This is a genomic window from Shewanella gelidii (assembly GCF_014647855.1).
Lineage (GTDB): Bacteria > Pseudomonadota > Gammaproteobacteria > Enterobacterales > Shewanellaceae > Shewanella > Shewanella gelidii.
In genome coordinates this window covers 1-115,343 of record NZ_BMPZ01000004.1, presented here as the reverse complement: position 1 = coordinate 115,343, position 115,343 = coordinate 1, and the positions used below count along the sequence as shown (strand labels likewise).

General features: G+C 45.3%; 98 protein-coding genes and 1 pseudogene. 58 read left to right on the top strand and 41 right to left on the bottom strand.

The window, feature by feature from the left end; genetic code table 11:
* Window positions 1–174: 174 nt before the first annotated feature.
* The gene (mtr, locus tag IEY18_RS09685) at window positions 175–1,431 is read right to left on the bottom strand and encodes a tryptophan permease (protein WP_188920230.1); all 1,257 of its coding nucleotides are present in this window, start codon (window positions 1,429–1,431) and stop codon (window positions 175–177) included.
* Window positions 1,428–3,857 carry a glycerol-3-phosphate 1-O-acyltransferase PlsB gene (gene plsB / locus IEY18_RS09680; RefSeq protein WP_188920228.1) on the bottom strand — a complete coding sequence of 810 codons (2,430 nt, stop codon included), beginning with the start codon at window positions 3,855–3,857 and terminating at the stop codon, window positions 1,428–1,430. Before plsB ends, mtr begins: the two co-directional genes overlap by 4 nt.
* A gap of 377 nt (window positions 3,858–4,234) precedes the next feature.
* Between plsB and IEY18_RS09675 the strand changes: the two genes are divergently transcribed.
* The 8 genes and pseudogenes from IEY18_RS09675 (at window position 4,235) to IEY18_RS09640 (ending at window position 13,171) form a co-directional block, all read left to right on the top strand.
* Window positions 4,235–6,121, top strand: a complete 1,887-nt coding sequence (locus IEY18_RS09675) for a methyl-accepting chemotaxis protein (RefSeq protein ID WP_188920226.1) — start codon at window positions 4,235–4,237, stop codon at window positions 6,119–6,121.
* Between the two features lie 108 nt (window positions 6,122–6,229).
* A complete protein-coding gene (locus IEY18_RS09670) occupies window positions 6,230–7,222 on the top strand; it encodes a glutathione S-transferase family protein (protein ID WP_188920224.1) in 993 nt (330 codons plus the stop codon).
* A 272-nt stretch (window positions 7,223–7,494) separates the two neighbouring features.
* Window positions 7,495–8,112: a transcriptional repressor LexA gene (gene lexA, locus IEY18_RS09665; protein WP_188920222.1), complete on the top strand. Its 618-nt coding sequence runs from the start codon at window positions 7,495–7,497 to the stop codon at window positions 8,110–8,112.
* Complete coding sequence (locus IEY18_RS09660; protein ID WP_188920220.1) at window positions 8,109–8,603, top strand: cell division inhibitor SulA; 495 nt, start codon at window positions 8,109–8,111, stop codon at window positions 8,601–8,603. The genes lexA and IEY18_RS09660 overlap by 4 nt, the downstream gene beginning before the upstream one ends.
* A 390-nt stretch (window positions 8,604–8,993) precedes the next feature.
* Window positions 8,994–10,106, top strand: a pseudogene (coxB, locus tag IEY18_RS09655) (cytochrome c oxidase subunit II); the annotation flags it as partial.
* Between the two features lie 89 nt (window positions 10,107–10,195).
* Complete coding sequence (ctaD, locus tag IEY18_RS09650) at window positions 10,196–11,734, top strand: cytochrome c oxidase subunit I (protein ID WP_229779822.1); 1,539 nt, start codon at window positions 10,196–10,198, stop codon at window positions 11,732–11,734.
* A gap of 1 nt (window position 11,735) precedes the next feature.
* Window positions 11,736–12,299 carry a cytochrome c oxidase assembly protein gene (locus IEY18_RS09645; RefSeq protein ID WP_188920215.1) on the top strand — a complete coding sequence of 188 codons (564 nt, stop codon included), beginning with the start codon at window positions 11,736–11,738 and terminating at the stop codon, window positions 12,297–12,299.
* Window positions 12,296–13,171 (top strand): cytochrome c oxidase subunit 3, encoded by an 876-nt coding sequence (locus tag IEY18_RS09640; protein WP_188920213.1) that lies wholly within the window; start codon window positions 12,296–12,298, stop codon window positions 13,169–13,171. Before IEY18_RS09645 ends, IEY18_RS09640 begins: the two co-directional genes overlap by 4 nt.
* Window positions 13,172–13,195: 24 nt before the next feature.
* Here IEY18_RS09640 and IEY18_RS09635 read toward each other — a convergent pair whose 3' ends face one another.
* Window positions 13,196–13,414: a DUF2909 family protein gene (locus IEY18_RS09635; protein WP_188920563.1), complete on the bottom strand. Its 219-nt coding sequence runs from the start codon at window positions 13,412–13,414 to the stop codon at window positions 13,196–13,198.
* Between the two features lie 49 nt (window positions 13,415–13,463).
* Between IEY18_RS09635 and IEY18_RS09630 the strand changes: the two genes are divergently transcribed.
* The 5 genes from IEY18_RS09630 to IEY18_RS09610 are packed head-to-tail and all read left to right on the top strand — an operon-like array spanning window position 13,464 to window position 17,341.
* The gene (locus IEY18_RS09630; RefSeq protein WP_229779811.1) at window positions 13,464–14,234 is read left to right on the top strand and encodes an SURF1 family protein; all 771 of its coding nucleotides are present in this window, start codon (window positions 13,464–13,466) and stop codon (window positions 14,232–14,234) included.
* Window positions 14,221–14,772, top strand: a complete 552-nt coding sequence (locus IEY18_RS09625; RefSeq protein WP_188920209.1) for a redox-active disulfide-containing membrane protein — start codon at window positions 14,221–14,223, stop codon at window positions 14,770–14,772. Before IEY18_RS09630 ends, IEY18_RS09625 begins: the two co-directional genes overlap by 14 nt.
* 5 nt (window positions 14,773–14,777) lie before the next feature.
* Complete coding sequence (locus IEY18_RS09620; protein ID WP_188920207.1) at window positions 14,778–15,800, top strand: COX15/CtaA family protein; 1,023 nt, start codon at window positions 14,778–14,780, stop codon at window positions 15,798–15,800.
* A 3-nt stretch (window positions 15,801–15,803) separates the two neighbouring features.
* Window positions 15,804–16,709: a heme o synthase gene (gene cyoE, locus IEY18_RS09615; RefSeq protein WP_188920205.1), complete on the top strand. Its 906-nt coding sequence runs from the start codon at window positions 15,804–15,806 to the stop codon at window positions 16,707–16,709.
* An 8-nt stretch (window positions 16,710–16,717) separates the two neighbouring features.
* A complete protein-coding gene (locus IEY18_RS09610; protein ID WP_229779810.1) occupies window positions 16,718–17,341 on the top strand; it encodes an SCO family protein in 624 nt (207 codons plus the stop codon).
* Window positions 17,342–17,402: 61 nt separating this feature from the next.
* Here the strand turns inward: IEY18_RS09610 and IEY18_RS09605 are convergent, their stop codons facing one another.
* Complete coding sequence (locus IEY18_RS09605; protein WP_188920203.1) at window positions 17,403–18,449, bottom strand: polysaccharide deacetylase family protein; 1,047 nt, start codon at window positions 18,447–18,449, stop codon at window positions 17,403–17,405.
* A 21-nt stretch (window positions 18,450–18,470) separates the two neighbouring features.
* Here IEY18_RS09605 and IEY18_RS09600 point away from each other — a divergent pair, with 21 nt between their 5' ends.
* Window positions 18,471–19,820, top strand: coding sequence for an MATE family efflux transporter (locus IEY18_RS09600; RefSeq protein WP_188920559.1), 1,350 nt, complete (start codon window positions 18,471–18,473; stop codon window positions 19,818–19,820).
* Window positions 19,821–19,877: 57 nt separating this feature from the next.
* On the opposite strand, the gene nfuA is transcribed toward IEY18_RS09600, so the two are convergent.
* Window positions 19,878–20,456 (bottom strand): Fe-S biogenesis protein NfuA, encoded by a 579-nt coding sequence (gene nfuA, locus IEY18_RS09595; RefSeq protein ID WP_188920201.1) that lies wholly within the window; start codon window positions 20,454–20,456, stop codon window positions 19,878–19,880.
* Between the two features lie 207 nt (window positions 20,457–20,663).
* Here nfuA and IEY18_RS09590 point away from each other — a divergent pair, with 207 nt between their 5' ends.
* A complete protein-coding gene (locus tag IEY18_RS09590) occupies window positions 20,664–23,255 on the top strand; it encodes a M14 family zinc carboxypeptidase (RefSeq protein ID WP_188920199.1) in 2,592 nt (863 codons plus the stop codon).
* 53 nt (window positions 23,256–23,308) lie between these two features.
* Here IEY18_RS09590 and IEY18_RS09585 read toward each other — a convergent pair whose 3' ends face one another.
* Complete coding sequence (locus tag IEY18_RS09585; RefSeq protein ID WP_229779808.1) at window positions 23,309–23,875, bottom strand: ComF family protein; 567 nt, start codon at window positions 23,873–23,875, stop codon at window positions 23,309–23,311.
* Between the two features lie 199 nt (window positions 23,876–24,074).
* Between IEY18_RS09585 and bioH the strand changes: the two genes are divergently transcribed.
* Both bioH and IEY18_RS09575 read left to right on the top strand, forming a co-directional pair.
* On the top strand, window positions 24,075–24,905 hold the full coding sequence (gene bioH / locus IEY18_RS09580) for a pimeloyl-ACP methyl ester esterase BioH (RefSeq protein WP_188920195.1): 831 nt from the start codon (window positions 24,075–24,077) through the stop codon (window positions 24,903–24,905).
* A gap of 60 nt (window positions 24,906–24,965) precedes the next feature.
* Window positions 24,966–25,481: a hypothetical protein gene (locus IEY18_RS09575; RefSeq protein WP_188920193.1), complete on the top strand. Its 516-nt coding sequence runs from the start codon at window positions 24,966–24,968 to the stop codon at window positions 25,479–25,481.
* Window positions 25,482–25,546: 65 nt separating this feature from the next.
* Here IEY18_RS09575 and IEY18_RS09570 read toward each other — a convergent pair whose 3' ends face one another.
* On the bottom strand, window positions 25,547–27,919 hold the full coding sequence (locus tag IEY18_RS09570) for a Tex family protein (RefSeq protein ID WP_188920191.1): 2,373 nt from the start codon (window positions 27,917–27,919) through the stop codon (window positions 25,547–25,549).
* A gap of 294 nt (window positions 27,920–28,213) precedes the next feature.
* Here IEY18_RS09570 and greB point away from each other — a divergent pair, with 294 nt between their 5' ends.
* The 7 genes from greB to IEY18_RS09535 all read left to right on the top strand — a co-directional run bounded on the left by greB (window position 28,214) and on the right by IEY18_RS09535 (window position 37,596).
* Window positions 28,214–28,690, top strand: a complete 477-nt coding sequence (gene greB, locus IEY18_RS09565) for a transcription elongation factor GreB (protein ID WP_188920189.1) — start codon at window positions 28,214–28,216, stop codon at window positions 28,688–28,690.
* 224 nt (window positions 28,691–28,914) lie between these two features.
* The gene (locus IEY18_RS09560; RefSeq protein ID WP_188920187.1) at window positions 28,915–30,171 is read left to right on the top strand and encodes a hypothetical protein; all 1,257 of its coding nucleotides are present in this window, start codon (window positions 28,915–28,917) and stop codon (window positions 30,169–30,171) included.
* A 306-nt stretch (window positions 30,172–30,477) separates the two neighbouring features.
* The gene (gene ompR / locus IEY18_RS09555; RefSeq protein WP_188920185.1) at window positions 30,478–31,203 is read left to right on the top strand and encodes an osmolarity response regulator transcription factor OmpR; all 726 of its coding nucleotides are present in this window, start codon (window positions 30,478–30,480) and stop codon (window positions 31,201–31,203) included.
* 6 nt (window positions 31,204–31,209) lie between these two features.
* Entirely contained in the window at window positions 31,210–32,538 is a 1,329-nt protein-coding gene (gene envZ, locus IEY18_RS09550; RefSeq protein WP_188920183.1) for a two-component system sensor histidine kinase EnvZ, read from the top strand.
* A 198-nt stretch (window positions 32,539–32,736) separates the two neighbouring features.
* Window positions 32,737–34,674, top strand: coding sequence for a methyl-accepting chemotaxis protein (locus tag IEY18_RS09545; protein ID WP_188920181.1), 1,938 nt, complete (start codon window positions 32,737–32,739; stop codon window positions 34,672–34,674).
* A gap of 139 nt (window positions 34,675–34,813) precedes the next feature.
* Window positions 34,814–35,407 carry a GNAT family N-acetyltransferase gene (locus IEY18_RS09540; RefSeq protein ID WP_188920179.1) on the top strand — a complete coding sequence of 198 codons (594 nt, stop codon included), beginning with the start codon at window positions 34,814–34,816 and terminating at the stop codon, window positions 35,405–35,407.
* The gene (locus tag IEY18_RS09535; protein ID WP_188920176.1) at window positions 35,404–37,596 is read left to right on the top strand and encodes a hypothetical protein; all 2,193 of its coding nucleotides are present in this window, start codon (window positions 35,404–35,406) and stop codon (window positions 37,594–37,596) included. The genes IEY18_RS09540 and IEY18_RS09535 overlap by 4 nt, the downstream gene beginning before the upstream one ends.
* A 73-nt stretch (window positions 37,597–37,669) precedes the next feature.
* On the opposite strand, the gene IEY18_RS09530 is transcribed toward IEY18_RS09535, so the two are convergent.
* The 3 genes from IEY18_RS09530 to IEY18_RS09520 all read right to left on the bottom strand — a co-directional run bounded on the left by IEY18_RS09530 (window position 37,670) and on the right by IEY18_RS09520 (window position 40,101).
* Window positions 37,670–37,903 carry a thioredoxin family protein gene (locus tag IEY18_RS09530; RefSeq protein WP_188920174.1) on the bottom strand — a complete coding sequence of 78 codons (234 nt, stop codon included), beginning with the start codon at window positions 37,901–37,903 and terminating at the stop codon, window positions 37,670–37,672.
* A 115-nt stretch (window positions 37,904–38,018) separates the two neighbouring features.
* Window positions 38,019–39,032 (bottom strand): permease, encoded by a 1,014-nt coding sequence (locus IEY18_RS09525; protein WP_188920172.1) that lies wholly within the window; start codon window positions 39,030–39,032, stop codon window positions 38,019–38,021.
* A 292-nt stretch (window positions 39,033–39,324) separates the two neighbouring features.
* Window positions 39,325–40,101, bottom strand: coding sequence for a class I SAM-dependent methyltransferase (locus IEY18_RS09520; RefSeq protein WP_188920170.1), 777 nt, complete (start codon window positions 40,099–40,101; stop codon window positions 39,325–39,327).
* A 282-nt stretch (window positions 40,102–40,383) separates the two neighbouring features.
* Here IEY18_RS09520 and IEY18_RS09515 point away from each other — a divergent pair, with 282 nt between their 5' ends.
* Both IEY18_RS09515 and IEY18_RS09510 read left to right on the top strand, forming a co-directional pair.
* Window positions 40,384–41,226 (top strand): 23S rRNA (adenine(2030)-N(6))-methyltransferase RlmJ, encoded by an 843-nt coding sequence (locus IEY18_RS09515; protein WP_188920168.1) that lies wholly within the window; start codon window positions 40,384–40,386, stop codon window positions 41,224–41,226.
* A 140-nt stretch (window positions 41,227–41,366) separates the two neighbouring features.
* Window positions 41,367–41,987, top strand: a complete 621-nt coding sequence (locus IEY18_RS09510) for a helix-turn-helix transcriptional regulator (RefSeq protein WP_188920166.1) — start codon at window positions 41,367–41,369, stop codon at window positions 41,985–41,987.
* A gap of 17 nt (window positions 41,988–42,004) precedes the next feature.
* On the opposite strand, the gene IEY18_RS09505 is transcribed toward IEY18_RS09510, so the two are convergent.
* The 6 genes from IEY18_RS09505 to IEY18_RS09480 form a co-directional block, all read right to left on the bottom strand.
* Window positions 42,005–42,784 carry a lytic transglycosylase domain-containing protein gene (locus IEY18_RS09505; RefSeq protein WP_188920164.1) on the bottom strand — a complete coding sequence of 260 codons (780 nt, stop codon included), beginning with the start codon at window positions 42,782–42,784 and terminating at the stop codon, window positions 42,005–42,007.
* Entirely contained in the window at window positions 42,784–43,818 is a 1,035-nt protein-coding gene (locus IEY18_RS09500) for a DUF3137 domain-containing protein (protein ID WP_188920162.1), read from the bottom strand. Before IEY18_RS09500 ends, IEY18_RS09505 begins: the two co-directional genes overlap by 1 nt.
* On the bottom strand, window positions 43,818–44,387 hold the full coding sequence (locus IEY18_RS09495) for a LemA family protein (protein ID WP_188920160.1): 570 nt from the start codon (window positions 44,385–44,387) through the stop codon (window positions 43,818–43,820). Before IEY18_RS09495 ends, IEY18_RS09500 begins: the two co-directional genes overlap by 1 nt.
* Window positions 44,388–45,087: 700 nt before the next feature.
* Window positions 45,088–48,225 (bottom strand): efflux RND transporter permease subunit, encoded by a 3,138-nt coding sequence (locus IEY18_RS09490; protein WP_188920157.1) that lies wholly within the window; start codon window positions 48,223–48,225, stop codon window positions 45,088–45,090.
* 10 nt (window positions 48,226–48,235) lie between these two features.
* A complete protein-coding gene (locus IEY18_RS09485) occupies window positions 48,236–49,381 on the bottom strand; it encodes an efflux RND transporter periplasmic adaptor subunit (protein ID WP_188920155.1) in 1,146 nt (381 codons plus the stop codon).
* 312 nt (window positions 49,382–49,693) lie between these two features.
* Complete coding sequence (locus IEY18_RS09480) at window positions 49,694–50,383, bottom strand: DNA-3-methyladenine glycosylase I (RefSeq protein WP_188920557.1); 690 nt, start codon at window positions 50,381–50,383, stop codon at window positions 49,694–49,696.
* Window positions 50,384–50,642: 259 nt separating this feature from the next.
* Between IEY18_RS09480 and IEY18_RS09475 the strand changes: the two genes are divergently transcribed.
* Both IEY18_RS09475 and IEY18_RS09470 read left to right on the top strand, forming a co-directional pair.
* On the top strand, window positions 50,643–51,569 hold the full coding sequence (locus IEY18_RS09475; protein ID WP_188920153.1) for a LysR family transcriptional regulator: 927 nt from the start codon (window positions 50,643–50,645) through the stop codon (window positions 51,567–51,569).
* A gap of 206 nt (window positions 51,570–51,775) precedes the next feature.
* The gene (locus IEY18_RS09470; protein ID WP_188920151.1) at window positions 51,776–52,429 is read left to right on the top strand and encodes a glutathione S-transferase family protein; all 654 of its coding nucleotides are present in this window, start codon (window positions 51,776–51,778) and stop codon (window positions 52,427–52,429) included.
* 27 nt (window positions 52,430–52,456) lie between these two features.
* On the opposite strand, the gene IEY18_RS09465 is transcribed toward IEY18_RS09470, so the two are convergent.
* From IEY18_RS09465 to prlC, 3 genes are all read right to left on the bottom strand, one after another.
* Window positions 52,457–53,011 carry a thioesterase family protein gene (locus IEY18_RS09465; protein ID WP_188920149.1) on the bottom strand — a complete coding sequence of 185 codons (555 nt, stop codon included), beginning with the start codon at window positions 53,009–53,011 and terminating at the stop codon, window positions 52,457–52,459.
* 77 nt (window positions 53,012–53,088) lie between these two features.
* Window positions 53,089–53,610 (bottom strand): type II secretion system protein, encoded by a 522-nt coding sequence (locus tag IEY18_RS09460; RefSeq protein ID WP_188920147.1) that lies wholly within the window; start codon window positions 53,608–53,610, stop codon window positions 53,089–53,091.
* Between the two features lie 209 nt (window positions 53,611–53,819).
* Entirely contained in the window at window positions 53,820–55,859 is a 2,040-nt protein-coding gene (prlC, locus tag IEY18_RS09455; RefSeq protein WP_188920145.1) for an oligopeptidase A, read from the bottom strand.
* Between the two features lie 248 nt (window positions 55,860–56,107).
* On the opposite strand from prlC, the gene IEY18_RS09450 reads away from it, so the two are divergent.
* The 3 genes from IEY18_RS09450 to gorA all read left to right on the top strand — a co-directional run bounded on the left by IEY18_RS09450 (window position 56,108) and on the right by gorA (window position 59,161).
* Window positions 56,108–56,869, top strand: a complete 762-nt coding sequence (locus IEY18_RS09450) for a hypothetical protein (RefSeq protein WP_188920143.1) — start codon at window positions 56,108–56,110, stop codon at window positions 56,867–56,869.
* A gap of 80 nt (window positions 56,870–56,949) precedes the next feature.
* Complete coding sequence (locus IEY18_RS09445; RefSeq protein ID WP_188920141.1) at window positions 56,950–57,474, top strand: hypothetical protein; 525 nt, start codon at window positions 56,950–56,952, stop codon at window positions 57,472–57,474.
* A 331-nt stretch (window positions 57,475–57,805) separates the two neighbouring features.
* Window positions 57,806–59,161, top strand: coding sequence for a glutathione-disulfide reductase (gene gorA, locus IEY18_RS09440; protein ID WP_188920139.1), 1,356 nt, complete (start codon window positions 57,806–57,808; stop codon window positions 59,159–59,161).
* Between the two features lie 72 nt (window positions 59,162–59,233).
* Here the strand turns inward: gorA and IEY18_RS09435 are convergent, their stop codons facing one another.
* The 9 genes from IEY18_RS09435 to IEY18_RS09395 all read right to left on the bottom strand — a co-directional run bounded on the left by IEY18_RS09435 (window position 59,234) and on the right by IEY18_RS09395 (window position 69,338).
* Window positions 59,234–59,743, bottom strand: coding sequence for a TlpA family protein disulfide reductase (locus IEY18_RS09435; protein WP_188920137.1), 510 nt, complete (start codon window positions 59,741–59,743; stop codon window positions 59,234–59,236).
* 15 nt (window positions 59,744–59,758) lie between these two features.
* A complete protein-coding gene (locus IEY18_RS09430) occupies window positions 59,759–61,888 on the bottom strand; it encodes a TonB-dependent receptor plug domain-containing protein (RefSeq protein WP_188920134.1) in 2,130 nt (709 codons plus the stop codon).
* Window positions 61,889–62,130: 242 nt separating this feature from the next.
* Window positions 62,131–63,300, bottom strand: a complete 1,170-nt coding sequence (locus tag IEY18_RS09425) for an HD-GYP domain-containing protein (RefSeq protein WP_188920132.1) — start codon at window positions 63,298–63,300, stop codon at window positions 62,131–62,133.
* 184 nt (window positions 63,301–63,484) lie between these two features.
* The gene (locus IEY18_RS09420; protein ID WP_188920130.1) at window positions 63,485–63,745 is read right to left on the bottom strand and encodes a hypothetical protein; all 261 of its coding nucleotides are present in this window, start codon (window positions 63,743–63,745) and stop codon (window positions 63,485–63,487) included.
* A gap of 17 nt (window positions 63,746–63,762) precedes the next feature.
* Complete coding sequence (locus tag IEY18_RS09415; protein ID WP_188920128.1) at window positions 63,763–64,521, bottom strand: DNA-binding protein; 759 nt, start codon at window positions 64,519–64,521, stop codon at window positions 63,763–63,765.
* Between the two features lie 129 nt (window positions 64,522–64,650).
* Window positions 64,651–65,193 carry a core component of ECF transporter gene (locus IEY18_RS09410; protein WP_188920126.1) on the bottom strand — a complete coding sequence of 181 codons (543 nt, stop codon included), beginning with the start codon at window positions 65,191–65,193 and terminating at the stop codon, window positions 64,651–64,653.
* Window positions 65,190–65,867, bottom strand: coding sequence for an energy-coupling factor transporter transmembrane component T family protein (locus IEY18_RS09405; RefSeq protein ID WP_188920124.1), 678 nt, complete (start codon window positions 65,865–65,867; stop codon window positions 65,190–65,192). Before IEY18_RS09405 ends, IEY18_RS09410 begins: the two co-directional genes overlap by 4 nt.
* Window positions 65,864–67,366, bottom strand: coding sequence for an ATP-binding cassette domain-containing protein (locus IEY18_RS09400; protein WP_188920122.1), 1,503 nt, complete (start codon window positions 67,364–67,366; stop codon window positions 65,864–65,866). The genes IEY18_RS09405 and IEY18_RS09400 overlap by 4 nt, the downstream gene beginning before the upstream one ends.
* 1 nt (window position 67,367) lies before the next feature.
* Entirely contained in the window at window positions 67,368–69,338 is a 1,971-nt protein-coding gene (locus tag IEY18_RS09395; RefSeq protein WP_188920120.1) for a TonB-dependent receptor plug domain-containing protein, read from the bottom strand.
* Between the two features lie 362 nt (window positions 69,339–69,700).
* On the opposite strand from IEY18_RS09395, the gene IEY18_RS09390 reads away from it, so the two are divergent.
* From IEY18_RS09390 to IEY18_RS09380, 3 genes are all read left to right on the top strand, one after another.
* A complete protein-coding gene (locus IEY18_RS09390) occupies window positions 69,701–71,059 on the top strand; it encodes an isochorismate synthase (protein WP_373290734.1) in 1,359 nt (452 codons plus the stop codon).
* Window positions 71,060–71,250: 191 nt separating this feature from the next.
* Window positions 71,251–71,910: a 7-cyano-7-deazaguanine/7-aminomethyl-7-deazaguanine transporter gene (locus IEY18_RS09385; protein ID WP_188920118.1), complete on the top strand. Its 660-nt coding sequence runs from the start codon at window positions 71,251–71,253 to the stop codon at window positions 71,908–71,910.
* A 95-nt stretch (window positions 71,911–72,005) separates the two neighbouring features.
* On the top strand, window positions 72,006–72,473 hold the full coding sequence (locus tag IEY18_RS09380; RefSeq protein WP_188920116.1) for a GNAT family N-acetyltransferase: 468 nt from the start codon (window positions 72,006–72,008) through the stop codon (window positions 72,471–72,473).
* 413 nt (window positions 72,474–72,886) lie between these two features.
* Here IEY18_RS09380 and IEY18_RS09375 read toward each other — a convergent pair whose 3' ends face one another.
* On the bottom strand, window positions 72,887–75,019 hold the full coding sequence (locus IEY18_RS09375; RefSeq protein WP_188920114.1) for a sensor histidine kinase: 2,133 nt from the start codon (window positions 75,017–75,019) through the stop codon (window positions 72,887–72,889).
* A gap of 2 nt (window positions 75,020–75,021) precedes the next feature.
* Window positions 75,022–76,407 carry a sigma-54-dependent transcriptional regulator gene (locus IEY18_RS09370; RefSeq protein WP_188920112.1) on the bottom strand — a complete coding sequence of 462 codons (1,386 nt, stop codon included), beginning with the start codon at window positions 76,405–76,407 and terminating at the stop codon, window positions 75,022–75,024.
* A gap of 302 nt (window positions 76,408–76,709) precedes the next feature.
* Here IEY18_RS09370 and IEY18_RS09365 point away from each other — a divergent pair, with 302 nt between their 5' ends.
* The 7 genes from IEY18_RS09365 (at window position 76,710) to mutM (ending at window position 82,868) form a co-directional block, all read left to right on the top strand.
* Window positions 76,710–77,519 (top strand): ABC transporter substrate-binding protein, encoded by an 810-nt coding sequence (locus IEY18_RS09365; protein WP_188920110.1) that lies wholly within the window; start codon window positions 76,710–76,712, stop codon window positions 77,517–77,519.
* Window positions 77,519–78,226 (top strand): ABC transporter permease, encoded by a 708-nt coding sequence (locus tag IEY18_RS09360; RefSeq protein ID WP_188920108.1) that lies wholly within the window; start codon window positions 77,519–77,521, stop codon window positions 78,224–78,226. Before IEY18_RS09365 ends, IEY18_RS09360 begins: the two co-directional genes overlap by 1 nt.
* A 4-nt stretch (window positions 78,227–78,230) precedes the next feature.
* Window positions 78,231–78,974, top strand: coding sequence for an ABC transporter ATP-binding protein (locus IEY18_RS09355; RefSeq protein ID WP_188920105.1), 744 nt, complete (start codon window positions 78,231–78,233; stop codon window positions 78,972–78,974).
* Entirely contained in the window at window positions 78,958–79,548 is a 591-nt protein-coding gene (gene mobA, locus IEY18_RS09350) for a molybdenum cofactor guanylyltransferase MobA (RefSeq protein WP_188920103.1), read from the top strand. Before IEY18_RS09355 ends, mobA begins: the two co-directional genes overlap by 17 nt.
* Window positions 79,549–79,563: 15 nt before the next feature.
* On the top strand, window positions 79,564–81,363 hold the full coding sequence (locus tag IEY18_RS09345) for a bifunctional molybdopterin-guanine dinucleotide biosynthesis adaptor protein MobB/molybdopterin molybdotransferase MoeA (RefSeq protein ID WP_188920101.1): 1,800 nt from the start codon (window positions 79,564–79,566) through the stop codon (window positions 81,361–81,363).
* Window positions 81,364–81,525: 162 nt separating this feature from the next.
* Window positions 81,526–81,984, top strand: a complete 459-nt coding sequence (locus IEY18_RS09340) for a hypothetical protein (RefSeq protein WP_188920098.1) — start codon at window positions 81,526–81,528, stop codon at window positions 81,982–81,984.
* Window positions 81,985–82,040: 56 nt separating this feature from the next.
* Window positions 82,041–82,868 carry a bifunctional DNA-formamidopyrimidine glycosylase/DNA-(apurinic or apyrimidinic site) lyase gene (gene mutM, locus IEY18_RS09335; RefSeq protein ID WP_188920096.1) on the top strand — a complete coding sequence of 276 codons (828 nt, stop codon included), beginning with the start codon at window positions 82,041–82,043 and terminating at the stop codon, window positions 82,866–82,868.
* Between the two features lie 124 nt (window positions 82,869–82,992).
* Here mutM and IEY18_RS09330 read toward each other — a convergent pair whose 3' ends face one another.
* The 3 genes from IEY18_RS09330 to IEY18_RS09320 form a co-directional block, all read right to left on the bottom strand.
* Window positions 82,993–84,474, bottom strand: coding sequence for a capsule assembly Wzi family protein (locus tag IEY18_RS09330; RefSeq protein ID WP_188920094.1), 1,482 nt, complete (start codon window positions 84,472–84,474; stop codon window positions 82,993–82,995).
* Between the two features lie 35 nt (window positions 84,475–84,509).
* On the bottom strand, window positions 84,510–84,986 hold the full coding sequence (gene coaD, locus IEY18_RS09325) for a pantetheine-phosphate adenylyltransferase (protein ID WP_188920092.1): 477 nt from the start codon (window positions 84,984–84,986) through the stop codon (window positions 84,510–84,512).
* Between the two features lie 165 nt (window positions 84,987–85,151).
* Complete coding sequence (locus IEY18_RS09320; RefSeq protein WP_188920091.1) at window positions 85,152–85,601, bottom strand: HIT domain-containing protein; 450 nt, start codon at window positions 85,599–85,601, stop codon at window positions 85,152–85,154.
* A gap of 187 nt (window positions 85,602–85,788) precedes the next feature.
* Here IEY18_RS09320 and IEY18_RS09315 point away from each other — a divergent pair, with 187 nt between their 5' ends.
* Window positions 85,789–86,856 carry a CDP-glycerol glycerophosphotransferase family protein gene (locus IEY18_RS09315; protein ID WP_188920089.1) on the top strand — a complete coding sequence of 356 codons (1,068 nt, stop codon included), beginning with the start codon at window positions 85,789–85,791 and terminating at the stop codon, window positions 86,854–86,856.
* Window positions 86,857–86,948: 92 nt separating this feature from the next.
* On the opposite strand, the gene IEY18_RS09310 is transcribed toward IEY18_RS09315, so the two are convergent.
* Both IEY18_RS09310 and IEY18_RS09305 read right to left on the bottom strand, forming a co-directional pair.
* A complete protein-coding gene (locus tag IEY18_RS09310; protein ID WP_188920088.1) occupies window positions 86,949–87,836 on the bottom strand; it encodes a polysaccharide pyruvyl transferase family protein in 888 nt (295 codons plus the stop codon).
* A 37-nt stretch (window positions 87,837–87,873) separates the two neighbouring features.
* Window positions 87,874–88,920 carry a glycosyltransferase family protein gene (locus IEY18_RS09305; protein WP_229779807.1) on the bottom strand — a complete coding sequence of 349 codons (1,047 nt, stop codon included), beginning with the start codon at window positions 88,918–88,920 and terminating at the stop codon, window positions 87,874–87,876.
* 345 nt (window positions 88,921–89,265) lie between these two features.
* Here IEY18_RS09305 and IEY18_RS09300 point away from each other — a divergent pair, with 345 nt between their 5' ends.
* The gene (locus IEY18_RS09300; protein WP_188920085.1) at window positions 89,266–89,679 is read left to right on the top strand and encodes an FAD synthase family protein; all 414 of its coding nucleotides are present in this window, start codon (window positions 89,266–89,268) and stop codon (window positions 89,677–89,679) included.
* Window positions 89,680–89,744: 65 nt separating this feature from the next.
* On the opposite strand, the gene IEY18_RS09295 is transcribed toward IEY18_RS09300, so the two are convergent.
* On the bottom strand, window positions 89,745–90,821 hold the full coding sequence (locus IEY18_RS09295) for a CDP-glycerol glycerophosphotransferase family protein (protein WP_229779806.1): 1,077 nt from the start codon (window positions 90,819–90,821) through the stop codon (window positions 89,745–89,747).
* Between the two features lie 96 nt (window positions 90,822–90,917).
* A complete protein-coding gene (locus IEY18_RS09290; RefSeq protein WP_188920554.1) occupies window positions 90,918–91,880 on the bottom strand; it encodes a glycosyltransferase family 9 protein in 963 nt (320 codons plus the stop codon).
* 166 nt (window positions 91,881–92,046) lie between these two features.
* Between IEY18_RS09290 and IEY18_RS09285 the strand changes: the two genes are divergently transcribed.
* Window positions 92,047–92,763, top strand: coding sequence for a 3-deoxy-D-manno-octulosonic acid kinase (locus IEY18_RS09285; RefSeq protein ID WP_188920083.1), 717 nt, complete (start codon window positions 92,047–92,049; stop codon window positions 92,761–92,763).
* A gap of 17 nt (window positions 92,764–92,780) precedes the next feature.
* On the opposite strand, the gene waaA is transcribed toward IEY18_RS09285, so the two are convergent.
* Window positions 92,781–94,040: a lipid IV(A) 3-deoxy-D-manno-octulosonic acid transferase gene (gene waaA / locus IEY18_RS09280; protein ID WP_188920082.1), complete on the bottom strand. Its 1,260-nt coding sequence runs from the start codon at window positions 94,038–94,040 to the stop codon at window positions 92,781–92,783.
* A 156-nt stretch (window positions 94,041–94,196) separates the two neighbouring features.
* Between waaA and IEY18_RS09275 the strand changes: the two genes are divergently transcribed.
* The 6 genes from IEY18_RS09275 (at window position 94,197) to glpG (ending at window position 99,614) form a co-directional block, all read left to right on the top strand.
* Window positions 94,197–94,859 (top strand): TetR/AcrR family transcriptional regulator, encoded by a 663-nt coding sequence (locus IEY18_RS09275; RefSeq protein ID WP_188920081.1) that lies wholly within the window; start codon window positions 94,197–94,199, stop codon window positions 94,857–94,859.
* Between the two features lie 171 nt (window positions 94,860–95,030).
* The gene (locus IEY18_RS09270) at window positions 95,031–95,678 is read left to right on the top strand and encodes a TetR/AcrR family transcriptional regulator (RefSeq protein ID WP_188920080.1); all 648 of its coding nucleotides are present in this window, start codon (window positions 95,031–95,033) and stop codon (window positions 95,676–95,678) included.
* Between the two features lie 350 nt (window positions 95,679–96,028).
* Entirely contained in the window at window positions 96,029–97,222 is a 1,194-nt protein-coding gene (locus IEY18_RS09265; RefSeq protein WP_188920078.1) for a glycine C-acetyltransferase, read from the top strand.
* A 10-nt stretch (window positions 97,223–97,232) separates the two neighbouring features.
* Window positions 97,233–98,261 (top strand): L-threonine 3-dehydrogenase, encoded by a 1,029-nt coding sequence (gene tdh, locus IEY18_RS09260; protein WP_188920077.1) that lies wholly within the window; start codon window positions 97,233–97,235, stop codon window positions 98,259–98,261.
* 114 nt (window positions 98,262–98,375) lie between these two features.
* On the top strand, window positions 98,376–98,684 hold the full coding sequence (glpE, locus tag IEY18_RS09255; protein WP_188920076.1) for a thiosulfate sulfurtransferase GlpE: 309 nt from the start codon (window positions 98,376–98,378) through the stop codon (window positions 98,682–98,684).
* Window positions 98,685–98,747: 63 nt separating this feature from the next.
* Window positions 98,748–99,614, top strand: coding sequence for a rhomboid family intramembrane serine protease GlpG (gene glpG, locus IEY18_RS09250; protein WP_188920074.1), 867 nt, complete (start codon window positions 98,748–98,750; stop codon window positions 99,612–99,614).
* Window positions 99,615–99,668: 54 nt separating this feature from the next.
* On the opposite strand, the gene elbB is transcribed toward glpG, so the two are convergent.
* Window positions 99,669–100,322: an isoprenoid biosynthesis glyoxalase ElbB gene (gene elbB, locus IEY18_RS09245; RefSeq protein WP_188920072.1), complete on the bottom strand. Its 654-nt coding sequence runs from the start codon at window positions 100,320–100,322 to the stop codon at window positions 99,669–99,671.
* A 388-nt stretch (window positions 100,323–100,710) separates the two neighbouring features.
* Here elbB and polA point away from each other — a divergent pair, with 388 nt between their 5' ends.
* On the top strand, window positions 100,711–103,467 hold the full coding sequence (polA, locus tag IEY18_RS09240; protein WP_188920070.1) for a DNA polymerase I: 2,757 nt from the start codon (window positions 100,711–100,713) through the stop codon (window positions 103,465–103,467).
* A 452-nt stretch (window positions 103,468–103,919) separates the two neighbouring features.
* Here polA and yihA read toward each other — a convergent pair whose 3' ends face one another.
* A complete protein-coding gene (yihA, locus tag IEY18_RS09235) occupies window positions 103,920–104,579 on the bottom strand; it encodes a ribosome biogenesis GTP-binding protein YihA/YsxC (RefSeq protein WP_188920069.1) in 660 nt (219 codons plus the stop codon).
* 171 nt (window positions 104,580–104,750) lie between these two features.
* Here yihA and IEY18_RS09230 point away from each other — a divergent pair, with 171 nt between their 5' ends.
* The 7 genes from IEY18_RS09230 to IEY18_RS09200 all read left to right on the top strand — a co-directional run bounded on the left by IEY18_RS09230 (window position 104,751) and on the right by IEY18_RS09200 (window position 112,575).
* Entirely contained in the window at window positions 104,751–105,368 is a 618-nt protein-coding gene (locus IEY18_RS09230) for a c-type cytochrome (protein ID WP_188920067.1), read from the top strand.
* 780 nt (window positions 105,369–106,148) lie between these two features.
* Window positions 106,149–106,820, top strand: a complete 672-nt coding sequence (locus IEY18_RS09225) for a methyltransferase domain-containing protein (protein ID WP_188920065.1) — start codon at window positions 106,149–106,151, stop codon at window positions 106,818–106,820.
* Between the two features lie 60 nt (window positions 106,821–106,880).
* Entirely contained in the window at window positions 106,881–107,426 is a 546-nt protein-coding gene (gene yihI, locus IEY18_RS09220; protein WP_188920064.1) for a Der GTPase-activating protein YihI, read from the top strand.
* Between the two features lie 81 nt (window positions 107,427–107,507).
* A complete protein-coding gene (locus tag IEY18_RS09215; protein ID WP_188920062.1) occupies window positions 107,508–107,972 on the top strand; it encodes a DUF2489 domain-containing protein in 465 nt (154 codons plus the stop codon).
* A 251-nt stretch (window positions 107,973–108,223) separates the two neighbouring features.
* The gene (hemN, locus tag IEY18_RS09210) at window positions 108,224–109,600 is read left to right on the top strand and encodes an oxygen-independent coproporphyrinogen III oxidase (RefSeq protein WP_268244249.1); all 1,377 of its coding nucleotides are present in this window, start codon (window positions 108,224–108,226) and stop codon (window positions 109,598–109,600) included.
* 214 nt (window positions 109,601–109,814) lie between these two features.
* A complete protein-coding gene (locus tag IEY18_RS09205) occupies window positions 109,815–111,590 on the top strand; it encodes a DUF885 domain-containing protein (RefSeq protein WP_188920059.1) in 1,776 nt (591 codons plus the stop codon).
* A gap of 34 nt (window positions 111,591–111,624) precedes the next feature.
* Window positions 111,625–112,575, top strand: a complete 951-nt coding sequence (locus IEY18_RS09200) for an alpha/beta fold hydrolase (RefSeq protein ID WP_229779804.1) — start codon at window positions 111,625–111,627, stop codon at window positions 112,573–112,575.
* Here IEY18_RS09200 and IEY18_RS09195 read toward each other — a convergent pair.
* On the bottom strand, window positions 112,547–114,898 hold the full coding sequence (locus tag IEY18_RS09195) for an EAL domain-containing protein (RefSeq protein WP_188920056.1): 2,352 nt from the start codon (window positions 114,896–114,898) through the stop codon (window positions 112,547–112,549). The genes IEY18_RS09200 and IEY18_RS09195 overlap by 29 nt on opposite strands.
* Window positions 114,899–115,343: the final 445 nt, after the last annotated feature.

Here is a 115,343-nt window from a genome sequence, read left to right as displayed (position 1 = left end):
CAGATTGGTTAGAAGAGTATAGAACACAATTAATAACATGCCGTGAACCAGTAGCAACACATACTTTAAATGCCATATGCGACATCCATTGTATTGACAAGGATAGGAAATAAAAAACAAAGAATGGCGGCGATAAACGCAACAAGAGCGTTGCGTTTAACCAAAATGGTTTAGTTAAGTGCCGTATACAGGCAGAAGATCTGCCATTGCCAGTAGGTGACATGCTGCCGTTGTGATTCCAAAGAGCACAACCGCAACAATTGCGATATGTCCACCTGGGACTTTAAAACCCACATCTCGCGTTGGATAAAGCTGTCGTACCTTGTAAGCCATAAGCGCAGGCACAATGACAGCCCAAATCGTCGCAGCCAACGCTGCAAAGCCAATGGCAATTAAAAATCCATCCGGAAACAGTAAACCCAGTACCGTAGGCGGTGAAAAGGTGACTAATGCCGTTTTCATCCGCCCTTGCGCTGAATCATCAAAACCAAATAGATCGGCGAGGTAATCAAACAAGCCCAAGGTTACACCAAGGAAAGAAGAAGCAACCGCAAGGTTGGCAAAAATAGTCAGCATACTGTTCAGCCAGTCACTGCTCATGATTGAAGATAAAGCCCCGACCAAAACCCCCATATTGCCGCCCTGTGAAATTATATCTACAAAGCCGCTGCGCGGAATATTTCCCATGGTCGCAATTAACCAACAGACATAAATAATCAGCGCAATAAAGGTTCCAACAACCATTGCTTTTACAATTGTCGAGGGACGTTTACCATAGTATTTTACCAAGCTGGGCACATTACCGTGGTAGCCAAAACTTGCTAAGCCAAAGGGTAATGCAGCAAGAAGATAAGGGGCAAACCGAGTTTCCCCATCTGGATACAACAATTTAGTTGAATCAATATCGAGGAGCAAATCGCTAATCGCTAAGAAAAACGTAATGATCATGCCACCCAGCATAATAGTAGTGATTCGATCGACTGCCCGGGTACTGATAAGTACGACGGCTGCAAGCAGCAAAGCAAATACAAGACCCGCAAGACTTTGAGGAAGCGAAACACCAACAGCTTGCAAGCTATGATTCACTATCGAGCCACCGCCACTAATATAGGCGTAGCTCAAAATATACAGAACAAACGCAATAGACGCGCCACCGACAATTCGCCAAAACTGCCCTAGCAGTGTTTTCGTCAACGTATCGAAACTCGCTCCCGGCTCAAAGTGTAGGTTTGCTTCGAGCAAGAAAAGACCAGAAACCAGCATAGACAGCCAAACCCCAAGCAGGGTGAGCATGGAATAACTGAACCACATTCCGGCACTAACTACGGGGAGCGAAAACATACCAGCCCCTACAGTCGTACCCGCAATAATCATCGCACCGCCCAGCAATGAACGATGAACCACGGGCTCAGCATTTATATGCTTGGTCATTTGGCATCCTGCTCTGCGGCAACACTATCGACAATCGTTTGCCTGACAGAAGCACGCAACAAATTATTTGCATGGTCTCGAATTCTCACAACATCCTCTACATTGACAGTATTGGTCAAATAGCCAAGCTCTTTAAGCTTCACACTCAGCGCGCCATAAAGCTTTTTGTCATAGAACTCTGGCGCAGTGACGCCATGTAACGCGCCTAATCGCTGCGCTAACTGATGACTTACGCGCTCTAAGTCTGGACGCTCTATCTCTGGATGACTTGCGATTAGGTTGAAAATTATAGCGTAGCGCTTCAATGTTTCACTAATGGTGCCTGCGAGTAACATCAGTTCATTGATGTGCTCATCATTCACCTCAAGGCAAAGCTCAGACTCTGCAACAATGCCTTGCGCCACAAACAAATCTAGAATCTGTTCAACATATGCAGGCACATCGGCCACTCCCATAAACAACTCTGCCTGCAGCATCGGATAGAGATCTTGCACCACGAGTTGAATTTGAGCACGATTCACGGACTCCAATCGAGTCAAGGTACTGGCAATTAAAGAGGGCACAATCAACAAATGAATGATGTTGTTGCGGTAATAGGTCATCGCAATGGCATCGGTCTCTTCAATCGAAACGATATCTCCAAGCGGATCTGGCGTAAGTGAAAACTTCTTCAGCTCCAAACCTTGCTGAACGAGCTGCTTGCCATCCCCTTCTGCAACCGAAGCATAAGCCGTATATGGCACTTGTTTGAGTAAACTTAAGTACAAATCAAGTTGACGCTCAAGGGCGCCACGTTCAAGCGCATTTTGTTCTGAGGCGAGTAACGTTAATCCCATCAGTGTCACAGAGCTGGCCGCCGCCGCACCATTGATATTGACCATCACTTGATTCGCTAATGTATTCACCGCAGGTGTTAACCAAGTTGGCTTTTGCTCTGGATCTTTCGCAATTTCTTCGCGCCAATCTGTCACTTGATTCGTTAAGAAGGATTGAACATTGATAGGTTGACCAAAGCTCACATAACCTCGGCCAAAGTTACCGAGCTTGCGAGCGGCGCCAAAGACCTGCCAAACCGACTCTTTTTTCTTTTTCTTACCACTGAGCTCTTTATGGTAAGTCGCCACTTCCATAACATGGTCATAGCCTAAATAAACCGGAACCAGAGTCACCGGACGCTTAACACCGCGAAGTACACTGTTGACGGTCATGGCCAACATACCGGTTTTCGGTGCCAGTAAACGTCCGGTACGGGAACGTCCACCTTCAGTAAAGTACTCCACAGAGTACCCTTTATTAAATAACGTATCTAAGTACTCTCTAAAGACTGCGGTATACAGCTTGTTGCCGTTGAAACTGCGACGTATAAAAAATGCGCCACCACGGCGGAACATCGAACCAACAGGCCAAAAATTAAGATTGATCCCCGCGGCAATATGCGGCGGCACCATACCTTGGTAATACAAAATATAGGATAGGAGTAAGTAATCCATATGGCTACGGTGGCAAGGCACATATACAATCTCATGGCCATCGTGGTGAAGCTGCCGGATTTGCTCCGCCCCTTTAATACTGATGCCTTTGTATAGCTTATTCCACAACCAAGTTAAGAAGCGTTCGGCAATACGAATCAAGCTATCTGAATAGTCTGCTGCCACTTCATCCAAATACTCAATTGCTTTTGCTTTTGCTTCTTCATGACTAATATTTTTGCTCGCAGCTTCCTCTGCTATCGCTTTTTGCAAGGTTTCAGACTTCAATAAAGTGCTGAACATCGCTTGACGATTTGGCAATTGCGGCCCAGTCATAACCTTGCGCTGTCTGCGGAAGTGAACGCGAGCCACACGCGCTAACTTTTGAGCAATTCGCTTATCTGTACCGTGTTGATCTGCCATATATCGTAAAGAAACGGCATTTGAAAATTGGACAAAATTATGTCGCCCTAAAAACAGGATCATCAAGAATTTACGCAGCCAAGTAGGGCTTTCTCGTTCAAACACCGCAGCTTTCATGGTGTCATCTTCTTTGCCAGGTGTACGCCCCCAATACAGGCTTACAGGCACTAATTGAATATCTAAATCAGACTGCTCACGATGAACGGCCAGCAATTGAGAAAAGCACTCTAAGTACTGCTCGTTGCTTGCACGTTTGCCAAACAGAGGCTTTGCGCCTTTCACACAAACAACGCGAGGCGCGACCACGCCATTGACTTCTAAAGAACCATACGGACTTGGCAAGCCTAACTTTTCGGTAATATCACTGAGTGCAGCAATATCACTGATTGACTCGTTTTTCATCACATAAGCCAAAGGGCGATTCGGATCTAAATTAAGATCTTCAAATGGATCATGGGGTACAACAACGGTGTGAACGAGTTTTCGTTGCATCCAACGAAGTGCTTTGTACCAAATGGAATCTTTTGTCGACATGGTTCTGCTGTTATTAATGTTGTGGCAAATAGCCCCGTAGGATAACAGAAAGGCTCCCTAAACCGCCAATTTGGTTACAGGTTAACTCTCGCAATTCAAGCCAATGCATTTTATGTGATCCCCAGCCGATTACGACTAAAGTATAGGCGGCCTCGTATAGAGTACATGCTCTATTTGCATTTAAAAATCGAACGCGCAGTTATATCATGCAATGCTAAATCACGGTTAATTTACAATTAGTTAATTCAAAATGAAATCTAGCATTTCACGACTATAATTAAATTGTTTTTCCGCATAAGAAATGTTTGAGATTTGAACAGGTCACGAGGCTCCACCCCGCTGCTCTTGTTCTACAAATGATGTAAAAGGAAGAAGTCATGAGCGCCAAAGCCAAAATTATTGCCTCTATTGGAACGTTATTTGCTGTTGTCATTCTGCTCATCGCTCTCGTGGGTTTCTTTAACTTTAAGTCGGCATCAATTGACGGTTATACCGAAAAACTCGGGACTCAAGCTTTCTTAATCTCCAACGCTGTTGACCAAAAAATTCAGCGTTATTTTGATGTACTGGTTTCTACAAGTCACCAACTCAATGTTGCAGACGGTTCAGCTATTGATGTCGCAAAGTTACTCAAGCAACTTGAAGATACCCAAACCAGTCTGGGTGTATTGGCCGCCTATGTTGGGTTTGAAAATGGTGAAACCTACTTACCGAGCAGCAAAGGGCTCATCCCTAACTTCAATGCTAAATCACTAAAACGTGAGTGGTACACGCGCATTTTCGCCGGAGAAAGCAAAATCATCACCACGCCATATACCAGTAGTAGCGGCAATCAGGTGATGGCACTCGCTGTACCTGTCAAACACCAGGGAAAAATTATTGCAGCACTGAGTGTGAACCTAGAGGTAAATACCATTTCCCAGTTCGTTAACAGCCTCTCAGAAACCAACCAGTTGTTTGTTAGCCGCAGTGATGGCTATGTTATTGCCTCCAAATATCCCGAGTATGTAGGCAAAAACCTATTTGAACTCAGACCGTCTTACAATAACTACAAACAAGAAACTGGAAGCTCTCATTCCTATACATTTGACGGGGAAAAATACTTTGTCGTGAATGCTCGTGCTGACAATCTAGGTTGGACAATTTGGTCATGGGATAAATGGCAGAACATAAACGCGGCATCAAACTCAAACTTAGCACTTTCAGGGTTTATGGCCGTGGTTTGTATATTCATCTCGTTGGGACTGATGTGGGTATTAGTCAATAAACTCATGTATCTGCCAATTGGGGGCGAACCCAAAGAGATCGAACGAATTGTCCAAGAAGTTGCAAAAGGGGACTTATCAATCACTGCACAAACCAATGGCACCGAAACGGGCATATATGCAGCAGTAATAGCAATGGTCAATAACTTGCGGCAAATGATAGAACACATCAATACCGCCGCCCATGAGCTGGATAGCTCTTCACATCAGATGTCAGGGACTTCAATTCAAGTCAATCAAAGCTCTGAGCAACAAATGGTTCAGCTCGACCAAACCGCTACCGCAATGAATGAAATGACCGTAACCGTTGAAGAAGTCGCGCGCAATGCCCAGCATGCATCAAGTTCAGTTGAAGAAACAAACGGATATTCCAATACCGGAATTAGCGTGGTAGCCAACATGCACGCAAGTATCGCGACACTCGTTGATGGTATTGAAAAAGTCGTGGTCGTCACGAATAAATTAGAGCAAGAAACCGTACGTATCGGTGGGATTTTAGAAGTCATTGACGGCATTTCAGAACAAACCAACTTACTCGCGCTCAACGCCGCAATTGAGGCTGCTCGGGCCGGTGAACAAGGCCGAGGATTTGCTGTAGTTGCCGATGAAGTCCGTAACCTTGCGAATCGAACCAAAGAGAGCACTAACGAAATTCAAGACATGATTAATCGACTCCAAGTTGAAGCCAAGCAATCGGTCTCTCTTATGAATGTAAATGTTACCGACGCGCAAACTACGTTGTCGCTGTCGGACGACGCCAATAAAGCCCTCGAAGCTATTTGTGCCTCGGTATCTACAATTCAGGATATGAACAATCAAATCGCTACAGCAGCCGAAGAACAAACCCATGTGGCCGCAGAAATCAACGCCAGTATTGTTGAAATTAATGACCTAGCCCGCAGTACTTTTGACTGCTCAGAACAAAATAGTAATAGTGCCAACAAGCTCAATCAAATATCAGAGTCACTAACAAAATCTGTTGATGCATTCCGCTTGTAGTTCGACAAATAACAAAGGTTCACGCAAGGCTTAAAAAGCGTGAGCCGACGTAATAGGAACCCCTTCTATCCTTAGGCAATACTTACACCAATTAAAATGAGGCAGGTTATGGGTTTACTGGTAGATGGTCAATGGGTTGATGAATGGTATGACACCAAGGCGAATCAAGGTGAATTCAAGCGGCAGCAAAGTCGCTTTCGTCATCAGATCAGCAAGGAGGGCAATGACACAAGCAGCCCGTATATTGCTGAAGCAGACCGCTACCACCTCTATGTCTCTTTGGCCTGCCCATGGGCCCATCGCACTTTAATCTTTCGTCAACTAAAGCAGCTGCAACCGATAATATCAGTGAGTGTTGTCCAACCGAAAATGCTAGACAATGGCTGGGAGTTTTCTCCTCAAAGCGAGCAAAGCCCATATAAAGATGACATATACGGCCATGACTATCTGTATCAATTGTACTTGCAAGCTGCGCCGGACTATCAAGGCCGAGTGACAGTGCCTGTATTGTGGGATAAACAGACGCAAACCATAGTCAATAATGAGTCCAGCGACATTATTCGCATCATGAACTCAACATTTAATCACCTGACTGGCAATCAAAATGACTATTATCCTCAAGCTTTACGTGGGGAAATCGATGCAATCAATCAAAGAGTCTACGACACCATCAATAATGGCGTGTATCGCGCGGGGTTTGCAACCAGCCAAAGCGCCTATGAGCAAGCATTTGACGCCCTATTTGCCAGCCTTGATTGGCTCGAGCAGCGACTGGCAACGCAAAGGTATCTTATAGGCAATCAAATAACCGAAGCCGACTGGCGCCTATTTACCACCCTAGTTCGCTTCGACGCCGTCTATTTTGGCCACTTTAAATGTAATCGGCAGCAATTGCTCGACTATCATCATTTAAGTCAGTATCTACGGGATCTGTACCAACAACCGGGAATCGCCGCAACGGTGGATTTGGATTACAGCAAATTACACTATTACGGCAGCCACAAAACCATAAATCCAACAGGCGTCATCCCCAAAGGGCCGTTACTTGATTTTAACGCACCCCATCAACGCGACCATTGGGAGACACTAGAGCCTAAATAGAGAAACATCGGACTCGCCAGTAGAAATAACACTCCATTGCTGGGCGAAATCACTTCAGGTAGAACCTCAAGCTAAAGACGAATCACCAAAGCATCTCGAGAAAATCAATTCTGCATAAATTTGAAGCAGGTAACATTTTACGATTGACTGCCAGCTTGCTATGCAATATCACCAACCAGATCAACAATTTCATAAAACATACTGGTTAAACCTTGCACGAATTAAATTACTGTATATACTGACAGTTACTGTATAGAAAAACAGGAAGTCGCATGAGACCCTTAACACCACGCCAAGCTGAGATTTTAGAGCTCATCAAAACCAATATTGCTGACACGGGCATGCCGCCGACCCGCGCAGAAATTGCCAAGCGTTTGGGTTTCAAAAGTGCCAATGCTGCTGAAGAGCACCTAAAAGCACTCGCCAAAAAAGGCTGTATTGAGATTATTCCTGGAACCTCACGAGGCATTCGACTTCCCCACGAAGAAATTGAAGAAGATTTAGGACTCCCACTGATTGGTCAAGTTGCTGCTGGTGAGCCCATTCTTGCCCAAGAACATGTTGAACAACATTATAAAGTAGATCCAAGCATGTTTAGACCGAGCGCCGATTTCCTATTGCGTGTTCGTGGCGATAGCATGAAAGACATTGGCATTCTCGAAGGCGACTTGCTGGCGGTACATAAAATGCAAGCCGCTAGAAATGGGCAGGTCGTCGTAGCAAGAGTTGAGGACGATGTCACAGTCAAGCGCTTTGAAAAGAAGGGCAATATGGTTTTTCTTCATGCAGAAAACGAAGAGTATGCCCCCATTGAAGTTGATTTAACGCACGAAAGTTTAACAATTGAAGGTTTAGCTGTCGGCGTGATCAGAAATGGAGATTGGCAATGAATAAACTACAAAGCAATACCTTACGTCACCCAGGGCTCTGGACCCAGCCCTCGCAAAGTATCACCGGCGAATGGCAAACTGGCAATATCACCACTTTAGCCACGAGTACAGAGGGTGTTGCAGAGTTAAAACAATTTGCCTCCCAATTAGCAACACTAAGCTTGCAAGGTCGATGGATTGTACTGATTAACCCACCAAGCGTTGACTACAAACAGTTACTTGCTCGCGCTGGTGTGCGTATGGATAGATTGCTACTCGTGCACGGAAAAGATGAAGTTGAAACCTTATGGGCAACAGAAAAAGCTCTGACTAGTGGCACCTCAAGTGCGGTTATCAGCTGGACTCAAGGACTCGATGCCAAAGAGCGAAGACGCCTTCAACTTGTCGCAAAAAGTGCTAGAGCTTTGGGCATTGTCTTAGAATCAGGCTCTCAAGTAAGCCTTGATGCCAATAATATCTGTCAAATCACGCAATTCTCCTCTGTTCACTAATTTTTTTTATTGCTTGCAAAGCCCCATTTATGGGGCTTTTTTGTGGATTCTCATTTTTTTTAATCATCTTTTTATTCAATTAATTAGATAAAAAGTTGATCTTGATCAATATTTAAACAAGCGAGTTTTATAGCGACGATATTTTGTTATCTCGATAAATTGTACGGCTGGACATGTCCATGTGGCATCTCGAAGGCCGATTGAATAGATATATTCAGACGTATGTGCACAGTGGTTAATCAAGCGCGTGACAACATTTAGACTGAAAACCGCCATGCACACTTGAAGTTTTCGTTGCTTATTTGGGAACCGAAGAGTTTACATAGAGCAGAGATTTACTGTGTGGCTCTTCTTTGTGATTGCAAAAGCAATTAACAGAGGAGATGTCTTGTGAAGCACTTGTTGTTTAGCGTGTTGATGATGTTGTTTGCGCCAAATTTGTTGGCCACCGATATGCCACTGAATATGACCCAAGGGGTCACCGAAATCAGTAGCAAAGTCTATCATTTGCACATGGTGATTTTGTACATATGTTGTGCCATTGGCGTCATTGTTTTTGGCATCATGATCTATTCAATGATCCATCATCGTAAGTCCAAAGGAGCCGTAGCAGCGAATTTCCACGAAAGTACCAAGGTGGAAATTGCCTGGACTGTGGTGCCCTTCATTATTCTCATAATCATGGCGATTCCGGCAACTAAAACCTTGATCGCAATGGAAGATCCAAGTGATGCGGATCTCACCATTAAAGTCACGGGTTCTCAATGGAAATGGCATTACAGTTATTTTGATCATGACATCGACTTCTTCAGCATTCTTTCAACGCCAAGAGAACAAATTGAAGGTAAAGAAGCAAAAGGTGAGCACTACCTCCTTGAAGTCGATAAACCGTTAGTCCTCCCCATTAATCGTAAAGTTCGTTTTTTAATGACCTCCGATGATGTCATTCACTCTTGGTGGGTGCCAGCATTTGCGGTAAAGAAAGATGCCAACCCTGGATTTATTAATGAAGCCTGGACCAAAATTGATAAAGCTGGCACCTATCGCGGCCAATGCGCTGAATTGTGCGGCAAGGATCATGGCTTCATGCCGATTGTCGTTGAGGCTGTCTCAGAAGCGGACTTTGAGACCTGGCTCGCTAGCCAGCAACAGTTAACAGAGGATAAGGCCCAACAAGCACAAGCTGCGCTCAACCAAACCCTATCTCAACCTGAATTGATGACTTTAGGTGAACAAGTTTATCTCGCCCGCTGCGCCGCCTGTCACCAGCCCAATGGTATGGGGCTGCCCGGCGTCTTCCCCGGCTTAGTAAAAAGCCCAATTACTGTGGGTAAAGTCGGCGCCCATATCGACATCGTAGTTAACGGCAAGCCTGGCACAGCCATGCAGGCCTTTGCCAATCAGCTCACGGCAACTGAAATTGCCGCTGTCGTCACCTATGAGCGTAACGCATGGGGTAATGATACCGGAGACACAGTCCAGGCAGCAGATATTGAAAAACATGGTCAGCAGGAGGCGCAATGAATACCGCGAATGAAACCACGCTCGATGGACACAACCAAGGCGCAGATAACGACCATGAGCACGAGCCAATGCCAACTGGCATTAAGCGCTGGCTATTTACCACCAACCATAAAGACATAGGCACTTTATACCTATGGTTTAGCTTCATTATGTTCTTAACGGGTGGTGCCATGGCCATGGTGATCCGCGCCGAACTATTCCAGCCCGGATTACAACTGGTAGAGCCAAACTTTTTCAACCAGATGACCACAGTACACGGGCTGATCATGGTATTTGGTGCTGTAATGCCGGCTTTTACCGGTTTAGCGAATTGGCTTATCCCTATGATGATTGGGGCGCCAGATATGGCACTCCCTCGCATGAATAATTGGAGCTTTTGGATTCTTCCTTTCGCTTTTTTAATCTTACTGAGTTCGTTATTTATGGAAGGTGGTGGCCCCAATTTTGGTTGGACCTTCTATGCTCCGCTTTCAACAACTTATAGCCCAGACAGTACGGCATTATTTGTGTTCTCGGTACACATTATGGGAATTAGCTCAATAATGGGCGCGATCAATGTCATCGTCACAATCGTTAACATGCGGGCACCTGGTATGACGTGGATGAAGCTGCCTCTGTTCGTTTGGACTTGGCTAATCACTGCTTTCTTGTTAATTGCGGTCATGCCTGTTCTTGCTGGAGTGGTCACGATGGTCTTAACCGACAAGTTCTTTGGCACCAGCTTTTTCGACGCCGCAGGTGGCGGTGATCCGGTGATGTTTCAGCACATTTTTTGGTTTTTCGGCCACCCAGAAGTTTACATCATGATCTTGCCTTCTTTCGGGATCATTTCAGCGATCATTCCCGCCTTCAGCCGGAAGCGTTTGTTTGGCTATGCTTCAATGGTATACGCCACCGCTAGCATAGCCATTTTGTCGTTTTTAGTATGGGCACATCACATGTTCACCACGGGTATGCCGGTATTTGCAGAGCTGTTTTTTATGTACTGCACCATGTTGATTGCTGTGCCTACGGGAGTGAAAATTTTTAACTGGGTTGCCACCATGTGGCGGGGCTCGATTACCTTTGAAACGCCAATGCTTTTTGCTATCGCATTTATTATTTTGTTCACCATTGGCGGCTTCTCAGGACTCATGCTCGCGATTACACCAGCCGATTTCCAATATCACGATACCTATTTTGTTGTGGCACACTTCCATTACGTTCTCGTCACAGGTGCCATCTTTTCCATTATGGCTGCTGCCTATTATTGGCTGCCTAAATGGACCGGCCATATGTATGACGAAAGACTCGCTCAATGGCACTTTTGGTCTTCGGTTATCTCAGTCAATGTGCTGTTCTTCCCTATGCACTTTTTGGGGCTGGCGGGCATGCCAAGACGAATCCCCGACTATGCCATTCAATTTGCAGATGTGAATCAAATTGTTTCCATAGGCGGTTTTGCTTTCGGGCTAGCGCAGCTCATCTTCTTAGCCGTCGTCATTAAATGTATTCGAGGTGGCAAGCAGGCGCCAGCTAAACCTTGGGAAGGCTCAGAAGGGCTCGAGTGGACGATCCCAAGCCCAGCCCCTTATCACACTTTCAGCACACCGCCGGAAATTAAGTGATATGAGCAATCTACGTCAATCGAATCAAAGATTAGTACTTAGTCTGCTTGCCGGAGCCATCGGCATGTTTGCTTTTGGTTTTGCGCTGGTTCCTTTGTACGACGTACTTTGTGAACAACTTGGAATCAATGGAAAAACCAAGAACACAGCAGTGCAACATGTCGCTGCAGTCGATAATTCTCGCTTAGTTACTGTTGAGTTTGTTGCCCAAGTCCAACCCGGCATGCAATGGCAGTTTGGACCAACGGTTAAGCGGATGCAGGTTCACCCAGGTGAATTGGTACGTACGCACTTTGATGCTAAAAACCTTTCAAATCAAGCAAGTGTTGGGCAAGCCGTACCGTCTGTATCTCCAGGAAAAGGCGCAGCATATTTCAATAAAACTGAGTGCTTTTGTTTTAATCAACAACCTCTGAAGCCCTACGAAAATGCAGAGTTACCTCTCATTTTTTTCGTCGACCCAGAATTACCAAGCTCAATCAATACGTTGACACTTTCTTACACGTTATACGATATCTCCGCCAAGCTGCATGGCGGTGCATCACAGCAAGGAGCAGCAAAATGACCACGAAACATCAACCCTACTATGTACCCTCACAAAGTGCTTGGCCAATTATCGGTGCCGTCGGCCTGTTTCTGATTGCGGTGGGTGCGGGACAATATATACAACAGCTCAAAACCGATGGTACCAGCGGTGGCTATATCTTAACTGCTGGTATTGGAGTCATTTTATTCATGATTTTCGGATGGTTTAGAGCCGTCATTCAGGAGTCAATGGCCGGATTGTACTCATCACAAATGGACCGTTCATTTCGACAAGGGATGAGTTGGTTCATTTTTTCAGAAGTCATGTTCTTTGCGGCATTTTTTGGTGCTTTGTTTTACGCAAGAATGATTGCCGTGCCTTGGCTCGGCGGCGCTGCTAACAATGCGATGACCCACGAAGTCTTATGGCCAAATTTTGTCGCCATTTGGCCGCTTGAAACAACACCAAGTGGGGAAACGACTCAAGCCATGCCTTGGTCAGGCTTACCTTTGATAAACACAATCATCTTGCTCATTTCCTCTGTCACACTCCACTTTGCTCATGTCAGTTTAGAAAAGTCAAAACGTACTGCATTAACCATTTGGCTAGGTTTGACGATCTTACTTGGGCTCGTGTTTTTAGTGCTTCAGGCTGAAGAATATATTTATGCCTATCAAGAAATGGGGCTCACCCTTTCCTCTGGCATTTATGGCAATACTTTTTACTTACTAACTGGGTTTCATGGCATGCACGTCACCTTAGGGACTGTTTTTCTGTTGGTTCTTCTGTTGCGAGTACTTAAGGGTCACTTTACCCCAGACAAGCATTTTGCATTTCAAGCAGGCAGTTGGTATTGGCACTTTGTAGATGTGGTCTGGTTGTGTCTGTTTGCTTTTGTCTATGTGCTGTGACCAAAACCACCACTTAGCCAATCGTTAATATGGCCTTGGATTAGGACTAATAAGGCCAAAAGCCAGTGCAAGCAACAATAGCAATATGACAAGAGCAGAGAGTAAGACACGACGCCCGAGAAAATGAGTCATCGGCTGTTTACTTTCTCCTTTTACAAGGATAAACAAGGCGCGACCTAAGCTCATGACAATAAACAATAGCAGCAATACTAAAAGCACTTTGAAGACAACTAGGCTATTCAATAGATACCCTCGTTTTGTCAGATCATTCTTCAACATGAAGAATGCTTTAATGTGTTTAACTGTGGGGCTGTTTGTGTTGATGGTCAAGCTTGGATTTTGGCAACTTGACCGTGCAGGAGAGAAAACTGACATTCAAAATCAGCTCCAAGAGCGACAATTGCAGCCACCACTGACATATTTACAGGCAATTAATCTACAAAACTCTTTTTTAACGGGCTATCAACTGAGCGTTGATGCGACTATACATTCTGATCAAATTATCTTACTCGACAATCAAACCCATGCAGGTGCCGTTGGTTATCTTGCTTATCAAGTTGTTCATATAGAACCCTCACTCCCTAGCCTACTTGTTGAACTCGGCTTTGTCGCAGCAAATCCTGTTCGTTCCGTATTACCGCAGGTGCAAGCGCTGCAAGGGCAACTCCAGCTTCAAGGCCGGTTATATCAAAAGTCGGCAAACCCTCTAAGTGAGGATCTACTCGCCGAAGTAGGCAACCCAACTCGAATTCAAAATCTAAACTTAACCCAGCTATCCAGTTTACTGGGAGTCACGCTGTTTCCCGCTGTTCTTCAGCCATCAAACTTACCGATTACCCTACCTCAGCCTTGGGTCCCAATCCCAATGTCAGCTCAAAAACATCAGGGCTACGCCTTGCAATGGTTTTCTTTAGCGCTCGCCCTCCTAATTTTAACCATCATATTTGTTCGTCGTCGCAGTTCGAAAAACATTGAAAGTCAACGTTTAGAACAGGAACTATCCCCAGAGACTAAGGCTATAGCCACTAACCCCAACCCAAGGAGACACGATGACGACTTCTAAAAAATCTTCGCGAACTCGAACGCCATTGCTTCTGCTACTAGGTGCATTTGTTGTTCCCGTCGTCGCTGCTCAATTGGTTTTGTCTATGAACTGGTATAAAGGTGGGGCGACAAACAGCGGACAATTGATACCCGGCTCACCGAGTTACCACTCATTCAATATGCAAAACCCTCAACCGGAACACTGGCAATTGCTCTATCAGTTGCCAGCAAAGTGCGATGTAGACTGCCAACAGCATCTATATATCATGCAACAAAGCTATCAAGCACTCGCCAAAGATAAGCATCGGTTACACCCCATCATTTTGCTGACCCAGTACAGTGATACTTCAGCACTTAGCCAATTTACCTTTAAAACCTATACAGCTTCGACTTCGCTACAGCAGTTTATGCTACCGCAGCAAGTCGTAGTCGTTGATCCTTTAGGCCAGTTGGTGATGCAGTATCAATTTCAGGGTGACCAAAAAACTCAAATCATACAGGGAAAAGCCATGGTAAAAGACATGCGTAAAATGCTTAAGCTGTCGCGAGTGGGGTAGTTACAATGCGCATCTTGTTGCAAATCACCTTAATCTTCACGCTAATCGTCATACTGATGGGCGCCTATACACGTCTGTCTGATGCCGGACTAGGTTGCCCTGATTGGCCGGGCTGTTATGGGCAACTGAAAGTCCCCAGTGCACAAGATGAAATTAGACAAGCCCAAGCTGCATATCCTCTATTGACCATCGAGCAAGACAAAGCTTGGCTTGAAATGATCCACCGCTATATTGCAGGCACGCTCGGACTCATGGTTTTTGCGATATGGGTTTATTGCCTTAGAACACCCAATACGCCAAAACGGCTGGCAAGTTTTATAGCAGGACTCATCGTTTTCCAAGCGGCACTGGGTATGTGGACCGTCACTCTAAAACTCATGCCAATCATTGTTATGGCGCATCTCGTTGGTGGCTTCAGCCTACTTGCTTTATTGCTGTTGCTCTATTTGAGAGCTCATCCCTCTCAAATAGAGACCGAAAACCATGCTCAAATAGCCAAACTGCAACCCTTCGCCATAGTTTGCCTCGGCGTTTTGATTGTTCAAATCATTTTGGGAGGCTGGACATCTTCAAACTATGCCGCACTATCCTGTACCACGCTGCCTTTATGTGAAGGCGAATGGCAAAGTAATCTTGATTTCAAACAAGCTTTCAACCCCTTTCAAGGCCAACATGACACCTTTGAGTTTGGTGTATTGGACTATGCCGCCCGCATGACGATTCATGTCAGTCACCGTATTTGGGCACTTGTTACTTTAGTTATGCTAGGAACTTTAGCTTGGCGACTCTTCAAGAGCAGCCAAACTCAACAATACAAAAGAGCAAGCATTTACCTGAGTGGTGCATTGTTCATACAATTTTGTCTTGGGATCAGCAATATTGTTTTTCATCTACCACTCGGAATCGCAGTCGCACACAATGGGATGGCTGCCCTGCTTCTCTTAACTCTCGTGTATCTCAACTTTCTCATTTGGCATCAAGCAAAATACGCAAGGCTGCCGTATAAATCTCAAACTGTGGAGAACTGAATTATGGCCAAACCCCTTATAATCAATCGAGATCCGGCCTTAGGTGCTTTGCCTTGGCGAGCCTATTTGGAAATGACAAAACCCAAAGTTGTGGCGCTGATGCTGCTGACTGTTTTGGTCGGTATGTGCCTCGCAACACCCGCAGCCCTTCCCATCCAGCCTTTAATTTTTGGCTTAATCGGCATTGCCATGATGGCCGGTTCCGCAGCAGCCTTAAACCATCTGATTGACCGCCGTATCGATGCCATGATGGCAAGAACTTATAATCGTCCTTTACCCAAAGGCAGGATATCTGTCGCGAAGGCTTTAGGGTTTGCCGCAGGGATAGGTACTGTAGGATTTGCAGTGCTCTATACTCTCGTCAATCCGTTAACCGCTTGGCTGACATTCGCAAGCCTGATCGGCTACGCACTAATTTATACCGCCTATCTAAAAAGAGCGACGTCACAAAACATCGTCATCGGTGGCTTGGCCGGTGCGATGCCACCGTTATTGGGCTGGACCGCGATTACGAATGAATTCCACGGTAACGCATTACTCTTAGTCATTATCATCTTCACTTGGACCCCACCACACTTCTGGGCACTCGCTATCCACCGACGCGCTGAATACGCCAAAGTGAACATTCCCATGCTCCCAGTAACTCATGGTGTGGCTTTCACAAAAACATGCATCCTGCTCTATACCCTCTTATTGGCGATCGCATGCTTGTTGCCCGTGATTGTTGGCATGTGTGGCCCATTTTATCTCGTGAGCTCAACCCTGTTGAGCTGCGGTTTTATCTACAAAGCTTGGCAGCTGAAATATCAAGACAACGATGAGCATGCAATGCAAACGTTTCGATTCTCGATTTATCATTTGATGCTGTTATTTCTAGCGTTACTCGTAGACCACTATCTATTTATATAAGTGAGGCAATGATGGCAAGATATTGGATAGTAGGTTTGGTATGTGTTGCTTTTGGTGTGGTCACGGCCAGCCAAATGACACCCCAGCCTTTGACGCTTGCGACAAGCTACGAGCTCGAGCAGCAACGGCCGATTTCGGATTTTGAGCTTACGGATCAATATGGAAAAGCTTTTACAAAGCAAAGGTTACTGGATAAATGGAGCTTAATTTATATCGGTTACACCTCTTGCCCAGACATTTGCCCGACAGCAACGGCTAAATTGAGCCAAGCCACTCAAACCCTACAACAACACGCGCCTTTTCAAACGATATTTATTTCAGTGGATCCACAACGCGATACAACAACTCGATTGCATGATTACATGACATTTTTCGCCAGTGGTTTTGTTGCTGTGACAGCTAGCCATAAACAACTATTACCTCTGACAAGGGAGCTTGGATTTGTATATGCCATGATTGGTGAAGGTGCGGCGTATCAAGTGGATCACAGTGCTTCATACATCCTCATTTCGCCCGCAGGAAAGCGAGTTGCCGTTATCAAGCCACGAGCAGACGAACCAGGGAGACTGCCACAAATCCGCAATCAAGAGCTGATCGCTGATATTCAAAAAATTATCGACAAGTATAGTTAATCGCAATCGGGCCAGCACACATCATAAGATTAAACGCTTACTGGCCCTAAAAAAAGAGCGCTTATTCGGCTGGCCACTCACCATTGTCAAGGGGACGAAACCAGGGTTGAGAAAACCAATAGTAGTTGCCCGTTGCACGGCTTGGTGAAGTACAATTATATCGAGAACGTCCTGCGGACAAGTCTGTATCGGCTTGGATTGAGAATTGATTCTTGTTAATCCAAGTCGGTTGTTTTGCTCCCTGTCCTTGAATAAAACACATAACTTGTTGCTGTGCGATATCCGTCATATCCAAGGTGACGGTCAGTGTTGGTCGCCATTGACTCGCTCCGAGTTCAGGCTCTGCTGGTGAGATTGATAATACCGGCATATTCAAGCTATGTAGCTTCACTTTTAAGCTTTGCAATTTGGCATAAGGCCCTGCGACGGGAAATCGAGGGATTGCAGTTAAATCAGAATAAGGACCAGCGGCACCAGACTGCTGCCCGACCGCTGCATAGCCATGTTGTTTGAGTAGGTTTTGTATGTCGCTATTATATTCACCATAGGGATAAGCCAATATTTTTAAAGATACGCCCGTTTTTTGCGCAATTAACGATTCTGTTTCCAGTACATTTGACTCGATTCGCTTTAACCAATTAACTTTATCTTCGCCCTCTAGCCGACGTAATAAATGTTCATGCCCTAAGGTATGATTTGCTAACTCAGCCCCTTCTTGCGTGAGCTGCAGCAAAGTCTCCCAACTCATCATTTCAGAATAATTTTTCTCAATCGGATCCGTAGCAACAAATAACGTGTAGGGAAAGCCGTATTCTTTTAAGATGGGGTGTGCGTTATCCGCAATGTTTTGGTAACCATCATCAAAGGTGATCGCAACAGTTTTCTCGGGCAAATCTTGCCCCTTACGGATGCTTTCAACAATTGTGCTCAAGGGCACGACTTGAAAACCTTCCTGCGCAAGATATTGCATATGTGCTTTAAATTGTTTTGGGGACACGCTGGTAATCGCCGGTGTATCGCTTGATACATGGTGATACTGCATAATCACTGCGCTATCGGCAGTAAAACTTAATCCCCAAGCAAGTAAAGTTAAAATAATTCGAATCATATCGATTAACCTTATTAAATGATGAACTTCGGCAAAGCCATACTCACTAAAAAAAATAATCAGCGCCTGCTTGCGCTGGCACTACCAATGATCCTCTCGAATATCACGATTCCATTACTCGGATTGGTAGATACCGCGGTCATCGGGCATTTAAGCCATGCTTATTATTTAGGTGGCGTTGCTGTTGGTTCGACCATTATCACACTAATTTTTTGGTTGCTAGGCTTCTTAAGGATGTCTACAACAGGCCTTGTTGCCCAAGCTGTTGGCGCTGATGATACCGCAAAACAACTTCGATTGCTGGTTCAAGGCGGTTGCCTAGCGATTGCTCTGGGTATGATCTTTATTACTCTGCAACACCCCATCTTCACTTTCGCTCTGTCATTAACGGATGCAAGTGCGCAAGTCCAGCACTACGCCGAGCAGTATTTTAGTGTTCGAATTTGGTCGGCGCCATTTGCACTTTGTAACCTCGTATTACTCGGATGGTTACTCGGCAAGCAACAGCCTAAAGCGGCGATGTGGCAGTTGATTTTCGCCAATTCAGTCAATATCGTGCTCGATCTACTCTTTGTTGTCGGCCTGCAATGGGGTGTACAAGGTGCCGCAGCGGCTTCAGTACTCGCCGATATATCCGGGCTTATTGTCGCTTTAAAGCTGGTCTCTAAAACCCTAAATCAACAGTTTGGCCTCTCGCTAGGGGATTTAACTCGCTATTTGAATATGCATGGTACTGCACAATTGATGCGCCTCAATCGTGATATTTTCTTACGTAGCTTTTGCCTACAACTCGCTTTTGCATTTATGACATTCCAAGGCGCACGCCTTGGCGATGTAACGGTTGCCGCAAACGCTGTACTACTCAACCTTTTATTACTCATTTCCTACGCCCTTGATGGTATTGCGTACTATGCAGAAGTTGAGGTTGGCAATGCCACCGGCGAACGAAACTCAGAAAAACTTAAACAGTCCGTTCTCCTCGCTTGGTTCTGGTCTGCAATTTCTGCACTCACATTTGCCCTATTATTTGCAGTATTTGGCCCAGCCATTATCAACTTACTTACTGGTATCGAAGCCGTTCAGCACGTCGCACAACAATATTTACCTTGGCTCATCGTCTTGCCTTTACTCGCATTTAGCTCTTATCTTTTTGATGGTGTCTATATCGGCGCAGCGAAAGGCCGCACAATGCGCAATAGCATGGTACTGGCGACTTTTGGTGTGTTTTTTCCACTGTGGTGGTTACTGCAAAGTTTTGATAACCATGCGCTTTGGGCTGCAATGTGTGGATTTATGCTGGCAAGGAGTGCTTCTTTAGGTTTTCATTACCTCAAATACTTTGCGGTGGAGCACATCCATTTAAAACCATAAAAAAACCCGCAATTCATTGACTGAAGCGGGCTTTCATTGGGAACGACTCAAAGTGCATTATTGATAAGAGTGATCACCATGTTGATGATCCGTCACATCACGAACGCCAGTGAGTTCACCAGGGAATTGCTCAAGCAACTGCTTCTCAATCCCATCTTTGAGGGTGACATCAACCATAGAACAACCATTACACCCACCGCCAAACTGCAGTACTGCAACGCCTTCTTCACTGATTTCAATTAAATTAATGTGGCCACCGTGACTTGCAAGCTGCGGATTGATTTCAGATTGAATAAGATAGTCGATGCGCTCTTTCAGAGGGGCATCATCAGATACTTTACGCATTTTTGCATTGGGTGCTTTTAATGTCAGCTGTGCACCCAATTGATCTGTCACATAGTCGATGCTTGCATCTTCTAGATAAGGTGCACTTTCTTCATCAACCATGGCACTAAAGCCATTGAATTTTAACTCGGTATCATCTTCTTCAACAGCATCAGGTGGACAGTAAGAAACGCCGCACTCAGCTTGGGTGGTGCCAGGGCTAATGACAAAAACTCGAATATGAGTGCCATCTGGCTGATCAGCCAATAGTTTAACGAAATGCGCCTGAGCTGCATCGGTAATGGTAATCATGAAAGCATGCTCCGTCAGGATAAACCTGAGTGATTTAGTAAGAATTAACCCTATGATACTCTGACTCGAATCAGCTTTGTAGTCCTTCTTTTTATCCCTTGAAATGTTTTTGTAGACCCGATCGCATTTATTTCGCTCATCCGAGTATGGTCACGTCAGGCGCAACCTGCTAATTTGTCTTTAATAACAGCAACAAATGGACTCAGCATGCGAAGACTCACAACCGTTTTTTTATCGATGTTTACAAGTTGTCTTTGCTGCCTTACTTTTTTTGTCAGCGCGAGTGCTCAAATCGACGGACTATATCCCAACGAAGCGCCTTTAGATCACCGGGTTGTCGCACCTTCTGAATACCTAAACTCCCCTTTAGGTCAATGGCATTTGCGCCATGACCAAGTGAACGGTTACCTCAAACAACTCGACCAGCACAGTGATAAAGTTTCAATTGAAGAAAGTGGCTACAGCCATGAGGGGCGCCAACAATTAACTGCGGTGATTTCGAGCCCCGATAACCTCGCAAATATTGATACCATTCTCAGTGCTCGTAAACAGGTCAAAGCAGGAGAGGTTGTATCAGGGCCTTTGATTATTTGGCTTGCATACTCAATTCATGGCGATGAAGCCTCAGGTGCGCATGCGGCACTTGCCACTGCTTACTATCTCGCTGCTAGCCAAGATCAATGGATTGAGGACGCCCTCAATCAAGCCATTATCTTAATCACACCGAGCCAAAACCCCGATGGGATGGACCGATTTGCCAATTGGGTCAATAGTAATCGCGGCTATAGCCTTGTTACCGATCCCCAATCAAGAGAGCACCAACAGGACTGGCCCAGCGGTCGCGGTAATCACTTTTTCGCAGATTTGAATCGAGACTGGCTATTCGCTCGCCACCCTGAATCACAAGGACGAGTCGCATTATTTCATCGTTGGCAACCTCATTATGTGGGTGATTTCCATGAAATGGGCACCAACAGTAGCTATTTTTTTCAACCCGGAGTGCCAGAGCGCAATCATCCACTAACCCCCAAACGTAATCACCAACTCACCCAAGAGCTTGCCAAATTTCATCAGCAAGCCCTAGATAACCAGGGACAAAGTTACTTTAGTGAGCAGTTGTTTGATGACTTCTTTTATGGAAAAGGCTCCACGTACCCTGATATTAATGGCGCCGTAGGCATTTTATTTGAACAGGCTAGCGCTCGGGGACACGCTCAAGCTTCAACAGAAGGTGGAATTAGCTTAGTTCAAGCCATCAACAATCAATTCACCACATCACTGTCGAGCGTTAAAGGTGCGCTTGCACTCAAAAAACAGCTCATCGATTATCAACATGAGTTCTTCAACCAACAAAAAAAGCAGAAGCAACCAGCGGCACCAAAAGGCTTACTCGTCAGCGCGAACCAAGATCCAGCGCGATTAGAACAATTGGTTCAATTGCTACGTCAACACCAAGTAAATAGCTTTGTTCTCAACAAAAGCGTCAAGGCATCAGGGCGGATTTGGCAACCACAGGACAGCATATTTATCCCTCTAAACCAAGCACAACAAAGCTTGATCCAAGCGCTTTTTGATAACCGAAAACAATTTGAAGACACAAGCTTTTACGATATCTCAAGCTGGGATTTACGCCTTGCCTTCAATTTAACGGTTAGCGACGAAACCGAAGTCAGTCAAAGCAAGTTACGAGCCTACTCAACTTTGCATTTCTTCGACGCAAGACAAGCAGAAATACCCGCAACAGCACTAGCGGTTATCATTGACTGGCGACAAACAACGGCACCGGCCATGCTAAGCGAACTATTACAACAAGACATTCTTGTGAAATTCGCAGCCTCTCCCTTTACATTAAACAATGGCAAAACAGCTCAGCAATTTGTAGCTGGCAGCCTACAAATTCCTTTGCGTCAGGCTAAGAAAAACCGTCAATCCATCGTTCAAACACTCACGAGTCTCGCGAGACAGCATCGAGTGGCATTATATAGCGCCACCAGCAGTGCAAGCGTTCAAGGCATTGATTTAGGCAGCCCAGACTTCAAGACGATTCAGCCAGTACGCCCTCTTTTAATCAGTGGCGAAGGGACTGTCGCCAGCGAAGTGGGAGAAATATGGCGCTATGTTGATCATCAACTACAAATACCGATCAGTCTTAGCAATAGCCAACGACTGCGGCAGCTATCGCTCGCCCCATATACACACATCATTTTTGCGGGGGGCGACTACAACCACCTCAACGAAGTGGTTGCGCGCAAACTGGGGCAATTTGTCACCAAAGGCGGCGTTATTATTGCGCAAAAAGGTGCATTGAGCTGGTTGAATAAGCGACACTTATTGCAAACCGATGTACGAACTCCTCGATATTTTGAAAAGCTCGTAAGTGGCGTTGGATTAACCTATGCCGAAAAAAAGCGTATCGAAGGACAGAAACAAATAGGCGGCGCCATTCTCAAACTCGCCCTTGATGAAGGACATCCATTAAGTTTTGGCACTGGCGAACAACACCTTTCAGTGCTTAAAGATGAAGCCATCGGCCTTAGTCACGCGAATATTGAGCCATTCGTGACTGCCGCAAGTTATGCTGATGACATCCTTGAAAGCGGCTATTTAACTTCTGAGTATCAGCGTGAATTGTCGGGTACACCCGCATTCATCTGGGAAACTAAGGGAAAGGGGGCCATTATTGGCTTTACCGATAATTTACTGTTTCGAAGTTTTTGGCTTGCAACTGAAAAAGTATACGCAAACGCCCTGTTTTTCTCCGGAATGGCGACGCCAACATATAACCGTCGACACGATTAACGGCTTGTTCGCTAAGCATGGTGCTCAACAAATCGAGTCAAGGTCAATCAAGGTCACTCTAGACTTATATGTGGTGCTTCCGCCCGTGCAAGGCACCAGATTTGTACATCTATGGATTGGGCAGCTAAGAGCTTATGAATCTCGCTCACGGTTGTCCCTGTCGTAACGACATCATCAATCAAGGCAACACGCTGCAATGGCAAAGATAACTGAACAGAAAAGGCTTGCCGCAAATTCAACCGCCGTTGGCGGCCTGACATCCCAGCTTGAGCTGGTGTATCTTTTTCCCGTTTAATGACACCCTCAACCAACGGGATGCCGATCTGCTTGGATAAGCTTTTCGCAATCACCACGGCTTGATTAAATCCCCTTTGATGCAATCGGTTCGAGTGAAGCGGCACTGCCAAAAGTGCTTGCGGCATTTGAATTGTGCCTCTCGATACCAAAGACTTTATTCGGCAGGCCAACGCTTCAATGAGAGGCGGCAATACTGCAAATTGTCTCTGATATTTAATGGCTGCGATCCATGGGCCAAGTCCTTGGTGGTAACTACAGGCTGCAATGACTTTTAGCGGTTCTCGCTTCATACACTGGCCACAATAGCATTGAACAATTGTCATAGGTTTACCGCACCCTAGACATACAGGCGTTGAGTATAAACATGTGGGCAAACAGTAGTTGCATATGCCTGTACGGCACCCCGTCACCAATTGATGGCAGAGCAGGCAACGGTTAGGTAAAATAGCGGAGAGTGCGCGATCCAGCGCTTTTTTTAGTCGAGTTTTCATGAGCATCATCCATGATCTTTGCAGGAGTATTATGAAGCAGCCCTATCTTCACATTGAGCAAAAAGGTCAAGGCCAGCCAATCGTTGTTCTCCATGGCTGGGGGGTGAACAACCAAATTTTTGCTCCCTTACAACAAGCATTAGCAAATTATAGTGCACACTATGTCGATCTGCCGGGCTTTGGCGATAGCCAACCTAGCGACATCACAAAAATTGAATCCACAACAGAACAAACCGGCGATTTTTGCCTCGCCGTCGTCGATGATTGGGTCGACTCGATTATGAATCACGTTCCCCAAGGCGCTATCTGGATCGGCTGGTCACTGGGTGGGCTCGTTGCAACGCGAGCTGCACAAAAATACCCACAACAGGTTTCTGCACTTGCCACGATCGCATCTTCCCCTTTCTTTGTTGCCGAGCCCGAAAAATCCTGGCCCGGTATTGCTCCCAAAATTCTTGAACAATTTGTCCATCAACTGCAACAACATCCCAAAAGAACAATTGAAAGATTCTTGGCAATTCAAGCCATGGGAAGTGATAGCGCAAAACAAGATATCAAGGTCATTAAACAGCTAGTTTTAGAGAAACCATTACCAAAACCAGAAGTATTAGGCCTTGGTTTGCAGTTATTGCAACATGTTAATTTAAAAGGGTTAACATCAGAAATAAAACAACCTTGGCTCAGGTTGTGGGGCCGAAAAGACACCTTAGTGCCATTGCAATTAAGCAGTCAGTTGTACCAAGCCGACCATATCCAAGACATCGTATTTGAAAATGCATCTCATGCGCCATTTATTTCCCACGCAGAAGAGTTCAATACAGCACTATGTCATTGGCTAAATATGGTAGTTAACAAGCACTAAATCACTTTATTTTAAGTGCGTTTTTGACTATTATTTAGACAAGAATGCGTGGAGATATATATGTTAGTTGTCACCAATTACCCCCAAGTACCAATTGCAACATCCAATGTTGCAACTGATGCTGCGCGGGTCGACAACCAGCAGCGTCCCCCCATCATTCCGCCTAAAGAGGCCACGAAAGGTCACGAAGAGCGTAGCTTTAACCCACAAAATGAACGGATCACTGAGCAAGAGCTCAGTAAGAACCTTGAACGAGTCAATCAAAAACAACAACAGCAAGGCTCAGAACAGCAGCAACAGCACGAACAAAAAAGTAAGTCTCAAGCCGATCAGTTGCTCGCGCAGCTCCGTAAAAAACTGCCTGCTAAGCCAGCTTTGCAGCGCCAGGATATTCGCATATTCCAGCAATATACCGCGCAATCAGAGGGGACTTCACAGCAAAAAACAGAAATGCAGTCCGTAGAGCTCACCCACGAGTCGTTTCATTTTTATCAAGATTTTGGTAAACGCATTGGTGCCTTTTATCAGCAACAAGCACAAGTTGCAGAAGAGCCGATGATATCTGACTGGAGCTAGGACATTCTGGATGAATACAAAAAAACGGCTTTGGGAATCCAAAGCCGTTATTTATTGTAGCGTTTTTACTTTTTTAACTTCGCAAAAGCATCCGCAAACGCATTACCCATCGCCGCATTTGCCGGTGCTTTGGGTTGCTTTTTCTGCGCCGTTTTTTGCGAGTGAGGTTTATGGTTCGTTTTAGGCTGATGACTCTTCGATTGTCCACTTTTTGGCTGAACCGTCGGCTTTTCGTCTAATCGCATACTCAAGCCGATTCGACGGCGCTCAACATCAAGTTGCATCACCTTCACTGTGACCACATCCCCCGCTTTGACAATCGTATGCGGATCGCTCACAAATTTATCAGTAAGAGAAGATATATGCACTAAGCCATCCTGATGCACACCGATATCTACAAATGCACCAAAATTCGTCACATTGGTGACGACGCCTTCCAAAATCATTTCAAGCTTCAAGTCGCTCAGTTGTTCTACGCCTTCTTTGAAGCTCGCTGTCTTAAACTCCCCGCGAGGATCTCGCCCAGGTTTTTCAAGCTCATTTAAAATATCAATTACTGTTGGCAGGCCAAACCGGTCATCAATAAAGTCTGCTGCTTGCAGCTGTTTTAAGCTTTCTGCGTTACCAATTAGGCTTTTAATATCTAATTGTTTAGTTTTTGCTATCTTTTCTACCAATGAATAAGCTTCGGGATGAACTGCAGATGCATCGAGGGGGTTCGAAGCGTTCATCACTCGCATAAAGCCCGCAGCCTGTTCATACGCTTTAGGTCCCAGCCTTGCGACTTTAAGTAGTTGCTTACGGTCAGTAAATTGCCCATGCTCATCCCGGTATGACACGATGTTGCGAGCGAGTGTTTTATTCAGACCTGCCACTTGTGCGAGCAAAGGTGCAGAAGCCATATTGACGTCCACTCCTACAGCGTTCACACAGTCTTCAACGACCGCCTCTAAAGTTTGGCTCAATTGGCTCTGACTCACATCATGCTGATATTGCCCTACCCCTATTGATTTGGGTTCAATCTTCACGAGCTCAGCTAAAGGGTCTTGCAAACGACGGGCGATTGAAACCGCACCTCGAATTGATACATCTAAATCAGGGAACTCCTCCGACGCCAATTCTGAGGCAGAGTACACAGAAGCCCCAGCTTCACTGACCATCACTTTCGTCAACTGTGGCGCAACTTCTTTTGAATTCGCAATCAGCTCTGCTGCTAACTTATCGGTTTCTCTTGACGCGGTTCCATTACCAACGGCAATCAGTTCGACTTTATGCATTTTTACCAGATTCGACAAAGTTCGCAGAGACTTGTCCCATTGATTTTGCGGAGCATGGGGGAATATGGTGCTATGGGCGACCAACTTACCGGTATGATTGACGATGGCAATTTTCACACCGGTTCTCAGTCCAGGGTCTAAACCTAATGTGGTTTTCGCCCCAGCAGGGGCAGCCATCATGAGGTCACCAAGGTTGCGCGCGAAAACTTGGATAGCTTCCGCATCAGCGGTTTCGCGCATTTTACCCAGCAATTCAGTTTCCATCTGCATGCCAATTTTAACGCGCCACGTGGCATTCACGACCGTTTTCAACCAAGCATCCACGGGCTTATTGGATAGTTTCAAATTGAAGTGTTCGGCAATAATCACCTCGCAGTAGCTACTTTGTTTAGCACTACCAACCAATGGGCTATTCGAATGATTCTCGCCGGCTTCATGTCCATCGGCATTTATTCTTAAACTAAGACACCCTTCATTCCGACCACGCAACATCGCCAATGCTCGATGAGACGGTACTCTAGAGAGCTTCTCATCATGCTCAAAATAATCACGATATTTAGCGCCTTCCTTTTCTTTTCCTTTTTGGATACGGCTTTCAAGCACTGCATTTTGAGATAGATGCCGACGTACTTTTTGCAATAATTCTGCGTCTTCGGCAAAACGCTCCATTAATATAAAGCGCGCACCTTCTAATACAGCCTTAACATCATCAAATTTAGCTTCTGCATTAATAAACTTTGCTGCGGTATGCTCACAATCTAAATGTCGATTCGCCAGCAATTGGTCAACAAGCGGCTCAATTCCGGCTGCTACTGCCATTTGCCCTTTCGTTTTTCGCTTTGGTTTGAAGGGTAAATAGAGATCTTCTAGGCGGGTTTTCGTTTCAGCACCTTGCAATGCACGCTCAAGCTCTGGCGTTAACTTCGACTGAGCCTTGATACTAGCAACGATAACTTGACGGCGATCTTCTAGGTCACGTAAGTATCCTAAGCGGCTGTTTAGTGTACGTAATTGTGTATCATCCAAACCACCGGTCACTTCTTTACGGTAACGGGCAATAAACGGAACGGTTGCACCATCATCAAGGAGTGCAAGGGTCGCCGAGACTTGCTGTTCTTTAACGTTTAATTCTTGAGCGATTTTCTGAGCAATATTGTGCATAAACGAATGTAGAGCCTAGGTAAAATTTGGGAAACATCAATGAGCCGCAACGATACCACAGCAGTGATGAAAACTAGAAATAGAAGTACAATATTTCCGAGTTTTTGCACGCGCTGCAAAGTATTTCCTCACCCCGACACCCAACATCCAAAATTTAGATGAACGCAGCAGAATATCCCCATGATTAACAGTCAGAATAAGATAAGGTAACATGCAATACGATCTTAAAATTCACGATACCAGCAGCCACTTTATATACGATTAGTTGCACAAAAAAACGAGAAATAGCACTCTGTGAAAACAAACTTAATTACCCCTGAAGGGTTTGAAAAGCTCAACCAAGAACTCAATCATTTATGGCGAGAATATCGACCTGAAATCACTAAGAAAGTTGCTTGGGCGGCAAGCTTGGGCGATCGATCTGAAAATGCAGACTATAAAGAAAACAAACGCCTTTTACGCCAGATCGATAGCCGGGTTCGTTTCTTACGTAAGCGAATAGAAGCCCTCAAAGTAATTGAGTATGCCCCTGAGCAAGATGGCAAAGTCTTTTTTGGCGCTTGGGTTGAGATTGAAAATGATGAGGGTGAGCAGTTAAGTTTCCGTATTGTGGGGCCGGATGAAATATATGGCCGCAAAGACTATATTTCCATCGACTCCCCAATGGCTCGTGCGTTACTCAAAAAAGAACGCGATGATGAAGCCGTTGTGAAAACACCCACTGGCGAACAGATTTGGTATATCAACAGCATCAAATACAAGCAGCCGTAAACATAAACAGTCTTAAATCATCTCAAGCCCAGCTCACCAACACAGTATTAACCTCCTCGATAAGCAAAACACTTTGCTTTTGGGGAGCTTGCATACCGCAATTGCACAAAATCAAGCATTCAGGTCTATACTTATTTTTCCTCCTTAAGTCGTAGAACCCAAGCTGTTCTTGGAGAATTGAACCTTCCGCTTATCTAATTTTAATCATAAGAAGGAATTTTAATATGCGAGCTCTACTGCTATGTACCGGATTAACTCTGCTTTTGGGCGCTTGTGGCTCGAGTGACAGTGATGACGATGATACTCCGGTAATTCCACCTGCTCCCGCGGTCATTACTGGCGTATTTTTAGATAGTCCGGTAATGAATATTGGCTACAGTACTGCCACTCAGTCAGGGAATACAAATGCAATGGGCGAATTTAGCTATGTTGCAGGAGAGGAAGTCACATTTGCGATTGGTGATTTGGTTTTCCCAAGCACCATGGCAATGCCCACCGTCACACCGCTGAATATTGCTAGCTCAGAGGACGTAACTGATAGCTCGGTTATCAATATGATCCGGTTGCTACAAACCCTTGACCAAGACGGCAATCCCGATAACGGCATCACCATTACCCAAACCGCGATAGATTCGGCCAGTGTAGTGGATTTCTCTCAAAGTGTTGACGACTTTGCAAGTAGTAGCGCGGTAACAATGACTATTACCAATGGCGGCCAAGACGATGCCGTTATGGGGCTGGTATCTGAGCAAGAAGCTATCGCTCACTTTAACGATCAGCTACTCGATAATGATGTTACCGTCGGTATTACTGGCACTTGGCTGGCCAGCGATGATGAAAATGACCTGTTACTCTTTATGTTCTTCAATGACGGCACCTATGTTCATATGGAGGTTGACGAGTCAGATACTGAGGAAACTTCTGGCGCTGAGTGGGGAACCTATCAACGTGATGCCAGCAGCAACCTAATCACTGTCACGCAAACATTCGATGAAAATGGTGATACCGGTTTGACCGACTTTGTTGGCGATGGCGCACCATTCTTGTACGCCACGCTAATTGATGACGTTCTGACTGCGACCATTGATGAAAACGGCAACGACAGCATTGATGCCACAGTGACGTTCAATCGCCAGCCCAACGATGGCATTGTCGGCACTTGGAAAGCATTAAACGATGATAATGACATTCTACTGCTTCACTTTATGGCCAATGGTCAGTATGTACACTTTGAAGTCGATGATAGTGATCCCCAAGAAGAATCGGGTATGGAGTGGGGTAACTATTCATTAGATACTCAAACAGGTCGCGCCACTGCAACTCAGGTCTTTGACTCGAATAGCGATACTGGCTTAACTGGCTTTACCGCTAATGCAGACGCAATGCTATTTATGATGGCTGATGGCAATGTCCTAACACTGACCGTTGATGAAGACGGCGATGGTATGAACGATGAAACTTTAATGTTTGAACGACGCTAACCTCAACTTTAAGTACAATCCCCTTGGAGCCGCAGAACGCGGCTCCACTCATTGATAGACGATAGTAAACACCGAACCACAATCAATTTAGTTACAATTTTAGAACGCCCCTTCTCGCAAAAGATAAACGAATAAAATCAAACAATTAATCGCAGCAAGACTCAGGATCACTAGCAAAACTTCTGAATGTCTTTACTCGATGCTAGTCAGCCCCGATCGAATCAAGCTAATATGGCTAAGATTCATTTTCAATATCAGCCAGTTGCTGATACTGGGTACGCCAAATCCGATACAAGGAATACCTCAATGGGACAAGAAACCTCAAAAATTCTGGTTGTCGACGACGATATGCGCTTGCGAGCTTTGTTAGAACGCTACTTAATGGAGCAAGGTTTTCAAGTCCGTAGTGCCGCAAACGCAGAACAAATGGATCGTTTGCTCGAGCGAGAAAATTTTCATTTAATGGTTTTAGATCTCATGCTTCCCGGCGAAGATGGTTTGTCGATTTGTCGCAGGATCCGTCAAGCTGGTAGTCCACTCCCCATTGTGATGCTGACCGCTAAAGGAGATGAAGTTGACCGCATTATTGGTCTAGAGCTGGGTGCAGACGACTATCTCCCCAAGCCTTTCAACCCAAGAGAGTTATTGGCACGAATTAAAGCCGTCATGCGCCGTCAAGTGCAAGAAGCTCCTGGCGCGCCAGCCCAACAAGAAGAAGTGATTGAGTTTGGCGATTTCTCTTTGAACCTGGCCACCCGAGAAATGTACCAAGGCGAGGAATCTATTTCATTGACGAGTGGCGAATTTGCCGTTTTGAAAGTGCTAGTCAGCCACCCTCGAGAGCCGTTATCCCGAGACAAATTGATGAACCTTGCGCGGGGTAGAGACTACTCGGCGCTCGAACGCTCTATCGATGTTCAAGTTTCACGCCTACGTCGCCTAATAGAGAAAGATGCAGCCAACCCAAGATACATTCAAACCGTATGGGGATTAGGCTATGTTTTCGTACCCGATGGTTCGTCTGCGAAATAGTAGAAAATGGGTAATCAAGCCGTCACAAAGCGCTGGCACAAATACATTCCGCGCAGCGCTTTTAGCCAAACCGTCATCTTAATTGGCGTACTGCTGCTGATTAATCAGTTGGTGTCGTATATGTCGGTGATGGTTTACGTCATTAAACCCAACTATCAACAAATCAACCAGCTGATAGCCCGCCAAGTCAACCTACTGTTTGTCGATGGCATCAATATCGATCGAGAAAACCTGACTATTGTGGATGCGCTGAATGCCAAAGTGAAAGACGATGGCATGAAAGTCTACAATCAAAAGCAAGCCCGAGAAGATGGCATTGAAGAAGCGACGTATTATGGATTTTTATCCGCGCAGATGTCCGATTATTTAGGTGGCAAAGCCGATGTGCGGATTTCCCAAGGCAGCGAGATAAAAATTTGGATACGCCCACCTCAAGCCCCGTCGGTTTGGATTAAAGTGCCACTGATTGGTCAAGAAGTGTCTGGTATTTCTCCCCTCACGCTCTACTTGATGGTCATCGGAGCACTCAGCGTCGCCGGTGGTTGGTGGTTTGCACGGCAACAAAACCGCCCATTAAAGCGCCTCCAGAAAGCTGCGATCTCAGTGTCACGTGGAGACTTCCCCGAGCCTTTACCCCTCAACGGCTCAACCGAAGTCGTCGAAGTCACCAACGCCTTTAATAATATGTCTCACAGCATGCAGCAGCTCGAGCAAGACCGCGCCTTGTTAATGGCCGGGATCTCACACGACTTGCGCACACCGCTGACACGCATTCGCCTTGCGACTGAAATGATGTCAGAAGATGAGGACTATTTAAAAGAAGGCATTGTGAGTGATATCGAAGACATGGACGCAATTATTAATCAGTTCATTGCTTATATTCGCCAAGATCAAGAAGCAATCCGAGAGCAAGGGCAAGTCAACCAAATCATCCAAGAGGTTGTAACTGCGGAGCACAATCGCGAAGGTAAGCTTGAAACGCAACTCCAAGATTGCCCCGAAATTCCAATGCAAAGCATCGCGATTAAACGCATTTTGAGCAACCTCGTTGAAAACTCATTCCGATACGGCAAAGGTTGGGTCAAAATTAGTTCTCAATTCAATGGCAAAGCCGTTGGCTTTTGCGTTGAGGATGACGGCCCCGGCATTCCTGACGATCAAATTCCCAAACTATTTCAGCCCTTTACACAAGGCGACACCGCCCGAGGAAGCGTGGGTTCAGGGCTTGGGCTAGCAATCGTCAAGCGTATTGTTGATCGTCACCAAGGCCGAGTGATTTTATCTAATCGCCCCGAAGGCGGGCTCAAATCTCAAGTCTGGCTGCCCTTAGAATAGGGTTTCCACGAATCAACGTCATAGAGATGCGCGAAAACATTCTCAAAGCAGCGCGGCTCGACTATACAACGACGGAGCGAACTTGCGATAGTTCACACTCGAGCATCATTCCCCATGTGCAGCAGATTCGGTCATATTTTGGTAACAAGATCGGCATAAGCTGCCGACTAAGCGAATCACCACCAAAGTAGACCATCCATGAAAATATCCACTTTATCAGTGACAGCATCTGCTGCACTGTTACTGCTGGCTGCAGCGCTCGCAAGCGTTGTCATATGGAGCAATCACAAAACACAGGACGTGCAGCAAACCAACAGCCATATCGAACACATTAAGCAGCAGTTCTTAATTCAAGTGCGGCGCAGCATTGACGACTACCTCGCTACAGGCAACGCCAGTATGCTCGACCAGGCGAAAAGCCAGCTTCAAGATATCGACCTACAACTCCAGCAACTCAACAACCAGTATGCGAAGGATCTACAAGCCAAAATCCCACTGTTGATCGCGAATGTCGATGGTAAATATCGCGCAGCAGGCAAATTGGCAGCTAGCCCACGGGACTTATTAGCCAATGCAGAGAAAGAGATTCTCGACAACAACCGTCGTCTTGCTGCTTATGCCCAACAAGCATACGCAATCAACCCAGATTTATCCGACCAATATCGACAATTAACGAATGCACTCCCCGAATTGATTTATCAACTTTCGCAGCTGACCCAATCGTATTTAATCAAGAGTGAGCAAAGAATAAAGCCATTAATTGACTCGCATATCCAAGATTTACAAGCATGGCGCAGCAAACTACTCGCTTTACCATTAATCGGCTTGTATGCCGAAGAAGAGGATGACTTTCCACTCGGTTCTGACGAGCCAAACCAAATCGAAATCGGGGAAGACTACAAAGCCGAATTAGAAAGCCTCACCGGAAGATATAAAAAAGAATTCGCCAATACGCAGCAAGTTTTTCAGGGCAAAACTGCCATGCAGCAAGCGCTGAGCCAAGATGTAGGCACCATAGAGTCTTTGTTGATTGAAATGGCGGCATGGCAAACCCAAACAAGCGAACAATTAGAGTTCAAATTGCAAGCAGTGCTATACCTCGTCGTCTCTCTGCTGGCCTTATTTTCTTTAATCTCTTGGATTGCTCAACGCCGTTTAATTGTGGCACCGCTCAAACACCTGCACCAAGCTTTTGGCCAACTGACTCAATCAAATACACGCAGTAAGCTCGCCATTCACTCTCGATGTGAAACGGGGCAAATCGCAGCTCACTTTAATCAGCTCCTTGACAATATTGAGCATGAAGAGCACAGCCAAAAGCAAAAGCTAGCACATACGTCTCAATCTCTGGCACGATTAATCGACCGCATTCAAACCCTGTCACTGGGTGCAAGTACAACGGAAGATGTGGTCGTGCAAACCACAGCGCAGACCGAACAAATTAAACTGCTCACCGCAGAAGTGCATACGCTTTCTGATCAAATCGAATCCAGAGCCGATATCACCAGTAGCCAAATGCAAAAAAGTCAGCAGGAAGCTGCGCAGTTATTGGGCGCAACAGAGCAAACACAGGCCACGGTAACCGAATGCCAGTCTTCACTCGCAAAACTCGATGCTTCGGTGGCACAGGTTTCTACAATCATCGACGTCATAGGCAATATTGCAGAGCAAACCAACCTACTTGCACTCAATGCCGCAATTGAAGCAGCGCGAGCAGGCGAACAAGGCCGGGGTTTTGCTGTTGTCGCCGATGAAGTACGAAACCTATCCCTTCGAACTCAAAGCTCGTTACAGGAAATTAGTCAGATTTTGAACCAACTCACGTCTGCGAATTCTGATTTGCTAGAAAACATGACCGCCATTGATGATGCAACCCAGAACCAACAACAACAAACACAAGCCATGCTGGATTTATCCAAGCAAGTCCAAATCGATGCCAATCAAATGGCCACGGTCGCAAAGCAAGGTGCAGGACGAACCTTGCAACAAACCCAGCTGCTCACCGATCTAACCCAAGCCATGGACCACCTTGTTAGCCAAGCACAATCAGCCAAAAAGCAAGGCGAAGACATCGCCAGCCATGTCGCCAAAAATGTACAAGAAATTGAAATGAACTTAGGTATCGCCGCGATTTAACACTGCATTTTCTACCGGTTAAAACCACCAAACATTGGCGTGGTGCTCGCCACTGCGTCAATGCATATACGCCTTATCATTTGTGGTCAGTCAAGGTTATCTTTTGATATGATTAACAAAATTTTATGGGTGGTCATGCATGCAAATCATACAGCTGCTTCAAGCGCAAGGGGACGACTGGCAACAAGCACAAGCCTTGTACTGCGACATTTTTCCGCCGTGGGAGCGGGAAGCTGTTGCAGATATAGAACAAGCCATAAAACAGGGTAAGACCCGTTGCGTCATTGTTCGTCAAAACAATACCGTCATTGGCGTGTCCCTCACGGAGCTATACCCTCAACATGCTTTTGCGTTGCTCGGTTACTTGTTCGTTGACCCGAAATACCAAGGCCAAGGTTTAGGTCAACGCTTATGCCGTGAGCTATTTGAGTTCATTCAACAGCACCACAGTATTGAATACCTCCTTGTTGAGGCAGAGGCAGGCCCAGAAGCCTTTTATGAAAAACTTGGCTTTCAAACGTTCGCAATCGACTACCGCTCGCCCCATTATGACGATGACCAAGAAACAAGCATGGCACTGATGTACCAAAGCCAACTCAACACCAAAGCCCCCAGTTGGTCGCGATTGTGTGCAATCGTCGAGCATATTTATACCCACAGTTACTACTTAAACCAAGATGACCCAAGGCGCCATCGACAAGTGCAACGCATTCTTTCTAAGGAAAACCAATGACTCTGGATCAAGATACATCACAGCAATCCATTCTTACCGAATTCTTTGCCTTCATTCGTTCAGAAGATTTCGAAGCTTGCTTCCATTGGGCCAGTAAAGAGTTACAACAAATGGGCTCTGCGGCATACGCACTCACCCAACAGCTAGAAGATAGTCCACACCTAAAGCCAAATGACTTTGCTGAACTCAACGCCATCGAAACCATGCTGTTTTTTTGCGCCAGCTATAGCTACGCACGCCAAGAAGTCGAAGAAAGTAATTGGTACCTGCATGCCGAAACCCTAGTCCGCTCGAGCGTGACGGCACTGCAATCTTTACCTGAATCACCACTCAATCTTGCGTTACAAAAGTATGCAGCAATACAAATTGATATTTGCTATATCGACCGAGGCATCTACACCAGCCAAGAGTGGCTAATGGCCGATGCCACCCAAAATATTAAGTCGCATCTTCAGCAAATCGAACAACTACAGTCTCAGTTTAATGGATTAGAGCAACAACTGTTTCAAAGCCACCTCGCTCCTGAGTTTTCCGCCTACGAGCATTTCAGTCAAGGTGTGGCTGTGATTGCGCAGCTCTGCGCAATTCGTTGGGGCGATCCAGAACAATTGCGTCATCAAATGCAAACACTGCGACCTCAATTTTCCGCTGCCGTTGCCGCGTTGACCGATGACGACCGCTACATCATGTCCACCGATTTGGAAGCACTATGGCCACCGCTTACATTTTTGAGTGAACATCGGGAACAAAATAGTGGAGCGCTGATCGTTGAGCGAGGCAGTATCCGCATTTCTTATTTCGCCAATGTGAACCATGTAGTGAGCCGTGAGCTAAGGCAATCGCTATGTGATGTCGTTTCCCAGGCGCCGCAAAGCCATCCGCTCTACCTCTCCCAGTGGGGAGGCAGTGGCCCACAACGCAATTTGCTCAATGATATTTGGGCGGGTATCGCCAAGGACTTTGAAGACATCTACTCTTGGCAACTTCCCAGTCTCACCCTACCATTTCGTAATCAAGGGGATGAAAACAGGCAGCTCGAATTTGAAGTCGAACTGATTTACTACCCAATGGGTGTTTTTTCATTAAACCTCAAGGCCGCCCTCGATGGCACAAGTGCCAGTGGGGTGCGTCATGCCATGTCATTAGGTACCTCGTTTGCAATGGACCAGCAAATGCGCTGCCACGGCCAATCATTTGGCTTGCTTGAAGAGTTCGTCAATGACCGGTTTAGCAAACTTGGACAATCTCTATCTGAATGCTTTGCACAAAATGAGCATCCGGTACCAGATATTCTAACGTTTAATGAGCGCGAGAATCGCTATGTGGCAACCATTTTGGATCGCGTTGTTGAGCGTATAGAGAATGAAACTCGACCGATTACAGCACGATCGCTAAAGTCCCATGTTGCCTATCCTGCCTTTGTACTGCAGCAAAGGGAGCTGAGAAGCGCCGTTGATGACTGGTGTTTACGTACCGTGACCCCCGAAGAGCTCAACCTCAATGCCGATTGCTACAACCATGATGAGTTTGTTTTTACCAATCACCATGAATGCGTACTTGGCTTATTGCAGCAGCCCAACTGGGTCATAGAACAATCTGCAGAGATGATGGAAGTCGCCGCGGCGATTAACAACCTATTCCACCTCACCAATAAGCTACTCGATAAACAGCTGACGACTACCCTCGAGCAAAAAGGCGAGCAGCAAAAACAATCCGTGGCCAGTTTAGAGGCCAGAATTAAAAGGCTCACAAAAGAAGGACAATGCCTGAAACAATTTACCCAAGATGCCCATTGGCTGCTCGAACTCATCAATGCTGGCAGCATGATGACCTTCCCCGATCACACCCGAATGATCCACAAAGTCTTTCAGCAAATGGACTTTGATAAACTCCACATTCGCACTCAGAAAACTCTCAATAAGATCCAGGCACGCCAAGACGAAATTATTACTGAGACCGCCAAACTGCATGCTCGGATTAAATCACGCAATACCAAGCGCCTTACCAGTGTGCTTTCAGGCTCGATGGCACTGATTTCAGTAGGTGCTCTTAAAGATATCTTCGATATCCTCAATGGCAGTAAACTCGGTATTCAGGTCTCCGGAGGCTTGCAAGTCAGTATTGTGACCTTATTTGGCATCATGCTCGTCATTCTGCTCATCAACCAAAAAGAGGATCCGAACAAATAACGGTTCTGATAAGAAATGGCTGACGCAGTTGCTCGTGCATCAGCCACATTGACCTTTCATGGAGAGGAGTTCGTTAACTCAGTAAGGCCGCAACTTGAGCTGCATCCGGCTTACTGCCCTTATGAACCACCTGCTCATCAATCACAATCGCGGGCGTGCTCATGACGCCATAAGCCATAATTTGCGCCATATCAGTGACTTTCTCCAGTTCAATGCTCACCTCTAAATCTGCAGCAACCTGATGAATAATCTCCGCGGTTTGTTCACATTTTTTACAGCCCGATCCTAATACCTTTACTGATTTCATATTGAATATTCCTGTTTCTCTTATTAATCGTTTTATGAATGAATAACCGAACTCTATTGTATTCGCCTTACCACACTTAGACGGGGTTCTCACCTTTTTTCATATGGCAATGACACTAAACCAGCAATGGACCAAGCGCATTGAAAATCCACCCGACAAAGGTAAATGCCAGTAATAGCATGACAAAAATAATGCCTAATAGGCGCAACTGCATCACTTGTTTTAGCAAAATGAATTCTGGAAAACTCGCGGCCACGGTGCTCATACAAAATGCGAGTGTCGTCCCAACAGGCAGGCCATTAACGATTAAGCTTTCCATCACAGGAATAACCCCTGTTGCATTCGAATATAGCGGGATCCCCAATAACACAGCAGCAGGCACACTCCACCACTGTCCAGCGCCAAGGTTCGCTTCAATCCAACCTTCTGGTACAAAGCCATGAAGCGCGGCGCCAGCACCGACACCAATGATGACCCACTTCCAGACCCGACTAAAGATATCCGTAAGCTCTGATTTGGCAAAATCATGGCGCTCGGCCAGCGATAAGCGAGCAGCTTGTTCGTTCTGTAACTCCGTTTTTCCTTGCTCTGCTGCTGGCTTTGCCTGTGCCTGTTGCAAAGCTTTTGCAGCAAATGATTGCAACCAACGCTCAGCTCGAATGGTATCTAAAAACCAGCCACCCAACATGCCGATACTCATACCAACCACCACATACAGCAACGTAAACTCAATCCCAAGCAAGCTCAGTAAAAGCAAAATCGCCACTTCATTGATTAATGGTGAAGTGAGCAGAAAGCTCATCGTTATGCCAATGGGAATGCCCGCCGAGGTAAAGCCGAGAAATACAGGAATGCTAGAACAGGAGCAAAATGGGGTAATCGCACCAAAGCCAGCCCCCATGAAGTAGCCGAGCCCACGATGCTTGCCCGCCAAATAATCTCGCACCCGCTCAACATTCAGCGAAGCCCGTAGCCAAGCAATCAGATAAATCATGACCACCAGCAAGACGTAGATTTTACTTACGTCCTCAACAAAAAAGTGCAGCGCAGGTCCCCATGCGCTCTCGGGAGAGATCCCAAACACGCCGTAAACTAACCAAGAGGCAAAATCAGTAAATATCTGGAACATGAGAGCAACCTGAGAATCAACTTAGCTCAAACAATATGTGAAATTTCACATATGTTATAAGACACAGATCTCAATTTGTGTGGATGAACAATTATTTATAGAACAACTCAAGGCTCAACGTTCCACGGGTGCAAAATGCGATGATGGCGTTTATGCCAAGCACATTCTGCTATATCGCCATCAAATCAGAAAAGTTATTAGCGAGAAGCTGACGAATAGCTACAGAAATAAAACTATGGTTGCTTGATTTAAGTTCAGCGACAGCAACGCTTGCTTGGGGTGACTTCGGTACCTAGCTCATTGCCATTGCTGCTTTGACGTAAATATCAAAACGATTTTTCTTTTGCTTAATCACCGTACTGGGTTTCACGCCATCAAGGTCTTCAGCATAGTCTGGGCGTTTGACGACAACTCGCTTAGTTGCCAATTGCAAGGCAGGAGCAAGCAGGCCGTCAGCATCAAGATCGGCGCCGACTAAAGATTGAAACACGCGCATCTCTTTTTTCACTAAGGCCGACTTCTCGCGATGGGGATACATCGGATCAAGATAAACCACATCAAACTGGTTTTGCAGCTGTGCGAGTGCCTGTAAACTTGAACCATGTACCAGCTGCATGCGCTGCTGCATCCACTCGCCAATTTCGACATCTTCATACGCACGGCGTAAGCCATCTTCAAGCAAGGCTGCGACCACAGGATGACGCTCAATCATCGTCACTTCGCAACCTAGACTAGCGAGAACAAATGCATCACGACCTAAACCGGCGGTACCGTCAACCACACTAGGATTCGCACCTGATTTCAATCCAACCGCTTTGGCAATCGCCTGACCTCGACCACCACCAAACTTGCGGCGATGGGCAACCGCCCCGGCGACGAAGTCCACGCAAATCCCACTCAATTTGGGCTCATCTCGTTTGAACAACGTGAGGCGATTGTCGTCAAACACTAGCTCAAATGCTGCGTTGGCATCAAACAACAGATTCCAGCGCTGGCAAATCGCCTCTAGGGTTGGAAAGTGACGATTAAAAGACACTGGGAAGGTCGGCTGATTGTGTGTTGGATTCAAAGGCGTGGGCTCAATACATGGTCATCTTTGGAATCTTGATATTATGCCAAAACCTGTTGCAGGAAGATATGCTATGCATTTGTAACTTACAGCATTGAGTTGACATCATTGCCCTAAAGTCGTCCCTTAAAACTTCTATCGCACCGCGGACGAATTCCATTCAAAGTTCAATTAGGGGTTAAGGGTGAAGATGGTTATAATCAGCGCCAATTCATTTCGGATCCGCAACAATTGGCTTCCATGCCATACTGCCATTCCATCGACACATATTTAGGAACGTCAATGCTCAGTTATCGCCACGGTTACCACGCTGGAAATTATGCAGATGTACTGAAGCACACAATGTTGCTGCAAGTGCTCAAGCTCATGCACAAGAAAGATAAACCGATGGCCTATATCGATACCCATGCAGGTGCGGGTGGTTATGCGTTGACCGATGAGTTTGCCCAAAAAACGGGGGAATACCTTGACGGTATTGCTAAGCTTTGGCAGCAAGATGATTTGCCTGAAGCGCTCGTCAATTATGTCGCCGATGTACGCCACTTTAATCAAGGCAAAGAAGAGCTTAGCTTTTACCCTGGCTCACCGGCATTTGTTGATATGAATATGCGTCAGAAAGATCGCATGGTTCTGCATGAGTTACACCCTAGAGATTTTGACTTGCTCAACGAGCAATTTCAGGGCGACCGCTCTGTCAAAGTTTTAAAAACCGACGGTTTAAAAGGGTTAATGGCGGCCGTACCGCCAATCGAGCGTCGAGGTGTTGTGCTGATCGACCCAAGTTATGAAATTAAAACTGACTATGTTGAAGTTGCCAACGCGATCATTAAAGCCCACAAGAAATTTGCAACGGGTACATTTATGCTGTGGTACCCAGTCGTGGATCGGGCTCAAACAGAATCGATGCTTAATCGGCTCAAGCAAAGTGGTATTCGTCGCCAATTGCGAATAGAACAAAGCGTAAAACCCGATAGCCATGCTTTTGGCATGACAGCAGCTGGGCTCTGGGTCATTAACCCGCCATGGCAACTAGACGAAGCAGCAAAAGAAACCGTTGATTGTCTGCACAAACGACTCAATGAAGGTGGTGGCTGTGTGACTGTTCAGTGGGAAGTTGAAGAGTAACGACATACTGGGGGCTTACATAGAGCGAAGCGTTGCATGCGCCACTCTGCTTCACCGACGAGGGTTTCCCCCCCTTTTATAAAGTAATGGTTTGCTTTATTCTAAAACTATCGTCACTAAGTACATGAATGGACACCTTGATGTCAGCAAGTACCGACAAAATACTGCACCTCTTAAAAACCCAGCAACCAATGACGGCAAAAGAAATTGGTGCCCGCTTATCCATGACATCGATGGGCGCCAGACAGCATCTGCAACAATTACATTGCTCGGGGCACGTCAGCTACGTGGATGAAGCAAAAGGTCGTGGCCGTCCCAGCCGATTGTGGAGGCTCGCCGAAAAGTCTAATGAGCACTTTCCCAATCGCCATGCTGATTTAACCGTGCAGCTCATTGAAAATATCACGCAAGTGTTTGGCCAAGCAGGGCTGTCTCAGGTTGTGGAGCAACGTCAGCAACAAATCTCTGAGCACTACTTGCAACAACTGGCGAGTCACACCAATCTTGAAGAAAAGCTGAAACGATTAACAGAGCTCAGAAGCAATGAGGGTTATATGGCGAGTTGGCTTCAACATGATGATAGCTATTTGCTCATTGAAAACCATTGCCCTATTTGCGCTGCGGCAAGCCAATGCCAAGGGTTTTGTGAGGGCGAACTGTTGATGTTTCAACAGATATTTTCACCCGCGAAGGTCCAGCGCGAACAACACCTTCTGTCTGGTGGCATCCGATGCAGCTACAGAATTACGCCGTGCAGCTGAACCAGTACTAAACAAGGTTAGCTACGTGCAGCTTTGCGATAACGCTCTAACAGGATTTGGACTCGCTCGACGTAGGCTTGGGTTTCTGGATACGGTGGAACACCACGATATTGAGTCACCGTTGTCGGCCCAGCATTATATGCGGCACACGCCAAAGTAATATCACCATCGAACCGATCAAGCATTTGCGCTAAATATCGGCTGCCCCCTTGAATGTTTTGCTCAGGCTTAAATGCATTCAGTACTCCCATATCATTGGCAGTATCAGGCATGAGTTGCATTAACCCCATCGCTCCGGAGCGCGATATAGCTTTAGCATCAAAAGCAGACTCTGCGTGAATCACTGCACGGATCAACGCGGGCTCCAATCGGTGTTGCTTTGCCGCTAGCTCTATAATATTTTGATGCGCTTTGGTAAACAATTTAATCGATTTCCAATTAATGTTCGATTCTGGTTTACACGCAAAACAATCATACAAATGAACCTGAAAATTGCCCTGCGCTGGCCTCGTATCGCTAAACACCATGACACCATTCGCTTGTTCATATTGATAAACCTGAACTTTTTCATGCTTTTTTGAATGGCTCAGCCCTTTCTCGGCAAAGCTTGCAACAATATGAGGCTTGGTCGATGCAGCTTGTTTCGCATCTTTAGGTTGAGCAGATAAGTTTAAAGAGAACGCACACAGTCCTGCCACAATTACAGTGAGATAAGTCGATTTGATGGTGGCACATAAATCGTCACGGGAGTGGCCACTCGTTGCAGGCAAAAAAGAAGATGATTGTGCTTGGGTCATTACAATCCTGTGTACTCGTCCAATTTCAATACATCAATAATAGCAAAGAGTTGCTTCATCTCATGATTTATCTGACTAAATTCATGTTCAAAACTTGCACCTTTTAACACAGATCCCAATTCAAAGCGGTTTATTTTGCTATCCAGCAAAATGAATAGTTTTTGTTGATAAAAAGCACATTGAAAGCTTTCACCAAATAGCGCAGCCAACGCTTGCAGCCGCTCCATAAAGGCCAGCGTTAACAGATAACGCGCTTCAACTTGATCCGTGGAGAATACATCAAAACGTTTTTCAAATTTGGCATCTTCAAGCTTTACTCGCTGCAAACCTTCATAACGGTCAGAAAAAAAGTTCATGACGCCACCGCGGTTTTTAATCAAAACCGTATGGCCATGAAAAGGTTTTTTGCAACTCAGTTCAATCGCCAGCCCTTTGAAAACAGGTTGATCAACCGTACGATTATGACGCTTAACTCGACGAACTAACGCAATTTCATTCAGTACAATTTCAACACCTCGGTAAGTGCCTTGCACATAGTCTTCATGTTTGGCTCTATCATAACGAGGTAAAATTTTTGCTTGTTTAAAGGTGCTCAAACTGAGGCGGTGATTGTCGCTGAATATGAAGTCATCACCGAAGTAACGAAATATACGGGGAAACACCTGCACTTTGATATCACTTTGGTAGCGGCGAATCGGAGATGCGCTCCACCAAAATAGCCCAAGCATAACTAGTCCACACGGCCACAAAACTTCAACTGTAGGTTGTGCCATGATGTATGGCGCAAAAAGTAACAACACCGCACAAACCACCAAGGTGATCATCAGTGATAGATATAAACGCTTTCGGAATGACTTAAGGGTCGCGACCCGTTGATTTTCAAATTTGCGACTCACCGGCTCGACCTGCTCAGCATAGTGCCGTCTTAATGCAGGCAATTCATCTGAAGAACCGGCCAATCCTTGAGATTGACGATGATGTTTAATGGCCGCACCCAGTATAAAACGCGGCCACGTGAGCTGAGACTGAGCCACTATTTTAGGAAATCTGCAGCGTCAATCGGTGTTTGGGCTGTTTCGGCGGCTTTATAAAACGGCATGGTTACAATCGATGCAATATTGGCAATCAGTGACCCAGGGAAGATTTCCACTGCATTGTTGAGTTCGGTGACCGCAGCATTATAAAACCTTCTTGCCGCAGAAATATGAGCTTCAACCTCGTTATAGGTTTGCATGGCTTGCAGCATGGTATGGTCTGATTTGAGCTCAGGGTAATTTTCAACATTTAGCATCAGCTGTGACATTTTTTCATTCAATTGTTCAGCAGCAGCCAAGTGCCCTTCTACCGCCTGACGATCACTGAGGCTATATTGCTTGACCACTTGAGTGCGTAGCTCTGTAATTTCCGTCAGCAAGACTTTTTCATGCTCCATAAACTTCTGAGCAATTTTCAGAATATTTGGCACAAGGTTGGCTCGCTTGGTCAACTGCACGTCTATGCCAGATAATGCTTCACGACATGCGTTACGCTTTTTCACTAAGCTGACATACCATAAATAAGCAATGATCAACGCCAAACCCAAAATCAATAGCAAGCCTTCCATAACACATCCCTATTCTTACTTTTACGACACTAGCTTTATTATTATGCTCACTAGCTAACCATAAAGCGCTAGGAATTTCATCTATTTAGCCAAATAATGAACTGCAATGCCCCTGATGGTTTTAGGTGTTTTTTTACACTGCTTTTGAGTTATCTATTCATTTTTAGCCATATTTTGAAGATCTAGCTATGGAATTCGCTTGTTACTTCTCACTTAACGCGTTAGCTCGCCAAAAGTTCTTACTTTAAATCTTAAAAACTTTAATTAATTATTTTTCAATCACCTAAGTCAGCGGTTAACCACGGCTCATGAATAGCCCCAATGTTAAATGGCCAAATTCCCCCTTCGCAAAGACACTTTATATAGGGAAAAACAAACCTAAGACGACTTTAGTCACGCAGAGCAATATATTTTTGTGCGACCAGTCACAATGTGTTCAGTTTGCATACAGGAAGCCTTTGCTAAAGTGAGCTTATTCCTTTCCGAAGGAATGGTTCGAAGTTTGACACCTTACCAATTGCTAACCTTTTTATTGGGACCCTATGGGTCCTATTTTTTTTGCCTGATTGAAACCAAATATAACCTCGCACGAACGTCGCAACAGCATCACGACGTCGCACTAGAACCCATTGTACACACAAAAAAGCCACCAGCGCTTAGGCGACTGATGGCTTAATCCGTTGACATACACGCTATCACATTAGCTTTGCTCAGCCTTCTTGGCTCGCTCTTCGCGTTCACGCTTACTAAAGATGCGTTCAACCACCACAAAGAATAGAGGAATAAAGAAGATCCCAAGGAAGGTGGAGCTAATCATGCCGCCCAATACGCCAGTACCAATCGCATTTTGCGCACCAGAACCAACACCACTACTAATCGCTAGCGGCGTCACTCCTAAACCAAATGCAAGTGATGTCATCAGGATCGGTCTGAGTCGAACGCGAACTGCGTGAAGCGTAGCGGAAATCAAGGTATCACCCTTCTCGTAATACTCCTTAGCAAACTCAACGATCAAAATCGCATTCTTGGTTGCCAGTCCCACCGTTGTCAGTAGGCCAACTTGGAAGAATACGTCATTAGGTAGACCGCGACCATTCATCGCCAGTAACGCACCAATCACCCCGAGCGGAACCACGAGCACCACAGCAAACGGGACAGACCAACTTTCATATAACGCTGCTAAAACAAGGAAAACCACCAAGATAGACAAGGCATATAACGCTGGCGCTTGATTGCCAGACAGGCGTTCTTCATACGACAGGCCGTTCCACTCGATCCCAAATCCCGGCGGTAATTGCTTAGCGATATCTTCAATAATATCCATCGCAGCACCCGTACTAAAGCCCGGAGCGGCTGCGCCCTGAATATTCACCGATGACAAACCATTGAAGCGCTCAAGTCGCGGCGAACCGAATTCCCATGAACCCGTCGCAAAAGAAGAGAATGGCACCATGTCACCCATGGCATTTCGAACATACCAAGAGTCCAAGTCCTCTGGTTGCATTCGATACTCTGCTTCACCCTGAACGTAAACCCGTTTTACTCGACCACGATCTACGAAATCATTCACATAAGAACCACCCCACGCAGTACCCAGCACGCTATTTACACTATCAATATCCACACTCAATGCGCGCAATTTGGCATGATCAATATGCAATTGATACATCGGAGAGTCTTCTTGACCATTGGGACGAACACCAACCAGATTCGGGTTTTGCATCGCCATCCCAAGCAACTGATTCCGTGCATTCACCAAGGCTTCATGACCTTGGCCATTCTTGTCTTGAAGATAGAAGTCAAAACCATTGGCCGTACCAAGCTCAATCACCGCCGGCGGTACAAACGCAAACACAAATGCTTCTTTAATTTGTGAAAATGCCCCCATAGCTCGACCCGATAAGGCTTGGACATCTGTTCCCGGTGCGGTTCGCTCAGCCCAATCTTTCAGCTTTACAAACGACATGCCCATATTTTGACCGTTACCCGCGAAACTAAAGCCTGCGACACTAAAGACCGACTCTACGACCTCAGATTCCTCCTGAAGGTAGTAATCATTGACCTTAGACAAAACATCAAGGGTACTCTCTTGCGTCGAGTTCGTTGGCAGCATCGCCATTGAAAACAAAATGCCTTGATCTTCATCGGGTAAAAATGCTGTTGGCATGCGCATGAAGATCCAAGCGGTTGCGATACCAATCACAAGATAAATGCCCATAAAGCGCAAGGTACGTTTGATAATGTGGGCAACACTTCTTTCGTAACGCGCGGTCATACGGTCAAACATGCGATTAAACCAACCAAAGAAGCCGGTATTAATATGGGTATGGCCTTTTTTAATCGGCTTCAGCATGGTCGCACATAAAGCTGGCGTTAAGATAATAGCAACCATAACCGACAGCGCCATCGCAGAAACAATGGTGATTGAGAATTGGCGATAAATCACGCCGGTCGACCCAGACATAAACGCCATCGGAACAAATACAGCGGACAATGTCAGACCAATACCAACCAAGGCTCCGGTAATTTGGTCCATAGATTTGCGCGTGGCTTCAAGCGGGCTGAGCCCCTCTTCCGACATAACCCGCTCAACGTTTTCCACCACAACAATGGCATCATCAACCAATAAGCCAATCGCCAACACCATGGCAAACATGGTGAGCGTGTTAATGGAAAAGCCTGAGAATGAAAGAATGGCAAAGGTGCCAAGCAAGACCACAGGAACCGCGATTGTCGGGATTAATGTCGCTCTGAAATTTTGCAAAAACAGATACATAATCACGAATACCAGCACAACGGCTTCGATCAACGTATGCACAACGCCTTCAATTGATTTCTCAACAAACGGCGTGGTGTCATAAGGATACGCAACTTGTAACCCTTCAGGGAAAAACGGCTTCATTTCATCAATGCGATCTCGCACGGCTTTAGCCGTATTTAACGCATTCGCACCGGTCGCTAGGCTAATCGCCAAACCGGCTGCAGGTTGGCCGTTGTACAAAGAGGTGACAGCATAGCTTTCTGCGCCAAGCTCTACGCGTGCGACATCTTTTAGATAAACATTTGCTCCTGAGGCATCTGATTTCAGAATAATATCTTCAAATTCTGGTACAGATTGCAGGCGACTTTGCGCAGAGACAGTCGCATTCAGTTCTTGCCCGGGTAATGACGGCGCACCACCCAATTGACCAGCAGAAACCTGCGCATTTTGCTCTCGCAAAGCCCCCACTACATCTTGGCTCGTCAGGTTAAATTGAGTCAGTCGCATCGGATCAAGCCAGATGCGCATGGCATACTGAGCGCCAAATAATTGAATATCACCGACACCCGGCAAGCGGCTCATTGGCTCCTGCACATTTGAGCCAACATAATCCGAAATATCATCTTTATTTAGCGAGCCATCTTCAGACACAAACGCTAATACCATTAAAAATCCGGCACTAGACTTCGTCACGCTCACACCCTGTGCTTGTACCTCTTGAGGCAGCAATGGCATAGCAAGTTGCAACTTATTCTGCACTTGCACTTGCGCAATATCAGCATCAGCTTCCGCGTTAAAGGTTAATGTGATTTGAGCATTACCAAAACTATCACTACTTGATGTGATATAGCGAAGGTGGTCAATACCTGTCATCCGCTGTTCAATCACCTGCGTCACGGCGTCTTCCATCGTTTTCGCAGATGCACCTGGGTAGTTCGCACTAATCACGACCGTTGGCGGCGCGATACTCGGGTATTGAGATACAGGAAGGTTGCCGATAGCCAACACACCCGCAAGCATCACCATAATGGCGATCACCCAAGCGAAAATGGGGCGATCAATAAAATAACGAGCCATAGTTTATCCCTTATGCTTGAGGTTTCGTGGACACAAATGGCTTAGCCACTACCGGCGCACCGGGACGGATCTTTTGCAGGCCTTCAACAATGACACGCTCACCAGTACTTAACCCTTGAATAACACGCCACTTATTGTCGATCACCTCAGCGGTAGTAATGATTCGAGATTCCACTTTGTCTTCACCATTGACCAGCATCACGACGGCTTGACCTTTAGTGTTACGAGTCACTGCACGCTGCGGTACTAAAATCGCTTTGGGATCCGTACCTGTGTCGAGGAGGGCTCGAACAAACATGCCAGGAAGAAGCACACCATCTGGATTAGGAAACTCAGCTCGAATGGTTACAGAACCTGTATTTTCATCTACACGCACTTCGGCAAACTTGAGCTGGCCAATATGGGCATAAGTTGAGCCATCTTCTAACAGCAATGTCACATCGCCATTGGTACTTTTGGTCAGCTCGCCATCTCTTAGCTTGGCCTTCAATCGCAAAAGCTGAGCGCTGGATTGAACAATATCGACATTGATTGGGTCAAGCTGCTGGATAGTCGCCAACGTTTGGCTTTGACTCGCAGTCACCAATGCACCCGCGGTGACATTAGACTTACCCACGCGACCCGATATTGGCGCAAGCACTTCCGTGTATTTCAGGTTAATTTCTGCAGTATTTATCGCAGCTTTGGCAACAATGACACTTGCCTGCGCCTCTTTATATGCGGCGACAGCATCATCATAATCCTGCTCGCTGATTGCATTTTTCTTCACCAGCGCTTTAAAGCGCTCTGCACGACCTTTTGCCGTTGCCGCAGCAGCTTCGGCTCGACCAAGATCGGCCTTGGCACTAACTAAGGCAGCCTCATAGGTCGATGGGTCAATTTGATATAATGATTCCCCTTTCACCACATCTTTACCTTCAATAAAGCTACGTTCGGTGACAATCCCACTGACTTGAGGGCGAACCTCTGCCTCTAAATACGCACTACTACGCCCTGGTAGTTCGACCTGAATTGCCTGAGACTTGGTTGCAACCGTTAAGACGCTCACCTCAGCTGGAGGCATTTGTTGCTGTTGCGCTTGTTTTTGTTCCTGCTCACAGGCCGCAAGCCCCATGATGACCATCACCACAGAAACAAGCTTAATAAGATGCTGCATGAACACTCCTTTTTGGCGCCAAAACTTAATACTTCAGGCTACTTTTTATAAAAACGACAAAAAGCGCTAAGGCAAAAGCCCCAGCACCATAAAAATTCGTCCCAATAAACTGCAAATTTAAGCTTATTGGGCTTGGCTATTTATCTCACACACATATTCCCCAAACAAGACAACAATTGGGGTTAATTTGTAAGCATTTACTATCGGTGTGAACGGCTAAAGTAAAATAGTTAACCTGATGTAAAACATGGCTCTAACCACACAAAACCGACACGCAAACGTTACCATTCGTTCACAATCCGATCGCACCGTTCACAGGTGATTATCGCCAACACTGCAGGCCAAAATTCGACTAATATCTGCATAACTACGGCCTGATTGTTGCTGCCACGTATTAAAAATACTCTGCACTTGTCTTAATCCTGATTGAGAACTTAATCCCGCATCAACCAACTGATGCGCTTTCAAATACCCCTGAATATCATTGGTCAGCAGAAAAGTATCTTTACCAATAGCACGCAAAAAATAGCCTGCGGTATTGCCGCCCAAACGCGCGCCACGCTTCTTTAGCTGAAGCCAAAGCTGGGTAATTTCCTCTTCAGGCCACAGGGCGATATATCGACAAAAGGAGCCGTGTTCGAGCGCAATTTCATGCACCATCAGCGCATTGTCATAGATAGCTTGAGTCTTCTTTTGATGGCGAATAAGGGTTGGGTCGCTAGCTCGCTGCTGTAATTGCTCAGGTGAAAGCATCAGCACTTTCGCGGGTTCAAAATCAAAGAAAGCTTGTTCGTATTGCGGCCATTTTAATTCGACAACTCGCCACACAAAGCCACTTTGAAAGACTTGTTTACTTAAGGCTGACAATAATTCGGCATCAGAAAATTGCATCAGCTCATCAACACTGAAGCTGAACGGCATAAGTGCTTCAAGCCCCTCTGGGCCACCCTTGCGCTCACATGCTCTGGTATAAATGCTATCGAAAGATTCTAATTGGGAAATCGACATGATCACTCCCTTTTCAATGCGGACTCATCCATTGAATACAGTGCCACGCCCTTTGGACAAATCGAGAGGACTACGACAATGCCTGCTTCACCTAGCTTACATCAAACTCACACCGAGCCAAAGCAAGAACTTATATTGGAATACAAATTCGACAAGTGGCAAACCTACGACTAGATTTATAACAATAAACACGGGATATGACACTTTGGTTACCTAAGATAACCAATATGCGAATGCATCACTGGAGCTTACAATGGACGCGGGCCAGCTATATCGAATGCTTATCTTTGCTACAGTCGTTGAAGAAGGATCACTGACAGCGGCTGCCGAAAGTTTATCAATCAGTCGCTCTATGGTCAGTCAACACCTAAAAAAACTAGAACAACGATTAGCATGCAAATTACTGCAACGTACGACGCGCAAAATGGCGCTTACCGCTGAAGGGCAAGACTTTTACCATCATTGTGCAGAGCTCTTACAACTGGCAAAACAAGCAGAAACCCTCACCAAACCACAAGATGCGGAACTCAGAGGCAGTATTCGCGTGAGTGCGCCAGTCGCTATTGGCGAACACTTCCTCATTCCTTTGATTAAACAATTCAATGTAGAGTTCCCCAATATTCGTTTAAGCATCACATTGGAAGACCGTAAGCTCAATATCCGTGAACAACACATTGATTTAGCCATACAAGCTGGAAAAATGGATGAAGATGATCCATCGACCATCAGTCTCGGCACCTATGAAGAATATCTTGTCGCTTCAGCAGGCTATATTGAAGCCCATGGCGCTCCTTTACACCCTGACTCTTTAAAACACCACCAATGGTTGATGCTGGCCAACAATCATTTGCCACAAAATTGTGACATCCAAAATACGTATGGTGAAGTATTTAAAGTTCGAGTGACGCCCTTTGTAAGCTGCAACCATTATCCCAGCCTGCTTGATCTCACGACACAGGGCCTCGGCATTGCTATTTTGCCAAACTATATGGTGCAAGCTGCACTGTCTGATCACGAGTTAACACGACTATTGCCCGACTGCCATCTCAAGCAAGGAAGCGTCTATGCCATCCATCCTTTTGAAGAGAGCATTCCTCCCCGAGTCCGTGTGTTTATCGACTACTTAAGCAAATCATTAAGCTTTTTTAAAAATGTGCCTACACCTGAAAAAAGCGACTAAAGTTAATGGTACGAGCCATTGCTTTTGCGTTAGCGAAGCATCCGTACAATCGCACAAATGAGTTGAGCCACGGCACCAAGCATTAGCTCAACACCCTGATCATCAATAACAACAAAAAAATGAATGATAGATTTTGACAACATTAAGCAATCGTTACGTTCTTTTATCATCCAGAAAGATAAAAGCGTGCGGCTGGAGTATCGCCAATGGAGCTGTATTACTATCCATTATCCCGTTATTCACAAAAAGTACTAATTGCCTTTTACGAAAAGCAACTTAACTTCTTCCCTCGGGAAGTCGATATTCAAGACCCTCTTGCTCGCAAGCAGTTTGAGGAAATTTGTCGCACCTGCCACCTCCCGATGCTAAAAACCAAAGATAATCAATGCTTACCCGAGTCGAGTATCATTATCGAGTACATTGACCAGACATTTGATTCTGGCACCCACCTCATCGCTGGCACTGCAGAGCAACAGCTCAATATTCGTTTATTTGATCGTTTAGTCGATTATGACCTCAGTGGGCGACTCTTTGAAATCGAAAAGATAAGGCGCCAACCCGCTCAAGAAATCAACCAAATTTTGCTGAAACAGCTCCAAAACCAAACCATGATATTTCTAGAGCACCTCGACAATCAGTTGGCAAACAATCATTGGCTATGTGGTGAACAATTTTCTTTAGCCGATTGCGCGCTGATCCCTTGTTTACCTGTCGCGCGAAAAGAGTTTGCTCTATTTGAGTTAGATCACTTAAACCGCTACTGGCAGCAAGCAGAACTCAGAGGCTCATGGGGGTTGGTAAAAGAAGAAGTGTCGATTGCTGAATCAGAGCTAACCACAGGGCTTAGAAACATTCCCTAAGCTCTGCCCGATAACTTGTCAAATGAACTACGCGGCTACTTCCACCACGGGCAAGTTACGCTCTTTTTTGAGTTGTAAAAACGCTTTCCATTTCTGAACTTCTGCGGGTAATTCCGGGTGTGCGCGGTCAAAGCCCGCAACATCTAACAAGTCCGTAATTGCGACTTGCTTACGCTTACACACAAAAACACCACGAACATGAACAATACAATGTAAACCTTGCTCACTGATAAAGCGTTGCTCTATATAAAAGTACTTTTCATCCCAACCGACCAATTTACTCTCAATTTCAAACTGGCTTAACGGCTTGATGTCTTTAATAAAAGTAAATTCTGTTGCATTCACTATTGGGAACCACTTCAGCTTCAAGAAGCGCTTCAGCAAGCCCATTTCAGCTAACATATAGGTCCTCGCCAAATCCATAAAGGCCGGATAGCGCGAGTTCGTTAAATGGAAATTGATATCACAGTCACTGGGCAGTGCGCGGTAGGAAATTTTACTAACACCAAGAAAATCAATCGCTTCATTTACTTGGCGAACACGCCAGAATAATAGCCAAAATAAACGGAAATACAGGTTCATGAATCTATCGCTTTATCTCAAAGGACGCATAGGCTACCAGAGGTCGTACCAGACAACAAGTCAGTCAAAGTCACCTCTCACGAGCAACCATTGATGACGATTTGATACTCAGGGGCGGCATTGGGGTCATTCTGACTACACGCACTGGGGTTAACCGCGCCATAGGCTTGCCGATACATAAAATAACATTGACTCGATTTAATGTTGCCATCCCCAAATCCAAAGTAAACCTTGTCTACTCCTTCAAATTGAAAGCCAAGTTGGTCATCGCTGTAATTTAAGCGCTTAGCGACATCGGTATTGTCTAAGAAACCACATTTCAAGCGCGTCTCAAAGATGCCATCACCATCGACATCAACATCCGTTAGATCCCCTCGACCAGACACCGCCTGTGCACGATAGTTAGGCAGTTGCGAAAGTATATACATGTGTTGATTTGCCGACTTCACAGCAGCACTGAATTGAGTCAAAACTGCAGTTTTCGCATCTTGACTAAACTGAACGAAGCGACTTAATGCAACAACCGCGATAATGGCCAAAACCACAATCACGGCAACTAGCTCTATCAGGGTAAAACCATGTTGTTTATGTTTACTCACGACGACAACCTAAATGAATCGCTGAACTGACTTGCAATCCATTGCACCCACTTCCAGTATAACGAAAGCATGTATTTTCGGCGGCGATGCATATCCTGTTTTGTTAGCTTTGTCACCTTCCATAAAAAGGGCTTCTTATCGCCAAAGAAGCCCTACTTGTTCAAATCACCGCCAAGGCAATTTTACTATTCAACTAATTTTTTAAACGTTTACGCTGCAATTCCCGAGTGGCGCAGTAACGCATCAATATTAGGTTCGCGACCCATAAAGCGAATAAACAACGCCATTGGCTCTTCACTTCCCCCCATTTCTAGAATGTGGTGTAGAAATGAACGACCGGTCTCCGGATTAAAAATTCCTTCGGCTTCAAAACGAGAAAAGGCATCCGCAGATAAGACTTCAGCCCATTTATAGCTGTAGTAACCTGCGGCATATCCTCCTGCAAAAATATGCGCAAAACTATGTTGAAAACGATTAAACTCCGCCGCTTTAACCACTGCGGTTTTGCGTCGAACGTCATCCAAAGTCTCTTGAATTCGTGGCCCTTGACTCGGGTCAAACTCATGATGTAATCGGAAATCAAACAGCGAGAATTCAAGCTGGCGCAACATCATCATCCCAGACTGAAAGTTTTTAGCTGCCAGCATTTTATCTAGCATTGCTTTCGGTAGGGGTTCACCTGTTTCATAATGGCCTGAAATTTTTGCAAGCGCTTCTTCCTGCCAACACCAGTTTTCTAGAAACTGACTCGGCAACTCAACAGCATCCCAAGGTACACCACTGATACCGGACACACCCGCCACATCAATTTTGGTCAACATATGGTGAATACCATGGCCAAACTCATGGAATAAGGTCACCACTTCATCATGGGTAAATAGAGCCGGCTTCCCGTCAACAGGACCGTTAAAGTTACAAGTTAAGTAAGCCACAGGCAGTTGGAGCCCTACTGGCGTTTGACGCCTTGCGCGGCAATCATCCATCCATGCGCCGCCACGTTTCCCTTGGCGGGCATATAAATCAAAGAAAAAGCTACCACGGTGTACACCTTGGTCATCTTCAATGTTAAAAAAGCGAACATCTTTGTGCCAAGTATCTACATCTTTTTGCTCGGTGATCACTAGACCGAAAAGACGAGCAACCGTATCAAATAACCCAGACAGCACTCGTTCTTCAGGGAAGTAAGGACGAAGTTCTTCCTGCGACACTTGATATTTATGCTGTTTGAGCTTTTCGGCATAATAGCTCAAATCCCAGGCATCAAGCGCTGCGACGCCATGCTCTTGGTTTGCGAACGCTTTTAGTTCAGCAAGCTCATTCTCTGCTTGTGGTTTTGAACGCTGTGCCAATTCATCCAGAAAACTTAAAACCTGATCGGTGTTTTGTGCCATTTTGGTTGCTAGTGACTTTTCAGCAAAACTATCGAAACCAAGTAATTTAGCCAACTCATGGCGCAACGCTAAGATTTCATCCATCAAAGGACCGTTATCAAATTCGCCTGCGTTGGGTCCTTGATCAGATGCTCGGGTCACAAAGGCTCGATAGCACTCTTCCCGTAAATTGCGATTATCGCTGTACATCATCACTGGAAGATAAGATGGAAAATCTAGGGTAAATAGCCAGCCCTGTTGCTCTGTTGCTTCCGCCATTGCTTTAGCTGCAGCAATTGCAGACTCAGGCAGTCCCGCTAATTCAGCCTCATCAGTAATTAACTTGGTCCAAGCTTGAGTTGCATCGAGGAGTTGATTCGAAAAACCGCTGGTCAACTCAGACATGCGCTTAACAATCTCGCCGTACCGAGCCTTTTGTTCATCATCTAGGCCGATTCCCGACAGTTCAAAGTCGCGTAGACTATGCTCGATGACGGTCTTCTGAGCCTGGGTTAAGCTGGCAAACTCTGCTGAATGACGAATCGCTTTATATGCCTGGTACAGACCTTGATGCTGACCCACATAGGTGCCATATTCCGACAATAAAGGTAAGCAAGCATCATGGGCTTCACGCCACTCATCAGTGCTTAAGACTGAGTTCATATGTGAAACCGGCGACCAGATTTTTCCAAGTTCGTCATCTGTTTGCTCTAGAGGTGCGACAAGGGTTTCCCATGAGAAAGCTTCTGTGGATGCTAAAACTTCATCAATTTTTGCACGACATGCAGCGATTGCCTGCTCCACTGCAGGGACAATATGTTCGGGCTTAATTTCTGAAAATGGTGGCAGAGTCTGACTTTGAAGCAAAGGGTTCGTCATGAGGTATCCTCAAGCAAATAAATAAACAGATTTTATATAGATATGGGCTCGCAATTGAAATATCAAGCGATTGTCTTGCATGATGCCGGCACAGACAGCGCTTTGTTGTCTAGGCGCGAAAATCAGATCGAAATTTGATCGACTTCAAGCATATTCATCAAAGATTGGTTATTGCAAACCTTTGTTACCACGCGATGCTCAAATTCGAATTATGATATGGATATTGATTCTCCTTAAAACACTTTGCTATGCCGTCTGCTCACGCCATCTTCTTCATCTTTACGTTCATCTTGGCTACGTTTTCAAACTTTGCTTTTGCTCAACATGAAACGGCCTATACGCAACATCGGCACGATCTGCAAAGCACGCAAGTTGAATACGCCATTGAGTTAGGGTGGGAGTCAAAATTTGTTTCTGAAGGAAGAGACAATCTAAAGAGTGGTGGTGTCTATTGGAGCGGCTTCGCTGCTCAGTGTCAAAACCTAAATGGCTATGCCCGAGTTGGACGCGGCGATCGCGAGCATTTTGTTCGCTGGGAGCTGGGGCTAGAATATACCAACTCTATCACTGATACCCTTGAAGCCACGATCGGTTATCAACGTTTAGAGTTCTATGGTGATGAACGCACAAATGACAATGAGCTTTTCAGCACACTAACTTATAACGGGTTCGGCTGGGTCACTCCATCAATCAATTACACTTATGCTACCGAGGCCGGCGGATATTTTATTGAGCTGGCATTATACGGCGCTTGGCAAGCCAGTCATACTTGGCGTCTAAGCCCCTACGCACTCATTGGTCTTGACTACCAACTGGCGACAGAGCAACACAACGGCCTGAATCATATTCAGTTTGGCCTAGAGTCTGAATATGCTCTATCTCATCATTTAAATCTAACAGGACATATTAGCCATAGCATTGCATTAGATGATATTGAAAAAGAGGTGGGGTATTCGAGCCATGAGCTGAATGAAACATTCGCAGGAATCTATCTTAACTGGACATTTTAACGATTTGACCTAGGCTTTATTTGGGCTCATGGATCGGCCCACGTAAGCCGTATATAAGTCAACCATAGGAGAAACAAGGAATGTTATCCGCCACCCCCGTCCAATCTTTGTTCCTTTCACCACTCGCTCTATTCTTGGTGATATTGTTTTGCCTCTCAACAGTCACAAGCGCCAAGGCAAATACCACAAACAATAAACGTACCTTGCCAATGAACGTCATATTAGATAACCAAGGCAATCCCATTCGCTTCCCACCTCAAACACAGCCAGCATTAGACTATTCGTCCAAAGAGGCTGCAATCGAAACGCCACCTAAGCGCATCAAATCTAGGCAGTCGAAAAGTAAGCAATCATCCGTGCACAAAAAATCTAGCAAGCCATCGAAAAAGCATCTGGCTCAGATTGCAACCGCCGACCATCCCCGCTGCCGCTGGCTCAATCAGCGTCTAAAGCAGCTAAGAAAAAGTGAGCGTCAAGCCGGAAATTCCAAATACGGATATCATGCGCAAGAACGCACTCAGCGTTTAAAAGAGTGGGATTGCTTGAATTGCAAAGGACAAGGCCCATCCATAAAAGACTTAAGGCACTGCCATATTTACCGCTAGTCGCTGGTAATAAGCCACAGTACACCGATTTAAACCCAAAGAATTTTCATCCGCTTTGATGGATACTGTTTGTAATGAATGGTTACTGCAGTCCTGGTTTCGCTGAGTAGCATGTCTTATTGAATTTTTTTATCCAGTGCACCGGTCTTAGCTAATTAGACCGAGGGCATCCCCCATAATATTCCCTTTAAATTGCGCCGATAGTGATATGCTGAATTCACAAGCGCAAGCACAGCAGGAATTCAAACCCCAGCAAACCACCACCGATTGAATTACAGGAATAATGCCCCATATCACTATGATGAAGGCTTAAATGAATTGGAGAATAAGCATGGCTCAACATTTTGACTATATATGTCTTGGCGCAGGTAGCGGTGGCATAGCTTCGGCAAACCGCGCGGCAATGCGTGGCGCAAAAGTGCTATTGATAGAAGCGAAACATGTCGGTGGCACTTGTGTAAACGTTGGCTGTGTCCCCAAAAAAGTAATGTGGTACGGTGCTCATGTTGCCGAAGCACTCAACTTGTATGCGAAGGATTATGGGTTTGATGTCACCGTCAACAAATTCGACTGGAACACGTTAGTTGAAAATAGAGAGGCTTACATTGGTCGGATCCATGAAGCCTATGGTCGAGGTTTCACCAACAATCAGGTCAATTTACTGAATGGTTATGGCCGCTTTGTAAACAGCAACACCATCGAAGTCGATGGAGAGCAATACACAGCAGATCATATCTTGATCGCCACCGGCGGCGCACCGACGATTCCAGATATTCCGGGTGCAGAGTATGGCATTGACTCCGATGGTTTCTTTGAATTAAAACAGCAGCCAAAACGCGTTGCCGTGGTTGGTGCAGGTTATATCGCAGTGGAAGTTGCCGGCGTTTTACATGCACTCGGCAGTGAAACTCACCTGCTCGTCCGCAAACATGCGCCACTAAGAAACTTTGATCCCCTATTAACTGAAGCATTAGTTGAAGCCATGGCCACTGATGGACCGACACTGCATACCCAAAGCATCCCGAAATCGGTCATCAAAAATAGTGACGGCAGCCTGACACTCAACCTCGAGAATGGCAACCAACTGACCGTTGACAGCCTGATTTGGGCGATCGGCCGCTCCCCTTCAACAAATAATATCGGCCTAGAAAACACGCAAGTGGAGCTGGACGCCAAAGGCTATGTTATTACTGATGAGCAACAAAATACGTCGGACAAAGGAATTTATTGTGTAGGTGATATTATGTCAGGCGGCGTCGAATTGACCCCTGTTGCCGTCAAGGCAGGACGTTTGCTTTCGGAACGACTATTTAACGGCATGCATGACGCGAAAATGGATTACAGCTTGATCCCAACGGTCGTGTTCAGCCATCCACCCATTGGCACAATGGGACTGACAGAGCCAGAAGCTGAGGCGCAATATGGTGCCGACAGTATCAAGGTTTACCAATCTGGCTTTACCTCCATGTATACCGCAGTCACCAGCCATCGCCAAGCTTGTAAGATGAAGCTCATTTGCGCAGGAGAAAATGAAACCGTTGTCGGCATTCATGGAATTGGTTTTGGAATGGATGAGATCCTACAGGGCTTTGGTGTTGCCATGAAGATGGGAGCGACCAAAGCAGATTTTGATGCCGTTGTGGCCATCCACCCAACCGGTGCCGAAGAGTTCGTGACCATGAGATAGTGCAAAACGCGACACAGGAAACAACAAAAAGCCGCAGATGAATCTGCGGCTTTTTTAATTTGTGGCAGTTAGTTAAGCACTTCGCTTAGCGAGCTCAAGCTGACAACTCCCGTGGGTAATCACATCAAAAGCATTGGCGAGTTTATCTTCAGCGATAAACCCTCGCTTTTTCTTTAACAAACGCCCATGCTCGTCATAAATCAATGTGGTTGGCGATGCTTGATAGCCACCGATGCTTCTCAAGAATTGTCGCGACGCCAAGAAAGAAGGAAGCTCTTTATGGTAATGCTTCAACTCTTTCTTCAACTGCCGTTTATTTCCACGAGTCCCCACTAAAACGATATTCACAACATCATGGCATTGTTCAAAAGCTTGGGTTAGCACTTCGCCTTGCTTCTTACACCATGGGCAATCGGGTTGATAAATCATCGCCACCGTTGCTAAACCATTATCTACAGATGTAGCTTCTGTGGCGCGGATGGTTTTCAATGAAAACGGCACCGCTTGTGTTGTGAATGATGCAGCACCCATCACAATCAAAAGTGCTGCTATCACGCTGTTTAAGAAGTTGGCTCGCATCATCAAAGGCTCAACAAATTACAGCTTGATTTCTATGCCAGCATACATTTCACGTCCATGAAGTCCGCCATAAATGTAGGCCACATCGTATCCGCCATCCGCATCATAGAATAGTGGTGTCTCACCACCATCAATCTGAGTTTCTTCAAAGATGTTTGATACGCCAGCATAGATTTTCGTGTGCTCTGTCATTTGGTATTGCACTTTTATATCTGACATCGAGAATGCTTCACCGACTAGTGTTTTGGCCGTACTCGGGTCATTGAGCTTGTTGTAACCTTCATAGCCGTATTCCGTCAGATCTTTTTCACCAAACCAAACCGTCGACCAGAACACCTTGAAATTGTCTTTTTCATACTGCAATTCAATACTCGCACGCTCTTCAACTGGTGCAATGGCGTAAGAAGATTTAAAGGCGTCATCGTAGTTAAACTTTTCTAAACCGACATTGACTGTCAATTCATCAGTTACGTTGTAGCCAGCGGTGATATCAAAAGTGGTCACCGACGCACTTTCATCTAGTTGAGTCAGAATTGGCACGCCTGCCTCTGTTTCTTCAAGACTAGCGAGGTTATCCACTTTAGAGTGGGCAATCGACGCGGTCACCGCTAATGCTTCGGTATCATAGGTCAGCGAGTAGCTCGCAGATAGTGACTCTTCTAGTGAATCAATATCAATTTGGTAACCAAGCTCTGCGTCCAATATGCCATGGTCGGTTTCAAAGAAAGAAAGTGGCGCACGGTAACCTTGACCAGCCGAGAATCGAGAAGTCAGCTCATTGGTATGGAAGTAACGCATATCAAAACGTGGGGCAAAAAATGTTTCATCAATTTCAGTGCCCGGCTTACCTTCATCAACAAAGTCAGCGGTCACTTTGTCGAGGCGCATTGCAATCGCGACTTCAACATTGTCCGTTGGTGTCCACGTATCTTGCAGGAATATACCCGTTGTATCGTAATCAAACGCATCACTTTGGTAAGCAGCAACAGCTTCTAATGCATCGGTTGAAGAACGCATTTCTTCACGGCGTGCATCTGCACCAAAGGTAATGAAGTGTTCATCAGAAAGCTCCATATCGAACTTTGCACGGACATAGAGCATCTTGTCATCAGCTTGGTAGTCAATACCTTCATAGAAAGAGTCTTGGACATGCTTCGCGTAGCTCACCGCAAACTCGCCAACCGTTGCGTCACTTAGCTCAGTCAAATACTTGATATATGCTTCATCACGGCTGGTTTCAATCCACTCGGTTGTTTCCCATGGCTTACCAATATATTCATTTCGGACATCATCGTTAACAAATAGTTGGTCTGATTCTTCACCATCATAGCCTGCAATTGCGGCACCAATTGAGCTGACCTGCTTACCAATGATTGGACCACCAAAGATTTCAGATTGAACTTTAGAGAGACGAACTTGAACATTACTGGTGTCTGAAAGGTCTTGGCTAATCAAGGTCGTAAAAGACATGTTTTCGATGAATGGCGCTTCACTTACGCCATTGTCATCATGGTCTTCCTGATCTTGTTTATCGTACTGCGTAATAAGGGTTATACCGGTTTTTCCATCTTCAGACACACCTGTTGCCATGCCCTTCATTGCCGTAAAGTCATGGGAACCCATGGCATAGTCAAAGCTGGCTGAGTTTTCATAAGCTTCTTTGGTGATAATATTAACTGTACCGCCAATTGCTTCCGGCGCAATCAATGAAGCACCAGCACCACGCGCAACTTCAATACGGTCGACACCTGTGGTCGCAATCGCATCGACAGCGTAGAAGCCAGAAATAAGTGTGTGAGTTGGTAAGCCATCAACCAGAATGGTTGTATGCTCACCTTTCATACCGTTCAACATCACGCGCTTTACGCCACACATTGAACATTCATTAGAAACGTTAACCCCAGGCTCATTGTTAATCGCTGCGGTCAAACTGAGTGCATTCTTGTTTTCAATAGCCAGCGCATCGAGAACTTCCGTTTTTTGAATGACATCTTTAAGACGGCCATCTTGATCTAGTTTTTGCCTAAAGTTCCTGACTTCAATGACTTCCATTTCTTGATTTTCAGCTTCTTCAGCAATCGCAGTGAGCGGAGTCACAAGCGGCAAGCTAGCGATAACAGCAAGGTATATCGGAGATAGACGTTTCATTTTTAACATGCACCTAGTAAATGTATCAAAAGACGAGACAATACTAATGCAAATGATATTGATTCTCAATATCATTTATTGACCCAGATCAATTTTTATCTTCCCGTCGCCATTTCCCATGTTGAATTTGTGTTATGGATCAAAAAAGGGCTTCAATCATCCTGCCAATGATGAAAGCCCTAATGCCTAGACACAAAAAAGCCGCATCAAATGCGGCTTAAATCTCAATATTCAGTGCAGCGTTAATAGAATGGCGTTGGGTCGACATCTAAACTACTCGGGGAAACGCCACGTTCAATGTTCAATTCCGATTTTTTCATATCGATCATGGCAACATCGGTATAGCGCTTGTGTTTCAGTGAGTAGAAACATTTCACGACAGGGTGCAAAGCATCACGATCTTTAGATTCCCATACAATTCCCACACGTCCATCACTCAGCTCAACAAGTGAACCCGCAGGGTAAACCCCCACACATCGAACAAATTCATAAACGAGTTTTTGATCTAAATGATGGGGTGTCAAACTCAAGAGGATTTTAAATGCTGCCGCAGGACTCATGGCTTCTTTATAACAGCGAGTTGCAGTGAGTGCGTCATAAATATCAGCGATACAACTCATCCGAGCATGCATTGGCAGTTCGTCACCTTTGAGACCATTCGGGTAGCCGGTACCATCGAGCTTTTCGTGATGCATTAAACAGACATCTTGGCTAATCTGTGAGAAACCCTCAGCTTCACGCATAATTTCTTTGGCAAAGGTTTGATGCATTTTCATGTGCTCAAACTCTTCTTGTGTAAGTCGACCCGGCTTATTTAAGATCTTATCATCGACCTTCACCTTGCCCACATCATGCATGATGCCACCCGCTGCAAGTTGAGCAAGCATCGACTTGTCTAACCCTATATGTTTCCCGAAGGTCACTAACAAAAATGCGACATTCACCGAGTGTTCCAATAAATAGGCATCTTTCGTTCTCAGAGCCGATACACATTTAAATGCATCTGCATCCTGCAACACGGTTTCAATCATGTTGTCAGCAAAAGCCTCTACTGGTGCAACTTCGACGGCTTTTCCTTCAAAGGTTTCACTGAGTACTTTTCGAATTAAATCTTTGGCTTCACCGAGCAAGGCCTGCGCTTTTTGCTGTTGTACATCGCGGTTTTTTTTCGGTTTTAGAGGAGCTGCAGCTTTTTTCTTTAAACCTGAGCCTTCGGAAGAGCGTTCGACATCCACCCAAACAAACTTAATGCCGCTTTTGATCAGTTTTGCTAATGCATCTTTGGTGCGAATTTGCCCTGCATTGGCGATATTCACGCGTCCATTATTTTCAATCGCCTGCACAAACATGCCGATCCGCAATTTAGAAACTGGAACCTTGAGTAGATCTTCTGCTGGAGCGGATTCTTCCACTGTTCTTCCTTAGGGCAATCAACCAAATTTTGCTGTTTATGGCGTGCATACAGCTAAAACGTTGGGAATTTTTTCATTCATGTCAGAACATTGTAACTTTGGCAGACACAAATCACCACTAGCTATTTATGCAAAAAATGTAACAGAAAAGACCAATGCAAGCTCTATCACAGTTTGCTAAATTTTATGCTTCTGAATCACGTTGATGGCTAAGCAAAGCAAGTTTCACACACTCAAATGATTGTGAATTCCAACGGCGATAAACACAGTTTAGGCAAGAAATCAGTTCATCGTCGACCATTTCATCTTCATCATCCTGCATAAAGTAAGGGCATGCATTCGCGGCCATCCGAGGGGGATTGGAATGATGTTTAGAAAACTTAAATACCCAGTGTTCACCACGAAGTTCAAACCAAGTCTCAATTGCTGGTGTCGTACGCTTCATCGCGTCCCCTTTATAAACTAATGATTTTTTAGTTGGCTTCGAGTCGCGTTACACCAAAGTTGGCCATTTTGGTAAACAGGAAGGACAAATTGATGATTCTGAAATACGGCCTTAAGTTTGCCACTGAGATGCAGCGTGGATTCTGGCGGTAACGTTTGTCCATCAATATCGACGACCGCGTCAAGATTGGATGCAGCCAGAACCGAGTTAACCGTGAGCATTGTTGGCGCCAAATTCTTGGTCGCAGTACCGTTTAGGGTCACTTGCCCTTTCATTCGCCCATCTTGCCCCGTTAACCGTAAACCAATGCCAGCAAGCGCCCCAATAACACCGTCGCCAGTGCCACCGTGTTCACTCAAACTCACATGACAGTCTTTGGCAAGCTCGTAAGCTTGTTGCTTTGTTTTCACTTGGCGTTTCGCCTCTAGCCCAAATTGGATTAGTTTTGCCTTCGCCAATGGTGAAGCTTCTAGGTCAACAAGACGTACAACCGCAAGTCCTGGATCTGCAGCCAAAGCAGATTCCGCGACCAAGTGTTCAATGGCAATGGAACGGATTAATTCACAGGGTGAACCGCTAGATAACGTAAAACACATGGCACTATTGTGGGAAGTGTATGGAATATCTGGATGAATATAGAGTTGATGACGGGTTATCGGTGACACCAGACCTAATTCGGCATCAACGAGTTTCTGCGCAACTTCCTGAGCAATTTCTCCGGTACCTTTAGTATCAATATCATCAGTATCATCGATACAGATCAGCCAAGTATTCATGGTCATTCTCTTCAATTTCAATGAGTATTTCGAGTTAGAGATTATGCAAATCTCTCACTCACTAAGCTCTCGCTCGCAAACCCTTGGTTCACTCGTCTGTCGTTATTTATCCAAGCACATAAGTCATTTTCAGCTCGAGCCGCTTTCACCCACCACATCATGGGCAACAAGCTTACGGACAACCATCGGCACCAGTAAGGCTCCAGCAACTGCAAATGCTCCCCCTTGAAAAAATGACATGGCAAACTTGGCTGAAGCAATTTGCCATGTCATCCCTGCAAGTAAACTAACGACACCCGCTTTGGTTGCCCAAGCCAAACTGCCCGCTATGGCGAGAACAAGACAGCGCCACCGTAAGCTGAGAGCCCCCGCACCAAGGAGCAACATGACATCCATCGCAATAGCCGGCACCCCAAACTTAATCAAGAGTAATGGCCCACCCTTTCCGACACCGGCTAGCATCGCAAGTGCGCCCGTAACAAGACCGCAGGCGGTAATGGCGCCAATTCGAGGAACGACGGCTAAACAAACTAAATACATGAACGTCATCAACAGCATCGAGTGACCAGATAAACCCAGTTTCATCCGCAGCAGCCCCTTAAAGGCCACCAGCAACGCCGCACAAAAACCAATAAAAAGTGCACCTTTTAGATCCCAACGCCACATATTCATTCCATCTCCTTAGGCGGTTGCCAGCGTGTCGGGTTTGAATGACGGCCAAAATGACGACTGCGTGCAGCTAAAGCGAGCTGCTGTGAAAGCTTAATCACCTGAATCAGTAAGGGGGCGAGCACACAGCGAACAAACTCTGGCCAATGTTTTGGATTACTGAGTTGCTGCGGAGAAATACGCGCACCACGAAGGCGTTGCAAGTCATAGATTTCACGTAATTCTGTCATCATAAAAGGCAGCATATTGAATGACGCGGCCACAACAAATGCCCAGCGGTATGGCAACAACCTTTGCAGTAAGCTCGCCGTTTGATCTGGGTTTGCAGCCACTGCAAACCACCACGCAGGCACTACAGCCAAAAATAAGCGCAACAAGGCCTCTAACGCACTCGGAAAATCCGCAGCCGTATGAAAAATCAAATAAAGCGTGAGCGTAAAAGCAGTTTGCACAAGCCCAAAGATCAACAAAACCTTCAAACTGGCGCCCAAAAAGTATCCATGAAGTATCAACCCAATCGCCAGCAAACTGAACCATGGTAGATAAACAAAGGGGACGACAAACACACTGCAGGTCATCAACACCACAAGCAGCAATTTATAGCCACTGCCAAACTCGAAGCCGTTTCGCCAGCAATTGCCTAAGCTGCTCTGCCGCCGCTTGCTATCGAGACTCATCCGAACTCCACCGTCTGGAGTAAAGGCAATTTGGCCGAACGAGGGCAGGTGATTTGGGGATGCGGCTGTTCAGATGTTGTTGCGTTGCAGTGTGTTGCTGGATTTAAAACTCCATGTTGAATATGCCACAGGTGTTGTACAGGTAAATCAGGCCAAAGCTTATGGCTAGCAATGACAACGGCGCATCCCTTGCCGGCCAGCTCCAAAATAAGCTTCTGAACGATGGCTCGATAGTGTGCATCTAAGCCCGCAAAAGGGTCATCAAGTAATAACAACTGCGGCCGCAAACAAACAACGCAGGCCAATGCAATCAGATGTTGCTGGCCATATGACAAGCGGTGCGGGGACTGCTGAGCCAGATTCTCCAACCCAATACGTTTTAAGATCTCATCAACCCTTGAAGTCGGTAATTGATAACGCAATAAGCTGAATTCTAACTCCTGTCGCACACTCGACTCGAAGAGCTGACGATTCGGAGATTGTAAAAGCAACGCCAGCCTGTCAGCATATTGACCCAGCTTAGGCGCTTGACCCAATACTTTGATAGGCACATCATCGACATCAGTATGCAACCCCGCAAAATACTTTAATAGAGAGCTTTTACCCGTCCCGTTATCTCCGACGAGCAATGCGATTTCGCCAACATCTAGCCACAAAGGGGTTTGTAATTGGAAAAGTCGCTCGTGGCCTTGAAATGCAAAATCAAATGGCAAACTTTCAATCACTAACGATGACGCTTCCCCAGAGCCATCTTGTTCCACGTTAGAATTTTTGGGTTGGCGCTGAAACTCATACCGTTCTTTCTGGTTAGCGAAAACCTTTGATGATGAGAAAGGTAAAGCGGACCAGGAAACCGGAATCGTGCGTTTGATAAAGTGCTGCGCCTCTATCGACCAGAAGTGGCTGACAAGCTCGGAAAAGCGACTCGGCTCATGCTCCACGATAACGATTGCAATGCCGTCCCGTATTAATTCAGACAGCACATGAATGAGCTCAGTAATGCCAGCTTCATCAAGTTGCGCGCCTGGCTCATCCAGTAATATCAGATCGGGCAGATCAACCAGTTGCGCCGCCAACATTAAGCGATATTTTTGCCCTAAAGATAGATGTTCAATGGGCTGTCGCAGTGACACATCAAGTCCCACCTTCAATAGCACTTGCTGTACTCTTGGCGCCATTTGTTCACTAGGAACAGACAAATTCTCAAGGACAAACGCGACTTCCGCGCCCACTTGTTGCCGTACAAACTGTACATTGGGGTCTTGCATCACCAACCCCACGCGCAGTTGACCTTGCCGCTGAATATGGCCAGTCACCACGCGACGGGCGTCGTCTTGGTAAAGCCCTGCCAATAAAGCAAGTAAGCTAGATTTACCGGAGCCGGTCGCACCCATAACGCAGTGGCATTCCCCCGCGTTGATTTGCCAATTCACCCCATGTAGTAAACGGGGGCGACTGGCATAACCTAACTCAACTTGCTCACATTGGATCAATGCCATACTAGAGCTGCCAGTCGATGCCCACAAAGACCTGTCGTCCAGCTTGGGGCAAGGCCTCACTTTGGACATAGTTTTCATCTAGAAGATTGGTCGCACGCACGTACAGTGAAAGGTTGTCATTCACAATCGCTTGGCGAACATTCACATCAACTAACGTGTAGTCATCAAGTGCGATTTGCTCTACTGCTGTCACGCCTGCAGATTGGGTTTGGCGATAATAGATTTGATCCATAATCCGTTCGGCGTTGAGGCTGACGGTTGTTGCTGTGGCAAACGCATAACTTGCTTGCAGGCGAACTTGTTGGCGTGGCCTGTGCTCTAAGCGATCCAATGAACCATCTGCGTCTTTGTCCAAGGTATCCAAATAGCTGTAGCTTAAATTGAGATCTAACCCATCCCAATACTGGCTGCTCAGCATCAAATCGATGCCCTGAAAACGATAATCGCCAAGGTTTTGATAAATACCATCACCATCTTTTGCTATGTAACCATCGGTTTGAGAATGATGCGCCGCAACCAGAAGTTCGGTCTGTAATCCGAGCTGTTGGTTCACACTGACTTCCAAATGGTTGGAGTTCTCCGGCGTCAATTCGGTGTTGCCTGACGATTGTGAATACAAATTACGCATCGATGGGTAACGTACTTTATGGGCAAAACCAAATGCCAGCTTACTGGCATCATTCAGCCATAGGTAGGTCGATGCCTGTGCCGAGTAGTCTTGTTCATGCCCCTGTTTTTTATCAACGTAGTGATAGGCTGCACCTAATGTTGCACCATAGTTTTCTGTAGATTGGAATTGATATTCGGTAGCAAGGGTATATAGCCACAGGTCATCATCACTCGTCTGTTCTTGCGCTGGCTTTTTCTTGGTCGCTGCTTTCTTCTCGATAGCTTCCCAAGTTTGGTTTTCGGCAATCAGAGCGCTAGTAAAAACACTTTCAGCCGATGGCTGCATGATGGCTTGAATATTTGCACCTTGTACTGTGGAACGGCCATCTTGGGATGCATTAATGTCTTGGTAGGTTGCATCTTCATAGCCATATTCCAAGACATCATTTTGGTTGTAGTATCCAAATCCTCGAAGCGTAAACTCAGGGCTAAAACGATGGGCGCCGCCCAGCTGCAAAGTCTTCTCCTGGTAATCATCAACCCGCTCAAATTTTGATTTGGCATCAGTACTACCATCTCGACTTGGTTTCCCCCAATCGCCTTGTTTAAGACTCAGGTTGCCCGTAAGTGTCGATTGCTCACTCAACCAATATGTTCCTTGGCCGTAAAGACTTTGGGTTTCTCGATCCGCATTATCGCGATCTCCTCGCGCTTGAAATTCAGCGGCCTCATAGTCATCGGACAAAGGAAATCCGTCGCTCTGCTGGTGCGAGAAACTGAGCAAGCCTTGCCAATTTTCTTGTGTTGTTGCCACACTTAAATCGGCGTTCAACGTACTATTGTCACCACCTTCAACTTTGCCCGAGACTACGGGCTCATTCAGGGCACTTTTGGTGATGATGTTAATCACACCACCGGCACCACCCGGCCCATAGAGTACAGAGCTTGGGCCGACACTGACTTCAACCACCTCGATCTGGCTCGTGGGGATAACGCTCGGGTCAAACTGCCCATCATTGGTGTTATTTGCGGGTACGCCATTAACTAGATAAATAATATGTCGCGTTTTCAAGCCGCGAATATCGACTCTGGGGGTACCTTCCCCTCCCACTCTCACATAGAGACCGGGAACATTTTTCAACACCTGATCTAAAGAAATTGCCCCGCTGCGGCGAATATCATCAGCGCTAATTCGCCAATGCGTTGTCGCTTGCTCTATAGCGCTTGGCTGTTCACCATGAACCACGATGACTTCACTGATATTCAGAAGTGGATCTTGAGCGTTCGCATTGGCTTGCGCGTTAAAAGTGGCACATATAGCCATTAGCACTGGTGAAACAACAAATCTATTCCGATTATTCATAGGGCTATTTCTTATCGATGTTAAAAGTCCGTATATTGTTTTGTGAAATCTCACATTTAACAAGGCAAAAACTTCACAAACCGCACCCAGATCGACTTATTGGCACCCCGATACCATAGAAAGCAAGACCAAGAAGACAATTTGTCCACAAAGCACCGAAAGCCAGACACAATTACCATGATGGTGGCTAGCTAAAATTAAACTATCAAATCTTCGGGCAGCTCACAGGCTGGCTGCTTAATTCTTGACAGTTTTAGGGTAGGTCATTACTTTGTGGGAAAGATTCTTATTCCCAAATCTTAAGCAATAATCTGGTTACGTCTTCCAACACACCAGTCTGATACCTATTTTTGGAGTTTTATTTGTCTGCTCAACCCTTGGCAATGGCGATACAATCCATTGTCGACAAGCTCAATCAAGTGAAGCATTCCTCAGCACTAGAACCCATTCTGCAAATCTCTGCAGACGTGTGTCCTTTGCCGATGCTCGCTTGGCTGTCTGCGCAGCAAACATTTCCAAGGATTTATTGGCACGGGCGAGACAAAACAGAAGAAGTTGCAGCGATAGGAAGTTGCTATGACTTTAGCTTTGAAGATGACGTCGATGACAATACGCTAGCAGAAACCTATCACCAGCAATGCATGTTGTCGAACAACCATGACATTCGCTATTACGGCGGCGTGGCTTTTGATCGAACCATTCCCTGTTGGCCGGAATTTGGGCGAGCAAGGTTTGTGCTCCCGAGAATAGAATTTAGAAGAAGTGGTGATCAGCACCGACTCATTGTGAACTTGAAAACTGACCCTGAAGTTTTAGCGCAAGAGTGTGATAGTGCTATCGCCGCACTACAGGAGTTAACACCTGCACGGCCACTACCGCCACCGCATAAACTGACTCCTATGGGTCGATGTGACCGCCCAGAATATAACCGCTGGAAAGAGCTCGTTGAGCAAGTCACCAATAAAAAGTTTAATCAAGACACACCGAAGGTTGTGCTGTCTCGTTTAACCCAACTCGAAGTAAACGACGATATCGATCCTTGGATGGTTCTCGCTTGCTGGCAAGCTCGTAACCCGAATAGCTTTCAGTTCGGTTTTCAGTTCAGTCACGAACGCGCTTTTATCTCTTGCTCTCCGGAGCGCTTATATCGTCGTTGTCAGCAAGAGCTCTACACGGAAGCCTTAGCTGGCACCACAACTCGCGGATTCACTCCAGAAGAGGATAGCCAGCTCGCGCAAGCCTTACTGGATGACACAAAAAACAGTCATGAGAATCAACTCGTTAGAAGGCACATTGTCGACACGCTCAACCCGTTGAGTAACTATGTCGGCGCTGAAGAACGCCCTACAGTTTTCAAGCTCAACCATATTCAGCATTTGCACCGTTCAATTCGTGCAGAGTTACGACCTGGGGTGACTGACTTTCATTTGCTTCAATCCTTGCACCCAACGCCTGCTGTCGGTGGCTTGCCCCGTCATTCAGCTATGAGCTTTATTCGTCAACGTGAAGGCTATATGCGTGGCTGGTATGCTGGTGCGTGCGGCTATTTTAATAAATATGAAAGTGAATTTTCTGTGGCGATTCGAAGTGCTCTCATTGAACCCGGCCGGATTAACTTATTTGCTGGGGCTGGCATTGTTGCCGGATCCGATCCAGATACAGAGTGGCAAGAGCTAGAGAACAAACTCGCGACCATCATGTCTATCTTAGTTGAATTATAAAATCACTCGCAATTCTCTTTCCTGAATATCCGTAACGGACCCGCTTAAAAAATACACTTGCATCCAACCAACCAATCTCTATAATGTGCCGCCCTATCTCTGCAATACTAATAATGATAACAGTAGATAGATAAACAACGAGATAAACGGGTTCCCTCACCCCGTTCAGTTCAGACTAAAAAGGCCACAAGATGTTATTACTTTCTGAAGCGCAGATCCGTCGCGCACTCACCCTATTGGTGAGCTTTCATATTCTGATTATTTGCGCCAGCAATTACTTAGTACAGATCCCTTTTCAAATTTTCAGCTTCCATACCACTTGGGGCGCATTTAGCTTCCCATTTGTCTATTTAGCAACTGATTTATCGGTGCGTATATTTGGACAACGACATGCACGGCAAATCATCCTGAAAGCCATGGTCCCCGCATTACTGATTTCTTATTTAATCGGCGTGCTATTTCATCAAGGACAATACCAAGGTGCAGCGTCAATTCTTGCGTTTAACAGTTTTATTTTCAGAATTGCATTTGCTAGTTTTGCCGCATACCTAATGGGGCAGCTAATGGATGTCAGTGTATTCGCCCGCCTTAGACAAGCGAAAACTTGGTGGTTAGCACCGGCGGCTTCGACCATCGTTGGTAACCTCGTCGACACCATTATTTTCTTTAGCGTTGCCTTTTATGCTTCAAGTGACGCCTTCATGGCCGCAAACTGGCCGGAAATTGCTACTGTAGATTATGGTTTTAAATTGTTAGTAAGCCTAGGTTTGTTCTTACCCGCTTATGGCGTACTGCTGCGAATACTGCAAGAAAAAATTCTGCAAACCAAGCCACAAACTTACGCTCAATAATGACGCCAACTGGTCAGACCTGATATAATCCTGTTCAATTTTTGAACCTGTGTCGCTAGCTTTTGCTAGCGACTGATTTATCAAGAGATACCAACATGTATTCAATCACGATTGAGCGCTTCACCGACATTGATCAAGACGCGCTTATTCTAATCAATGATCTTCTTCTATCCATCCCCGAGTTTGCAACCCCGTACACTCAAGCAGAAGTGAGTACTCGCTTAGCAAGCAAATCCTGCTTACTACTCCTGGTCCGTGTTGAAGGTGAAATCGCTGGATTTAAATTGGGTTACGCCTTAAATCAAGACATTTTCTATAGCTGGCTCGGCGGTATTGTTCCAGACTTTCGAGGATTGGGGTTAGCAAACCAGCTCTTAAACGCGCAAGAGAATTGGGTCAAATCCCAGAGATATCGCATGATTGAAGTGAAGACACGCAACTGTTTTCGCTCGATGCTAAAAATGCTAATCCACAATCAGTATCAAATCATCGCAATGGAGCAAGACCAACAAGAATCGCTCCAACACAAACTGCATTTACAGAAGGCAGTATCAGCGATTTAAAGAAAAATAAAGATCACACTTGATTTATTAAATGATAATCATTATCATTTAAGTCGTGTTCCGAACTCGAACAAACTAATAGCCTCTCATCTCATTAGTTTGCTTGCGACTAGGGTTAATGCACGACATTGCTCACACTCTTTAGCCAAGTATCTTCGATGCTTGGCTTTTTTTTGGTTGAAATTACCAGATGATTCATTTCAATCAAAAGATGACATTTATCACAACAAAACGGCAAAACACCCTTGCAAACGCAAATGATAACGATTATCATTCTTGCGTGTTCTGAAATCGACTTAACGAATGAGTTCCCTGTTCATTCTTTAATCTAAAGTAAGGCTAGTACACGACATTGCTCACATTAATATTTTTAGCCAAGTGTCTTTGATACTTGGCTTTTTTTTGTCATCAACTTAACTAGCAGATTGCTGGTTCAACTCAGAAAAGTGTAAGCCTTCATAGAGATTGTCGGATTGTTCTTTCGCATGATGATGCAACCAAATTGTAAATATGGTGCCTTTACCAACCGTTGAACTCACTTCAATTGTGCCACCAAGACGCTTAATAATTCCGTAGCTCAGTGATAGCCCGAGACCTGTACCATCCTGACGAGTGGTATAGAAAGGGTCAAAAATTTTCCCGAGCAGCTCACTTGGAATTCCGTCACCCTCATCTTCAACTTCAATTTTTGCGCCGATAATTTCGTCCTGAACAATCCAGTCTGCGGTGCGCAGCCAAATTTGACCGTTTTCGTCCATTGCATGCGCGGCATTCACCACTAAGTTGATCAGCACTTGTAGCAACTGAGGACGATTGACCTCTACAGGCATGCTTGCGTTGAGGTCAGTATGTAGAATCACTTCTTGTTGCTTAATCGAATGGCGAACGAGAACCAACACCTCTTCAACCACAGGCGTCAATTGATGCATTTCTAGTGGTGCATTGAACTCCCCGGGCCGACTATATTGCAGTAGGCTACGGATAATGGTGCTAATACGATCGACTTGTTGGATGACGGTATCAATTTCTTCTTTCACCACGTCAGCTTGATCACCAAGTTCATAACGCAGCAATTCCATATTGCCTAAAATCACTGCCGTCGGATTATTAATCTCATGGGCTATACCGGCAGTCAGCTCACCTAAAGCGGTCAATTTTTCATTGGTCACAAGCTGTTGGCGGGTTTCATTCAATAGCGCAACGTTCCTTTGCAACTCAAGCGTTCGTTCGCGCAAACTGCTGGTTCGCTCTTCAACTTTCATTTCCAATTGCTCAGCAGCAGACTGAATTTGAACATTTCGTTGTTGTAAAAGGTCCAGCATGCGATCAAACTGTTCAGCCAAATTTGACAGCTCATTCTCCCGATCCAGCCCCAGAGATCCGATGCGCAAGTTGCGGCCAGATTGCACAGCTTTAACCACATGATGGATCCGCTCAATCGGTTGTAACAAACTATAAGCGCCGCGATAAACGAGTAAACCAGAGCCGAGCAATACGACCATTAGCATGGCACCCAGCTCTATGATATTCAGCAGATAATTATGGATAAATGGTGATTCAGAAAATCCGGCATAAATCATACCGATCCGTTTTCCATGTATATCCTCAAGCGGTGCGTAAGCGGAGATAAACCAATCATTAAACACGAATGCGCGATCCACCCAAAACTCCCCTTGCTCTAGCACTTTTAGTCGAACTTCTTCAGAGACAAGGCTCCCCAGTGCTCGCCCTTGTGGCTGGCCGCTATCCGGAAAAAAATTTAAGGGTACATTGGTACTTACACGAATATTGTCAAGAAATACGGTCACCGTGCCAATTGAGTTTTCAGGTAATGTGCCCTCGTCGTAAACCAAATCGCGGATATGATCGACAATCCGCGTATCTCGATTCAATAAAATGCCACCATCCAAATAAAAGTTCACCTTGCCATTGGCATCGGGAACCGGCACTAAACTTCGACTCAGTAAACCTCGGCTCTCAATATCTTTTTCAGGGCGAAGGGCTCGTAGCGTCCTCATTAAGGGGATTTTTGCTTTCACCGCTAAAAGTGGGTCGATAGTTTGCAGTTGTTCCGTTGGCAAGACCATTAAGCCAGTATACGACTGCTGCGCATTCACATAAGGCAACATTGCACTGAGATTTGGATCTTGGCTGACGGATTTCTTGCTAATCAAACGCAGAAAGTCGAGTGACAGTAACTGCCGCTGCTGTTGCAGCAATTGCTGAATCGCGGGGTTAGTTGGACTAGATAAGAGATCTGCAGATAAAAATTCATTGTTGAAGTCCCATGAACGAACCACTGAATTTAATTGCTGCTGTTGCCGAAGTTGAACATAACCAAGGGTATTGTTTGCGACAGTCAAATCAGCTTTGACCTTCATAAACAACTGCTTTCCTGTATAGCTAATATTCCAATAGATGGTGATAAATACAAGACTGATCAGCGTGAGCAAAATCGGCAGCAAAGTCAGGATCAAAATACGATACCTGACTTTGGCTTGCATTTGAGGCCAACTGACCCCCATGACACGCTTTAGCAGCGACATCTCTATTCTTCCTTATCTGCTGTACCTTCTTGCCACTCTTTGTATTTACGATCGAGAGTTTTACGCGATACGCCAAGCTCTCTTGCAGCCGCTGATTTATTGCCTCCCATGGAGTCAACAACTCGGGTCACATGGCTTTTCTCGACTTGTTTTAAGCTCCAATCCAATGGATAGCCTTGCTGGGCAATTGCTTCTTCAGCCACACTCGCCATTTTGCAATACTCGGCAGGAGGCTTACCTAAAAGAATACAACGCTCAATCATATTGCGGAGTTCTCGGATATTTCCAGGCCAATCATGCTGCTGGAGGCTGATCAAGTCTTCGTGGCTCCAAATCACCTCTTTCACCCCGAGTTCAGAGGTCAATTGCCGAGTAAAGTGATGGCTGAGTTCAACGATATCTTCAGGTCGCTCACGCAATGGCGGGATCAATATATCAAGCACATTAAGGCGATAATATAAATCTCTACGGAAATTGCCGAGCTCAACTTCATCTGCAAGTTTACGGTTCGTCGCGGCAATCACACGCACATCTATACTAACTTCTTTTTCACTGCCGACGGGACGAATTACTTTTTGTTCCAGCACTCGAAGCAATGCGGTTTGCATCTTCAGCGGCATTTCGCCAATTTCATCGAGGAAAATTGAACCACCGGAAGCAAAGCTAAATAGGCCTTCACGATTTCCTTTCGCCCCTGTATAGGCGCCCGCAACATGACCAAACAGCTCACTTTCAAGTAACTCTGGCGCAATCGCGCCACAATTCACTGGGACAAAAGGGCCTTGCCTTCCACTTAACTGATGCAGCTGTCGCGCCACCAGCTCTTTACCTGTGCCGGATTCGCCCTCAATCAAAATAACAGCATTTGTCGGTGCAACCCGCTCTATGATGTGCTTGACCTCGGTCATCGCATCACTACGGCCAATGATAGTCGAAGAGTGACTGATGGACATTTCTCGTCGCAGCATCAAGTTTTCACGCTTGAGTAAGCGCCGTTCGATACAGCGATCGACCGCCTTCATCATTTGCTCAAGGTGGAATGGCTTCATAATAAAGTCAGACGCACCCGCCCGTAATGCTTGAATGGCTACTTCCATATCTGCATAACCGGTCATAAAGATAATATCGGAACGACGCTCTTTATCATCTAGCGCTTCATGCCATTCAATGCCCGAACGACCCGGCAAACGAATATCGACCAACAGCAGATCAAAGTGACAACGACTCCGTAGTTTTTCTGCATCCTCAACGCTGGCAGCCGTCTCTACGAGAGCAAATTTTTTAGAGAGCGCCTTTTTCAAGAAGCTACGCATGCCGGGTTCATCATCCACGATGAGAACTGATACGGCGGAGGGAAGGGGCTTTACAACTTTATCCATTTGGCTCATCTTGTCTTCTTGTAGACATTTTGACTCATTATAAGTAATTCTAGCACCGAAAATCAGCCAATAGGTCACTATGGACCAAATGAAATGATGCTGGAGACAATTTGTCTAACGGTTAATTCTGTAAGCTGGGATCTGGTTCACGATTTTAACTGAGTTTAATGATAAACGGCAGCTTAAATTGGCCAACCAAGGCTATATTCACGCTGGCACTCAACTTGCTTTATGCAGCCAAGAAATATGGAAAACGCCAAACAGGGTGTCAATCAACACCCAATGGTAATACTGACCCCCAAGGAGTAACAATGTTGAACTTAAAGCACTTAGTCCATGTCGCCATTGCGGCCAGCCTGATGATTGGCATGCCAACGAACGCCGAAGAAATTGTCAAACTGGCCACCACGACAAGTACTGAGAACTCGGGCCTTTTGAAGCACATACTTCCAACATTTGAACAGGGATCTGGCTATAAGGTACAAGTCATTGCCACAGGAACTGGGAAAGCACTTAAGCTAGCCCGTCAAGGCGATGTTGATATCGTCATGACACACGCACCAGCAGCTGAAGCCAAGTTTGTCGCAGAAGGACATGGTCATACACCACGCGGCATTATGGAGAACGACTTTGTGATCTTGGGTCCGAAAAATGATCCAGCAAAAGCCCGTAGCGCAGCGACCGCCGAAGAAGCATTTGCAAAAATAGCAAAATCTGGCGTGCCTTTTGTTTCCCGCGGAGACAACTCTGGCACCAATATGAAAGAACTCAACATATGGAAGAATGCTAAGGTTGAAACAAGCTTTAAAGGCTATACTCAAGTCGGCCAAGGAATGGGGAAAACCCTGCTCATGGCAAATGAACTGCAGGGATATACACTATCAGATCGCGGTACTTTTATTGCGTACAAAGCGAAAATAGACTTAGGCGTCGATTATGATGGCGGAAAAGCACTTGCGAACCCATACCAAGTTATGTTGATTAGCTCAAAAAAATATCCAGAGCTAAACCATCAAGGAGCAAAAGCACTCAGCGATTGGCTCATTAGCAAAGAGGCGCAAACCATGATCAATAACTTCAAAGTGAAGGGTGAGCAGCTCTTTAAGGCGACTTACCAGTAATGGATGGTAGCTGGTCAGCTCTTATACAACAGGCCTTCGGCCTGTTGTTTTCATTTGATCCTGAAGTATGGTCCATCATTAGCGTCTCTTTTTCCGTCTCACTGGCGGCACTACTTATCACCTTACTGCCTTCAATGTTACTCGGGTTTACCCTTGCATTTAATCAATTCAAAGGCCGCTGGATTATCACCAATATCATTCAAACCATGCAGTCGATACCGACGGTAGTGATTGGTTTATTTGCCTATTTATTGTTAACTCGCAACGGTCCATTTGGTGATTTACGCTGGCTATTTACCCAGCAGGGCATGATTATTGGTCAAATGATGATTTGCGCTCCAGTCCTCGTGGCGCTGAGCCAAGCAGCATTTACCAGTATTGATCGCCGCGCTTGGGAAACAGCGCGTACTTTGGGCGTCTCATGGCCACGTGCGGTTTGGGCACTATGCCGTGAATTAAGAGTACCGCTGCTTTTAGCAGTAATTGCAGCATTCAGTCGAATTTTAACTGAGGTTGGTTGCTCCATGATGGTGGGAGGCAATATTATGGGTGTGACTCGCAATATGCCGACAGCAATTGCTTTAGAGACAAGCAAAGGTGATTTTGCCCAAGCAATTGCACTGGGGTTAGTATTACTCATTCTTGCTTTAATCCTTAATTTTACGCTGGGTATGCTGCGCGGCAAAGCCCAACCTCGGAGCCATTAACTGCATGATTAAACTTGTCGCTACAGATTTAAAAATGCAATTTGAACATCGAACCTTGTTTGAAGCGAAGCACTTGCATTTTTGTCAAGGCGATGTCGTCCATTTGCGAGGAGATAACGGCTCAGGTAAGTCAACTCTGATGAAAATACTCGCCGGTATACAAACGCCAACCCAAGGTAAAATTGAGGCCCAAGGCTTTCAACCCGGCCCTTGGTGGCGTTCAGACTCTTTGCTTGGCAAGGCGCTATATCTGCATCAGCATCCCTATTTATATGATGGCAGTGTTGAATACAATATGACTTACGCACTTCCTGCCCCATTGCGCGAACAACCCGATATTAAGCAACGCATCAGCGAAAGCATTCTGCATGCAGAATTAGGACATCTACTCCAGCAAAACGCGACACTTCTCTCTGGGGGAGAACGACAACGCCTTGCCATTGCGCGTGCTTATATTATGCAGCCCAAGCTGTTGATGTTAGACGAGCCCACCTCCAATATGGATAAGGATTCTCAACAGTTAGTGCTCAACATGATTGCCAAGCTCAAACATCAAGGTACGGGGCTTTTAATTAGCAGTCATCAATCTTGCGAGCTGACTCAGTTATGCCATCAAGAGTGGAAAATAGCCCAGCAACAAATTACGACTTCTGCTAACGTAACCTCAAGTTATCAACCTTTGTCGACCATCGCGTCGAGTCAAAGTGAGCAAACCAAACAGGAACAACAATATGTCAGTGCAAATTGATGCCGTGATACTTGCTGGCGGCATGGCGCGCAGGATGGGCGGCAATGATAAAGGTCTCGTCCTCCTCAATGGGCAACCGATGATCCAGCACGTTATCGATAAGATCGCCCCACAAGTTGGGAACATAACGATCAACGCCAACCGTCATCAGCAACAATATGCTGAACTCGGTTATGACGTGATCAGCGATCAAGACTCTGGCTACTTAGGCCCTTTAGCGGGTATGGTCACGGCACTGACTCAAACCCATGCTGACTTGCTGATGGTGGTTCCTTGTGACTGCCCTATGCTACCAAAGGAGCTAGTCTCAAGAATGCATCAAGAGTTGTTAGCGAATGATGCTGAGTTAGCCGTTGCTAGTGATGGCAAGCGTGAACAACCCGTTGTTCTACTGATGAAGCCTTCCTTGCACCAATCAATGAAAGCATTTTTAGATGATGGCCAGCGTAAAATTGATATGTGGTACGCCCAACACCGCTATGTTGTGACGAGCTTTGAAGACCAACCCAATGCATTTGTTAACGTCAATACGCCTGAACAAAAGCAACAACTTGCTAATACTTTGGCAAAATAAAACTAGAGGTGACACGTGAGCAACTCATTTAAAAACCCACTTTCTATCCCGGTTCTGGGTATTTGTGCATACAGCGGTACAGGCAAAACGACCTTGTTACGTCAGCTCATCCCTTCTCTTGCCGAGCAAGGTATACGTGTTGCCGTTGTTAAACATGCGCACCATGACTTTGACGTTGATGTGCCAGGCAAAGATAGCTACGAGGTGCGTAAAGCTGGCGCAAAACAAGTTTTGGTTGCTTCTCATGTTCGATGGGCACTGATGACCGAAGCACCCTGCGAGGGTGATCCACAGCTGACGCACCTGTTGTCTCAAATTGAAGTCGACAAAGTGGATATGGTGTTGGTCGAAGGCTTTAAAAAGCTAACTTTACCCAAAATTGAGTTACACCGCGCCGCACATGGGCAGCCTTTTATTTACCAAAACGATAACAACATTCTTGCCATTGCTTGTTGCCAAGATACCCTGCTGCCACAAGAAATTCAGCGCCTAGATTTAAATAATGTTCAACAAATATGCGACTTTGTCACCAGCTATGTGAATAACTGGCAAGCCCCTGCACTGAAGCTGCCTCTGACACCCGCGTGTGGTTGTGATGTCGCCGATAGCAAGAGCTTATCTGTGTGCCAAGGTGTGGAAAAAATCCTGAGCTATGTTGAGCCAATCACAGCTGCAGAGCCCGTAGCACTTGATGAACTCAATGCCAGAGTTCTGGCTACCGACGCAGTTTCTCCAGTCAATGTGCCGCAACATACGAATTCAGCAATGGATGGCTATGCATTTGCATTGGCCGATCCAATGCCAGAGCGATTTACGCTGGTTGGCGAGGTCATGGCGGGCTACCAATACGCAGGAAAAATTCAAGCAGGCCAAGCGGTAAAAATTATGACCGGCGCTCCGGTTCCCGAGGGTGCAGACACGGTTCAACCAAGAGAAATGGCTCATGAGGAGCAAGGTTATGTTCGTTTTGACGGACCGATTAGCCTTGGCCAGCATGTCCGCCAAGCCGGTGAAGATATCGCCAAAGGTGCAGTGGCGCTGAACGCCAATCAACGCTTAGGCCCAGCGGAACAGGGGCTTTTAGCTTCACTAGGGTTTGCCGAGCTAGCGGTCATTCGTCGACCTAAAATCGCTATATTCTCAACTGGAGACGAGGTCTGCGAGCCAGGGCAAGCATTAAAACCAAGCTGCATTTATGATTCCAACCGCTTTACCGTGAAATCCATGGCGAAAAAGCTCGGTTGTGACGTCATCGACCTCGGCATTATCGAAGACTCTGAAGCCGCACTCGCAGCGGCATTATTAAAAGGTGCAGCACAAGCAGATGTCATTATCAGCTCTGGCGGGGTATCTGTTGGGGATGCCGATTATATTAAAACGGTACTTGAACAAGTTGGGCAAATTAATTTCTGGCGTATCAATATGCGTCCAGGGCGACCACTTGCTTTTGGACAAATCGATAACAAGTTGTTTTTTGGTCTACCAGGCAACCCTGTTGCAGTTATGGTTTCGTTTTTACAGTTTGTGCAACCGGCCTTACGTAAATTAGCCGGTGAGTCACAGTGGCAAAATCGACTGATCCCTGCGATTAGCGATGTTGCATTACGCAGCCGCAAGGGACGTACTGAATTTACGCGCGGAATATATCAACTTGGGGATGATGGCCGTTTACACGTAAAAACAACCGGCGCACAGGGGTCTGGTATGTTGAGTTCAATGGTTAAAGGCAATTGCCTCATCGTTATTGATGAGCATGACGATGCCATTGAAGTGGGCGCACAAGTCTATATACAACCTTTTGCCGACTTGCTCTAAAGCGAAGTTGCCTCGAATATCGATAACCACATCATTGAGCCGCACTAAGCACTGAAAACCTGATTTCAGTGCTTTGGCTCATTCAGCCAATACACTCACAACTGGTTTATCTGACACTGCATGATAAACTGATCCCAAGTTTATCTTCATTGCTTTCACTTTATGGCTATTTCTCGTAAGCGCTGGAACAATATTATTATTATCTGTGCGATCATGATGATCGCAGTTTTGAACCTACTCGACCAAAAAACAGCGGATGTACCTAATGATGCCTATGCATTATTCGATCAAGAAGCCCCTTTAGCACAATTACAACTCAACAAGGCATGGCTGCATATCACTGCAGATAAACAACAATGTGCCCCCATGGTTTTAAACTGTGAGACTTGGATTCGTGCTTGGCAAAATGTTCAAGTCTCTCCGCTAACGCAACAACCAGAAGCGGCGAAAGCTGAAACTCCCAAAACACTGGTAATCCAAGTCCAAGGCAGACCCCAAGCCATCCAGTGGAATTTGTACGAAAACCAAGGGCTATTAGAGTCACAGTCTGGAAACTGGTACCAAATTCCGCCAAGTCTAAGGGCAGATTTAAAGCCCATTCGGCGTGCGCAGCAGAAGTAACTGCAACATCTTTGGGATCTCCGAACTCAATCATTTAAATACAAGCGAATTGACCCATGCCAGAATTACCCGAAGTGGAAGTGACCCGATTAGGCATTACGCCTCACTTAATCGGACAAACCGTCAAAGCCCTCATTGTGCGAAACCCTTCGCTTCGCTGGCCTATACCGGAGATCTGCCAGCAAATTACCGGGCGAGTCATTCGGGATATTCGTCGACGCGCTAAATATCTACTGTTAGACACAGATGCGGGAACAACCATGATTCACCTTGGCATGTCTGGCAGCTTGCGGGTGCTCCCTGAAACGACGCCGATTGAAAAGCATGATCATGTGGACTTGGTGTTAACAAACGGGCTTGTACTGCGCTATAACGACCCAAGGCGGTTTGGCGCATGGCTGTGGTGTGAGTTGCCAGAAGAAGCTCATCCACTGCTTGAGAAGCTTGGCCCAGAGCCGCTAGAGGATGAGTTCAGCGCTAACTATCTATTTACAGTGCTGCAAGGAAAGAAAAAAGCCATGAAGCTTTGCTTAATGGATAATCACATAGTAGTCGGTGTCGGTAACATTTATGCCAACGAAGCTTTATTTGCAGCGGGAATTCACCCAGAAACTCCCGCTTCTTTGGTAAACCTGCAGCAACTCCAGTCTTTAGTCTGTCATGTCAAACGCATCTTAGCGCAAGCAATTGCGCAAGGTGGAACCACACTCAAGGACTTCACCAATGCTGACGGTAAACCTGGGTATTTTGCACAAGAGCTATCAGTTTATGGTCGAGGCGGGCAACCCTGTAAGACATGTGGGCATTTACTCAAAGAAATCAAACTAGGGCAAAGGGCAAGTGTTTATTGCGATATTTGCCAGCCAATGCCGCAATCGAGCTGAGCCACTCTAAATGAGCGATGCAGATAATTTATTTCAGAAAAAACAACTGCTTTTATGTCGTTGCAAACCTTCGCTGAAAACAAAAACACCTGCCAACGCAGGTGCTTTTAAATTTAGTACTTAGCTAAAATTTATAATGATAGCTTCCAAAAAGCGTGGCATCTGAGTCCGATTCATCTTCTACAAACTCAGAACGTGAGATTGTCCCGCCCACGCTCATCATTCCACGCCATAAAGGCAAACGATAGCTTAACTCGAGCTGCATCAGGTCTTCTTTCGGCGGCTGAGGCGCCCATACGTTGCCGGTATTTACACCATCTTCGTTGAGCTGAGCATAACGCAGCACACTGCTAAACCCTCGACTATTGGCAAACTGTCCTATTACACCTAACACGATAACTTTGGCATCACTATCATAGGTACTTCCTAACGCCCTGCCATAATAGCGAGAGCCACTGCGATAAGTGCCATGCTCATAAAAACAGTTGAAGACATCATCGTTTGTACCGCAAGCCGCTAGCGTATCGGTATATTCTAAAAACAGCTTGTACTGTTGATCATCAAACTCAAGACGACTATCCAGTCCCCATAAGTAACCACAGTCGGCAAGCTCCCACGGGCTGGTGCCTTTGGCATCTTCACAGGTTTTTTCTAAATAAACTCCAACCGGAATATCATACCAAGTTTCGGCATATCGAATATCAAAGCCAGCAAGCTGGTTGCCGTAGCTAGAACAGCCTGCTCCTGTATCATTACGGCAATCTCGCTGCCCTGTAAGTGCCTTTGCAATAATCTTAGCATCACACTCTTGGCCTTCACCACACAACTGAGTCGTCCACGAAAAACCAATTTCCAGCTGCTTAAAAGGACGCATGGTTCCACGGAAATTCCACAATAAAGCTCGCGGTGCATAGCGTTCTTCTTCCATTAAGCTGAAGCCTGCAGTCAATGTCCACGGGCCCACCCACGATAGCCAGGGTGTCTCAAAAGCTTGCGGATTATTGCGGCTCACGGCAACGGATGGCATTGGGCGAGCATTGGTTGACTTGATTAAACCACTATCGAAACCCGGGCCCCACCATTGGCCAATAGTGCCGGCACTAAAAATCCAGTTGCCCCAGATCATCGCCAAATAAGAGTCATCAAACCTTAGTTTTTTATCGTCCTGCGCTTCATAGTGCGCCGAGGTTGATAGCTTGTACGCAAAACGACTGCCCAAAAATTCATATGAAGCTATTGCCTCTGCCTTTTCTCGGTAATCCGAGCCAAAGTGTTGAAATCGAGCCGCATCAGTCGCAGCAGTAAACTTCAGACTTTTATTTCCTTTGTTGGCAATCGCTTGGCGATAATAAAAATTGACTCGAGCGAATGCATCGACTAAACCCGCAGACAATAAAGCTGGCTCGGCTTTCGCTAAATCAGCGCCAATTCCCGCCCACATCAATGGATAGGTGTTTACCGGAACTGTAATCACCCCAGCATCAGCCAAGGCTTGAATGTCTGCTCTTAAATATAAATCTGAAGTATCCACCCAAGGCGCAGCTTCTAGGCTTTTGCCCCCTAAAGTGATACACAAAAGAACGATGCTTAAACGTAAAAAATTCATAGCTTTCCTAGCTCAAAAATTGGGTAGATTCCGTGTTATTTAGGTTGTCGAAGGGCGTTCGCAACAATGGGATGCACAAATTGGCTAATATCACCTTCATGCAGTGCAACCTCTTTAACCAGTGTCGATGAAATAAACGAGTTTGCTTCGGCTGGCGTGAGAAATACACTTTCTAGCTCAGGGCTTAAACGGCGATTCATATTTGCCAGCTGAAATTCATACTCAAAATCTGAAAATGCACGCAACCCGCGAACAAGTACGCTAGCATTTTGATCTTTTGCAAGATTCACGAGCAAACCAGAAAAGCCGATAACATCTACATTGTCGAGGTGCGCGGTGACCTCTTGCGCAAACGCGACGCGCTCATCGAGCGTAAAACGTGGCTTTTTCGATGGATTCGCTGCAATTGCTATGACCACATGATCGAACAGCCGAGCAGCTCGTTCAATTAAATCAGTATGACCATTCGTAATCGGGTCGAATGTTCCAGGGTAAATTGCTTTTATCTGCACTACTAAGTTCCAATCGCTATTTTGCTGATTATCTTTCCACTCAGCCGCTTATCATAACTCAAAATACAAACGGATAAACGACAATCAAAACAACTCCAGCCAATATTTTATATTGTCCTGAATCATTTGATGATGCCGCTCACATTTCAACCGGATATGCCGCGGCTAATTCTCATTGGAATAACTAGAAAAGTCTTGTTTTAACTTCGCTAAAAGCAATGCCTTCGCAGAATCACTTAATTTTAAATCATGCGCTAGGTTGGGCGGTTTTGGCCAATATTGATCGCCATAGGATTCCCCCGCAAAATCGACCGACGTTTCATAACGAGGAATCACATGAAAATGCACCGCCGGATCAACCATCATTAACATCAAATAGTTAATTTTACTATAATTAAACCCCTGCCCGAGTACGCTCTCAATCATTTTGATGACTTGACGCTGCTCGATCATGGCCCCCTCTGAAACATCTGAGTATTGGGTAACATTTTCACGGCAAATTAAAATAAGAGAGCCAAGCGTCGGCTGAGCGGGTCGTTGTAAAACATGCCAATATTTAAAAGACATGATTAAACTATTTGGATACCCAAATTTAGTTAATGTTTCCTGTAACATCACGCACTCCCATTCGATACGAGTTTCAGCAGTCTTTAGATAATACACGTCTCAACTATTTATTGAGACATTACCGTCATCAATGTGTAAATATACATAAATGCGCTCTGCGTCTTAAAAAATTTGATATACAATAAGCAATCTATTAGCCCTTCAGTTTTGATCACCCCGTATAGAAGAGAACGTTATGCAAGTCATCTTTGACACTCTAAACGTATACTACATTCCACAATATGCACCGATAATTAAACAGCTCATGTTACGTCAACATCAAGTGACGTTAGTTTGTTATCGAGGGAAAAATGATCAACACACTTTTGCAGACTTATTTACCCACCTCGGCACGGATTGCATTTGGGTTGAGGATGAAAAGGAAGCGAGAGATGTCTATCTTAGATTAAAACCAGACTGGATTTTTTTTGGTAACAAATTTGACCATTTAGACGCCATCCATAAACATTCTAAAACCGCACAACTCGGTCACGGTGTCGGCCCTAAACCTAGTTACTATCATAAGTCATCCACCCCAATGACGGTGCGTTTCATAGAAGGGGCTTTGCGTTTAAAAAAAATCCAAGAGTTTTATCCACAGGACCATTTTGTCCAAGTTGGATTTTCTAAACTCGATCCAATGTTTTCTGGAACAGAGGTGGGGCTGGATTACGATAAAATTGGCTTATGCCCGAAAAAGAAAACCATACTCTATGCGCCAACATTTAATCCGAGCTCCCTCGAATGCTTTCCTGATGATTGGCCAAAGGACTTTGAAGAGTATAATATTTTAATTAAGCCGCACTCTTTAACACAAGTCAGGCCCCAGTATAAAAATCAAAGAGCGAAACTCGAAAAATGGGCGCGACACCACAACGTTTATGTCGCCTCAGAAAAAGATCTATCTTTACTTCCATTTATGAAACATGCGGATCTATTACTTAGTGAAGCCTCAAGTACGTTATTTGAGTTCGCAGCCCTAGGAAAGCCCGTCATTATCTGTAATTTCTTCAAGCTCAAATGGTCATACCGAGGAATTTTCCATTATCGTTTTGAAAAACGCTTCGGAAAAGACAATGTTCTTTATCAAGAGCTTGGGTTGCACGTACAACACTATCAAGAACTAAAAACAGCAATCCCTCAACAGCTCAATGCACCGAGTGAGTATGCGGAAAACAGAAAGCGCTATACTCAAGATCATGTCGGCCCAACAGATGGCTTGGCTTCAGAACGGATTGTCGATTATTTAGAGCAGCATGGCTAATGTGAATTTGGTTCGTTCCAATTTGATATCAATCCAAATTTGAGCAAGCACGATGGCAAAACATCCTAGGACACGCCACTATTTTATCGCTGTTATTCGCTTACATACGCCACATTATTATATTGGCGCAAAGATAAATCATAGACAGCTTTGTTCTTAAAGTATGAGTTTCCTAAAAACTCCACTTGCTTTCCAAGTAACGTTGAAGCAATACATACATGCAACCTATTTGTAATCACTCGCTCAAAGCGATTCAGCTGCGTTAAAAACTGTTGCGCAGAATAAATATTATCTTCTTTGGTTTGCGTCCCTAGAGAAAACAGCGTCGACATATCTAAATTACCCTTGGGAATCGTGCGCGCAGTCTTTTCTTTGTCTAAACGCAATGCTGAAAGGCATTGATGACCGTGCTGCTGAATCACCGATGTCACTCGCTTTAAGTTGCGGTACGCCTTTAGCTTTTTCCGCATTGAACTTAATTTGGCAGGCTCTTCAATCAAACGTTGCACATCCAACCCTAGAACCATGTCGTGGTGCAAATAGACAGTTACCTGTTCATTCTGTGATTTCACATAATCATAAGACACCTGCTCACGACAAAACAAAGTCACATTTTCAGGCATCTCACGCAGAGTCTCAGCGTTGCCCTCAATCGTACAAGGGAGCAACACTAGATGCTCTACTTTATGCATTAGCTCACGCACTAGCCGATTAGAGTATGTGTAGTGCGATGTAAAAGCGCCACCACCACCAAGTACTACAACCTTACCTGAAAATTCAAATACCTGGCTTAAGTCGCGGCCTTTTTTAAGGCACTGTTTCACCAGCTTTGGCGATACCACTTGATAACGCAGACCCAAACGGTCAAAAAACTGAAACGTCGCCGCATTAATTAAAGAGTCACCCGCATTACCTGGATTAGGAATATAAATAAAATCTTGGATTTGCGCTTGTTGAATAAACGTTTCTAAATCAATCATTTTTTGTCTATCACTATTATTTTGTTGGATATTGCAATTAAGCTTGAGGAAACAATTGTTCCAATTGCTGCATGCCTATAGCGAGCCCATTCATGGAAGGCAATGCTTGCAACCCTTGATTTATTTGTGTCGAGACGTCCTGTTGTTCCACCTGCTCTATCGCCTTTACAATCGCGGCTACATTGCACGCACAAGAGATTACCGCCTTTTGTCGCTCACAAGCTTTTATTCTTGCCGGCTGATCTTTCGAAACCGGAACGGCAATCGTAAGTTGGCGTAAAGCTAGCGCCTGAAGAAGTGTATCCCCACCGCTGAGAATCGCGGACTTAGACGCACTCAAAAGGCTAATAAAGTCTGTATTATCCATTTGCTTAATGCTTGTCACACCATCGAGTTCCGGCATAGGGTTCGGGTAATTGGGACCAAAAAGCATAAGACATTTCACGCCAGTTCTTTGGTAAGTCAGCTGCGCTGCCTGAGAGAATACATCTGCTGCGTAATGCCCGTCGACACAGTGGCCACCCGAGCCACTGTTGAAAATATAGAAGCGGTTTTCTTCTAGAGCATACTGCTCAAGAAGCTCTCGTTTACGCCGTTGACACGGATTAGTAAATACAGGCCCGATCGCTATCGGCTCTGGCTTATCCATCACTTTCAACTTCCAACGCTCCCATCTTGTTATGGGTTGAATTGCGAACTCAGGCTGCGCGACCCAATGTAAATCGGTGTACTTCGCTCGACTGAACTTCATCCCACGACTACGTTTGCGTTTGTGCTGACTAATGAATATCACTTTGGCCCCAAGTTGAGAGGCATGTTGCAACTGCGACTGTCGACCCGAAGCATCAAAAATAACAACATCAGGCTTCAAATCAGTCATCAGCTGATTAACCTCAGCAACTTTTTTAGTCGGAGTATCATTGAGTAAATGGGTAATGTAAGGACATGAGTGCGCATATGGCGCCAGCTCATTTAATACGAAGTGGATTTGCGCATCAGGCCACGCCCTCGCCACTTCATCGGCAAATATCCGTGAGCGCATATACTCACCAATACCCTCTTTGGAGGATACCGGTATAAACATTAACTTTAGCCCACTCCTCATTTAGAAGCTTCCCTTTGCCAATACGAACGATTAGTGAGATAAAAATTCAGCATGCCGCCGCCCATCAAGCGCCATGACTCCAACATAACAGGGGTTCAAGTCTATCACTTTTCGATATTAATTCGTGTATTTTTGAGTTCAGAACCGCTGAAGAGTTCCCAGAAACTATGCATTAAACCTCGGTAATTATTGACTCTGAGGAACATAATTAGGCGACAGCCAATAAACACAGGCTAAATCTATACTTCAGCCCCCCTGCATCACAAAAATTTGTGCCATAATAGCGACCGACAAACTAAGTGAGCTTTACAGATTGGATTGAATATGAAAAAGATTGGGTATACAACTGGCGTTTTTGACTTGTTCCACATTGGCCACTTAAATGTGCTCAAGCGCGCCAAGTTAGAATGCGACTACTTAATTGTTGGGGTTACAAGTGATGAACTTTCCTTGGCAGCGAAAAAGAAAAAACCTGTGATCCCATTCCAGGAACGCTTAGAAATCGTCGAGGCTATTAAGTTTGTCGACGAGGTCGTTCCCCAAGTTAACTATGACAAAATGGAAGCCTGGAATAACTTAAAGTTTGATCGTATGTTTGTTGGTGACGACTGGAAAGGCACGGACAAATGGAACGCAATTGAAAAAGAATTTGCTGAAGTTGGCGTTGAGATTTTGTACTTCCCTTATACCTCCCACACCTCGAGCACAATCTTGAGAGATGTATTGAACAAGCTATAAAGCGGATAAAAATAGGCGCTACGTTTTTTTAACGTACTGCGCCTCAAAAAGCTCTTTGGCCGTAACTATCGCCAGCGATAATATTTTAATTTTTTACGAATTTTAAACCTGCGCAATAAATTAAGAGGTTTAGGTTTCAAGTGACCATTGCCTGAGCGAACAAATCTATCAATGGCGTCAAGCGTCCGCTCACTCGACAAACCATCTCGATAAGGGTGTATCGCATCACAATGAGATTTGATTTGAGCCAATAAATCAGCCTCCACATCAAATGCTTTTTCTAGTTCATGTTCCAGCTCGGACGCCGATTGAAAGTTCAACATCCAAGGTTCAGGGCGACGATTATTAAACGCAACAACAACCTTTTGCTGCAAAGCAAATTCAGCCAATATTGAAGAAGTGTCGGATAGAATGACATCTGCAGCCTGCAACAGGGGAATGATGTCACCAGTTTCAACAAACTTTAACTTATCACAAGCAAGACCCTTATACATGGCAACTTCCTCTTGGGTCGCCTTGGGGTGCAATTTGACGATCCAGTGCCAATCTCGGTTTTCAACCAACTGTTGAATATGTTGAAACAACTGAGTCGTGCTTGTTAGCTTCGGCGAAAATGTCGGTGCATAGAGAATTAAAGGCTTTTCGGTTTGATAAGTTGCGGTATTGGGATGCAAGGTAAACAGAGGGTCTAGCTTCGCCCAACCGGTCTCAACCACCTCGCAAGTTCCATCATTGATAGCAGAAAAACCTTGAGTAATATTCGGCCCTTGAGTGCAGTACAAATCGAAAAAACCGCGAATATTAAACTTACCTTTTTTCCCAGAGTCAAAGCCATGAAAAACCTGTACTTTTATTCCAGGGAAAAAGTCAGGAATAAAATTTCCTGGAGCTAACGTTGCATGCGCGTCAAACGCTTTGACTTGCCCAACCGTTTGCAGCCGCAGATCACTATCCTGTAAAAAAGGCTCTGCCTCACTGCCATTTGGAATAAACCAAGCAACCTCTCCTCCTCGCTTTTTAATTACCTTTTCAAGCGGTCTTAGAACGCTAAAAGAGTATGACAAAGTCACATAAAACAAATAGCGAAATTGGCTATGTTTTGGGTTTGTCGATGAGGTGGGCAGACTTTCAGGCTTTAACACGTTCAATGTTCCTCGATTCATTCAAGCAATATATATCAAACAGTAGGCAAAAAGAGCATGGGCGATAACGCAGGTTTTTCTCGGCACATGCGTGCTTTAGCAATGAGTCAGCATATCGAGCCGATTAAACTGCATAAGCACTTCTTCTACCGTTATTTTTTCCATCAAATGCGCACCTTTAGCACGAGTCCCCCAAGGGACATCTTTGCCAAATTGCTCTTGGATCGCTTCAGGGTAAGCACTCACAACATACTGCAATGATGTGTAGGGGCCGGTTCTTCCCGGGTTTGAGTGCGCATATAACCCAATCACAGGTGTTCCTTGAGTTACTGCCATATGCGCAGGGCCGGTATCAGGTGCAAGAACGACAGAGGCTTGCTTTAATAGTGCCAGCAACTGGGTCAGTGACGTCTTTCCAATCAAGTTTTCTACAGGCGCTTCACAGCAATCTTCAATCTGCCCTGCAAGGGTTTGCTCTAATGCCGTTGGCCCACCACAAAGCAATACGCGGTAACCTCTAGTTGCAGCATGTTCTGCAACACGTGCATACCGCTCTGGCAACCAATTTCGCTCCGCTTTACTGGCAGCGGGACAAATCACCAATACTTTTTCATTTGGGTCAACAATGGTTTCTGCAAACTCGGTATCAGCTCGCGGCACAGGAATGTTCCACTGAGGGCTTAAATCCGTCACACCCAAAGCTTTGGCAAAACCCATAAAGCCATCGAGAACATGGGGGGCGGCAATCGGTTCAACATGATGATTCGTCACCAGCCATTGCCCCTCTTTTGCCCGTTGGCGGTCAAAGCCAATCCGCGTTTTGGCAGGGATCGCTAACGATGCGACCGTTGCTCGCAAAGCAACTTGCATATGCAACAGCACATCAAACTTTTGCCCTTTAAAGCTTTGATACAAATTGACATAGCTGCGCCAACCTTGCGACTTGTCAAAAATCACAAATTCAACATTGGGTATGTGCTTGAGCAACTGATACTCAACTTTACCCAATACCCAAGTAATTTTTAACTGTGGGTATTGACGCTGAATCGCTTGCACCATAGCCACCGCATGGCAAACATCACCAATGGCAGATAAACGCAACAAACACAAAGAGCGAATCGAACTGAAATCCAAAATAGAAACCTAAGCGCTTAATTTAGTGTATTGGGGGCATATTAAGGTAGAATGCTGGCAGCACCAAGTATTAGCGCATAAAACTTAAACCATGCAAATTAAAAAGATAAATCAAGGCTGCATTGCCACAACTAAGGCCTGTCCAGCACCCATTGAACCACAATGGTTCACTCACGCTTATTGGCAGCAACGAGAAGCCATAACCGGCTCATCCCGAGGGCGCTATATCACTTGGTTTTTGCAATATGAACAACAAGATTGGGTTTTACGGCATTACTACCGTGGCGGTCTTATCGAAAAGCTGAGTAAAGACGCATATTTATTTACCGGGTATCATAAAACCCGCGCCGTAGCTGAGCTGCAACTCCTCGAACAGTTATATGACGAAGGTTTCCCCGTTCCGGAGCCCGTTGCAGCGCTCGTGCAACGCAGCGGTATCCATTACCGTGCAGATATTTTAATTAAACGCATTCATGGCGCTCAAGACTTAGTAGCAGCTTTAATGCAGCCACTGAGCCCGGATGAGTGGCAATCCCTTGGGGCTTGTATCGCGCAATTCCACCAGCGCGGTGTTTACCACGCCGACCTGAATGCCAAAAACATTCTGCTCGCTGAGAAACAATTCTACTTAATTGATTTTGACCGCGGCACCATTAAAACGCCTCAAGCCAAATGGCAGCAAAGCAATTTAGACCGTTTACTGCGCTCATTTAATAAAGAAAAAAATAAACAGCCTCAATTACACTTCAGCGCCGAGAATTGGCAAGACCTACTCAAAGGCTATCGAGCTCAAATGGCAAGAAGCTGAAATGAGTGAGGTGTTATTCAAGTCATACTTTCATATAATTGGGCTTGTTTTTCTAAAGCACCAACATTAGCTCGAACTACGGCAAGGCCAGCCAATTTAGCCGCTTGCAATAGCTCCGGACGCTCAAACGTATTGACTAATGCCTGGCCAAGTTCATCACCAGAGTGCTCAACGCTTAAAGCGCCAGCTTCACGCAACAAGTTCGTAATTTCTGCAAAATCCCAATGATTCGGCCCCACATACACAGGCAAACCTAACGCTGCGGGCTCCAGCGGGTTGTGTCCGCCATTATCAATTAAGGTTCCACCCACAAAAGCCTGATCTCCTGCTGCATAAAAAAGCAACAGCTCACCCATTGTATCCCCAAGTAAAACCTGTGTTGTCGAAGTAAGTGTCTCACCACGACTACGACGCGCATAATTTAAGCCAGCATTTTCTACCGCCTTTGCTGCTGCATCAAATTGCTCTGGATGACGCGGTACCATAATCAGTAAAGCATCACTTCGGGACTCTAAAAGCCGTTGATGCGCATCGAGTACAGCAAAAAACTCCCCGGGATGAACACTCCCCGCAATCCAAACAGGAGCAGTTAATTTGCTCCAATCTGCCCTTAGAGATTTGGCTCGCGTAATGACTTCAGCTTGAATTTGGATATCAAACTTTAAACTCCCGCAAACATGAATTTTCTGTGGCTCAACACCTAACGATTGAAAACGTTGAGCTTCTTGGGCGGTTTGCACGGCAACCACATCTAAACACTGCAGCATGGGCGTGACAAGACGCGCACGCTTTTGATAATTGACTGCTGATTTTGCAGACAAACGAGCATTCGTCAACATAATGTTTGTGCCACGGGCTTTAAGCTGATGGATCAAATTTGGCCACAGTTCAGTCTCCATAATCATACACGCGGAGGGCTGCAATTTTTTTAGAAAATGCGATACACAAAGAGGAAAATCGAGTGGTAAATAGCAATGCTGTACCTGGCTACCAAACGCTTTTATAACCTCTGCAGAGCCGGTGGGACTCGTAGTCGTCACGGTCACTCGCAATTGGGGGTTTACCTTCATAATTTGCCGGATCAAGGGAATCGCTGCCAAAGTTTCCCCCATCGAAACCGAATGGACAAGCAAATCGGTTTGCGTTAATTGGCCTAAGCCAAAACGCTCGAGTAAACGACTGCGGTAATCAGCACTTTTGGCCCCGCGAAAAACAAAGTAAAGCAAAATAAGTGGGGAAAGCAGATACAACACGGCGGAATAAACGAATCGATTCATATTTGAAGCTTCACTTGTATGGGCAAAGTGTTGATGGAACACGACACAGAATTAGCGGCCATACTAGCATATTCAACAATTAAGATGACAAATTAGCCTTGCTTATCCACTTGAAGTCAGTTCATTATGAGGTGATGCAAGTAGGGAAGATGTAATATGAAAACTAGCGACAAAATCATTAACGCCAGCCTCCAACTTTTCAATGAACACGGCGAACGCAGCACAACAACCAACCACATCGCCGCCCACCTCGGCATGAGCCCCGGTAATCTTTATTATCATTTTAAAAACAAGGACGACATTATTCGCTCTATTTTTAGTTTGTATGAAAGCTATTTAGATGCAGGATTTCAGCCTTATCAGACCAAAACCGTGAATGTTGAACTTCTAGTCGGCTATTTCGATACCATGTTCGAAATTTTATGGCGCTTTCGCTTTATGTATACCAACTTAACCGACATTCTTAGCCGCGATACCGAGTTACTCCAACGTTATTTAACCATTCAGCAAAATGCACTGCAGCGCTCTAGTCGTATATTATTAAAACTAAAACACGATGGCATGCTGCGAATTGACGACGACAAAGTCCACCCCCTTGCAGATACCATGCGAATGATTGCTTGCTTTTGGATTGGTTACAAACAAACCCACTCAGCCAATATTGAAATCACCAAATCTTCGTTATACGAAGGGCTGTTAAGAGTAATTATGATATTCAAGCTCCATGCAACTTCAGATTCACTCGCAACTTTCGATCGCTTAGAAAGCCACTATCAGACACTCGCAAATGCAGAATTAGCAACGGATTACACCTGTTAAAGCCTTCCATATAGCGCCCCAACATCAAGCTCTCTCCACAAATACGCCGAACACAAATGACTGGTCTGAGTAGCCAGTCATTGACATTCACGCGATAAATTGACTCAATAACAGAAAAACAACAATAGCACTTGTTGGCTAAACCTACGCTGATAGCTCCTTAGGATAAACATGAAAACCCGCGATAAGATCGTCCATGCTAGCCTTGATCTGTTTAATGAACACGGTGAGCGCAGCATCACCACCAACCATATTGCCGCGCATTTAGAGATAAGTCCGGGAAACCTGTATTACCATTTCCGCAACAAAGAAGACATTATTCGCTCCATTTTCACCTTATATGAAGAGCACCTGACCAGCGGTTTTCAGCCCTATGACGACGAACAAGTCAACGTTGAGCTACTGATGCGTTATTTCGATGCCATGTTTCATACACTCTGGCAATTTCGATTTATGTACGCCAACTTGGTCGACATACTGAGCCGTGATGAGCAGCTCAATCAGATGTATACCAAAACCCAACAAAAGTTTTTAACGCGAGCCACTAATATTTTAAGAAAAATTAAACATGATGGTGCGTTAATTATTGAAGATAAAGAAATTATGCCGCTGGCAGACACCATTCGGATGGTCGCTTGTTTTTGGATAAGTAATCGCTTGACCCATTCTGATATCACCACGATTACAAAAACTTCGCTTTACGAAGGCTTATTGCGCGTCTTAATGATTTTTAAAGCGTACGCAACGCCACACTCCCGAGCCACATTTGAACGTTTAGAGCAACATTACCAAGTTCTCGCCGCGCAAGACGACTTCTAAACCAAATATGCAGCACAGCTTGCCCTTGCGACTGTGCTCTTTCCATTAGTTTTATTTATCGACAAATCATTCTTGCCCTAAACGTGCTCATTTCACCCCTTTGCTTACAAAAACAGAGTGGCACACGCTCCAAATAAGAGTAGAATTCTGCCTTTAATGTTGAAATTATTGCATCCCATTTCGAAACCGCGCAGCACAACTGCAAGCCAAGCAATTTAAGCCTCTGCAACAGTGCCTGACCCTAAGAATCGCAATACTCAACAATATTCCCAATAAACTGATGCGCCGCTCAGCAACCATCATTCGTCAACTTGCGGTGCATACATATAAAAATTATAAGGAGAGTTAAGGTGGCATCTACTTCATTCTATGAGCAAATTCGCCAGCAGCTTGCGGATGTAAAAGCAGAAGGGCTTTACAAAAGCGAGCGAGTAATCGTGTCGCCTCAGCAAACTGCAATTGAAGTCAACGGCCAAGAAGTGATTAACTTCTGTGCCAATAATTACCTTGGCCTTGCCAATCATCCCGAGCTAGTCAAAGCTGCGCAGCAAGGCCTCAATGATCACGGCTTTGGCATGGCTTCAGTACGTTTTATTTGCGGCACCCAAAATATCCACAAACAACTTGAAGCAAGTTTAAGTCAATTTCTAGGAATGGAAGATACCATTCTCTACTCTTCATGTTTTGATGCCAACGCAGGCCTATTTGAAACCATACTGGGCGCAGAAGATGCCATTGTCTCTGACGCACTCAACCACGCCTCAATTATTGATGGGGTTCGCTTATGTAAAGCGAAGCGATATCGCTATGCAAACAATGATATGGCAGATCTTGAAACGCAGCTCAAGGCAGCGAAAGCCGCAGGTGCGCGTAATATATTGATTGCTACCGACGGCGTATTCTCCATGGATGGCGTCATCGCAAACTTAAATGGCGTTTGTGATTTAGCTGACGAATATGGCGCTTTAGTAATGGTAGATGACTCTCACGCCGTCGGGTTCGTGGGTCAAAACGGTCGTGGTACCCATGAACACTGTGATGTTATGGAGCGTGTCGATATTATTACAGGCACCCTTGGCAAGGCGCTTGGAGGAGCATCTGGCGGCTTCACATCAGGCAAAAAGGAAGTCATTGATTGGTTACGCCAACGCTCACGCCCTTACCTATTTTCAAACTCTTTAGCACCTTCAATTGTTACGGCTTCAATTCATGTACTCGAAATGCTCAAGTCGGGCCAAGCCTTACGCGAAGCCGTATGGGAAAATAGTCGCTATTTCCGTCAACAAATGTCGGCGGCAGGCTTTACCCTCGGCGGGGCAAACCATGCCATTATTCCCGTGATGATTGGGGATGCAAAGCTTGCCAGTGATTTTGCCAACCGCTTACTTGAAGAAAATATTTACGTTATTGGCTTCTCGTTCCCAGTTGTTCCAAAGGGGCAGGCTCGAATTAGAACACAAATGTCCGCAGCACATACCAAGGCGCAACTCGATAAAGCAATTGAAGCCTTTACTCGTATTGCCAAAGAAATGGCCATCATTTAGGAATCAGACAATGAAAGCATTAAGTAAACTAAAACCTGAAGAAGGGATTTGGAAAATCGATGCGCCGATGCCTGAAGTTGGCCATAACGATTTACTGATCAAAATTAAGAAAACCGCAATTTGCGGGACCGATGTACATATCTACAACTGGGATGAATGGTCGCAAAACACGATTCCTGTTCCAATGGTTGTGGGTCATGAATATGTCGGCGAAGTTGTCGATATGGGACAAGAAGTCCGAGGATTTACCATTGGCGATCGTGTTTCTGGCGAAGGCCATATTACTTGCGGCCATTGTCGTAACTGCCGCGGTGGCAGAACCCACCTTTGCCGCAATACGTCAGGGGTTGGCGTAAACCGTCAAGGTGCATTTGCAGAATACCTCGTCATCCCGGCTTTTAACGCTTTTAAAATGCCTCATGATATACCGGATGACTTAGCGGCAATTTTTGATCCCCTCGGCAATGCGGTACACACCGCTTTGTCTTTTGACGTGGTTGGTGAAGATGTACTGATCACAGGTGCCGGCCCCATTGGTATTATGGCTGCTGCGGTATGTAAGCACGTCGGTGCACGCCATGTCGTCATTACCGATATAAACGAATATCGACTGGACTTGGCCAAAAAACTTGGTGATATTCGCACAGTTAACGTAGCCAATGAAGACCTAAGCCAAGTCATGAATGAACTCGGCATGACCGAAGGCTTTGATGTCGGACTCGAGATGTCTGGTGTCCCCTCGGCTTTTCATTCCATGCTTGAAACCATGAATCATGGTGGAAAAATTGCAATGCTGGGTATTCCAGGGCAAGACATGGCGATTGACTGGAGTAAAGTCATTTTCAAAGGACTCATTATCAAAGGCATTTATGGCCGAGAAATGTTTGAAACCTGGTACAAAATGGCCAGCCTGATCCAATCAGGCCTCGATATGTCAGCCATCATTACGCACCATTATTCAGTTGATGACTTCCAAAAAGGCTTCGACGCAATGCGCTCTGGCCAATCTGGTAAAGTGATCCTCAATTGGGACAAATAAGTAGCAGTATATTGAGTGCTGTCCTCAGAGCTCAAAATTAAAGTTCATAAAAAGCATAGCGCTCATGCACACTAGACTTGGCAGAGCGCTAACAGACAAATACAAGGAACATTTATGTCTGAATTCCAGCACCTCAGCGTGACCCAACTGCAACAAATGCTCAAGGATTCGGATAAAATTCAGATTGCCGATATTCGAGATCCCCATAGCTTTGCTGAAGGACATATAGATACATCAATTCATTTAAGCAATGACAACATGGTGGACTTTCTACGCCAAGCTGATTTAGATGCGCCACTGGTTGTGGTTTGTTATCACGGGATTAGCAGCCAAAATGCAGCGCTATATTTAAATCAGCAGGGCTTTGATGATATATATAGTTTAGATGGCGGCTACCAAGCTTGGCAGCAAGCACTATCATAAATTTGAACAAGTTAGTAACCACGACCAAGATATCCACTTGACGAGCAATTTAAGGATAGAGATTTGATCGAAATAGGTAGGCTTCCAAATCCACGTATTGCCCAAGCTTTCATCGACTACCTCAAAGGGCTCAACATTGAATGTCAGGTCTTGCCGGCTGAACACGGCGTCATTATCGGCATAGACGATGAACAACATGCAGCTCAAGCACAAGCAGAGTTCCAAGCATTTATTCAAAACCCAAATGATGCCAAATATCATCTTGCGTCGTGGAGCCATGGTCAAACCAATAAACAAGACAACAGCCAGCTGGATTATGGCGCCCCCTCATTACAACTCGCGACGCAATTTATCACAGGTGCAGGCCCTCTCACGCTCTTAATGTTCCTCGCTTGTACTGTTGTTTACGTCGGCTTGCACTATGGTTTCACTGAACCCGTTTTCAATGCCTTATCGTTCTTCGGTGCCGTGGGAGAGATTAATCTCGCTGAGTTTTGGCGCGTCTTTACACCAAGTTTGCTGCACTTTACCGCGATGCACATTATCTTCAATCTACTTTGGTGGTGGTACTTAGGCGGAAAAATAGAAAACAGAATTGGGCTGCAGCCCCTTCTGATTCTGCTATGTGTTGGCGGCACACTACCTAATATTGCACAATTCTATGTTGCAGGCCCCAACTTTGGAGGCTTGTCCGGTGTTGTTTATGCGCTCGTAGGATACGTCTGGGTCATGGGGCATAAACGCCCAGAAAAAGGGCTGAACTTACCCAGAGCCTATATTGGCTTTATGTTGCTGTGGCTGGTATTGGGCTTTGTCGAAATACTAGGCTCATCCACTGCGAACGCGGCCCACGTCACAGGCTTATGTGTTGGTTTGCTACAAGGCTGGTTTGACAGTTACCGCTTAAAACCCAATGACGTCAATCATTGACCGACGAGGCATTGCTATGTAATGCCTCGTCATTATTTCTATAAACCAACGCGACTAACTCATCGCCAAAACTTGAGAAACTAACTTATCAATCCCCGATTTAGCTTCCAATATAGATCCAGCCAGCATATACGCCGGCGTACTCACAACCTTTGAATGAACATCCACAACAATTTCATCGACCGCAGCTTCTTGGTGTTCTCCGCCCATTAAATTGAATGCTTGCACCGTATCGACATCATGACCTATGGTTCCTTTTGTCCCCGCTCCGTAAATCTTCGGGATCATAACCGGCGCGATACAAATAAAGCCAACAGGCTTATGCGCGATCTTGAACTCGCCGACAAATTGCACCACCGCAGGCTCAACATCACACTCACTGCCATTTGTCGCAAAATTGCACAGATTTTTCGCCGCACCAAATCCGCCCGGAATTAATAACGCATCAAAGTCGTCAATGTTTAAATCCGTTGTCGGTTTTATCTCTCCTCGAGCAATCCGCGCAGACTCCACCAAAACATTACGATTGGCATTTGCATCTACTTCACCGGTCAAATGGTTTACGACATGCATTTGTGGGATATCTGGTGCAAAACACTGGTAATTCGCGCCTGCACTAGCCACCGCTAACATGGTCAACACAGTTTCATGAATTTCACCACCATCAAAAACACCACAACCACTGATCAGAATCGCAACATTTTTCATAAAAAAACCGCCTCTTATGTCATTTAGATTTAACAAACAGTGATGAAATCACTTGATCTGATTAAAAATCGTGCTAAATTATTCGAGCTAACTTTACCAAGTGTTGGAAATGAAGCCAACTTTCTATAAAGCAAAGGATAAGGAAAATAAAAATCCACAAATCAGGATGATATTCTAAAAAACACTACGGACTTCACAAAATTAATTTTTACCGCCACCTATCAATGACTTATGTGGCATACGTTCGCTGGAAACTTCTGAACAAAATCCCACAAACAAATTCAACTCACAGACTTATCCACAGGCAACTGCTTTTTCGCTTTGTTTTAAAATTCCTTTTTAGATCATGCTATCATTCGCCCATAATCACTCTCATGACGACTGAAACATGCCTAAAATTGACTCAAACCCGTTAATTCTTGTCGACGGTTCTTCTTATTTATACCGAGCTTTTTACGCACCGCCGCACCTCACCAACTCCAAAGGAGAGGCCACGGGTGCAGTGTATGGCGTCATTAACATGTTACGCAGCTTAATGAAGCAATACGCGCCAACACAAATGGCCGTTGTATTTGATGCAAAAGGCAAAACATTTCGCAATGACATGTATCAAGACTATAAAGCTCATCGCCCTCCAATGCCCGACGACCTTCGTACGCAAATAGAGCCATTACATCGCATTATTCGCGCACTCGGCTTGCCACTCATTAGTATTTCTGGCGTCGAAGCTGATGATGTGATTGGCACCATCGCCCACCAAGCAAGTCAAGAAGGTCGCGCCGTACTCATTAGTACTGGTGATAAAGACATGGCGCAACTTGTGAACGAAAATGTCACCCTGATTAATACCATGACCAATACAATCATGGGGCCAAGCGAAGTGTCGGAAAAGTTTGGGGTTGGCCCAGAGCTCATCATTGATTTGCTTGCGTTACAGGGGGATAAAGCAGATAACATTCCCGGCCTACCCGGTGTTGGCGAAAAAACGGCCTTAGCCATGCTTACTGGTGTAGGGGGCATAGATGAAATTTTGGCTTCACCTGAAAAAATGCCAGCGCTTGGCTTTAGGGGCTCGAAAACCATGCCAGCAAAACTCGCAGAGCATGGTGAAATGCTGCGCCTATCATACGAGCTCGCAACCATTAAGCTCGATGTCGAGTTAGAACAAAATTGGCAACAGCTCAACGTAACAGATCCAAATAGAGACGAGTTAATAAAATGCTATGGAGAAATGGAGTTTAAACGTTGGTTAGCAGAAGTTTTGGATGGCAATCATCAGCAAACTAGCACGGCAAATACGTCTGAAGAATCCGAAACATCTAAAACAGAAATCGAAGCCAATTACCACACTATCTATACCGAAACAGAGCTCGAGCAATGGATCGATAAATTAAACAAAGCGCCCCTCATTGCACTCGACACCGAAACCACTAGCCTTAATTATATGGAAGCGCAGCTCGTAGGGCTGTCATTTGCTGTTGCACCTGGTGAAGCAATTTATATTCCGTTAGCCCATGATTATGACGGCGCACCAGTCCAGTTAGATCAAGCACTTGTACTCTCAAAACTCAAACCACTACTTGAAGATCCACAACTGAAAAAAGTTGGACAAAATCTTAAGTACGACATGAGCATTTTAGCCAATGTTGGGATTCGCCTCAAAGGCATCGCATTTGACACCATGCTTGAGTCTTATGTGTTTAACTCTGTTGCATCTCGCCATGATATGGATAGCCTAGCACTAAAATATCTAGGTCATAAGAACATTAGCTTTGAGGAAATCGCAGGAAAGGGCGCGAAACAATTAACGTTTAATCAAATCAACCTCGAAACTGCAGCCCCTTATGCCGCAGAAGACGCAGATATTACCTTGCGCCTACATCTGCACCTGTGGCCAAGACTTGAAAAAGAACCAGAGCTTGCCAAAGTATTCACCGATTTAGAGCTACCATTAATTTCAGTGCTTTCAGGTATCGAGCGTGACGGCGTGCTCATTGATAGCATGATGCTAGGGCAACAAAGTGAAGAGCTCGCTCGGAAAATTGATGAGCTGGAACAAAAAGCCTATGAAATTGCGGGGGAAACCTTCAATCTAAGTTCGCCTAAACAGTTACAAGCTCTGTTTTTTGAGAAGCTAGGCTATCCGGTCATCAAAAAGACGCCCAAAGGTGCGCCTTCAACCGCAGAAGAAGTTCTAGTAGAACTGGCGCTAGATTACCCTCTGCCAAAAATTATTCTTCAGCACCGTAGTTTAAGTAAGTTAAAAAGCACTTATACCGATAAATTGCCACTCATGGTTAATCCCAAAAGCGGTCGTTTACATACAAGCTACCACCAAGCAAATGCGGCGACAGGTCGATTATCCTCTAGTGAGCCAAACCTACAAAATATCCCCATTCGAACCGAAGAAGGCCGCCGAATTCGCCATGCGTTTATCGCACCAGAGGGCAAACAAATCCTTGCAGCGGATTACTCTCAAATAGAACTGCGAATTATGGCGCATTTATCTCAAGATAAAGGTCTTTTGAGCGCTTTTGCAGCAGGGAAAGATATTCACAGAGCGACGGCATCTGAAGTATTTGGCGTAGATTTTAATGAAGTCACAGCAGAGCAACGTCGCCGAGCAAAGGCTGTAAACTTCGGCTTAATCTACGGCATGTCCGCTTTTGGCCTAGCAAAGCAGCTTGATATCCCTCGCAAGGAGGCACAGTCGTACATTGATACGTATTTCGAGCGCTACCCTGGCGTTCTCCAGTATATGGAAGAAACACGAGCTCTTGCTGCCGAACAAGGATATGTCTCGACTTTAAATGGTCGTCGCCTCTACTTGCCAGCGATCAAGGATCGCAATGCCATGCGTCGTCAAGCTGCGGAGCGGGCAGCAATTAACGCGCCGATGCAGGGCACTGCAGCCGATATCATCAAACGCGCAATGATCATGGTTTCTGAGTGGATACATCAAGAAACTCAAGGCGAAATAAAAATGATCATGCAAGTCCATGATGAATTAGTCTTTGAAGTAGAGAGTAGTCAAGCAAGCCACTTAAAGACAAAGGTTTGCGAACTCATGGCGCAAGCTGCAGATCTTGATGTCGCTTTAATTGCAGAGGCGGATGTAGGTGAAACTTGGGATCAAGCTCACTAAACTCATCACTTTGGCAATTCAAAAAAATTGCCTGTTTTAGTCCTCGACTCATAATTTGATTACAATTAAGTCAGAAAACTTCTGTTTTCTGACTTTTTTTAACCCTAAACGCGATTTTTTGATTAAAAAAGATCAAAAACTGGCTAAATCGCCATCAAAAACGAAGATCTACATCACATTAATGTGGTTCTAATTAAAAAACAGTTTTTCATATTATGATAAATGGGGTAATATTCTCTGCGTAGGGTACAGAGGTTAAGATGTTCTATCTTTCAGACCTTTATTTCACTTTATAGTGACAAGCCAAATTATGGCGCCCCAGCAATGTTATATTGCTGGGGCTTTTTTTCGCCCTCAATTTGTCGACATGCAGCTAAAATTGCCTTCTCGCCTTATTCGGCACAACAAAAAGGGGGCTACGCCCCCTATTCTAAATCGCCTGCAACCACATCCTAGTCTTCATTTTCCGGATTAGCTAACGCATCAACCAACCACTGTGGATTGCACCACGCATTCAAGATTCCAAGTACTTTTGGCTTCCCCGTCCCTTTTAATGCAGAAAACGGCTCGACTTTAACTGCCTCACCATAGTCTGCCAACTTTTTACGAACGGCATTCACTGTTTTCATTCGAACATTTTGCGCAAGCTTGTCCGACTTTGTAAGTAAAGCTAAAACAGGGATCTCACTTTCAACAGCCCACTCAATCATTTGCATATCGAGATCTTTCATTGGATGGCGAATATCCATTAATACAACCACCCCTGATAGACACTGTCGCTCTTGCAAATACTCTCCCAACGCTTGCTGCCACTTCTTCTTCATAGCTAGTGGCACTTGAGCAAAACCGTACCCTGGTAAATCAACTAAGCGACGATGTTCATCAAGAGAAAAAACGTTGATGAGCTGAGTACGCCCGGGAGTTTTACTCGTACGCGCCAGCCCTTTTTGCTCAGTCAATGCATTTAATGCACTTGATTTACCTGCATTAGAGCGGCCGGCAAAAGCAATCTCCACGCCGGCATCACCCGGCAGGTATTCATCAAGGTGCGCAATATCGGGTGCACTGATCAAAAACTTAGCTTTTCTAAAATCAATACGAGATTCACTCACGGTCTACTCCAAAAAATATTAAATTCAACACGATAAATATTGAAGAAATGCTTACTTTTCCACGTTTTCGTGTAAAATATTAGCTCGATCACACTATTTACTATTTTACCATGCTTGCAGGTCGCTCCTAGTAAGCTCAGGACAATCATCATAACGAGAAGTTGGAACGCCATGAAAAAGTTAGCTCTAGCGCTGTCTGTAATAGCCTCAATATCCTCGCCTGTTCATGCAGAAGGTAATGTTGAAGCTGGAAAATCTAAAGCTGTTGTTTGCTCAGCCTGTCACGGAATGGACGGCAATAGCATGGTCAACATGTACCCGAAGCTTGCGGGACAACATCCTACCTATCTAGAGAAACAATTGCACGATTTTCGTAGCGCTGTTCAAACCGGTGGCAAAGAAGGTCGTATGGACCCAATTATGGGTGGTATGACAGCCGCGCTCAGCGACCAAGATATCGCAGATATCTCTGCTTATTATGCTAGCCAAGCCTTACAAATTGCAGATGCGCCATATTCTGAAACTGGCAAACAACTCTACATGGGTGGCGATATGTCTCGAGGCATCACGTCTTGCATGGCATGCCATGGCCCTCTAGGTAAAGGCTCAGAATTGGCTGGCTTCCCCAATATTGGCGGCCAACACGCAAATTATATCAAAATTCAGCTCAATAAATTCCGTGATGCTAGCCGAAACAACGATCTAAACGGCATGATGCAAGACGTTGCGACGAAACTGAGTGACGACGACATTGAAGCATTATCGACCTATATTGGTAGCTTGAAGTAGCTAAAAACAATAAAAAAAGAGTGAAGTGTCACTCTTTTTTACACCCTTATGTTAACGCTTACGTCAACTGACAAGCTCAAGCTTGACATGGGTCACAAATTTAGCTTTAATGTGCCCGTACCGAGATAAACCCAACTGTTCGAATAAAAATAATGAGCATCGAACAGATATCGGATACAGAAACTAAAATAAAACCAAAAATAACCAACTAATAATAATAAACCTGACCCTCAACCAATAATAATAAAATGAGTAGAGACTTTCATTTGAAGTCCAGGTCAAATCGATTATGTAGGGTTTTGTTCTTTGAACGGGCGTGAATGCGCAACCACTACGGAACCAGGGAAACTTGCCCAACAGGACATTGGATTGAAGGATTCAACCAATAGCATAGGAAGCTAATCGCTGAGGATGCACTTGCTGGATGCAAGCTTATCATTGGAAGATACTTAAGAAATGACACGGATGGTGTATTTGGCGTCACTGATGACGAAGCCAACCACAAACGGATAAAGTGGTAAAAATAAAGGGCCTGGAAGGCCGAAAACTAAATCTATTGCATGGAAAGCAAACCAAAAAAAATGGAGATTGACCGGGAAAGTCACAGCGCAAGTATGGATACTTGGAATCAGAATGAGATGCATTAAGCATCATTGATAAGGCGGTAGTTAAACTACCGCCTTTTTTCCATTTTTAGGCCTTAAATCAATGTACTAATAGATGACAGCCTCAACCAGCAAGCTTTATACTGGAACTAAGTTGCCGCAATAAAAACTGACCATGCATCGATGCCCTCTTTGTCAGAGCCTAAACGCTCAAATGATAGTTCAAGATAAAAAGCGCAGCTTTTACCATTGCCCACATTGCGAATTTGTATTTGCTAACAGCCTTAATTTTTTACCTCCTGAAGTCAAAAGAACCCGCTACATCAAGGCGCAAACCAATGCAAAGCAAGCCAAGCTTCTGTTATTTGTTCAAGCACTTTCTTTACAGCTCAGTCAACTGAATACAGGTCAGCTCACAGGGTTAAATTTTGGGCGAAGCCTACCCGATGAGAGCTATGATTTATTAGCCAGTAATAATCATCATATTTTTAACTACGACCCTTTTTTGTCAGAGGATCTGGGGACATTGCGGCAATCCTACGATTTTGTATGCAGTTATCATGTGATTGAACATTTCGCTAACCCAAGAAAAGAGTGGCTCACACTAAGTCGATTGATTAAGCCCGAAGGCTGGCTTGCCATTAGCACTAAAATTTTGACGAACTTAAGCGGCTTTGCAAAATGGCATCACAAGAATAACCCAACTCACGTGTCCTTCTATCAACCACAGACATTCCAGTTTTTGGCTGATTTATACGGATTTAAGCTATTATTTGCCACAGATGAACTGATTTTGATGCAAAAAACGTCAAAATCTGATATAAAACGCGACCTAATTTCGACATAGCAAGTAGATTGATGCGCACTCAATTTACAGCGCGTAACCCAATTAACTGAGTATAAGTTTATGTCACACAGTAAAAAATCACGTAAGGGCGGCGACAACGGCCCAAAACTCGCTCCGAGAACCAAAAAAGTTGATCGCAAAGCAGCCACGAAGAAAAAGAATTCAGGTAACCGAAGCGGTAGCCGCCACAATGCTGCCTTGATTAAAGATCAACTGGATCCAAATGCTGAAGCGAAAAAAAATCCTCGCCATGGCAGCAAAAAGCCTGTTGCACTTTCATTACCAGAAACAAACGCGAAACCAAGCAATACAGAAGAAAAGAAAGCTCAAAAGCCGCAGCAAACAGATGAGCAAAAGCTGCTAAGACTTGAAGAAGATCCTCGCCTGAACAAGCTACTTGATATGCTTGAGGAAGGTCGCCAACTCTCCAATGAAGATCAAGTTTGGTTAGATAAGCAACTCAATACAATTGAGCGTTTAATGACAAAACTTGGAATTGCTGACGAAGAAGACAACGCAGATACATCAACTCGCAAAGCGACAGATGATGAGCTATTCGCTCAATTTGAGTCCGGTGCTGATTTACTTAAGGATTATCAAGAGTAATCAGCATTAAGGTTACTCTCAGTACATAACGCTTTGAGTAACCAAACACCAATACGCCAACAGTAAAGGGAAGCATTACTTTTGAACCACCTTCTTTTATTTGCAGCAGCGAGCATCATCTTTTGCTTGACGAGTTATGCAGCATATTTACTGTTCAAGCTCAAAAAACAAAATATGGCTCAAAAACAGGAACAACAGCGGCAGAGCAAACTTCAACAGCAAAAGCGCAATGCGATCTACGCAGATATTCGATATATCGCACAAGCCATGATTGATGACCGTTGTGAGCTATCTGAAGGTGTTATGCGAATAGCGAAATTGTTTGAACAGGCTGCTATGGCTGAGCATGTACAAACGGAATACCCAGGGATCTTTGCCCATTTCGCCGTGATTGAGCACCACCCAATCATGAATGCTAGAAAACAGTTAGATAAACAAGCTCGAATGAAACTTGATTTAAAGCGAATGAAATCGGAATCTAAACTAGAGCAATCAATTTTAGAAGATGCCAAAAAGTTAATAGATTTCAATAACAAAATCCACTGAGTTCATTGAAAAGAATTAGCTAAATCTAAATCTTAAATAAACCTGAAAAATCAGTGCTTTTTCAGCAATTGCACTATACTTTATCAATGCCGTGAGTATGAGCACAAAACACCAACAAAACCGCAGACAAACAGCATTTTTTCGGTGATATTGGTAAAAATCTGTCACCGATGTCGCGATGTTTTAGTCCACTCGATTCGCAACGTCACATGGTTACGGCGAAAATTTATTTTATCCGCGGAGGAATTGTCTTGAGTCAGTCCACACAAATTAGTTGGGATCAGTCGATGATCGAAAAATATAACTATAGTGGTCCCCGTTATACTTCTTATCCGACGGCATTAGAGTTCGACGATTCATTTACTGAAGATCGCCTATTGCAGGCAATTCAAACAAGTAAAAGTGATAAGTTGTCGCTATATATCCATATTCCTTTCTGTGCAAAGCTTTGCTACTACTGTGGCTGTAACAAGGTGATTACTCGCCATCAACACAAAGCCGATCAATACATTGAGTATTTGACCAGTGAGATCGTAAAACGCGCACCACTATTCAAAAATTACCAAGTAACACAAATGCACTGGGGCGGCGGCACACCAACCTTCTTGTCTCCGGAACAAATTTTAACCTTATCCGCTTTAATTAAAGAACATTTTAACTTTGCGGAAGAAGGTGAGTACTCGATTGAAGTCGACCCGAGAGAGATTGAGCTAACCATGCTCGATACATTGAAAGAAGCTGGGTTTAACCGTGTTTCAATTGGTGTGCAAGACTTCAACAAAGAAGTACAAGTTGCGGTCAACCGTGAGCAGGATGAACAGTTCATTTTTGATCTTATGGCACGGGCAAAAGCACTTGGCTTTGTATCAACAAACATTGATCTAATCTATGGTTTGCCCCACCAAACACCTGAGACATTTGCAACAACGATGCAGAGGGTGCTCGACCTCGATCCGGATCGCTTGTCTGTCTTTAACTATGCCCACTTACCTGCACGATTTGCTGCGCAACGTAAGATTAAAGATGAACACCTTCCTTCGCCGAAGCAGAAGCTAGATATGCTACATCAAACGATCGAAACCTTAACTGGAGCAGGTTACCAGTACATTGGTATGGATCACTTTGCAAAACCTGACGATGAGCTTTCTCGCCTACAAAATGAAGGCAAGTTACACCGAAACTTCCAAGGTTATACCACTCAAGAAGAGTGTGACTTACTCGGTTTAGGTGTTTCATCAATTAGCCAAATTGGCGATTGCTATGCTCAGAACCAAAAAGATATTCGCCCTTACTACGAAGCAATCGATGCCCAAGGTCATGCCCTTTGGAAAGGTTGTGGCCTAAATCGTGACGATGAAATTCGCCGCGTTGTCATTAAACAGATTATCTGCCATTTCGAATTAGATATGGCCGATATCGAGTCCAAACTAGGCATTAACTTCGAAGAGTATTTTGCAGAAGACTTAAAGCTACTGCAAACGTTTGTCGATGATGGCCTTGTTGATATCACGGACCGTAAGATGACAATTAGTACGACAGGACGTTTACTGATCCGCAATATTTGTATTTGCTTTGATGTGTATTATCGAGAAAAAGCGCGCCAGCAGCAGTTCTCACGCGTCATTTAATTCCGAAATAAATCATGACGAATCCAAAAGCCGACAATTTTTTTGTCGGCTTTTTCATATTGGCCACACAAAAAGATAGCGCAACTCCCCCCAACCAAGTCAATCGTTACATCAACTCACAGGTTTACAATTGCTGTCTTGCAATTAATCTATATGATATCCAGCAATATCAATATTTCACTTAACGCACACAACTAACCCTCGGAGAAGGTCGATGCTAAACAGATTTTGTATTGCATGCATACTGCTCAGCTTAACAGCCTGTATGAATACAACAGCCCCCCAAGTCAAGTCTGAATCGGCGAATAGACAGCTCAATCAGATCATCGAGCAAGCGTGGGCAATCACCCTAGAAGAATCACCTTCACTTAGCTACGCACTAGGGAACAATCAAGCCGGTAACCAATTACCAGATTTAGCACCTTTAACCCTAAAAAAAGCAGCCGACAAAAAACGCGACTTACTAAGCCGCCTAAAACGACTACCCTTAGCACCGCTCTCCACTCAAGAGCGAATGAACGCCGAGCTACTGCAATACCAACTGCAAAACCAGATCGATAAATATGATTTCCACCGTCACTATGTGCCACTGTCAGCAGAAAGTGGGTTTCATGCTGAGATATCACGCATTGCTAAATCAAAGTTCCACAACCAGCAGGATTATCAGAACTACCTCGATAAACTCGCAGCACTTCCCACCTATTTTGCTCAGCAGACCTATTGGCTAAAGCAAGGCCTCAAGCACCACATTACGCCGCCACAAGTCGTATTAGATGGGTTTGATGCCAGCATAGAAGCATTTATCACTCCAGCAGAGCAAAGCATCTATTTCACTCCATTTCACAATATGCCCACTCACATAACAAATGCGAAGCAACTGAAGCAGCAAGCGATTAACATTATACAAAACGATGTTGTACCGCTTTATCAAGACTTCCTCTTGTTCATGCGAGATCAATACATACCGAATGCCTCGCGCAGTATCGCAGCGAGCGACCTGCCAAAGGGCAAGCAGTTTTATGCCAATCGTGTGGCCCATTATACAACCCTCGCAATGACCGCTGATGAGGTTCACCAATTAGGGCTAAAAGAAGTCGCTCGAATTAAAAAAGAAATGAACAGCATTATTGAGCAATTTGCCTTTAAAGGCAGCTTTGCAGACTTCTTACACGACTTACGAACAGATCCTAAGTTTTACCCCAAAACAGAGCTAGAGCTTTTAAAAGAGGCAAGCTTTATCGCCAAAAAAGCTGATGCAATGTTGCCAAAGTATTTTAGCCGCTTACCCAGAATGCCGTATGGCATTGCGCCTGTGCCTGCGGAAATAGCCCCCAAATATACAACTGGGCGCTACTCTGGCTCAAATAGAGACGATCAAGCAGGTTATTATTGGGTCAATACTTACGCATTAGATAAACGTCCTCTGTACGAGCTTGAAGCTTTAACGCTACATGAGGCTGTACCCGGTCATCACCTACAAATTGCACTAAATAAAGAGCTTGAAGGATTACCCAACTTTCGCCGCTACAGCTATATATCAGCTTTTGGTGAGGGCTGGGGGCTATATTCTGAGTATCTCGGATTAGAAGCTGGTTTTTACAAAGACCCTTATAGCAATTTTGGCAGATTAACTTATGAGATGTGGCGTGCTGCTCGGCTCGTTGTCGATACGGGCATGCATGCAAAGGGTTGGAGTCGTCAACAAGCAATCGACTATATGGCAGGCAATACTGCTTTATCACTGCACAATGTCACGACAGAGATTGACCGCTACATCGCTTGGCCAGGACAGGCACTATCATACAAAATTGGTGAACTCACCATCAAACGATTACGCCAAGACGCCGAAACTCGCCTTGGCGATCAATTTGATATTCGTAAGTTCCACGATGCACTGCTCGGCAATGGTTCTGTTACCTTAAGCATACTGGAACAACAAATAGAGCGTTTTATTCAGTCGCAACTCAAGAGTCCCCAAGATGGTGCGTGATCGCTCATCAGTTAAAATAAAGATGCAGGTAATAATGAGCGTGAAATATTCTTCAGAAACAGAGCTAAACTCACCTAAACTTTCCGAGTTTTGGGCCGTGGTGACGCAAGCGACATTAACCGTCAACTCGCAGATAAAGCTTGCATATGCATATATTGAGCACCCACAAAGTCAACAGGCAATCGTGATTAGCAGCGGGAGAGTGGAATCCTATATTAAATATGCTGAACTCATGTATGACATGTACCAGCAGGGCTATAGTGTCTATTGTGTAGATCATCGAGGTCAGGGGCTATCGAGCCGAATGATACCCAATTCGCATCAAGGCCATGTTGATCAATTTGAAGACTATGTGGACGACTTTGAGGCGTTTATTGATAACGTTGTTCAAAAACAGTCACATCAAAACTTGTTTCTAGTTGCGCACTCAATGGGCAGCACCATTGCAAGCTTATATATGTTAAAGCACCCTCAAACCTTTACTGCAGCCGTCATGTGCGCACCGATGTTTGGCATAAGCCTGCCTGTACCAAGCCCGTTCATACTCACACTCGCGCGGCTTCTCAACCGCTATCAGCCCGGGAAGGCTGCAAACTATATTCTTGGAGGAAGCGATTACGACCCGACACCCTTTATAAAAAATGATTTAACCCATAGTCGAAGTCGCTATCAATACTATCGACAACTCTATGAAACACACCCTCAAGCGCAATTAGGGTCTCCAACAAACCAATGGTTAATTCAGTCGCTTCTCACGTGTAACAAGCTGGCAATTCATCTTAAGGAATTACAAACACCTACGCTTATTTTGCAGGCCGAGTTAGATACCGTGGTTGATAACTGCGCGCACAAACATGCTAGCAATTCATCAACCCAGCTTTATCAAGTGAAAGGGGCAAAACATGAAATATTTATGGAAACAGATCCGGTACGCTCAACGGCCTTAGAACAACTATTTAACTTCCTGCAGCACGCGGTAGATTAGCACCTTTTTGAATGAGGTAAATCAGTTCCGACCCTGATACGGCTTTACAAAAAATGTCTCCCTGAAAATAGGCGTTGGCACTGCGAACATGATCGAATTGACCACTGCTTTTGACACCTTGGATGACCATACTAAGCTCTAGACGCTCTAATAGATCAACCAGAGCCAAAGTGAGCTGCCCACTCTTCCCTTGCTCCCCGACACTCGAGAGTGCCGTACGGCTCAACTTGACACGAGTCACGGTAAGCTGGCTTAGATAGGTCAAAGAACCATTACCCAAACCAAAGTGATCAATTGCTACACCAAATCCATGCTTTCTAAGCGACTTAATATGACGCTTCACAATATTGAGGTTACTTAAGAAGGTATTTTCATCCAGCTCAAATTCAACCCGTTGCGGCGCAACGCCATTGCGTTGCAATATACGCAGGGCGCTGTCGACAAACTCTGGTTGGTTAAATAGTCCCGCGCAAACATCAAGACTCACAAGCGGTAAATAGACACCAGTTTCGTCAGCACGATTTACAATCTCGCACACTTGCTGCAAATGCCAGTGGTGTAGCTTCTCTGATGCCCCTATATCTTCAGCAAGCATGCGGAACTCTTGCTCGTCAATCATTCCAAACTGTGGATGCTTCCAACCAAGAACTGACTCCGCCATACGAATCGTTCCGCGACTATCAACAATAGGTTCAAACGTTAAAGATAAGGACTCTTCTATGACTGACTGCCGCAACTGTTCTCGCAACGACTCTCGTCGTCTTGCAGCAAAATCCATATCATTACTATAAATTACACAACGCTCATCTGCATGATTGCGCGCGCTGTACATTGCAGATTGGGCATAGCGCCGGACTTGTTCCGCTTCAAATAAGTCGTGTTGCTCAATCACGCAAATACCGACCATCGCATTCAAATTGATATCCTGGTTCGCTACATGTAAATCCCGTGCAATTAAATGCCTGATTTCACTTGCTACTGCGAGCGCTTTATGGTCAATCTCGCCGCCCTCGACACTTAACCCCTTCATCAATAGACAGAACTCTCCGCTATCGACTTGCATTAAGTCACCGCCCAATTTAGATAAGCGAGCGGCGAGCTGAGTACCGATCCGTTTCGCGCTTTCTTGGCCCAAAGAAGAACAAATGGACTGATAATTATCTACACCAATATGGAATAGCGCACCAAATTGCTGCGTATTTCCTTGTGCCATTAACGCTTTTAATTGTGCATCAAGCTTTTCATAACTCGGTGCTTGGATATCGATATGAGAGCTTTGCTGGCGATTGACGTCTTCGGTAATATCAGTATGAATGCCAACTATGCGCTTCGGTCGTCCATCTGAATCCCAATCAATTAACATACCGCGGTCAAGAATCCAAATATAGTGACCTTGCTTATGCTTTAAGCGATGCACACTTTCAAAAGTATCTGTTTCCCCGTTAAGGTACTTCTGTAAAGACTGAAGCACCATCACCCGCTCTTCAGGATGTAAGCGACTCTCCCAATCTTGATACTCTCCCTTCAGCTCAGACGGAGCATAACCCAAAATCTCTTTCCAGCGATCGGACATATAGACCTCACCGGTACTAATATCCCAATCCCACACACCATTTCTTGAAGCTTCAACCGCAAACAACCAGCGCTGTTCGCTATCCCTCAGCTTTTTCTGGCTTCGCTTTTGCGTATCATTCGCTTGCACTAGATATTGATGTAAGACATTCACCTCTTCAAATACGCACGGTTTGTAATCCAAAATGGCATCTTTATCTTCACGTTCAGCGAGTAGGATGAGTTGTCGCAACGGCCGTAGCAAGGTTGTATGAAGCAATAAACACACAAAGAGGATCAACAATGTACCGAGAAACCACTGCCATAAGATTCGCTGCTTTAAACCTTGAAATACGGTTGCTAACGCCTGAGATAGGTCTATCTCGACATAAATCAGGTCTATGCGTTCTAATAGGTTTTGTTGGCGAGCTTGATCAATTGGGTAATAAGCCTGCAGAGAGAGTCGTTGCCAATTATGAACGAAAAGCGGTTTCGATGTATGAACGACTCTGGCGTGATCTTGGGTTTGATAGCCATCAATTACCTGGCTCGCGCGACTGTTACGCCATACGACATGGTTTGCATGAAGGATTTTGCTATTAGAGTTTAACATAACAAAGACCATCACATTCAGATCTGTGGTGGCTAACGAAACTTCTTGCTCTAATCTTTGTATATCCTGCATGCTTGAAGCAGCGTCAATAACATACTGCATTCGAAACAATTGTTGTTTAATACTCTCTTCCTGCTGAGACGCAATGTTTAACCGCAATGCGTTTCGCTCGTAGAAGTAGACCCCCACGGAATAGCAGGTAAAAATTAAAAAGATCAATATTGGAATAAAGTAAGTCAATACTGACTTAGATTTCCACAACAATTGGCCGCCCGTAAAACTCAAATAGAAGAATCAAGTTATCGAAATTTAGCACAACATGCAGGGCTTTGTCTTATGCATACGACACAACGATTACATTTAAGCACCATGATAGGGCAATACGACAACCCTAGCACCGAATAACCATTCTTTATGCACGAGTACGACCTATTGTTGCCTTATCTGCACTGCGATATAAAACGTTCCAATCTCTAAGCTCACATCGTTTACAAATGCGCTAAATCGATGACCCGTTAAAAACAACACACACAAAAAAGCCCACTGCAGTGCAGCGGGCTTTCTCATTTCTCTTACGAGAATAATTAGGCGCCTGGAAATGAAA

Bases quoted from the DNA above. Each gene is read 5' to 3' on its own strand.
- mtr (WP_188920230.1), bottom strand. From the start codon at position 1,431: ATGACCAAGCATATAAATGCTGAGCCCGTGGTTCATCGTTCATTGCTG.
- plsB (WP_188920228.1), bottom strand. From the start codon at position 3,857: ATGTCGACAAAAGATTCCATTTGGTACAAAGCACTTCGTTGGATGCAA.
- IEY18_RS09675 (WP_188920226.1), top strand. From the start codon at position 4,235: ATGAGCGCCAAAGCCAAAATTATTGCCTCTATTGGAACGTTATTTGCT.
- IEY18_RS09670 (WP_188920224.1), top strand. From the start codon at position 6,230: ATGGGTTTACTGGTAGATGGTCAATGGGTTGATGAATGGTATGACACC.
- lexA (WP_188920222.1), top strand. From the start codon at position 7,495: ATGAGACCCTTAACACCACGCCAAGCTGAGATTTTAGAGCTCATCAAA.
- IEY18_RS09660 (WP_188920220.1), top strand. From the start codon at position 8,109: ATGAATAAACTACAAAGCAATACCTTACGTCACCCAGGGCTCTGGACC.
- ctaD (WP_229779822.1), top strand. From the start codon at position 10,196: ATGCCAACTGGCATTAAGCGCTGGCTATTTACCACCAACCATAAAGAC.
- IEY18_RS09645 (WP_188920215.1), top strand. From the start codon at position 11,736: ATGAGCAATCTACGTCAATCGAATCAAAGATTAGTACTTAGTCTGCTT.
- IEY18_RS09640 (WP_188920213.1), top strand. From the start codon at position 12,296: ATGACCACGAAACATCAACCCTACTATGTACCCTCACAAAGTGCTTGG.
- IEY18_RS09630 (WP_229779811.1), top strand. From the start codon at position 13,464: ATGTGTTTAACTGTGGGGCTGTTTGTGTTGATGGTCAAGCTTGGATTT.
- IEY18_RS09625 (WP_188920209.1), top strand. From the start codon at position 14,221: ATGACGACTTCTAAAAAATCTTCGCGAACTCGAACGCCATTGCTTCTG.
- IEY18_RS09620 (WP_188920207.1), top strand. From the start codon at position 14,778: ATGCGCATCTTGTTGCAAATCACCTTAATCTTCACGCTAATCGTCATA.
- cyoE (WP_188920205.1), top strand. From the start codon at position 15,804: ATGGCCAAACCCCTTATAATCAATCGAGATCCGGCCTTAGGTGCTTTG.
- IEY18_RS09610 (WP_229779810.1), top strand. From the start codon at position 16,718: ATGATGGCAAGATATTGGATAGTAGGTTTGGTATGTGTTGCTTTTGGT.
- IEY18_RS09605 (WP_188920203.1), bottom strand. From the start codon at position 18,449: ATGATTCGAATTATTTTAACTTTACTTGCTTGGGGATTAAGTTTTACT.
- IEY18_RS09600 (WP_188920559.1), top strand. From the start codon at position 18,471: ATGAACTTCGGCAAAGCCATACTCACTAAAAAAAATAATCAGCGCCTG.
- nfuA (WP_188920201.1), bottom strand. From the start codon at position 20,456: ATGATTACCATTACCGATGCAGCTCAGGCGCATTTCGTTAAACTATTG.
- IEY18_RS09590 (WP_188920199.1), top strand. From the start codon at position 20,664: ATGCGAAGACTCACAACCGTTTTTTTATCGATGTTTACAAGTTGTCTT.
- IEY18_RS09585 (WP_229779808.1), bottom strand. From the start codon at position 23,875: ATGACAATTGTTCAATGCTATTGTGGCCAGTGTATGAAGCGAGAACCG.
- bioH (WP_188920195.1), top strand. From the start codon at position 24,075: ATGAAGCAGCCCTATCTTCACATTGAGCAAAAAGGTCAAGGCCAGCCA.
- IEY18_RS09575 (WP_188920193.1), top strand. From the start codon at position 24,966: ATGTTAGTTGTCACCAATTACCCCCAAGTACCAATTGCAACATCCAAT.
- IEY18_RS09570 (WP_188920191.1), bottom strand. From the start codon at position 27,919: ATGCACAATATTGCTCAGAAAATCGCTCAAGAATTAAACGTTAAAGAA.
- IEY18_RS09560 (WP_188920187.1), top strand. From the start codon at position 28,915: ATGCGAGCTCTACTGCTATGTACCGGATTAACTCTGCTTTTGGGCGCT.
- ompR (WP_188920185.1), top strand. From the start codon at position 30,478: ATGGGACAAGAAACCTCAAAAATTCTGGTTGTCGACGACGATATGCGC.
- envZ (WP_188920183.1), top strand. From the start codon at position 31,210: ATGGGTAATCAAGCCGTCACAAAGCGCTGGCACAAATACATTCCGCGC.
- IEY18_RS09545 (WP_188920181.1), top strand. From the start codon at position 32,737: ATGAAAATATCCACTTTATCAGTGACAGCATCTGCTGCACTGTTACTG.
- IEY18_RS09540 (WP_188920179.1), top strand. From the start codon at position 34,814: ATGCAAATCATACAGCTGCTTCAAGCGCAAGGGGACGACTGGCAACAA.
- IEY18_RS09535 (WP_188920176.1), top strand. From the start codon at position 35,404: ATGACTCTGGATCAAGATACATCACAGCAATCCATTCTTACCGAATTC.
- IEY18_RS09530 (WP_188920174.1), bottom strand. From the start codon at position 37,903: ATGAAATCAGTAAAGGTATTAGGATCGGGCTGTAAAAAATGTGAACAA.
- IEY18_RS09525 (WP_188920172.1), bottom strand. From the start codon at position 39,032: ATGTTCCAGATATTTACTGATTTTGCCTCTTGGTTAGTTTACGGCGTG.
- IEY18_RS09515 (WP_188920168.1), top strand. From the start codon at position 40,384: ATGCTCAGTTATCGCCACGGTTACCACGCTGGAAATTATGCAGATGTA.
- IEY18_RS09510 (WP_188920166.1), top strand. From the start codon at position 41,367: ATGTCAGCAAGTACCGACAAAATACTGCACCTCTTAAAAACCCAGCAA.
- IEY18_RS09505 (WP_188920164.1), bottom strand. From the start codon at position 42,784: ATGACCCAAGCACAATCATCTTCTTTTTTGCCTGCAACGAGTGGCCAC.
- IEY18_RS09495 (WP_188920160.1), bottom strand. From the start codon at position 44,387: ATGGAAGGCTTGCTATTGATTTTGGGTTTGGCGTTGATCATTGCTTAT.
- IEY18_RS09490 (WP_188920157.1), bottom strand. From the start codon at position 48,225: ATGGCTCGTTATTTTATTGATCGCCCCATTTTCGCTTGGGTGATCGCC.
- IEY18_RS09485 (WP_188920155.1), bottom strand. From the start codon at position 49,381: ATGCAGCATCTTATTAAGCTTGTTTCTGTGGTGATGGTCATCATGGGG.
- IEY18_RS09475 (WP_188920153.1), top strand. From the start codon at position 50,643: ATGGACGCGGGCCAGCTATATCGAATGCTTATCTTTGCTACAGTCGTT.
- IEY18_RS09470 (WP_188920151.1), top strand. From the start codon at position 51,776: ATGGAGCTGTATTACTATCCATTATCCCGTTATTCACAAAAAGTACTA.
- IEY18_RS09465 (WP_188920149.1), bottom strand. From the start codon at position 53,011: ATGAACCTGTATTTCCGTTTATTTTGGCTATTATTCTGGCGTGTTCGC.
- prlC (WP_188920145.1), bottom strand. From the start codon at position 55,859: ATGACGAACCCTTTGCTTCAAAGTCAGACTCTGCCACCATTTTCAGAA.
- IEY18_RS09450 (WP_188920143.1), top strand. From the start codon at position 56,108: ATGCCGTCTGCTCACGCCATCTTCTTCATCTTTACGTTCATCTTGGCT.
- IEY18_RS09445 (WP_188920141.1), top strand. From the start codon at position 56,950: ATGTTATCCGCCACCCCCGTCCAATCTTTGTTCCTTTCACCACTCGCT.
- gorA (WP_188920139.1), top strand. From the start codon at position 57,806: ATGGCTCAACATTTTGACTATATATGTCTTGGCGCAGGTAGCGGTGGC.
- IEY18_RS09435 (WP_188920137.1), bottom strand. From the start codon at position 59,743: ATGATGCGAGCCAACTTCTTAAACAGCGTGATAGCAGCACTTTTGATT.
- IEY18_RS09430 (WP_188920134.1), bottom strand. From the start codon at position 61,888: ATGAAACGTCTATCTCCGATATACCTTGCTGTTATCGCTAGCTTGCCG.
- IEY18_RS09420 (WP_188920130.1), bottom strand. From the start codon at position 63,745: ATGAAGCGTACGACACCAGCAATTGAGACTTGGTTTGAACTTCGTGGT.
- IEY18_RS09415 (WP_188920128.1), bottom strand. From the start codon at position 64,521: ATGAATACTTGGCTGATCTGTATCGATGATACTGATGATATTGATACT.
- IEY18_RS09410 (WP_188920126.1), bottom strand. From the start codon at position 65,193: ATGAATATGTGGCGTTGGGATCTAAAAGGTGCACTTTTTATTGGTTTT.
- IEY18_RS09405 (WP_188920124.1), bottom strand. From the start codon at position 65,867: ATGAGTCTCGATAGCAAGCGGCGGCAGAGCAGCTTAGGCAATTGCTGG.
- IEY18_RS09400 (WP_188920122.1), bottom strand. From the start codon at position 67,366: ATGGCATTGATCCAATGTGAGCAAGTTGAGTTAGGTTATGCCAGTCGC.
- IEY18_RS09395 (WP_188920120.1), bottom strand. From the start codon at position 69,338: ATGAATAATCGGAATAGATTTGTTGTTTCACCAGTGCTAATGGCTATA.
- IEY18_RS09385 (WP_188920118.1), top strand. From the start codon at position 71,251: ATGTTATTACTTTCTGAAGCGCAGATCCGTCGCGCACTCACCCTATTG.
- IEY18_RS09380 (WP_188920116.1), top strand. From the start codon at position 72,006: ATGTATTCAATCACGATTGAGCGCTTCACCGACATTGATCAAGACGCG.
- IEY18_RS09375 (WP_188920114.1), bottom strand. From the start codon at position 75,019: ATGTCGCTGCTAAAGCGTGTCATGGGGGTCAGTTGGCCTCAAATGCAA.
- IEY18_RS09370 (WP_188920112.1), bottom strand. From the start codon at position 76,407: ATGAGCCAAATGGATAAAGTTGTAAAGCCCCTTCCCTCCGCCGTATCA.
- IEY18_RS09365 (WP_188920110.1), top strand. From the start codon at position 76,710: ATGTTGAACTTAAAGCACTTAGTCCATGTCGCCATTGCGGCCAGCCTG.
- IEY18_RS09360 (WP_188920108.1), top strand. From the start codon at position 77,519: ATGGATGGTAGCTGGTCAGCTCTTATACAACAGGCCTTCGGCCTGTTG.
- IEY18_RS09355 (WP_188920105.1), top strand. From the start codon at position 78,231: ATGATTAAACTTGTCGCTACAGATTTAAAAATGCAATTTGAACATCGA.
- mobA (WP_188920103.1), top strand. From the start codon at position 78,958: ATGTCAGTGCAAATTGATGCCGTGATACTTGCTGGCGGCATGGCGCGC.
- IEY18_RS09340 (WP_188920098.1), top strand. From the start codon at position 81,526: ATGGCTATTTCTCGTAAGCGCTGGAACAATATTATTATTATCTGTGCG.
- mutM (WP_188920096.1), top strand. From the start codon at position 82,041: ATGCCAGAATTACCCGAAGTGGAAGTGACCCGATTAGGCATTACGCCT.
- IEY18_RS09330 (WP_188920094.1), bottom strand. From the start codon at position 84,474: ATGAATTTTTTACGTTTAAGCATCGTTCTTTTGTGTATCACTTTAGGG.
- IEY18_RS09320 (WP_188920091.1), bottom strand. From the start codon at position 85,601: ATGTTACAGGAAACATTAACTAAATTTGGGTATCCAAATAGTTTAATC.
- IEY18_RS09315 (WP_188920089.1), top strand. From the start codon at position 85,789: ATGCAAGTCATCTTTGACACTCTAAACGTATACTACATTCCACAATAT.
- IEY18_RS09310 (WP_188920088.1), bottom strand. From the start codon at position 87,836: ATGATTGATTTAGAAACGTTTATTCAACAAGCGCAAATCCAAGATTTT.
- IEY18_RS09305 (WP_229779807.1), bottom strand. From the start codon at position 88,920: ATGTTTATACCGGTATCCTCCAAAGAGGGTATTGGTGAGTATATGCGC.
- IEY18_RS09300 (WP_188920085.1), top strand. From the start codon at position 89,266: ATGAAAAAGATTGGGTATACAACTGGCGTTTTTGACTTGTTCCACATT.
- IEY18_RS09290 (WP_188920554.1), bottom strand. From the start codon at position 91,880: ATGGTGCAAGCGATTCAGCGTCAATACCCACAGTTAAAAATTACTTGG.
- IEY18_RS09285 (WP_188920083.1), top strand. From the start codon at position 92,047: ATGCAAATTAAAAAGATAAATCAAGGCTGCATTGCCACAACTAAGGCC.
- waaA (WP_188920082.1), bottom strand. From the start codon at position 94,040: ATGAATCGATTCGTTTATTCCGCCGTGTTGTATCTGCTTTCCCCACTT.
- IEY18_RS09275 (WP_188920081.1), top strand. From the start codon at position 94,197: ATGAAAACTAGCGACAAAATCATTAACGCCAGCCTCCAACTTTTCAAT.
- IEY18_RS09270 (WP_188920080.1), top strand. From the start codon at position 95,031: ATGAAAACCCGCGATAAGATCGTCCATGCTAGCCTTGATCTGTTTAAT.
- tdh (WP_188920077.1), top strand. From the start codon at position 97,233: ATGAAAGCATTAAGTAAACTAAAACCTGAAGAAGGGATTTGGAAAATC.
- glpE (WP_188920076.1), top strand. From the start codon at position 98,376: ATGTCTGAATTCCAGCACCTCAGCGTGACCCAACTGCAACAAATGCTC.
- elbB (WP_188920072.1), bottom strand. From the start codon at position 100,322: ATGAAAAATGTTGCGATTCTGATCAGTGGTTGTGGTGTTTTTGATGGT.
- polA (WP_188920070.1), top strand. From the start codon at position 100,711: ATGCCTAAAATTGACTCAAACCCGTTAATTCTTGTCGACGGTTCTTCT.
- IEY18_RS09230 (WP_188920067.1), top strand. From the start codon at position 104,751: ATGAAAAAGTTAGCTCTAGCGCTGTCTGTAATAGCCTCAATATCCTCG.
- IEY18_RS09225 (WP_188920065.1), top strand. From the start codon at position 106,149: ATGCATCGATGCCCTCTTTGTCAGAGCCTAAACGCTCAAATGATAGTT.
- yihI (WP_188920064.1), top strand. From the start codon at position 106,881: ATGTCACACAGTAAAAAATCACGTAAGGGCGGCGACAACGGCCCAAAA.
- IEY18_RS09205 (WP_188920059.1), top strand. From the start codon at position 109,815: ATGCTAAACAGATTTTGTATTGCATGCATACTGCTCAGCTTAACAGCC.
- IEY18_RS09200 (WP_229779804.1), top strand. From the start codon at position 111,625: ATGAGCGTGAAATATTCTTCAGAAACAGAGCTAAACTCACCTAAACTT.